The sequence below is a fragment of the Caballeronia sp. S22 genome, assembly GCF_964261745.1.
Lineage (GTDB): Bacteria > Pseudomonadota > Gammaproteobacteria > Burkholderiales > Burkholderiaceae > Caballeronia > Caballeronia jiangsuensis.
In genome coordinates this window covers 173015-288357 of the sequence record NZ_OZ180036.1, presented here as the reverse complement: position 1 = coordinate 288357, position 115343 = coordinate 173015, and the positions used below count along the sequence as shown (strand labels likewise).

General features: G+C 63.1%; 105 protein-coding genes, 2 tRNA genes and 3 rRNA genes (2 of these 110 running past the window's edge). 38 read left to right on the top strand and 72 right to left on the bottom strand.

The features are described 5' to 3' along the window. Positions 1-396, bottom strand: the start of a protein-coding gene (locus tag ACEN42_RS16435; RefSeq protein ID WP_371881850.1) for an MBL fold metallo-hydrolase. 729 nt of this gene lie to the left of the window's left edge; 396 of the gene's 1125 nt are visible here — the first part of the coding sequence; its start codon is at positions 394-396; its stop codon lies beyond the left edge, outside the window. Between the two features lie 299 nt (positions 397-695). Here ACEN42_RS16435 and ACEN42_RS16430 point away from each other — a divergent pair, with 299 nt between their 5' ends. Further along, complete coding sequence (locus tag ACEN42_RS16430) at positions 696-1028, top strand: hypothetical protein (protein ID WP_238293397.1); 333 nt, start codon at positions 696-698, stop codon at positions 1026-1028. Positions 1029-1055: 27 nt separating this feature from the next. Here the strand turns inward: ACEN42_RS16430 and ACEN42_RS16425 are convergent, their stop codons facing one another. The 11 genes from ACEN42_RS16425 to ACEN42_RS16375 all read right to left on the bottom strand — a co-directional run bounded on the left by ACEN42_RS16425 (position 1056) and on the right by ACEN42_RS16375 (position 14376). Continuing rightward, on the bottom strand, positions 1056-1823 hold the full coding sequence (locus ACEN42_RS16425) for an SDR family NAD(P)-dependent oxidoreductase (protein WP_187608049.1): 768 nt from the start codon (positions 1821-1823) through the stop codon (positions 1056-1058). A gap of 10 nt (positions 1824-1833) precedes the next feature. Further along, on the bottom strand, positions 1834-3618 hold the full coding sequence (locus ACEN42_RS16420) for an IlvD/Edd family dehydratase (RefSeq protein ID WP_371881849.1): 1785 nt from the start codon (positions 3616-3618) through the stop codon (positions 1834-1836). Between the two features lie 78 nt (positions 3619-3696). Continuing rightward, positions 3697-4737: a LacI family DNA-binding transcriptional regulator gene (locus ACEN42_RS16415; RefSeq protein WP_371881848.1), complete on the bottom strand. Its 1041-nt coding sequence runs from the start codon at positions 4735-4737 to the stop codon at positions 3697-3699. A gap of 29 nt (positions 4738-4766) precedes the next feature. After that, positions 4767-5435, bottom strand: a complete 669-nt coding sequence (locus ACEN42_RS16410) for a hypothetical protein (protein ID WP_371881847.1) — start codon at positions 5433-5435, stop codon at positions 4767-4769. 150 nt (positions 5436-5585) lie between these two features. Beyond that, positions 5586-5699: ribosomal RNA gene (rrf, locus tag ACEN42_RS16405) — 5S ribosomal RNA — on the bottom strand. Between the two features lie 174 nt (positions 5700-5873). Then, positions 5874-8760: ribosomal RNA gene (locus tag ACEN42_RS16400) — 23S ribosomal RNA — on the bottom strand. 287 nt (positions 8761-9047) lie between these two features. Next, positions 9048-9123 (bottom strand) — tRNA-Ala (locus tag ACEN42_RS16395). A 47-nt stretch (positions 9124-9170) separates the two neighbouring features. Continuing rightward, positions 9171-9247: transfer RNA gene (locus tag ACEN42_RS16390), tRNA-Ile, on the bottom strand. 62 nt (positions 9248-9309) lie between these two features. After that, positions 9310-10843: ribosomal RNA gene (locus ACEN42_RS16385) — 16S ribosomal RNA — on the bottom strand. The 16S, 23S and 5S rRNA genes sit together here with 2 tRNA genes alongside, the layout of an rRNA operon. 398 nt (positions 10844-11241) lie before the next feature. Further along, positions 11242-11616 (bottom strand): DUF4148 domain-containing protein, encoded by a 375-nt coding sequence (locus ACEN42_RS16380; RefSeq protein ID WP_371881846.1) that lies wholly within the window; start codon positions 11614-11616, stop codon positions 11242-11244. A gap of 372 nt (positions 11617-11988) precedes the next feature. Beyond that, complete coding sequence (locus ACEN42_RS16375; RefSeq protein ID WP_371882293.1) at positions 11989-14376, bottom strand: penicillin acylase family protein; 2388 nt, start codon at positions 14374-14376, stop codon at positions 11989-11991. A 224-nt stretch (positions 14377-14600) separates the two neighbouring features. Here ACEN42_RS16375 and ACEN42_RS16370 point away from each other — a divergent pair, with 224 nt between their 5' ends. Continuing rightward, positions 14601-14981 (top strand): nuclear transport factor 2 family protein, encoded by a 381-nt coding sequence (locus ACEN42_RS16370; protein WP_371881845.1) that lies wholly within the window; start codon positions 14601-14603, stop codon positions 14979-14981. A gap of 10 nt (positions 14982-14991) precedes the next feature. Here the strand turns inward: ACEN42_RS16370 and ACEN42_RS16365 are convergent, their stop codons facing one another. Then, complete coding sequence (locus tag ACEN42_RS16365; RefSeq protein ID WP_238295049.1) at positions 14992-15162, bottom strand: hypothetical protein; 171 nt, start codon at positions 15160-15162, stop codon at positions 14992-14994. A gap of 191 nt (positions 15163-15353) precedes the next feature. Here ACEN42_RS16365 and ACEN42_RS16360 point away from each other — a divergent pair, with 191 nt between their 5' ends. The 5 genes from ACEN42_RS16360 (at position 15354) to ACEN42_RS16340 (ending at position 20716) form a co-directional block, all read left to right on the top strand. Beyond that, on the top strand, positions 15354-16049 hold the full coding sequence (locus ACEN42_RS16360; RefSeq protein WP_371881844.1) for a phosphatase PAP2 family protein: 696 nt from the start codon (positions 15354-15356) through the stop codon (positions 16047-16049). A 162-nt stretch (positions 16050-16211) separates the two neighbouring features. Next, a complete protein-coding gene (locus ACEN42_RS16355; protein ID WP_371881843.1) occupies positions 16212-17168 on the top strand; it encodes an HlyD family secretion protein in 957 nt (318 codons plus the stop codon). Continuing rightward, the gene (locus tag ACEN42_RS16350; RefSeq protein ID WP_371881842.1) at positions 17165-18109 is read left to right on the top strand and encodes an ABC transporter ATP-binding protein; all 945 of its coding nucleotides are present in this window, start codon (positions 17165-17167) and stop codon (positions 18107-18109) included. The genes ACEN42_RS16355 and ACEN42_RS16350 overlap by 4 nt, the downstream gene beginning before the upstream one ends. Then, positions 18106-19266: an ABC transporter permease gene (locus ACEN42_RS16345; RefSeq protein ID WP_371881841.1), complete on the top strand. Its 1161-nt coding sequence runs from the start codon at positions 18106-18108 to the stop codon at positions 19264-19266. The genes ACEN42_RS16350 and ACEN42_RS16345 overlap by 4 nt, the downstream gene beginning before the upstream one ends. Before the next feature lie 10 nt (positions 19267-19276). Further along, complete coding sequence (locus tag ACEN42_RS16340) at positions 19277-20716, top strand: efflux transporter outer membrane subunit (RefSeq protein ID WP_371881840.1); 1440 nt, start codon at positions 19277-19279, stop codon at positions 20714-20716. On the opposite strand, the gene ACEN42_RS16335 is transcribed toward ACEN42_RS16340, so the two are convergent. From ACEN42_RS16335 to ACEN42_RS16260, 16 genes are all read right to left on the bottom strand, one after another. Continuing rightward, complete coding sequence (locus tag ACEN42_RS16335; protein WP_371881839.1) at positions 20709-22238, bottom strand: class I adenylate-forming enzyme family protein; 1530 nt, start codon at positions 22236-22238, stop codon at positions 20709-20711. The two genes, ACEN42_RS16340 and ACEN42_RS16335, sit on opposite strands and share 8 nt — an antisense overlap. Before the next feature lie 51 nt (positions 22239-22289). Continuing rightward, complete coding sequence (locus tag ACEN42_RS16330; protein WP_187605593.1) at positions 22290-23192, bottom strand: SMP-30/gluconolactonase/LRE family protein; 903 nt, start codon at positions 23190-23192, stop codon at positions 22290-22292. A 15-nt stretch (positions 23193-23207) separates the two neighbouring features. Beyond that, positions 23208-24152, bottom strand: coding sequence for a 3-hydroxyacyl-CoA dehydrogenase (locus ACEN42_RS16325; protein ID WP_371881838.1), 945 nt, complete (start codon positions 24150-24152; stop codon positions 23208-23210). Between the two features lie 27 nt (positions 24153-24179). Further along, positions 24180-26279 (bottom strand): ABC transporter permease subunit, encoded by a 2100-nt coding sequence (locus ACEN42_RS16320; protein ID WP_371881837.1) that lies wholly within the window; start codon positions 26277-26279, stop codon positions 24180-24182. Between the two features lie 10 nt (positions 26280-26289). After that, positions 26290-27801 carry a sugar ABC transporter ATP-binding protein gene (locus ACEN42_RS16315; RefSeq protein ID WP_371881836.1) on the bottom strand — a complete coding sequence of 504 codons (1512 nt, stop codon included), beginning with the start codon at positions 27799-27801 and terminating at the stop codon, positions 26290-26292. A 15-nt stretch (positions 27802-27816) separates the two neighbouring features. Further along, positions 27817-28944 carry a sugar ABC transporter substrate-binding protein gene (locus ACEN42_RS16310; RefSeq protein WP_035510627.1) on the bottom strand — a complete coding sequence of 376 codons (1128 nt, stop codon included), beginning with the start codon at positions 28942-28944 and terminating at the stop codon, positions 27817-27819. A gap of 43 nt (positions 28945-28987) precedes the next feature. Further along, on the bottom strand, positions 28988-29758 hold the full coding sequence (locus tag ACEN42_RS16305) for an N-acyl homoserine lactonase family protein (RefSeq protein ID WP_238218337.1): 771 nt from the start codon (positions 29756-29758) through the stop codon (positions 28988-28990). A gap of 14 nt (positions 29759-29772) precedes the next feature. Then, complete coding sequence (locus tag ACEN42_RS16300) at positions 29773-30705, bottom strand: 3-keto-5-aminohexanoate cleavage protein (protein ID WP_371881835.1); 933 nt, start codon at positions 30703-30705, stop codon at positions 29773-29775. A 15-nt stretch (positions 30706-30720) separates the two neighbouring features. Further along, complete coding sequence (locus ACEN42_RS16295) at positions 30721-31527, bottom strand: SDR family oxidoreductase (RefSeq protein ID WP_238218336.1); 807 nt, start codon at positions 31525-31527, stop codon at positions 30721-30723. 36 nt (positions 31528-31563) lie between these two features. Then, positions 31564-32277, bottom strand: a complete 714-nt coding sequence (locus tag ACEN42_RS16290; protein WP_238218335.1) for a GntR family transcriptional regulator — start codon at positions 32275-32277, stop codon at positions 31564-31566. A gap of 181 nt (positions 32278-32458) precedes the next feature. Beyond that, the gene (locus tag ACEN42_RS16285) at positions 32459-34378 is read right to left on the bottom strand and encodes a response regulator (RefSeq protein ID WP_238218334.1); all 1920 of its coding nucleotides are present in this window, start codon (positions 34376-34378) and stop codon (positions 32459-32461) included. Beyond that, positions 34375-36096 (bottom strand): ATP-binding protein, encoded by a 1722-nt coding sequence (locus ACEN42_RS16280; RefSeq protein WP_371881834.1) that lies wholly within the window; start codon positions 36094-36096, stop codon positions 34375-34377. The genes ACEN42_RS16285 and ACEN42_RS16280 overlap by 4 nt, the downstream gene beginning before the upstream one ends. Further along, positions 36093-37160: an anti-sigma regulatory factor gene (locus tag ACEN42_RS16275; protein WP_371881833.1), complete on the bottom strand. Its 1068-nt coding sequence runs from the start codon at positions 37158-37160 to the stop codon at positions 36093-36095. The genes ACEN42_RS16280 and ACEN42_RS16275 overlap by 4 nt, the downstream gene beginning before the upstream one ends. After that, positions 37145-37585, bottom strand: coding sequence for an anti-sigma regulatory factor (locus ACEN42_RS16270; RefSeq protein ID WP_371881832.1), 441 nt, complete (start codon positions 37583-37585; stop codon positions 37145-37147). Before ACEN42_RS16270 ends, ACEN42_RS16275 begins: the two co-directional genes overlap by 16 nt. A gap of 21 nt (positions 37586-37606) precedes the next feature. Beyond that, complete coding sequence (locus ACEN42_RS16265; RefSeq protein ID WP_035510605.1) at positions 37607-37966, bottom strand: STAS domain-containing protein; 360 nt, start codon at positions 37964-37966, stop codon at positions 37607-37609. Positions 37967-38028: 62 nt separating this feature from the next. Then, positions 38029-38946, bottom strand: a complete 918-nt coding sequence (locus ACEN42_RS16260; RefSeq protein ID WP_238218331.1) for an STAS domain-containing protein — start codon at positions 38944-38946, stop codon at positions 38029-38031. Positions 38947-39324: 378 nt separating this feature from the next. Between ACEN42_RS16260 and ACEN42_RS16255 the strand changes: the two genes are divergently transcribed. From ACEN42_RS16255 to ACEN42_RS16245, 3 genes are all read left to right on the top strand, one after another. Then, the gene (locus tag ACEN42_RS16255; protein WP_371881831.1) at positions 39325-40695 is read left to right on the top strand and encodes a nucleobase:cation symporter-2 family protein; all 1371 of its coding nucleotides are present in this window, start codon (positions 39325-39327) and stop codon (positions 40693-40695) included. A gap of 147 nt (positions 40696-40842) precedes the next feature. Beyond that, a protein-coding gene (locus tag ACEN42_RS16250; RefSeq protein WP_371882292.1) for an IS3 family transposase occupies positions 40843-41981 on the top strand; the annotation gives its coding sequence in 2 pieces (ribosomal slippage) (positions 40843-41083 and positions 41083-41981; 1140 coding nt in all). 684 nt (positions 41982-42665) lie between these two features. Further along, positions 42666-43490, top strand: a complete 825-nt coding sequence (locus ACEN42_RS16245) for an alpha/beta hydrolase (RefSeq protein WP_371881830.1) — start codon at positions 42666-42668, stop codon at positions 43488-43490. On the opposite strand, the gene ACEN42_RS16240 is transcribed toward ACEN42_RS16245, so the two are convergent. Further along, the gene (locus ACEN42_RS16240) at positions 43487-44305 is read right to left on the bottom strand and encodes an exodeoxyribonuclease III (RefSeq protein WP_371881829.1); all 819 of its coding nucleotides are present in this window, start codon (positions 44303-44305) and stop codon (positions 43487-43489) included. The two genes, ACEN42_RS16245 and ACEN42_RS16240, sit on opposite strands and share 4 nt — an antisense overlap. Positions 44306-44419: 114 nt before the next feature. Between ACEN42_RS16240 and ACEN42_RS16235 the strand changes: the two genes are divergently transcribed. Continuing rightward, complete coding sequence (locus ACEN42_RS16235; protein WP_371881828.1) at positions 44420-45613, top strand: MFS transporter; 1194 nt, start codon at positions 44420-44422, stop codon at positions 45611-45613. A 3-nt stretch (positions 45614-45616) separates the two neighbouring features. Here ACEN42_RS16235 and ACEN42_RS16230 read toward each other — a convergent pair whose 3' ends face one another. After that, complete coding sequence (locus tag ACEN42_RS16230) at positions 45617-46621, bottom strand: aldo/keto reductase (protein ID WP_371881827.1); 1005 nt, start codon at positions 46619-46621, stop codon at positions 45617-45619. Positions 46622-46750: 129 nt separating this feature from the next. Here ACEN42_RS16230 and ACEN42_RS16225 point away from each other — a divergent pair, with 129 nt between their 5' ends. Then, positions 46751-47644 carry a LysR family transcriptional regulator gene (locus tag ACEN42_RS16225; protein ID WP_238295068.1) on the top strand — a complete coding sequence of 298 codons (894 nt, stop codon included), beginning with the start codon at positions 46751-46753 and terminating at the stop codon, positions 47642-47644. Positions 47645-47651: 7 nt separating this feature from the next. Here ACEN42_RS16225 and ACEN42_RS16220 read toward each other — a convergent pair whose 3' ends face one another. The 6 genes from ACEN42_RS16220 to ACEN42_RS16195 form a co-directional block, all read right to left on the bottom strand. Further along, positions 47652-48530, bottom strand: coding sequence for an ABC transporter permease (locus tag ACEN42_RS16220; RefSeq protein ID WP_371881826.1), 879 nt, complete (start codon positions 48528-48530; stop codon positions 47652-47654). Beyond that, the gene (locus ACEN42_RS16215) at positions 48527-49351 is read right to left on the bottom strand and encodes an ABC transporter ATP-binding protein (protein WP_371881825.1); all 825 of its coding nucleotides are present in this window, start codon (positions 49349-49351) and stop codon (positions 48527-48529) included. The genes ACEN42_RS16220 and ACEN42_RS16215 overlap by 4 nt, the downstream gene beginning before the upstream one ends. Positions 49352-49455: 104 nt before the next feature. Further along, complete coding sequence (locus ACEN42_RS16210; RefSeq protein ID WP_371881824.1) at positions 49456-50478, bottom strand: ABC transporter substrate-binding protein; 1023 nt, start codon at positions 50476-50478, stop codon at positions 49456-49458. Between the two features lie 31 nt (positions 50479-50509). Continuing rightward, positions 50510-51415 (bottom strand): TauD/TfdA dioxygenase family protein, encoded by a 906-nt coding sequence (locus tag ACEN42_RS16205; protein ID WP_371881823.1) that lies wholly within the window; start codon positions 51413-51415, stop codon positions 50510-50512. 132 nt (positions 51416-51547) lie between these two features. Next, positions 51548-52732: a DNA polymerase IV gene (gene dinB / locus ACEN42_RS16200; protein WP_371881822.1), complete on the bottom strand. Its 1185-nt coding sequence runs from the start codon at positions 52730-52732 to the stop codon at positions 51548-51550. Positions 52733-52898: 166 nt separating this feature from the next. Next, positions 52899-53264 carry a hypothetical protein gene (locus ACEN42_RS16195; protein WP_035510125.1) on the bottom strand — a complete coding sequence of 122 codons (366 nt, stop codon included), beginning with the start codon at positions 53262-53264 and terminating at the stop codon, positions 52899-52901. Between the two features lie 294 nt (positions 53265-53558). Between ACEN42_RS16195 and ACEN42_RS16190 the strand changes: the two genes are divergently transcribed. Then, positions 53559-53753 (top strand): DUF3563 family protein, encoded by a 195-nt coding sequence (locus ACEN42_RS16190; RefSeq protein ID WP_238218154.1) that lies wholly within the window; start codon positions 53559-53561, stop codon positions 53751-53753. A 24-nt stretch (positions 53754-53777) separates the two neighbouring features. Here ACEN42_RS16190 and ACEN42_RS16185 read toward each other — a convergent pair whose 3' ends face one another. Both ACEN42_RS16185 and ACEN42_RS16180 read right to left on the bottom strand, forming a co-directional pair. Then, positions 53778-54461, bottom strand: coding sequence for a response regulator transcription factor (locus tag ACEN42_RS16185; protein ID WP_035510151.1), 684 nt, complete (start codon positions 54459-54461; stop codon positions 53778-53780). Between the two features lie 165 nt (positions 54462-54626). Continuing rightward, positions 54627-55976, bottom strand: coding sequence for an ATP-binding protein (locus ACEN42_RS16180; protein ID WP_238218155.1), 1350 nt, complete (start codon positions 55974-55976; stop codon positions 54627-54629). A 468-nt stretch (positions 55977-56444) separates the two neighbouring features. Between ACEN42_RS16180 and ACEN42_RS16175 the strand changes: the two genes are divergently transcribed. Together ACEN42_RS16175 and ACEN42_RS16170 are read left to right on the top strand one after the other, a co-directional pair. Next, positions 56445-57974: an MDR family MFS transporter gene (locus ACEN42_RS16175; RefSeq protein ID WP_371881821.1), complete on the top strand. Its 1530-nt coding sequence runs from the start codon at positions 56445-56447 to the stop codon at positions 57972-57974. Positions 57975-57984: 10 nt separating this feature from the next. Beyond that, positions 57985-58737: an AAA family ATPase gene (locus tag ACEN42_RS16170; RefSeq protein ID WP_371881820.1), complete on the top strand. Its 753-nt coding sequence runs from the start codon at positions 57985-57987 to the stop codon at positions 58735-58737. A 6-nt stretch (positions 58738-58743) separates the two neighbouring features. On the opposite strand, the gene ACEN42_RS16165 is transcribed toward ACEN42_RS16170, so the two are convergent. The 3 genes from ACEN42_RS16165 to ACEN42_RS16155 all read right to left on the bottom strand — a co-directional run bounded on the left by ACEN42_RS16165 (position 58744) and on the right by ACEN42_RS16155 (position 61305). Then, positions 58744-58965, bottom strand: coding sequence for a hypothetical protein (locus tag ACEN42_RS16165; protein ID WP_035510112.1), 222 nt, complete (start codon positions 58963-58965; stop codon positions 58744-58746). A 124-nt stretch (positions 58966-59089) separates the two neighbouring features. Then, positions 59090-59317 (bottom strand): hypothetical protein, encoded by a 228-nt coding sequence (locus ACEN42_RS16160; RefSeq protein WP_035510109.1) that lies wholly within the window; start codon positions 59315-59317, stop codon positions 59090-59092. Positions 59318-59496: 179 nt separating this feature from the next. After that, positions 59497-61305 carry an alkaline phosphatase gene (locus ACEN42_RS16155; RefSeq protein ID WP_371881819.1) on the bottom strand — a complete coding sequence of 603 codons (1809 nt, stop codon included), beginning with the start codon at positions 61303-61305 and terminating at the stop codon, positions 59497-59499. A 317-nt stretch (positions 61306-61622) separates the two neighbouring features. Between ACEN42_RS16155 and ACEN42_RS16150 the strand changes: the two genes are divergently transcribed. Both ACEN42_RS16150 and ACEN42_RS16145 read left to right on the top strand, forming a co-directional pair. Next, positions 61623-63572, top strand: a complete 1950-nt coding sequence (locus ACEN42_RS16150) for a PAS domain S-box protein (protein WP_371881818.1) — start codon at positions 61623-61625, stop codon at positions 63570-63572. Positions 63573-63763: 191 nt separating this feature from the next. Then, on the top strand, positions 63764-64348 hold the full coding sequence (locus ACEN42_RS16145) for a hypothetical protein (RefSeq protein ID WP_371881817.1): 585 nt from the start codon (positions 63764-63766) through the stop codon (positions 64346-64348). Positions 64349-64432: 84 nt separating this feature from the next. On the opposite strand, the gene ACEN42_RS16140 is transcribed toward ACEN42_RS16145, so the two are convergent. Together ACEN42_RS16140 and ACEN42_RS16135 are read right to left on the bottom strand one after the other, a co-directional pair. Continuing rightward, a complete protein-coding gene (locus ACEN42_RS16140) occupies positions 64433-65563 on the bottom strand; it encodes an FUSC family protein (RefSeq protein WP_371881816.1) in 1131 nt (376 codons plus the stop codon). Between the two features lie 35 nt (positions 65564-65598). After that, on the bottom strand, positions 65599-66537 hold the full coding sequence (locus ACEN42_RS16135) for a LysR family transcriptional regulator (RefSeq protein ID WP_371881815.1): 939 nt from the start codon (positions 66535-66537) through the stop codon (positions 65599-65601). A 115-nt stretch (positions 66538-66652) separates the two neighbouring features. On the opposite strand from ACEN42_RS16135, the gene ACEN42_RS16130 reads away from it, so the two are divergent. Together ACEN42_RS16130 and ACEN42_RS16125 are read left to right on the top strand one after the other, a co-directional pair. Then, a complete protein-coding gene (locus ACEN42_RS16130) occupies positions 66653-67087 on the top strand; it encodes a VOC family protein (RefSeq protein WP_371881814.1) in 435 nt (144 codons plus the stop codon). A 115-nt stretch (positions 67088-67202) separates the two neighbouring features. Continuing rightward, entirely contained in the window at positions 67203-68765 is a 1563-nt protein-coding gene (locus ACEN42_RS16125; RefSeq protein WP_371881813.1) for a serine hydrolase, read from the top strand. Positions 68766-68831: 66 nt separating this feature from the next. Here ACEN42_RS16125 and ACEN42_RS16120 read toward each other — a convergent pair whose 3' ends face one another. From ACEN42_RS16120 to phnG, 10 genes are all read right to left on the bottom strand, one after another. Next, complete coding sequence (locus ACEN42_RS16120) at positions 68832-69110, bottom strand: hypothetical protein (RefSeq protein WP_238218163.1); 279 nt, start codon at positions 69108-69110, stop codon at positions 68832-68834. A gap of 161 nt (positions 69111-69271) precedes the next feature. Continuing rightward, positions 69272-70810, bottom strand: coding sequence for a methyl-accepting chemotaxis protein (locus ACEN42_RS16115; RefSeq protein ID WP_371881812.1), 1539 nt, complete (start codon positions 70808-70810; stop codon positions 69272-69274). A gap of 252 nt (positions 70811-71062) precedes the next feature. Further along, on the bottom strand, positions 71063-72427 hold the full coding sequence (locus ACEN42_RS16110; RefSeq protein ID WP_371881811.1) for an MFS transporter: 1365 nt from the start codon (positions 72425-72427) through the stop codon (positions 71063-71065). Between the two features lie 275 nt (positions 72428-72702). Then, positions 72703-73836, bottom strand: a complete 1134-nt coding sequence (locus ACEN42_RS16105) for an alpha-D-ribose 1-methylphosphonate 5-triphosphate diphosphatase (protein WP_238294086.1) — start codon at positions 73834-73836, stop codon at positions 72703-72705. Continuing rightward, positions 73830-74597 (bottom strand): phosphonate C-P lyase system protein PhnL, encoded by a 768-nt coding sequence (gene phnL / locus ACEN42_RS16100; RefSeq protein WP_371881810.1) that lies wholly within the window; start codon positions 74595-74597, stop codon positions 73830-73832. Before phnL ends, ACEN42_RS16105 begins: the two co-directional genes overlap by 7 nt. A 10-nt stretch (positions 74598-74607) precedes the next feature. Next, entirely contained in the window at positions 74608-75378 is a 771-nt protein-coding gene (gene phnK / locus ACEN42_RS16095; RefSeq protein ID WP_187605278.1) for a phosphonate C-P lyase system protein PhnK, read from the bottom strand. Then, entirely contained in the window at positions 75375-76229 is an 855-nt protein-coding gene (locus ACEN42_RS16090) for an alpha-D-ribose 1-methylphosphonate 5-phosphate C-P-lyase PhnJ (RefSeq protein ID WP_238218168.1), read from the bottom strand. Before ACEN42_RS16090 ends, phnK begins: the two co-directional genes overlap by 4 nt. After that, positions 76226-77326: a carbon-phosphorus lyase complex subunit PhnI gene (locus ACEN42_RS16085; RefSeq protein ID WP_371881809.1), complete on the bottom strand. Its 1101-nt coding sequence runs from the start codon at positions 77324-77326 to the stop codon at positions 76226-76228. The genes ACEN42_RS16090 and ACEN42_RS16085 overlap by 4 nt, the downstream gene beginning before the upstream one ends. After that, positions 77326-77949, bottom strand: a complete 624-nt coding sequence (gene phnH / locus ACEN42_RS16080) for a phosphonate C-P lyase system protein PhnH (protein WP_371881808.1) — start codon at positions 77947-77949, stop codon at positions 77326-77328. Before phnH ends, ACEN42_RS16085 begins: the two co-directional genes overlap by 1 nt. Further along, complete coding sequence (gene phnG / locus ACEN42_RS16075) at positions 77946-78428, bottom strand: phosphonate C-P lyase system protein PhnG (protein WP_371881807.1); 483 nt, start codon at positions 78426-78428, stop codon at positions 77946-77948. The genes phnH and phnG overlap by 4 nt, the downstream gene beginning before the upstream one ends. 162 nt (positions 78429-78590) lie before the next feature. On the opposite strand from phnG, the gene phnF reads away from it, so the two are divergent. From phnF to phnN, 3 genes are read left to right on the top strand one after another with little or no spacing between them, the layout of a single operon-like run. After that, positions 78591-79349: a phosphonate metabolism transcriptional regulator PhnF gene (gene phnF, locus ACEN42_RS16070; RefSeq protein ID WP_187605283.1), complete on the top strand. Its 759-nt coding sequence runs from the start codon at positions 78591-78593 to the stop codon at positions 79347-79349. Then, positions 79346-80038 carry a DUF1045 domain-containing protein gene (locus ACEN42_RS16065; protein WP_371881806.1) on the top strand — a complete coding sequence of 231 codons (693 nt, stop codon included), beginning with the start codon at positions 79346-79348 and terminating at the stop codon, positions 80036-80038. Before phnF ends, ACEN42_RS16065 begins: the two co-directional genes overlap by 4 nt. Then, complete coding sequence (gene phnN / locus ACEN42_RS16060; RefSeq protein ID WP_238294074.1) at positions 80035-80595, top strand: phosphonate metabolism protein/1,5-bisphosphokinase (PRPP-forming) PhnN; 561 nt, start codon at positions 80035-80037, stop codon at positions 80593-80595. Before ACEN42_RS16065 ends, phnN begins: the two co-directional genes overlap by 4 nt. Positions 80596-81008: 413 nt before the next feature. On the opposite strand, the gene phnE is transcribed toward phnN, so the two are convergent. The 3 genes from phnE to phnC all read right to left on the bottom strand — a co-directional run bounded on the left by phnE (position 81009) and on the right by phnC (position 83669). Further along, positions 81009-81743 (bottom strand): phosphonate ABC transporter, permease protein PhnE, encoded by a 735-nt coding sequence (gene phnE, locus ACEN42_RS16055; protein WP_238217339.1) that lies wholly within the window; start codon positions 81741-81743, stop codon positions 81009-81011. A gap of 84 nt (positions 81744-81827) precedes the next feature. Beyond that, entirely contained in the window at positions 81828-82799 is a 972-nt protein-coding gene (gene phnD, locus ACEN42_RS16050) for a phosphonate ABC transporter substrate-binding protein (protein ID WP_371881805.1), read from the bottom strand. A gap of 33 nt (positions 82800-82832) precedes the next feature. After that, a complete protein-coding gene (phnC, locus tag ACEN42_RS16045; RefSeq protein WP_371881804.1) occupies positions 82833-83669 on the bottom strand; it encodes a phosphonate ABC transporter ATP-binding protein in 837 nt (278 codons plus the stop codon). Between the two features lie 226 nt (positions 83670-83895). Between phnC and ACEN42_RS16040 the strand changes: the two genes are divergently transcribed. Beyond that, the gene (locus ACEN42_RS16040) at positions 83896-85284 is read left to right on the top strand and encodes a dihydrolipoyl dehydrogenase (protein WP_371881803.1); all 1389 of its coding nucleotides are present in this window, start codon (positions 83896-83898) and stop codon (positions 85282-85284) included. A 15-nt stretch (positions 85285-85299) separates the two neighbouring features. Here the strand turns inward: ACEN42_RS16040 and ACEN42_RS16035 are convergent, their stop codons facing one another. After that, a complete protein-coding gene (locus ACEN42_RS16035) occupies positions 85300-86823 on the bottom strand; it encodes a glycosyltransferase family 39 protein (protein WP_371881802.1) in 1524 nt (507 codons plus the stop codon). 71 nt (positions 86824-86894) lie between these two features. Beyond that, positions 86895-87857 carry a glycosyltransferase family 2 protein gene (locus ACEN42_RS16030; protein WP_371882291.1) on the bottom strand — a complete coding sequence of 321 codons (963 nt, stop codon included), beginning with the start codon at positions 87855-87857 and terminating at the stop codon, positions 86895-86897. Between the two features lie 471 nt (positions 87858-88328). Here ACEN42_RS16030 and ACEN42_RS16025 point away from each other — a divergent pair, with 471 nt between their 5' ends. Next, on the top strand, positions 88329-89072 hold the full coding sequence (locus ACEN42_RS16025) for a Pr6Pr family membrane protein (protein WP_238217282.1): 744 nt from the start codon (positions 88329-88331) through the stop codon (positions 89070-89072). On the opposite strand, the gene ACEN42_RS16020 is transcribed toward ACEN42_RS16025, so the two are convergent. The 11 genes from ACEN42_RS16020 to ACEN42_RS15970 all read right to left on the bottom strand — a co-directional run bounded on the left by ACEN42_RS16020 (position 89069) and on the right by ACEN42_RS15970 (position 99984). Then, a complete protein-coding gene (locus ACEN42_RS16020) occupies positions 89069-90292 on the bottom strand; it encodes a YbfB/YjiJ family MFS transporter (protein ID WP_371881801.1) in 1224 nt (407 codons plus the stop codon). The genes ACEN42_RS16025 and ACEN42_RS16020 overlap by 4 nt on opposite strands. Before the next feature lie 69 nt (positions 90293-90361). Beyond that, entirely contained in the window at positions 90362-90976 is a 615-nt protein-coding gene (locus tag ACEN42_RS16015) for a TetR/AcrR family transcriptional regulator (RefSeq protein WP_187605293.1), read from the bottom strand. Between the two features lie 186 nt (positions 90977-91162). Next, complete coding sequence (locus ACEN42_RS16010) at positions 91163-91471, bottom strand: EthD family reductase (RefSeq protein WP_371881800.1); 309 nt, start codon at positions 91469-91471, stop codon at positions 91163-91165. Between the two features lie 53 nt (positions 91472-91524). After that, positions 91525-92457, bottom strand: a complete 933-nt coding sequence (locus ACEN42_RS16005; RefSeq protein WP_371881799.1) for an MBL fold metallo-hydrolase — start codon at positions 92455-92457, stop codon at positions 91525-91527. Beyond that, positions 92454-93320 carry a quinoprotein dehydrogenase-associated SoxYZ-like carrier gene (locus tag ACEN42_RS16000; protein WP_238217291.1) on the bottom strand — a complete coding sequence of 289 codons (867 nt, stop codon included), beginning with the start codon at positions 93318-93320 and terminating at the stop codon, positions 92454-92456. Before ACEN42_RS16000 ends, ACEN42_RS16005 begins: the two co-directional genes overlap by 4 nt. A 20-nt stretch (positions 93321-93340) precedes the next feature. Next, positions 93341-94273 carry a quinoprotein relay system zinc metallohydrolase 2 gene (locus ACEN42_RS15995; protein WP_371881798.1) on the bottom strand — a complete coding sequence of 311 codons (933 nt, stop codon included), beginning with the start codon at positions 94271-94273 and terminating at the stop codon, positions 93341-93343. After that, positions 94270-95244: a LysR family transcriptional regulator gene (locus ACEN42_RS15990; protein WP_035510980.1), complete on the bottom strand. Its 975-nt coding sequence runs from the start codon at positions 95242-95244 to the stop codon at positions 94270-94272. The genes ACEN42_RS15995 and ACEN42_RS15990 overlap by 4 nt, the downstream gene beginning before the upstream one ends. A gap of 685 nt (positions 95245-95929) precedes the next feature. Beyond that, positions 95930-96697: a hypothetical protein gene (locus ACEN42_RS15985; RefSeq protein ID WP_371881797.1), complete on the bottom strand. Its 768-nt coding sequence runs from the start codon at positions 96695-96697 to the stop codon at positions 95930-95932. After that, positions 96694-97605, bottom strand: a complete 912-nt coding sequence (locus ACEN42_RS15980) for a substrate-binding domain-containing protein (RefSeq protein ID WP_187605298.1) — start codon at positions 97603-97605, stop codon at positions 96694-96696. The genes ACEN42_RS15985 and ACEN42_RS15980 overlap by 4 nt, the downstream gene beginning before the upstream one ends. A gap of 44 nt (positions 97606-97649) precedes the next feature. Further along, entirely contained in the window at positions 97650-98069 is a 420-nt protein-coding gene (locus ACEN42_RS15975; protein WP_187605299.1) for a c-type cytochrome, read from the bottom strand. A 103-nt stretch (positions 98070-98172) separates the two neighbouring features. Next, complete coding sequence (locus ACEN42_RS15970) at positions 98173-99984, bottom strand: methanol/ethanol family PQQ-dependent dehydrogenase (RefSeq protein WP_187605300.1); 1812 nt, start codon at positions 99982-99984, stop codon at positions 98173-98175. Between the two features lie 362 nt (positions 99985-100346). Here ACEN42_RS15970 and ACEN42_RS15965 point away from each other — a divergent pair, with 362 nt between their 5' ends. The 9 genes from ACEN42_RS15965 to ACEN42_RS15925 all read left to right on the top strand — a co-directional run bounded on the left by ACEN42_RS15965 (position 100347) and on the right by ACEN42_RS15925 (position 108602). Beyond that, positions 100347-100727 (top strand): 4a-hydroxytetrahydrobiopterin dehydratase, encoded by a 381-nt coding sequence (locus tag ACEN42_RS15965; protein WP_187605301.1) that lies wholly within the window; start codon positions 100347-100349, stop codon positions 100725-100727. A 742-nt stretch (positions 100728-101469) separates the two neighbouring features. Further along, positions 101470-102510 carry a beta-ribofuranosylaminobenzene 5'-phosphate synthase family protein gene (locus ACEN42_RS15960; RefSeq protein WP_371881796.1) on the top strand — a complete coding sequence of 347 codons (1041 nt, stop codon included), beginning with the start codon at positions 101470-101472 and terminating at the stop codon, positions 102508-102510. A gap of 59 nt (positions 102511-102569) precedes the next feature. Beyond that, a complete protein-coding gene (locus ACEN42_RS15955) occupies positions 102570-103499 on the top strand; it encodes an NAD(P)-dependent methylenetetrahydromethanopterin dehydrogenase (RefSeq protein ID WP_035510865.1) in 930 nt (309 codons plus the stop codon). Next, complete coding sequence (locus tag ACEN42_RS15950; protein WP_371881795.1) at positions 103496-104671, top strand: ATP-grasp domain-containing protein; 1176 nt, start codon at positions 103496-103498, stop codon at positions 104669-104671. Before ACEN42_RS15955 ends, ACEN42_RS15950 begins: the two co-directional genes overlap by 4 nt. Then, the gene (mch, locus tag ACEN42_RS15945) at positions 104668-105666 is read left to right on the top strand and encodes a methenyltetrahydromethanopterin cyclohydrolase (RefSeq protein ID WP_371881794.1); all 999 of its coding nucleotides are present in this window, start codon (positions 104668-104670) and stop codon (positions 105664-105666) included. Before ACEN42_RS15950 ends, mch begins: the two co-directional genes overlap by 4 nt. Further along, a complete protein-coding gene (locus ACEN42_RS15940) occupies positions 105651-106601 on the top strand; it encodes a RimK family alpha-L-glutamate ligase (RefSeq protein ID WP_371881793.1) in 951 nt (316 codons plus the stop codon). The genes mch and ACEN42_RS15940 overlap by 16 nt, the downstream gene beginning before the upstream one ends. Continuing rightward, complete coding sequence (locus ACEN42_RS15935; protein WP_371881792.1) at positions 106588-107448, top strand: triphosphoribosyl-dephospho-CoA synthase; 861 nt, start codon at positions 106588-106590, stop codon at positions 107446-107448. The genes ACEN42_RS15940 and ACEN42_RS15935 overlap by 14 nt, the downstream gene beginning before the upstream one ends. Positions 107449-107620: 172 nt before the next feature. After that, the gene (gene fae / locus ACEN42_RS15930; RefSeq protein WP_029672354.1) at positions 107621-108130 is read left to right on the top strand and encodes a formaldehyde-activating enzyme; all 510 of its coding nucleotides are present in this window, start codon (positions 107621-107623) and stop codon (positions 108128-108130) included. Between the two features lie 76 nt (positions 108131-108206). Beyond that, the gene (locus ACEN42_RS15925) at positions 108207-108602 is read left to right on the top strand and encodes a hypothetical protein (protein WP_371882290.1); all 396 of its coding nucleotides are present in this window, start codon (positions 108207-108209) and stop codon (positions 108600-108602) included. A gap of 632 nt (positions 108603-109234) precedes the next feature. On the opposite strand, the gene ACEN42_RS15920 is transcribed toward ACEN42_RS15925, so the two are convergent. Next, positions 109235-109735: a dihydroneopterin aldolase gene (locus ACEN42_RS15920; RefSeq protein ID WP_371881791.1), complete on the bottom strand. Its 501-nt coding sequence runs from the start codon at positions 109733-109735 to the stop codon at positions 109235-109237. Positions 109736-110085: 350 nt separating this feature from the next. Here ACEN42_RS15920 and ACEN42_RS15915 point away from each other — a divergent pair, with 350 nt between their 5' ends. The 3 genes from ACEN42_RS15915 to ACEN42_RS15905 are packed head-to-tail and all read left to right on the top strand — an operon-like array spanning position 110086 to position 114109. Next, positions 110086-112134, top strand: coding sequence for a sigma-54-dependent Fis family transcriptional regulator (locus tag ACEN42_RS15915; RefSeq protein WP_371881790.1), 2049 nt, complete (start codon positions 110086-110088; stop codon positions 112132-112134). Further along, positions 112131-112730, top strand: a complete 600-nt coding sequence (locus ACEN42_RS15910; RefSeq protein ID WP_371881789.1) for a flavoprotein — start codon at positions 112131-112133, stop codon at positions 112728-112730. Before ACEN42_RS15915 ends, ACEN42_RS15910 begins: the two co-directional genes overlap by 4 nt. Then, positions 112709-114109 (top strand): DUF6513 domain-containing protein, encoded by a 1401-nt coding sequence (locus ACEN42_RS15905; protein WP_371881788.1) that lies wholly within the window; start codon positions 112709-112711, stop codon positions 114107-114109. The genes ACEN42_RS15910 and ACEN42_RS15905 overlap by 22 nt, the downstream gene beginning before the upstream one ends. Here the strand turns inward: ACEN42_RS15905 and ACEN42_RS15900 are convergent. Further along, complete coding sequence (locus ACEN42_RS15900; protein WP_371881787.1) at positions 114106-114654, bottom strand: thioredoxin family protein; 549 nt, start codon at positions 114652-114654, stop codon at positions 114106-114108. The two genes, ACEN42_RS15905 and ACEN42_RS15900, sit on opposite strands and share 4 nt — an antisense overlap. 98 nt (positions 114655-114752) lie before the next feature. On the opposite strand from ACEN42_RS15900, the gene ACEN42_RS15895 reads away from it, so the two are divergent. Beyond that, positions 114753-115055, top strand: a complete 303-nt coding sequence (locus ACEN42_RS15895) for a hypothetical protein (RefSeq protein ID WP_029672361.1) — start codon at positions 114753-114755, stop codon at positions 115053-115055. After that, positions 115052-115343 carry the 5' portion of a type II toxin-antitoxin system VapC family toxin gene (locus ACEN42_RS15890; RefSeq protein ID WP_371881786.1) on the top strand. The gene runs 89 nt beyond the window's last position, so 292 of the gene's 381 nt are visible here — the first part of the coding sequence; the start codon lies at positions 115052-115054; the stop codon falls past the right edge of the window. Before ACEN42_RS15895 ends, ACEN42_RS15890 begins: the two co-directional genes overlap by 4 nt.

Genomic DNA, 115343 nt, shown 5'->3' with positions numbered 1-115343 from the left:
CGAGAACGGCGACGCTCGTTCCGAGAACACCGGATCCGTGAGGATGTTCACGCCGTCGATCTGCACCAGCGCGGTCGCGTGACCGATCCACGTGAGGGTATCGGCGGTGCGGTTGGCCTTGAGCCACGCGATGTCGGGATGCGCCATCGGAAAGTGATAGCCGTTCGCGGGCGGCTTCGGCAAGCCTTGCGTAAAGCGCTCCCAACGCCACTTCAGAAACGATTCGCGCGGCAGATGACCGTAGTTGTTTTCATAGCCGGACGCGGTGCGCTTCGCGTGATGCAGCGGCTGCGGCGCTTGCGATTCCGCTGCGGACGCGGGTTCCTCGCTGCGTGCCGCTGTCGTTGACGAGCAACCGGCGAGCAGCGCGAACACAGCGGACCAAAAGTAGGACATTAGGCGCATGTTTTGATGGTTTGCGTGCCGCATACGACTTTCGATTGTACGAAATGCATGACGAATCGTCTTTGCGCGCTTTTCTCTCCGCACTAAGCAAGATGCGCGCTGCACCGCCGCATAAGGCGCAACTGGAAAATGCGCGGAGCGGAATCGCGTGTCGGCCCGCTTCTTGCATTAGCCCACCCCGGCGCCGGGAAAAGGCGCCTTCGAACAATCAATCGCGGCGCGCGCTCTTTTTTTCGATGCGGTTATCGCATCCGGGCGCGTAGCACGCCAGTGCCAGAGACGGGGGTTTCATGGGCAGCAGTCAAAGAAAAAGCGCCGTACGCACCTTCAACCCGCAATTGCATACGATGCACGCGATGCTGGTATCGCGCGCGGCATCGCATGTGGCAAGCGCGTTGCAGCCCGAAGGCCGCAACGAGGCGCTCGCGGAAGGCATCGCCGAAGTGATCGCGCATTGCGGGCATGCGGGGCTCGGTCTCTTTCTCGCGGCCGTCTGGCATTGGCTCGATGAACGCGGCTATGACGAAGCCGCCGACGCCGTGCAGCACTACATCGAAAACGGCACGATGCCGACGGTCAAGGCAAAGCCGAAAGCGGCGCGACGGCGCGATGCGCGCCTCTGAACCGATCGGCCTTCGTTACGTAACGCGTTACGTCCCGAACCACCCCGCATCGACGTAATAATCGCGTGCGGTGCAGCGCGCCGCATCGTCGGAGGCAAGGAACAACACCATGCGCGCGATGTGCTCCGGATCGATCCGCTCGTGCAGACACTGTTGCGCTAGAAGCTTCGCCTCGCTTTCGGGCGACTGCCACATCTTCATCTGACGCGGCGTGCGCACCGCGCCCGGAATCACCGTATTCACGCGGATGCCGTGCTCGCCCAGATCACGCGCGAGCCCGCGCGTGAGTCCTTCGATCGCGGCCTTCGCGGTCATGTAGAGCGTGAGATCGGGCAACGCGAGATGCCACGAAATCGAGCCCATGTTCACGATCGCGCCGTGCTTCTGCGTGCACATGCGCTTCGCCGCAGCCTGCGCGCAGAAGAACTGATGCCGCAGATTGACGGCCATGCGCTCGTCCCAGTACGCGGCGCTCACGTTGTCCCACTGATGACGGTCGTCGTTCGCGGCGTTGTTGACCAGCACGTCGATGGAACCGGCTTCGCTGGCGATGTCGTCGAAAGTCTTTTCGATGGCGGCCGCGTCGCGCAGATCGCAACGCAGAAACTTCGGCGCATGCTTTTCGCTTGCCAGCGTTTGTTCGAGTTGACGCGAATCGGCCTCGGCAACATCGATGAAAAACACGCGTGCGCCCTGCTTCGCGAACGCCTCGACGATCGCAGCGCCGATGCCGCTGCCGCCGCCCGTCACGACGACACGCTTGTCCGCAAGACTCGGGTAAATGGCGTAGGACATGGCGGCTCGCTCAATGTGAATGACGCGGATTGCCGCGCGTTTCGATCACCTTCAGATACAGCGTCGCGGGCTCGAGACATCCGCCCGTCGACAACTGCCCCACGGTTTGTCGATACAGTTCCTGCCACGGCGTCTGCGCGACCGGCGCGGCGAATGCGGACTGCGCGCGGCGGCTTTCGAGTTCGGCTTCGTCGAGCAGCACGTTCACGCTGCGCGCGTTCAGATCGACGCGAATCCTGTCGTTCGTGCGCAGGAGCGCGAGACCGCCGCCCACCGCGGCTTCGGGCGACATGTTGAGAATCGACGGGCTCGCCGACGTGCCGCTCTGGCGTCCGTCGCCCATGCAGGGCAGCGAATCGATGCCGCGTTTGATCAGCTCGGCGGGCGGCGCCATGTTCACGACTTCCGCGCTGCCCGGATAACCCACCGTGCCGCAGCCGCGAATTACGAGGATGCAATGCTCGTCGATGTCGAGCGACGGGTCGTTGATGCGCGCGTGGTAATCCTCGGGGCCATCGAAGACGATCGCGCGCGCTTCGAACGCGTTCTCCGCGCCGGGCTCGCTCAAATACGTCTTTCTGAACGCATCGCCGACGACCGACATCTTCATGATCGCGCTGTCGAAGAAATTGCCCGACAGGACCATGAAGCCCGCGCCGTGCTTCAGCGGATCGTCCGTGGTGCGGATGACTTCGTTGTCGGCGGCGGGCGCATCGTTCGCGATCTCGCCGATCGTGCGGCCCGACACGGTGAGGCAATCGCGCCTGACGAGTCCCGCCTTGTCGAGTTGCCGCATGACCGCCGGCACCCCGCCCGAGCGATGAAAACTCTCGCCGAGATATTCACCCGCGGGCATGCAGTTCACGATGAGCGGCACCTGTTCGCCGTGGCGTTGCCAGTCATCGAGACTCAACTCGATGCCCATGTGCCGCGCGATCGCGATCAGATGCGGCGGGCAATTCGTCGATGCACCGAGCGCCGAAGCAACCACGATCGCGTTGATGAACGCATCGTGCGTCATGATCTTCGACGGCTTCAGATCCTCGCGCACCATATCGACGATGCGCTTGCCCGTCGCGTACGCCATCTGCCCGCGCTCGCGATACGCGGCGGGAATGCTCGCGCACGTCGGCAGCGACATGCCGAGCGCTTCGGCGAGGCTGTTCATCGAGAGCGCGGTGCCCATCGTATTGCAATGGCCGATGGACGGCGACGACGCGGTCGTCAGACGCATGAAGCCTTCGTAATCGATCTCGCCCGCCGCGAGCAGATTGCGCGCATGCCAGATCACGGTGCCCGACCCGACGCGCTTGCCCTCGTGCCAGCCGTCGAGCATCGGACCGCCCGAGAGCACGATTGCGGGCATATCGACGGTGGCCGCGGCCATCAGGCACGCGGGCGTGGTCTTGTCGCAACCGGTCGTGAGCACGACGCCGTCGAGCGGAAAGCCGTGCAGGATTTCGACCAGACCGAGATACGCGAGATTGCGATCGAGCGCGGCGGTCGGACGGCGGCTCTGCTCCGCGAGCGGATGCACGGGGAATTCCATCGGAATGCCGCCGGCATCGCGAATGCCCGCTTTCGTTCGCGCGGCGAGTTCGATGTGATGGCGATTGCACGGCGCGAGATCGCTGCCCGTCTGCGCAATGCCGATGATCGGGCGACCCGACTGCAATTCCTCGCGCGTGAGGCCGTAGTTCATGAATCGCTCGACGTACAGCGCGGTCATGTCGGCGTGCGAGGGATCGTCGAACCACTCCTGGCTGCGCAGGCGTTTGGGATTCTGTTGGGGCATGGGGTGTCTCCCTGTTTATCGTGACGTTACCGGTAACATTTCGATCGATGTTAGCACGCATCGCCGCACTGCTTCGGCTCAGGCGCTTTCGCGCGGCACCACGGAATAGGCGACGCGCACTCGCTTGCCCGATGGCCCCGCGATGCCTTCCTCACGCGCCTCCAGCGCCGCGAGCAGGGTCGCGCCGGTGCGCAGGCCGATGCCGTATGCGTCGACGGAGACCGTCGTGATCGATGGCGTGCAGCACGCGGCCACTTCGAAATTACCGAAGCCCGCAACGGCGATATCGTCAGGCACGACGAGGCCGCGCCGGTGACATTCCATTATCGCGCCGAACGCGGACATGTCGCTCACGCACATCACGGCCTGCGTGTCGGGCCAGGTGTCGAGCAAGGCGGCCATCGCGGGGCCGCCGTGGCTCATCGTGATCGGAGAATCGCCCAGACGAACGATGCGTTCGTCGTCGAAACCGAGCGCCTTCATCTGCGCGCGAAAGCCCTTCAGACGATCCAGGCCGCGCCGGTCCAGTTCGCTCGCCCCGCCGAGAAAGCCGATGCGTTCGTAACCTTTATCCGCCAGATACCGCACCATCTCTCGTGCCGCGCTGACGTTCGAGAAGCCGACGGCGGCATCGATCGGATCGGAAGGCGAATCCCACATCTCCACGACGGGCACGCCGGAGCGGCGCAGCAGCGTGCGCGTCGCTTCCGTATGACGCGAACCCGTCAGCGCGATGCAGCGCGGCTGATGACGCAACATCGAGCGCACGAGCCGTTCCTCGCGATCCAGATGGTAGTCCGTGTCGCCGATCAGCAATTGCAGGCCGTGCGGTTCGAGCGACGCGGAAAGACCGCGCACCGTGTCCGAGAAGTTGGAGCTTGCGAGCGACGGAACCAGCACCGCGACGAACTCCGAGCGTCCGGACGACAAGGCGCCCGCCGCGGCATCGGCGACATAGCCGAGTTCGTCGATGGCTTTCTGCACCCGCTCACGCGTCGCCACCGCGACGCTGTGGCCGGCGAGCACGCGGGAGACGGTCATCTTCGAAACGCCGGCGAGACGCGCGACATCGGACATGCGCGGCGGGCCGGCGGAAGGATCGAAGGAAGATGGCGGCATGCGTGATCTCGGAAGCGGAGCCTGCGGGGTCAATCCACCCGCACCCAGCCGTCCTCGCGCTGCTCCAGGATGATGTGCAGCTTCGTTTCACCGGCTTCGCGGTCGGCGGCGGTCACGTCGGGAAAGGCGCGCTTGATGTCGCGATCGTCCATCCACGGAGCGACGCTTTCGAGCTTGTAGGTGTAGGTGACGTCGGAGCGGTGAGCGGTCGGATCGGGCTCGGTCCAGCCGACGACCTTGTCCAGCTTGACGTGCGCATAGCAGAGCATCCAGGCGCGCGGGTCGCTCGTGGCGTTGGGGTCGCCGGCGGCCCGGTTGGTTTCGACCGCATACTTCTGGCCTTCGCCGGTGAGGCTGTACGCGATGCCGTTCTGCTTCGCGTTGGTGTTGGCCGGGGTCGGGGCGGCACGGGCAATGAGCCCGCTCTTCTCGAGCGCGGCGAGTTGCTCGCGCAGTGCGGCAGCGGAGTACTCGTTGAGATCGCGATTGCTATACGCCGATGGGAACGCATACGGGCCGCGTCCACTTCGGTTCAGGCATAGCAGACCACGGTTCGTTTTCATGTCGGCGGAAATCGCGTCGCCCAGGCTGGACTCGCTCGCGTCGTTCTTCTTGCCGCACGCCGCGACAAGCAACGCGGCGCTGACGGCGGCAATCAACAGGCTCGTTCTCATATGCGCTCCGGAGAGGGTCGGCATGATGGTTACAACCTTTCGACGCCATTCTACCGACTGAAACCCTTTATCGGAGACGAGCGGGTGTCGGAACGAGCGCTCTTTGCGGAATTCGACCCACAAACGCAAAAACCCCACCTTTGCGGGGTGGGGTTTTTGTTTGCGGCATGAGGAGCCTGACGATTACCTACTTTCACACGGGTGATCCGCACTATCATCGGCGTGGAGTCGTTTCACGGTCCTGTTCGGGATGGGAAGGGGTGGTACCGACTCGCTATGGTCATCAGGCATGACTTGTTGTTGTATCGCCTGTAGGGCGCTACAACCAATCCGGGAAGAAGTAGTATTGAATTCGGGTGGTGACTGTTGCACACACGGTACTCAACCAGTACTACCCCCTACGGGGGCGAGATGCTCGTAAGTGCTGAAGCACTAACGATCATCGCGAAACACACTGGTTATAGGATCAAGCCTTACGGGCAATTAGTATCAGTTAGCTCAATGCATTACTGCACTTACACACCTGACCTATCAACGTCCTGGTCTGGAACGACCCTTCAAGGGGCTCGAAGCCCCGGGGATATCTCATCTTAAGGCGAGTTTCCCGCTTAGATGCTTTCAGCGGTTATCTCTTCCGAACATAGCTACCCGGCGATGCCACTGGCGTGACAACCGGTACACCAGAGGTTCGTCCACTCCGGTCCTCTCGTACTAGGAGCAGCCCCCTTCAAATATCCAACGCCCACGGCAGATAGGGACCAAACTGTCTCACGACGTTTTAAACCCAGCTCACGTACCTCTTTAAATGGCGAACAGCCATACCCTTGGGACCGGCTACAGCCCCAGGATGAGATGAGCCGACATCGAGGTGCCAAACACCGCCGTCGATATGAACTCTTGGGCGGTATCAGCCTGTTATCCCCAGAGTACCTTTTATCCGTTGAGCGATGGCCCTTCCATACAGAACCACCGGATCACTATGACCTGCTTTCGCACCTGCTCGACTTGTCGGTCTCGCAGTTAAGCACGCTTATGCCATTGCACTATCAGCACGATTTCCGACCGTACCTAGCGTACCTTCGTACTCCTCCGTTACACTTTGGGAGGAGACCGCCCCAGTCAAACTGCCTACCATGCACTGTCCCCGATCCAGATAATGGACCAAGGTTAGAACCTCAAACAAACCAGGGTGGTATTTCAAGGACGGCTCCACCGAAACTAGCGTTCCGGTTTCATAGCCTCCCACCTATCCTACACAGATCGGTTCAAAGTCCAATGCAAAGCTACAGTAAAGGTTCATGGGGTCTTTCCGTCTAGCCGCGGGGAGATTGCATCATCACAAACACTTCAACTTCGCTGAGTCTCGGGAGGAGACAGTGTGGCCATCGTTACGCCATTCGTGCAGGTCGGAACTTACCCGACAAGGAATTTCGCTACCTTAGGACCGTTATAGTTACGGCCGCCGTTTACCGGGACTTCAATCAAGAGCTTGCACCCCATCATTTAATCTTCCGGCACCGGGCAGGCGTCACACCCTATACGTCCACTTTCGTGTTTGCAGAGTGCTGTGTTTTTATTAAACAGTCGCAGCCACCAGTTTATTGCAACCTCTTCACCCTTCTGGCGCAGGCCAGTCAAGCTACAGAGGCGTACCTTATCCCGAAGTTACGGTACCAATTTGCCGAGTTCCTTCTCCCGAGTTCTCTCAAGCGCCTTAGAATACTCATCTCGCCCACCTGTGTCGGTTTGCGGTACGGTCACTATTAGACTGAAGCTTAGAGGCTTTTCTTGGAACCACTTCCAATTGCTTCGCTTCCGAAGAAGCTCGCGCCACACCCTTGAATTATGTGCCCGGATTTGCCTAAGCACCTTCTCCAATGCAGCGACCGGGACGTCCAACACCCGGACAACCTTCCGCGATCCGTCCCCCCATCGCATCTAACAATGGTGCAGGAATATTGACCTGCTTCCCATCAGCTACGCATTTCTGCCTCGCCTTAGGGGCCGACTCACCCTACGCCGATGAACGTTGCGTAGGAAACCTTGGGCTTACGGCGAGGGGGCTTTTCACCCCCTTTATCGCTACTCATGTCAGCATTCGCACTTCCGATACCTCCAGCACGCTTTTCAACGCACCTTCGCAGGCTTACGGAACGCTCTCCTACCACACACGTGTCTTTCAACGTGTATCCGCAGCTTCGGTGACTGGCTTGAGCCCCGTTACATCTTCCGCGCAGGACGACTCGATCAGTGAGCTATTACGCTTTCTTTAAAGGGTGGCTGCTTCTAAGCCAACCTCCTGACTGTTTTAGCCTTCCCACTTCGTTTCCCACTTAGCCAATCTTTGGGACCTTAGCTGGCGGTCTGGGTTGTTTCCCTCTTGACACCGGACGTTAGCACCCGATGTCTGTCTCCCGTGATTGCACTCTTCGGTATTCGGAGTTTGCTATGGCGTAGTAATCCGCAATGGACCCCACAACCATGACAGTGCTCTACCCCCGAAGGTGATACACGAGGCACTACCTAAATAGTTTTCGGAGAGAACCAGCTATTTCCAAGTTTGTTTAGCCTTTCACCCCTATCCACAGCTCATCCCCTAACTTTTCAACGTTAGTGGGTTCGGTCCTCCAGTACGTGTTACCGCACCTTCAACCTGGCCATGGATAGATCACTTGGTTTCGGGTCTACGCCCAGCAACTGATCGCCCTATTCGGACTCGCTTTCGCTACGCCTGCCTTAATCAGTTAAGCTCGCTACTGAACGTAAGTCGCTGACCCATTATACAAAAGGTACGCCGTCACCCCTTACGAGGCTCCGACTGTTTGTATGCATGCGGTTTCAGGATCTATTTCACTCCCCTCCCGGGGTTCTTTTCGCCTTTCCCTCACGGTACTGGTTCACTATCGGTCGATCACGAGTATTTAGCCTTGGAGGATGGTCCCCCCATCTTCAGACAGGATTTCACGTGTCCCGCCCTACTTCTCGTACCCCTAGTTCTTCCAAGCTGTTTTCGTCTACAGGGCTATCACCTGCTATGGCCGCACTTTCCAGAGCGTTCGACTAACAATTCAGATAAAGAGTACAGGCTGATCCCATTTCGCTCGCCACTACTTTGGGAATCTCGGTTGATTTCTGTTCCTGCGGTTACTTAGATGTTTCAGTTCACCGCGTTCGCTTCACGTAACCTATGGATTCAGTTACGGATGACCCATACGGGCCGGGTTTCCCCATTCGGATATCGGTGGATCAAAGCTCGTTTGCCAGCTCCCCACCGCTTTTCGCAGGCTACCGCGTCCTTCATCGCCTGTGATCGCCAAGGCATCCACCACATGCACTTGTTCGCTTGACCCTATAACGAGTGTGTCTCGCAACACCCTCGTCATAGGCTGAGTATTCGCGTTGTGCCGTATTCCAAAGCAATCTTTCGATCACCTTTTCATACTTGATACAATCACTACCCTGATGCCCCTACTCACACCCATCTCTAAGTGCTTTCAGCGCATCTCTTTACTACTTCTTCCAGATTGTTAAAGAACGTTTAGCCGATCGGGTCACTTCACTACCCAACAGCATCAACTGGCTATAGTCGCCAATGCACAACGTTGAATCACCATTCAGCGCTGTGCATTGAGGACTTGGTGGAGGATGACGGGATCGAACCGACGACCCCCTGCTTGCAAAGCAGGTGCTCTCCCAGCTGAGCTAATCCCCCTACGTGGCCTGACCATGAGCTGTTGCCCCATCAGCACGCTTTTCGGGTGGTGGGTCTGGTTGGATTCGAACCAACGACCCCCGCCTTATCAAGACGGTGCTCTAACCGACTGAGCTACAGACCCTTAGCCTGTCTTAAACAACAGCCGATAAGCGTGAGCGCTTAATGTTGTGTGCGAAGCTCGAGAAAGGAGGTGATCCAGCCGCACCTTCCGATACGGCTACCTTGTTACGACTTCACCCCAGTCATGAATCCCACCGTGGTAAGCGCCCTCCTTGCGGTTAGGCTACCTACTTCTGGTGAAACCCACTCCCATGGTGTGACGGGCGGTGTGTACAAGACCCGGGAACGTATTCACCGCGGCATGCTGATCCGCGATTACTAGCGATTCCAGCTTCACGCAGTCGAGTTGCAGACTGCGATCCGGACTACGATCGGTTTTCTGGGATTGGCTCCACCTCGCGGCTTGGCAACCCTCTGTTCCGACCATTGTATGACGTGTGAAGCCCTACCCATAAGGGCCATGAGGACTTGACGTCATCCCCACCTTCCTCCGGTTTGTCACCGGCAGTCTCCTTAGAGTGCTCTTGCGTAGCAACTAAGGACAAGGGTTGCGCTCGTTGCGGGACTTAACCCAACATCTCACGACACGAGCTGACGACAGCCATGCAGCACCTGTGCGCCGGTTCTCTTTCGAGCACGTCCACCTCTCAGCAGACTTCCGACCATGTCAAGGGTAGGTAAGGTTTTTCGCGTTGCATCGAATTAATCCACATCATCCACCGCTTGTGCGGGTCCCCGTCAATTCCTTTGAGTTTTAATCTTGCGACCGTACTCCCCAGGCGGTCAACTTCACGCGTTAGCTACGTTACTAAGGAAATGAATCCCCAACAACTAGTTGACATCGTTTAGGGCGTGGACTACCAGGGTATCTAATCCTGTTTGCTCCCCACGCTTTCGTGCATGAGCGTCAGTGTTGGCCCAGGAGGCTGCCTTCGCCATCGGTATTCCTCCACATCTCTACGCATTTCACTGCTACACGTGGAATTCTACCTCCCTCTGCCACACTCAAAGCCTGCCAGTCACCAATGCAGTTCCCAGGTTAAGCCCGGGGATTTCACATCGGTCTTAACAGACCGCCTGCGCACGCTTTACGCCCAGTAATTCCGATTAACGCTCGCACCCTACGTATTACCGCGGCTGCTGGCACGTAGTTAGCCGGTGCTTATTCTTCCGGTACCGTCATCCCCCTCAGGTATTAACCAAGAGGTTTTCTTTCCGGACAAAAGTGCTTTACAACCCGAAGGCCTTCTTCACACACGCGGCATTGCTGGATCAGGGTTGCCCCCATTGTCCAAAATTCCCCACTGCTGCCTCCCGTAGGAGTCTGGGCCGTGTCTCAGTCCCAGTGTGGCTGGTCGTCCTCTCAGACCAGCTACAGATCGTCGCCTTGGTAGGCCTTTACCCCACCAACTAGCTAATCTGCCATCGGCCGCCCCTATAGCGCGAGGTCCCGAAGGAGCCCCCGCTTTCTTCCGTAGATCGTATGCGGTATTAATCCGGCTTTCGCCGGGCTATCCCCCACTACAGGACACGTTCCGATGTATTACTCACCCGTTCGCCACTCGCCACCAGGGTTGCCCCCGTGCTGCCGTTCGACTTGCATGTGTAAGGCATGCCGCCAGCGTTCAATCTGAGCCAGGATCAAACTCTTCAGTTCAAACCTGTTACTGTTTTTCGGTTCCGTTAGAAACCGGTCGCTCACTCAACGTTCTGACGATGATTGTTCATCCAAAGATGAAAAACCTTCCTCTGATACTTCGTGTGAGACTCTTGATACTTTTGCTTGTTGTCTCAGCCTAAAAGACTGAAACCGCACTCGCTATCAAGCGCCCACACTTATCGGCTGTTAGTTTTTAAAGAGCACATCGCAAGACATTCACCACTTCAACATCCGTCTTGCGTCGCTGCATCAGCAGCAGAGAACGAGATTATGACGGGCCGATGATCTCCTCGCAAGCCCCCCCACGCAAATTATTTTCTGAAGCCTTCAATACGGCGATTGCGAGCGTGGAAAGCCTTTACCGATCTTTCCCCGCTCGATAATCGCCCGACGACTCAACTTCCAAAGAACGGCGTGCAGAATCCCGCGGGCCCGACGCAATCCGACGACGGCATCGAACCATGCTTCATCGACATCGGCGTGCGCATCGAGCCGGATCCGGAAGATGCGCCGCCGGCACTCGTGCCGCCGTAGGCTTCGTTCGTCGCGTTCGCATTCTTTTGTGCAGCGACCTTCGCTTCCGCGGCCTGAATATCGGCGGGATAGTCGGCTTGCTCTCCCATGGCGGGCGAGTAGCCGGCCTGTTCGAGCTGGACGAGCTCGGCCTTCACTTGTGCGCGCGTCAGCGGAGCGTTCTGGCTCTGCGCGAAAACAAACGTGGGCGCGGCGACAACGGCGAGGGAAACGACGAATTTGGCGATGGCGTTCATGATGTTCACACTCCGACAGAAAAGGTTGACCGGATCGCACGCGATCCACGAACCTCATCGAACGCACAGGGCCCTTGCGCGGCTTCGACTCACTCGATCCAGGTTTCAAGCGTAGAGGCTTCGATTGGTTAACCCGGACATGCCGCGATCTATTCCCACGGCGACGCACGAATTGCGTCGAACGTAAGCCGGCATCGAAGGAAGTGAAGGATGGGAGCGCGGCGGACGAACCGGATGAGGAGTCCGGCAAGGCGCCAGCCAGCGCCCGTCCACCGCGATCGAATTGTGACGCAAGCCGCCGCGAAGATCATCGCTGCCCGCGTTGAAGATGCCTTGCCGATCTCGCAACAATGACGCCTGCGAAGCCGATGCTCAATGCGCGTCCGGCACGAGATGCACGCGCTTCTCGGTCGCGGCTTCGACGGCCGAGCGCGAATACAGCAACGGAAAGTACTGTCCGTCGAGCCACATCTGCGCGAGATCGCGGTAATGCGGGTTATCGGGGTCGCCCGATTCGCCCGGCAGATTCACCGCGCGCGAGTTGTCCCAGTTGCCGACATCGACGACCACACGAAACGAAGGCCCGTTGGTCTCGCGGAAATCGCTCGCACGATAGGTCGACTGGTTCGGCGTATAAGCGCTGCCTCCCTTTCCGATAGGCCCGACGTTAAGCTTCGCGCGCATATCTGCATCGACGACATCGGCGAGAGGATGCGCGTTCAGGTTCGTCTGGAGCTTGCCCCATTGCCACTGGGTTGCATCGTCGCCTTGCAGATGCCGCATTTCACCGTAGGCGTCCCGCAAACTCGAAAGCAGAACCGCATCGCGTCTGGCTTGCGCGTTATCGCCGAAACGCGCTTCAGGATGTTCGAGCGTATCGAGCATCACGGCGGTATCGGGAGCGCCGAACGATGCCGCCGCGTCCTTCGGCAGCACCGCTTCCTTGAACGTGCGTCCGAGATGACGCGACAGCCACACTTCTTCGAGCGCGGCCTGCGGTGAATCCGCGCCCATGTGCGCATCCCAGCCTTTCAGCATCGCGAGTGCGGCGCGCGTGTCGTCGTCATCGCTCGAAAGCGGCGCGAGCAATGCGACGAGCCTGCGCGCCGGAATCGAAACGATATCGTTCTGCAAGCGCTCCGAGTCTTCGATCGACACCTTGGGCAGCGACTTCAACACCTCGTCGATACGCTGATGCCGCGAGCCGTTGGTCCACTCGAAACCAAGCTTGCGCTCGGCATACGGATAACCCGCCGGCAGATTCATTTCATTCGACGTGGTGAAATAGGCTTGCGCGGGGTTATAGACGGAGGGCATCGCGTCGCGCGGCCAGAAGCCCGCCCATTCATAGCGGCCATCGCCGGGCACGGGCATGAGGCCATCCCAGTTCGGGCGTATCGGTGCGAGTCCGCTCGGCACCCAGCCGATGTTGCCGTCCTTGTCCGCATAGACCTGATTGACGGTCGGCGCGCCCCAGGTCGCAAGCGAAGCCTTGAATTGCGCGTAATTCTTCGCGCGCATGTAGCGCATCGAATCGAAGTACGGCGACATTCCCGGCGACAGCCACGCCGTGCGCACCGCGAATGCGCGATGTTTGCTTTCTTCCGTATAGATCACTGGCCCGTGGCGCGTGAACAGCAATTCGGCGTTGACAGGCGACCCGTTGCGCACCGCGATCTGCTCGTGGACGACGCGCATCGGCTCCCACTTGCCCTTGTATCGATACTGCCGTGGATTCGCCGGGTTCAGCTCGTACACGTAGAGATCTTCCTGATCGATATTGAAGATCGTGAGACCGTAGGCGATCGAACCGTTATGCCCGATCGAAATGCCCGGCGCGGATGGTTCGCCCGCACCGATGATATCGAGCGTCGGCGTGCTGATCTGCTGAATGTACCGAAGGCTCGGCGCCGCGTACGCGCGATGCGGATCGTTCGCCATGATCGCGCGCCCCGTTGCCGACTTCGATGGCGCGATCACCCAGTTGTTGCTGCCTTCGGTGACTTCCTCGGGATTGTCGGCGGCGGCGATCAATGTCGTCGATGCATCCGCGCTTTTCATCGACTCCTTCGTCACGCGCACGCCTTGCGTGGCGAGCGTGAAGACCTTGAGGACATCATCGGGGAGACATGGATCGAGGCCGGCAGGCATCTGGGCTTTCCACTGCGGCTGAAGGCCGAAGCGCAAAGCATCCGCATCGAGCGAACTCTTGCAGGCCACGCGCGCACGCGCGACTTCACTCGTCAGGTTTCGCGTGAGACCGTGACTGCGAATGCGCACGATGTCGTCGGCATTCCATTTCGCCGGCCAATAGCCGATCTTGCGAAATTCATAGGGCATGCGATCCGGATGCGCCGCGAGCCAGTCGACATATGCGTTGACGCCTGCCGCGAAGCGCGTCGCGGCAGGTTTCGCATCGGGACCATAGCGCTGCCATTCGGTCGCCATGTCGCCACGATAGAGAAAGAGCCGCGTGGCCTTGTCCTGCTCCACGTAGGCCGGGCCGAATACTTCCGAGAGCTCGCCGAGTCCGCGTCTGCGCCACAGATCGATCTGGAACATGCGATCGCGCGCCGCGTTGAAGCCTTGCACGAAGAACGCGTCGCTGTCGTTGGCCGCGTAGATGTGCGGTACGCCCCAGCGGTCGATCAGAATGTCCGATGGCTGTGAGAGCCCCGCGACGGCAATCGTTTCGTCCGCAGGCGCATCAGCGAGCGCGACTTGCGCCGCAAGCGGCCCGAACAGCGATGCGCCGATCATCAGCGCAAGCAGGCGTTGTCCCTTTCTTCCCTTCATCGTGGCGTCTCCGTTGTTATCGATGTCAATTCACGCGGATATCGCAATGTTATGCGAATGCTGCAAACGCGCAAAGGTTACATCCGGATACGCCAATTCGAAAATGATGTCGAGCGAAAGCATCTTCATTCGTCGACATGGTAATGGCGCAAACGAAGAAGCGCGCGCCGTGACAAAGGAGATACCCGATGACCATCCCCGCTGAATCTTTCGACCCGATATCGGTAGCGAAGCGCGTCTATGAAGCTTATGTCACGAAAGACCGTGATGCGATCGAAGCACTCGTCGCAGACGATTTCCACTTCACGAGCCCACGCGACAATCGGCTCGACCGGGCGACCTACTTTGCGCGATGCTGGCCGAATTCGCGCGCGATCGCCGAATTCACGTTCGTCCATCTCGTGCGCGATGGCGAGCACGTGTTCGTCACCTACGATCTGCGCATGAAGGACGACAGCGCGTTTCGCAACACGGAGGTTCTAACCATTCGTGATGGCAAGCTCGTCGAAGCCCAGGTCTTCTTTGGGTGGATGATTCCGCACGAAGCATCGGAGGGCGGATCGCTCTAGACGCGGCATGTCATTCGTTCTGGCGCGGCTGTTCCTGCAAGGCCGCGTCGCGGATGACTTCCGCAAATTTCTCCAATGCCTGTAGCGGACCACTCACGCTGTTGTATTCCTGGGTGCCGATCCGGCCTTCCAACACCACCGAAAAGCCGCAGTCCTGCGCGATCTTTAGAAGAGTGTCCATGTCGCTGTCTGATTCGCCTCATTGCAGTATCGGCGAAGCACACGCGATGCCTGCCCACGCTTACGTCCTGCTCTCGTCGTCCCGCTTGCATGCGTTTGTCCGACGAGTTATGCGAGGCGGCGCACTAACAATGTGCGCTCGCACTCGTACGCTTTTCATCGAATGTTCATAAATGGACGGAGAAGTGTCGCGTGAATGCTTTTGACACGTCGATCCAGACCTGGCTCGTGCATATCGCGGCCTCGTCCGTCATTTTTACTCACGCTGTCCACGCGATCGCCGATTTTTACCTGACAAAAGGCGTCATGCCACTGGCGATTCTCTGGGCGATCTGGTTCAAGGCCGGCGACTCCCAGCAATGGCGACGCGAGATGGTCGTCGCCGTTCTCATGTCGGGTTTCATTGCGTTTCTGCTCGGCAGGCTCGCTGCGCTCGCGCTGCCCTTCCGACCGCGACCGGTCTACGATCCGAATATTCACCTGACCTTCCCGTTGACGAACGAGACGGGCAGTTTTCTGCGCATGTGGAGTTCCTTTCCCAGCGATCATGCCGCCCTGTGGATGGCCATCGCAGCAGGCATCTTTCTCGTCTGGCGATGGATCGGCGTACTCGCGATCCTGCACTGCATCATCCTCGTGTGCCTGCCGCGCGTCTATCTCGGGCTGCACTATCCGACCGATGTGATCGCGGGCGCGGCCATCGGCGCGGTCTCGGCATGGATCGTCACGCGCGCCCCGCTGCGCTCGCGCTTTGCGCCGTTTTTCGTGCGGTTCATGGAACACTGGCCCGCCGTGGGCTATATGCTCGCGTTCCTGTTCTTCTTCGAACTCGCGACCATGTTCGACGAGCCGCGCCTCATCGCCTCTTTCCTCGTCAGAGCGCTCTAAAAGCCACGCCAGGCGTCTCGCCTGCGCCGTCCTCTCCTATGCTTGTCTTGTACGCAGAGGCGTGCGTCCCACGCACGCACCGCTTGACAGTAACGACTCGACTCGTTTATTGTTTGGTACACCAACCAAGACACTGAACGATACCTGATCATGGAGCGCGCCATGAGCCGCATGACCGGCATAACCTTCTACCTGCTTCTCGCCACGGCACTCGCGGCGTGCTCTCATCAGGACCGCGACGTCTATCAGGGCTACGTCGAAGGAGAGTTCGTCTATCTCGGTTCGTCGCAATCGGGGAAGCTCGCCGCACTCTCCGTCTCGCGCGGGCAAACGGTCAAAGCGGGCACGGGCACGTTCGCGCTCGAATCCGTCGATGAAACCGCCGCGCTCGATCAGGCGCAACGCCAACTCACCGCCGCGCAGTCGCAACTCGAAGACATCCTCACAGGCAAACGCGCGCCGGAGGTCGCTTCGGTGCGCGCGCAACTCGCGCAGGCGCGCGCGAACGCCCGCAAGGCCGCGTTGCAACTGAGCCGCGACGAGGCGCAGTTCAGTGCCGGCGGCATCGCCAAAGGGCAACTCGACGATTCCCGCGCCAATGCCGATGCCGCCGCCGCGCAAGTGCGCGATCTCGCCGAACAGGTCGATATCGCGCGCTTGCCCGGCCGTCCTCAGCAGATCGAAGCGCAGCGCGCACAAGTGGCCGCCGCGCAGGCGTTCGTCGTCCAGGCTCAATGGAAAGTCGATCAAAAACGTGTCGCGGCGCCGGCGGACGGGCTCGTGTACGACACGCTCTATCGCGTCGGAGAATGGGTTCAGGCGGGCACGCCCGTCGTGCAGATGCTGCCGCCGCAGAATGTGAAGGTGCGCTTCTTCGTGCCGGAGAACGCGGTGGGCGGTCTCGCGGCGGGGCGCGCCGTATCGATTCATTGCGACGGCTGCGCGGAAGACGTGCCCGCGAAGATCACCTACGTGTCGAATCAGGCGGAATACACGCCGCCCGTCATCTATAGCAACGAAAACCGCGCGAAGCTCGTGTTCATGGTCGAGGCGCATCCTCAGCCCGCCGATGCGGCGAAGCTTCATCCCGGCCAACCCGTCGCGGTGAGGTTGCAATGAACGCGCAGGACACGCCCTACGTCATCGACGTCCACAACCTCAACAAGCGCTTCGGCGACAAGCATGTCGTCAACGATGTGTCGTTGCAGGTCGCGCGCGGCGAAATCTTCGGCTTTCTCGGTCCGAACGGCAGCGGCAAGACGACCTCCATCCGCCTGATGTGCGGCCTGCTCACGCCCGATTCGGGCAGCGGCACATGTCTCGGCTACGACATCGTGCGCGAGAGTGAGGAGATCAAGCGCAATGTCGGCTATATGACGCAGCGTTTTTCGTACTGGGAAGACCTGACCATCCGCGAGAATCTCGACTTCGTCGCGCGCATGTATCAGATGAAGAACCGCCGCGAAGCCGTGGATCGCGCACTCGAAGCGCTGGGCTTGCAAAGCCGCACGAAGCAACTGACGGGGTCGCTCTCGGGTGGATGGAAGCAACGGCTCGCCCTTGCCGCATGCATGCTGCACGAGCCGAAACTGTTATTGCTCGACGAACCCACCGCGGGCGTCGATCCCACCGCGCGCCGCGACTTTTGGGAAGAGCTGCATCGTCTCGCTGCGAAAGGCATCTCCGTGCTCGTCAGCACGCATTACATGGACGAAGCCGAGCGCTGTCACAAGCTCGCGTATATCGCTTACGGCAAGCTGCTCGCGCAAGGCACCGCGAACGAAGTGATCGCGTCGCAGAATCTCGCTACGTGGAGCATCCACGGTCAGCATCTCAGTGCGCTCTCTGAACGCTTGCGCAAGACGCCCGGCATCGACCAGACGGTCGTGTTCGGCTCGGCGCTGCATTTGAGCGGCAGCGATCACGCTGCGCTCGAACAGGCCGTGCGTGACGCGACGAAAGACGGCGCAACCCATGCGGAGCGCATCGAAACCGGGCTGGAAGACGTCTTCATCTATCTGATGAGCCACTCGACCGACAACTTCAAGGTGACGTCATGACAGCGCGCGGCGGCTTCGCACTGTTCGCGCGCTTCTCCATCACGCGGTGGTGGAGCATCGTGATCAAGGAGTTTCTGCAGCTACGGCGCGACCGCATCACGTTCGGCATGATCGTGGGACTGCCGATCGTGCAGCTCGCGCTCTTCGGCTATGCGATCAACACGGACCCGAAGCATCTGCCGACAGCCGTGATCGTCGGCGATCAGAGTCCGTTTTCGCGCAGCTTCATCGCCGCGATGGAGCACTCCGACTACTTCGATATCGTCGAAACGTTGCCCGACGACGAAGCCGGCCGCCGCGCGCTCGCGCAAGGCCGCGTGCTTTTCGTGCTCGACATTCCCGCCGACTTCTCGCGCAAGCTGTTGCGCGGCGAGCGGCCCGCCCTCCTCGTCGAAGCCGACGCCACCGATCCGAACGCGGTCAGCAAGGCGAGCAATTCACTGTCCTCGCTCGTGCAGTCGGTGGCGAGCAAGGACCTCACCGGTCCGCTCGCGCGTTTGAATGGAGGGCCCGCCGCGTTCGACGTGCAGGTCCACAACCTCTATAACCCCGAAGGCATCACGCAATACAACGTCGTGCCGGGCCTGATGGGCGTGATCCTCACGATGACCCTCGTGATGATGACGGGCCTCGCGATGACGCGCGAACGCGAACGCGGCACGATGGAGAATCTGCTCGCGACGCCCGTGCGCCCCGTCGAAGTGATGACGGGCAAGATCGTGCCCTACGTATTCATCGGCCTCATTCAGGCAACGATCATTCTCGCGGCCACGCGCTTCGTGTTTCATGTGCCCTTCGTCGGCAATCCGCTCGCGATCTATCTCGCCGCGCTGCTGTTCATCGCCGCGAATCTGACGGTGGGCATCACGCTGTCCTCGCTCGCGCAGAATCAGCTTCAGGCGATGCAACTGACCATGTTCTACTTTCTGCCGAACATCCTTCTTTCGGGCTTCATGTTTCCGTTCGCGGGCATGCCCGCGTGGGCGCAGTTCATCGGCAACCTTTTGCCGCTCACTTACTTCAACCGCCTGATACGCGGCATTCTGCTCAAGGGCAGCGGCTGGGCGGACCTGTGGCCTTCGGTCTGGCCGATGGCGCTTTTCACCGTCATCGTGATGTGCATTGCGCTGCGCTTCTACCGGCGCACGCTGGATTAGGGAGACGTCGATGAAACCGCTTCTTTCCCTTTGCGCGCTCGTGTTGTGCGGCTGCACGGTCGGCCCCGACTTTCACGCGCCCGCGCCGCCCGACACGCAGAGCTATGTCAAGACTTCCGTCGCGATGCAAGGCTTTCCCGCCATCGATCACGCGTTGCCGCGCTGGTGGACGCAATTCGGCTCCGATGCGCTGAACCGTCTCGTCGATCGCGCATTGAACGACAGCCCGACGCTCGAACAAGCCCGCGCGAAGCTTCTGCAAGCGCATGAAGACTATCGCGCGCAAGCCGGCGCGACGTACTTCCCCGCCGTCGATGCCTCGCTTTCCGGCACGCGTCAAAAGGTGGACCCCGCTGCGTTCGGCGTGCCCATTCCGAGCCCCGGGCCTTTCACGCTCTACGATGCATCGGTCAGCGTGTCGTACACGCTCGATATCTTCGGCGGCGAGCGGCGCGCGCTCGAAGCGTTGCGCGCGCAAGTGGATTACCAGTCCTTCGAACTCGACGCGGCGCGTCTTTCTATCGCGGGCAATGTCGTCGCGAGCGCGATCCGGCGCGCTTCATTGCAGCAGCAGATCACGCTTACCGAGCGCCTCGTCGATGCGCAGATGAGGCAGTTGTCGATCATGGAAGGCCGCCTGCAAGCGGGCGGCGTCGCATCGTTCGATGTGCGCAGCCAGCGCACGCTCGTCGAGCAAACGCGCGCGGGTCTGCCATCGCTCGTCACGCAGCGCGATCAGGCCGATCATCGGCTTGCGGTGCTGCTCGGCGTCGAACCGTCCGTCGCCGATTTCGATGCGATCACGCTCGATTCCCTGCGTCTGCCGGACAGCGTTCCCCTCACGCTGCCTTCGACGCTCGCGCGCGAACGTCCCGATATCCGCGCATCCGAGGCGCTGCTGCATCAGGCGAGCGCGAATGTCGGCGTGGCGACGGCCGATCTCTATCCGAAGTTCTCGCTGTCGGCGGGCGTGGGAAGCCAGCGCACGAATATCCACGACATGCTCAACAGCCTGAACGTGTGGAATGTCGGCCTGAATCTCACGCAGCCGCTGTTTCATGGCGGCGAGCTGCGCGCGAAAAAGCGTTCTGCGGAAGCCGCCTACGATGCAGCCATGCAAGGCTATCGACAAACCGTGCTGGAAGCCCTCCAGCAAGTCGCCGATAGTTTGACCGCGCTACAGAACGACGCGAGTACCGTGCAGGCGCGCGAGATCGCGGCGAGCGAAGCACGAGCGAACCTCGATACCACGGGCGCGCGCTACACGGCAGGCGGCGTGAGCCGTTTCGATCTGCTCGACACGCAACGCCAGGCGCTGCAAACGCAGCTCGATTACACGGTCGCGCAAGCGAACCGCCTTTCGGACACGGCTGCGCTCTTCCAGTCGCTGGGGGGCGCCGGCGAGGACACGAAAGCCGCGATCAAGCCGGTTGCATCCGCGACTAACTAGCGAGCATCCCGAGCCGATGCTTGAGCACCTTGCCGCTCGCGGACACCGGCAGCGCATCGAGAATGCGGATCGAGGAAGGCCGCTTGTACGGCGCTAGCCGTGTGCTCACCCACTGAGCGAGTTCGCGCTCGTCCGCCATGCAACCCGGCCTCAGTTCGACGAACGCGAGCACGTCCTCGTTGCCCACCGCGCTTCGCCCGATCACGGCGGAATGCAGCACGGCAGGATGACTGTTGAACGCCTGCTCCAATTCGGCGGGATACACGTTGAAGCCAGAACGGATGATGAGTTCCTTGCTGCGTCCGACGATATACAGATTGCCGTTCTCGAAGCGCGCGAGATCGCCGGTTTTGAGCCAGCCGTCGGCGGTCACCGTGGCCGCTGTCTGCGCCGCATCGCGGTAGTAGCCGAGCATCACGTTCGGGCCGCGAATCCATAGTTCGCCGGTATCGTCGGCGTCGTCTGCTTGCGCGAGCGGCACGATGCGCGCCTCGACGCCCGGTATCAACGGACCGACGGATGAATCGCGTGCCGGCGCATCGAGAAGCGTGTTCGAAACGGTCGGGCTGCTTTCGGTCATGCCGTAGCCGTTGTGCAAGGGCACGCCGTAAAACGCTTCGGCCGCGGCCTTCAGCGTCATGTCGAGCGGCGAGCCGCCGCAATAGACGAATCGCAGCGACGGCGCATTCAGCCCGCCGCGCGGCGTGAAATGATCGATGAGCTTCGCGTGCATCGCGGGCACGCCCTGAAAGATCGTCATGCGTTCGTCGCTGAGTACGCGTCCCGCGCGCTCGGCATCGAAACGTGCCGCGAGCCGCAACGACGCGCCCGCATGGAGCGAGCCGAGGCACATGGACGCAAGACCGAACACATGCGAGATCGGCAACACGGCGTAGACGCGATCGCCGGAACTCACGCGGCGCAGCGTGCTCGATACCGCCGCGACGAAGAGCAGATTGCGATGCGACAGCATCACGCCCTTCGGTGCGCCCGTCGTGCCTGTTGTGTAGATGAGCGCCGCGCATTGCTGGTCCGAAGGCAGGCCGTGCGGTTCCTGCGTGGAAGCGTTATCGACGGCACTCAGTGCAAACGCACCGATCGGCGTTGCTTCGAGCGATTCGATCGCAGCGCCATCGCGTTGTGCATGACGCGCGGCATCTTCGGATGCTTCGACGGTATAGAGCGCGATGCGCGGCGTCGCATGCGCGCGGATCGCATCGAGTTCGACAGCGGACAGCCGCGCATTCGCGACCAGCGCCCATGCATCGAGACGGCTCGCGGCGAAGAGCGATGCGACCAGTGCGACGCTGTTCTCGCCGATCAGCATCACGCGATCGCCGGCTCGCACGCCCGCCGCTGCAAGACGTGCGGCGAGCGCATCGACGGCATCGTCGAGTTGCGCATACGTCAGCGTGCGCGCGTCCTCATGCAACGCGATGTGATCGGGATGCGCCTGCGCGCCGCGCGAGACGATCGCGTCGATGCGCGCGGGCAGCGACGCGATGAGCTTGTTCGTATCCATATCGGGCGATACCGTTCGTGACCCTGAGGCCCGAATGATAACGCTCATGCATCAACCCGCGAAACGCGGCTCCGGAATGCCACGCACGCCGAGGCCCGTCACCGCGAACAAGCCGCCCTTGTCGCGCTCCTTCTGCGGAATGCCCCACATCGGACGGCCCATCGTCGATACATAGAGGATATCGAGATTCGGTCCGCCGAACATCACGCTCGTCAGATTGCGCACGGGGAACGGCACGATGCGATCGAGCTTGCCGTCGGGCGCGAAGCGCAGAATGCGGCCGCCGAACACGAGCGCGGACCAGACGTAACCTTCCTCGTCGACGGTCGCGCCATCGAAGGTGCCGGCCATGTCGTGCGCGGAGACGAACAAACGCTTGTTCGTCGCCGCGCCGGTTTCGATGTCGTAGTCGTACGCGTACATCTCCTTGCTGTATGTGTCGGTGAAGTAGAACGTCTTGTTGTCGGGGCTCCAGCATGGGCCGTTCGAACAACTGATGCCGCTGTCGAGGCGCGTGACCTTGCCATCCGTATCGAGCCGGTAGAGTCCGCCGCTGCGCGTCGAGCGCTGGCCGCGATCGGCGTCGTAGCGATCGAAATCGTAGGACATCGTGCCCGCGACGAAGCGGCCACGTCGATCCACCTTGCCGTCGTTGAAACGCGTCTCGGGATCGTCGCTTTCCGGGTCGGCGATGAACTGCACGGTCTGCGCGTCGAAGTCGTAGAAATGCAGGCCGTTGGCGAGCGCGACCACCGCGCCGCCTCGCTCGCGCAAGGCCATCGAGCCGATATGACGCGGCACGAAATAGCGCTTCACGTCGCTGCCATCGGCACGGCAGCTATAGATCTCCGCCGCCGTGCTGTCGATCCAGTACAACCGCTCCTCCTTGACGTCCCAGAGCGGCCCTTCGCCGAGATGATTGTTCGCATCGACCAGCAAGCGTACTTCGGGCATCGTCGTCTCCTTGGGTTAGGCTTCACCGTCCTCGATATCGCGCCGATGCGCAAGCAACGCCATCAATCGGCGATCGCGCCAGCGGCTGCGTTCCTCGATACGCTCGCGCGGCAAGACGGCGCGGCGCTCCGTATCGAGCTTATCGAGCGTGTCGGCTGGCCAGTCGAACGGCTTGCGCCCCGATGCGATCGTGCGATATGTGCCGCCGTAACGCGCCGCGTAATCGGCCACGCCGCCGGGCGCGTTCAGGTCGATGGTTTCGAACGGCCCCATGAACGACCAGCGCATCGCGAGCCCGTCGCGGATCACGGTGTCGAGATCGGCGGCGCTCGCATAGCCTTGCTCGTAGAGACTCAACGCTTCGTCGAGCAGCGCGCCTTGCAGGCGATTCAGCAGAAACCCCGAAATCTCCCGGTTGACGGTCACGGGCTTTTGTCCAGCTCGTTCGTAGATGGCGCGGGCGCGTTCCACCGTGTCATGCGAAGTCCACGGCGCACCGCACAACTCGACGAGCGGCACGAGCGACGGCGGATTGACCGGATGCGCGACGAGACAGCGCGCGCGGCCTTCGATACCTTCTGTGAATGTCGATGCGGGCAGGCCCGAGGTCGAACTCGCAAGCAGCGCATCGGGCTTCGTCAGGCGATCCAGTTCGACGAACAACGCGCGCTTCGCCTCCACCACTTCCGCGATGTTCTCCTGCACGAGATCCGCATCGGCGACGGCATCGGCGAGGCTTTCGCATGTGTTGATGCGTGAGACGATCGCGTCGACGGGTTCATCGATCAGATCGAAGGACGCGAGATCGTCCAGGCTCTCGCGGATCGACGGAATCGCACCGCCGAGCATCTCCGTCGATGCATCGTGAATCTTCACGTCGAAGCCGCTCTTCGCAAAAACGATCGCCCACGCGCGGCCGATGCGGCCCGAGCCGATCACCGCAATGTTCTTCGCTTGCATCTGTGTGTCGCCCTCATTCGAGTTGGTTCAGCCTTTCTTGTCCCGCAACGTGATGACAGCGGCCAGCACGACGAGCCCGTTGATGATGTCCCGCACCGCGGGCGGCACGGTGGTGCCCGCGAGCAAGGTCCCGAGCGCCGTGAGCAGCAGCGCGCCGCCAAACACGCCGAGATAGTGCCCGCGACCGCCGGTGATGAGCGCGCCGCCGACCACGACCACGGCAATCGAAGGCAACAGATACGGATCGCCCATGCCGAGAAACGCCTGCGAACTGAACCCCGCGAGCAGCAGGCCGACGATCGCCGAGCAAAGACCGGAGAGGCAATAAACCGCGATCAACGTCGTGCCCACGCGCACGCCCGAGAGCTTCGCGGCGACAGGCGAATTGCCGACCGCATACACGCGACGCCCGAACGGCGTGCGATGCAGCAGCACCAGCGCGATGACGAGAAACACCGGCACGCTCCACGCCGCGAGCGACAGCGGCCCGACTCGTCCGTTGGTGAATTCGCTGATCGCCGAGGGCGACCATCCTTGCGGCGAGCCGTTGCAATAGATCAGCGTGAGACCCTGCAGCAAGCCGTTCGCGGCAAGCGTGACGACGATGGGCGGCAATCCCAGCATCACGACGCCCACGCCGTTGAACACGCCGACGAGCAGGCCGACGAGCAGCACCACCGGCACCGCCCACGCGGCCGCGCCGTTCATGCCGTGCGTGAGCCCTGTCAACAGCACGCCGGACAGCGTGATGAGCCAGGGCATCGAGAGATCGAGTCCGCCCGTCAGAATCACCGCGCCCTGCCCCAGTCCGAGAATCGCGAGAAACAAGGTCAGCGTGAGCAGGCTCGTGTAGAAATTCGCGCTGACGAGCACGCCGGGACCGTAGACGAAGCCCGTGATGATCACCACCGCGAAGAACAGCAGATACGCCGGAACGACATACTTGACCCATTCGCGATTGCGTTCGATCCAGTCCGCGATCGGACGGCCCTTCAACTCCGTGTTCTCGACCGGACGGAAATCGTCGACCTCGAACGTGACGCGTCGCGCGTGACTGTCGTCGCGCGCGCGTGTTCCGGTTCGTATCGCCTTGAACCACTGCGCTGCGTGACGCGCGCATTCGTTCGCCGCCGACTGCTTGCCGATCGACGAACCGAGCACCGCGAGCATCAGGATCACGGCTTCCGCGATCGTCGTGAAGAACGCCGACACGTTCAGCACGAGCAGAATGTTCACGGTGATCATGAGCGTCATCGCGGCGAACACGGTGCCGACGCAGCCACCGCGTCCGCCGCCGAGCAGCGTGCCGCCGAGCACGACCGCGGTGAACATCGACAGCAGCAAGGGACGGCCGACGAGCGGATCGGCGGAACCCGTCTGCGCCGATACATACAGGCCCGCCGCCGCGTAGAACATGCCCGCGAGCGCATATGTCGAGATGCGATAGCGCGTGACCGGCATGCCGTTCGCGTATGCGCCATCGGGATCGCTGCCGAGCGCATAGAGACCCACGCCGAAGCGCGTGCGCTTGATGAACGACCAGATCAGCAACGCGAGAATCAGCAGGGCCGCCGACATCGGCATCTTGTCGGGGATGAGATCGGCCGTGAGCACCGCGCCGAACTGGTCGCCGACGCTGCCGCCCGGCTTGTTCTGGATCAGCAGCGTGAGGCCCTGCACCATGAACATCGTCGCGAGCGTGACGACGATCGATTGCAGGCGAAACCATGCGATCAGCGCGCCGTTCACGAGGCCGATGCCGCCGCCGATCGCGAGAATCAGCGCGGCGCCCGCCCATTGTTCGACGGGCGATCCCTGCACGAAGCGCACCGCGAGCACATTGGCGAGCGACACGACCGCCGACGCCGACAGATCGAAACCGCCCGACAACACGACGATCGTCTGACCGATCGCCGCGAGCGCGAGGGTGGTCGCACTCGAAATCACCGAGCCGATGTCGTAGAGCCCGACGGGCGTCGCGGACAGCGCGACCCATCCGGCGAGCATCGCGAGCAACGCGCTGATCGCGATGATGAGCCCGCGATGATGATCGATGCGCGCGCCCCAACCCACGCGCGCGCCCGGCCGCACGACCTCGCTATCGGGCGACGCAACGGCTATCTTCATGAGCAACCTCTCAACTGGAAAGCATCTTGCGCATCACGTTCTCTTCGGTGAGCGCGTCGCCGGTCAGCTCGCCGACATTGCGGCCGCGATACATCACCGAGACGCGATCGCATACGTTGACGAGTTCGGGCACATCGGTCGAATAGAACAGCAGGGAGCCGCCCGCCGCCGCGAACGCGCGCATCAACACGAAGATCTGATGCTTGGTGCCGACGTCGATGCCGCGCGTCGGATCGAACATGAGCCACACGCGGCTTTGCGTGAGCAGCCACTTCGCCATCGCGATCTTCTGCTGATTGCCGCCCGAGAACGACAGACAAGGCTTGTAGAGCGCGCGCGGATTCACCTCCATCTGCGCAAGCGAGCGGCGTATCGCGGCCTGCTCCCGCTTTCGATCGATGAGGCCGAAGCGCGAATAGCGGCCGATCACCGGCAGCGACACGTTCTCGCCGCCGGGCAGACGCAGGAACAGCCCTTCGGTCTTGCGATCCTCCGGCAGGAAGCTCGTCGATACGCCGGCCTTCAGCGAATCCGCCGTGCAGGTGAGCGTGACCGGCTTGCCGTCGATGCGTATTTCGCCATCGTCGATATAGGTCGCGCCGAAGAGCGCCTCGAACAATTCGCGCTGCCCCATGCCCTGCAGCGCCGCGATGCCGTGCACTTCGCCGGGCTTCACCACGAGATCGAAATCGGTCACGACGCCATCGACGCGAACATTGCGCGTCTCGATCGCCGGCGTCGCGTCGCTTATCACGGAAGCGACCTTCGGCGGATACTTCGCCTCCATCGAGCGGCCGATGACGAGGCGGATCACTTCGTCATCGGAGATATCGGCGGCGTCGAATGCGCCCACGTCGCGGCCATTGCGATACACCGTGAGGCTGTCGCAGAACTCGCGCACTTCCTGCATGCGATGCGAGATGAACACGAAGGTCACGTCGCTCGCCTTCAGTTCGTCGATGCGCCTCGAAAGCCACGCGACATCGCGGCCCGACAGCGCCGAAGTCGGTTCGTCGAGCAGCAGCACTTTCGGGCGGCGCACGATCGCCTTCGCGATCTCGATCTTCTGCCGCACCGGCAACGAAAGATCGCGGATATACGCGCCCGGACGCACATCCGGCAGTTCGAGCCGGTCGAGCCATTCCGCCGCCTGCCGCTGCGCGTCGCGCTGTTTGATGCGCCCGAGAAAACTCGTCGGCTCGTACGATATCAACAGGTTTTGCGCGACCGTGAGATCGCGCACGAGCGTCATCTCCTGAAACGCCGTCTGCACGCCCGCGCGATGCGCGTCTTTCGGGCCGCGCATATGTACGTCGCGGCCCATCACGCGAATGCTGCCCGCATCGGGCTGCATCAATCCCGACAACAGCTTGACCGTGGTGGACTTGCCCGCGCCGTTCTCGCCGAGCAGCGCATGCACCGCGCCACGTTTCACCGAGAACGACGCGCCATCGAGCGCGACGGTCGCGCCGAAGCGCTTCGTCACTTTCGACAGATCGATCGCCAATGATGCGTCGTTCATCGTCATGCCTCGATCTCAGTCCTGATTACCCGTCAGCGCCGCGTTGAAGCCCACTTCCTTCGTGTCTTCCGAGTAGATGTCCGCGAACCAGCCCGGCGGCACTTTATCCGGCGGGAACGCGGTGCAGCCCGCCTTCAGTTCATCGATGCTGCCGGTCTTGCAAAGCTTCGATTCCGAGGTCAGCACGAGCGGCAGCTTCAGGGTCACGCGCGCCGGAAAATCGCCGCCGTCGAGCTTCTTCACGGCCATCTTGAGCGCCATCGCGCCGGAGTACGGCGGCGCGCCGTAGGAAATCGAGCGATAGCCGATCGAGCGATAGCCGCCCTGTCCCTTCACTTCACCGGGCGGCAACATCTGCACGCGATGCCCGTTCGACGATTCGCCCGCGCACGGCTTGATCTTGTCGTCGGCGATACCGGCTTCGAGCTGCATCGACGCCGCCGTGAAGCAGCCCACCTGCATCCACAGGCCGTCGATCTTGTCCCAGCTATTGGTCGCGAGAATCTTCGAGAGCTCGGTCTTCGCGGTCGCCTGGCTCCACATGCCCGTGCCTTCCGCGACGATCTTGATGCCGGGGAACTTCGCGAACACGGCCTTCGCCGCTTCGGTGCGCGCGCGGTCCACGGACGTGCCCGGCACGCCCGTGATCATCACGACATTGCCTTTGCCGTTGAGCGTCTTGGCGAGCCATTCGGCGGTGACGGTGCCGGCCTGATGCTGATCGATCGTCACGTTGTGCGCGCAAGGCTCGGTCACTTCGCCGTCATACGCCGCGACGACGACGCCCTTCGAGCACGCATTCTTGATCGCGCGATTGAGCGCCGTCGGCGAGATCGGATAGATGACGATGGCCTTGGCTCCGGCCTGCACCATCGAATTGATCTGCTGGATCTGCTTCTGCGCATCGGTGCCCGCGACCTGCACTTCGAGATCGACCTTGTCCTTGAGGGCGGGCGTATTGGCCATCGCCTTGACCATGTTCGCGGCTTCCGTCTGCCAGTCGTTGCCGACATAGCTCATCGACAAGAAGATCTTGTACTTGCCGGCCGCGTGCGCCTGGCCCGAGACGGCGAGCGCCGCCGCGAACGCGAGGCCGAGCGCGGCCCGTCCCGCATGACGAATCGACTGCGTCAATGCTTTCATGTCTTCCTCCGGTCTTCGTATGGTTATGAAGCGGGCGCTTCCATCAACGGACGTGCGGCAGACGAGCGCTCGCGGGCAAGGCAATGCCTGCACTGCCGGGCACGACGTTCGGGTCGTGTCCGGGTATGACGAAATCGGCGATCTGGCGAATGCGCGAAAGCGAGCCGATCTCCGCGAGCGTTTCGTGCACGATGCCCACCGGCACGAGATCGACGATGTTCTCCATGCAGTTCGCGCAATCGCCCGCGATCAGCACGACGCCTTCTTCCGTATCGACCGCGACGGACTGATGCCCCGGCGTATGGCCCGGCGTCGGCACGACGCGCACGCCGGGCACGATATCGGTCACGCCGTTCACGAACTGCCAGCGAAAATACGCGAGCGGCTCGCGGCCGATCAGGAACTCCTGGTAATACGTGGCCTGCGTCGGCAGCGGATGGCCCGCGTATTCCCACTCCGCCGCCTGCACGATGAAGCGCGCATTCTTGAAAAGCGTATTGCCGCCGGAATGGTCGTAATGCAGATGCGTGTTGATGACGATATCGACGTCGTCCGCGCTCCAGCCGACATACTCCTTCAGCGCGCGTTCGAGCTTCTCTTCCGGCGCCTGATCGCATGGGCACACGAAGTTCGAGACCCAGCCCGGATCGTGGATGCCGGTATCGACGACGATCTTCTTCTGCGCGCCGACGATCGCCGTCGACCACACGGGCACCTTAATCTGCTGGCCGAAGTAGCGGCCATACACTTGCGACGAGCGATCGACGGTGAGCCAGCCCGTCGGCATCGCGACTACTTTCAGCCTCGCGTTCACGATGCCCTCCGTCGTCAGAAGTTGGTGTCGCTCGCGCCTTTCAGCATGAGCATTTCCCGCGCTTCGGCGGGCGTCGCGATATCGAGCGACAACCCTTCGATCACCTGCCGAATCTTCTTCACCTGTGCCGCGCTCGATTCCGCGAGCTTGCCCGGCTCGATCCACAGCGAGTCTTCGAGGCCGACACGCACGTTCGATCCCTGCGCCACGCCGATCGAACCGAGCGGAATCTGGTTGCGGCCCGCGCCGAGAATCGACCACACGTAGTCCTTGCCGAAGAGTCGATCCGCGGTGCGTCTCATATGCGCGAGATCTTCGGGATGCGGCCCGATGCCGCCGAGCAGACCGAACACGCTCTGCACGAAGAACGGCGGCTTCGCGAGCCCGCGATCGACGAAGTGCGCGAGGTTGTACAGATGCGAGATGTCGTAGCACTCGTATTCGAAGCGCGTGCCGTTCGCGCTGCACGACGTCAGGATGTACTCGATATCCGCGAAGGTGTTCTTGAACACGAGATCGCGGCTGTTCTCCAGATGCTTGCGTTCCCACTCGTGCTTGAGGTCCTTGAAGCGCTCCAGCATCGGATAGAGGCCGAAGTTCATCGAGCCCATGTTGAGCGATGCGACTTCCGGTTTGAAGTGATGCGCGGGCTTCAACCTCTCCGCGACGGTCATGTGCGGACTGCCGCCCGTCGTGATGTTGATGACGGCATCGGTATTCGCCTTGATGCGCGGCAGGAACTCCTGAAACACGGCGGGGTCCTGCGTCGGATGACCGTCGTTCGGATCGCGCGCGTGCAGATGCAGGATCGCGGCGCCTTCCTTCGCAGCCGCGAGCGCCGCATCGCCGATCTGTTGCGGTGTCACTGGAAGATGCGGCGACATCGAAGGCGTATGGATCGCGCCCGTCGGCGCGCATGTGATGATGACCTTGCGTTTCGTTGCCATGTGATCCTCGTTGTTTTAAAGGACTTCCACGTTGCCGCATACCGAGATCGCCTGCCCCGAGATGCCGCTGCCCGCGGGCGAGCACAGAAAGAGCGCGGTGGCCGCGATTTCCTCGGGCGTGGTCATGCGGCGCAGCGAAATCTTCGCGAGATATTGCTTCTCCATCTCTTCATACGGCAGGTTCAGTTGCTTCGCGCGCGCGGCGATCACGCGCTCGATGCGCGGTCCCTTCACGATGCCCGGCTGTATCGCATTGACGCGTATGTTCGACGGCCCCAGTTCGATCGCAAGGCTCTTGGTCATGCCGACGACCGCCCACTTCGTCGCGGCGTAAGGCGTGCGGAATGCGTAGCCGAGCCGTCCCGCGACGGACGACAGCGCGATGATCGTGCCGCCGCCATGCGCATCGCGCAGAAGCGGCACCGCGCGGCGCGCGAAGTAGAACTGCGCGTTCAGATTGACGTCGATGGTCTCTTCCCACTCGTTCACATCGAGTTCTTCGATGCCGCCCGTCGGCCCGGCGATGCCCGCGTTGTTCACGAGCACGTCGAGTCCGCCGAGTCCGCTCTGCACATCGGCGAACACGCGCTCGACGGCCTCCTTGTCCGATACATCCGCGAGCGTCGACGTGATCGCGTTGCACTCCGCGCTCGCTTCGGCTTTCGTCAGCGCATCGATCGCGTCGGGGCTCGCATCGCAGACGTGCACGCGCGCGCCCGCATCGATGAAGGCGCGCGCGATCACGAGGCCGATGCCCGATGCGCCGCCCGTGATGAGCACGCGCAAGCCCGCGTGCGGTTTCAGCATCTGAAGAACCGTCATGCATGTCTCCTTTTCTTGTTGTCGTTGCCGTGCAGCTCAGGCGCTTGCTTCGTTCGACATGTCGCCGCCTTGCAGGCGTTCCTGCAAATCGGCGGCGGCATCGCCGATGTCTTCCTCGATACCCGCGCGCGCGCCTTCGCCGTCGCCTTTCCAGAGCGCTTCGACGATATGGCGATGCGCGGCCATCGAACGGCGCATATGAGGAATGTCAGGTGCGACGAGATTCAGGAACGGACCGATGCGCATCCAGAGATTCTGGATCGTCGCAAGCGTGAGATCGCTCGCGCCGTGCGTGTAGATGGCGATATGAAATTCGAAGTTGCTGCGCAGATACGCGGGCACGTCGCCGGCTTCGACATGCGCGTCCATCGTGTCGAAGATCGCCTGCAAGGCTTCGAGATGCGCGCGCGTCATGCGCGACGCCGCGCGCTTCGCGACCGCCCCTTCCAGCGCGATGCGCACGTCGCGCAGTTCGTCGAGCAATTCGAGCGTCATCGGCGGGACCATCAGCGCGCGTCCGGGGCCGTCGATCAATGCGCCTTCGGCCTGCAAACGTGTGAGCGCGGCGCGCACCGGCATGGTGGAAGAGCCGACCGCTTCCGCGACGCTGCGCAGGCTCAGCAACTGTCCGGGCGCGAAGCGGCCCGTCATGATCGCCTGCCTCAGTTGCGCATAGACGCGGCCGGCCATCGTTTCGCGTGCAACCAATTCGAGCGCGGGTAAATCCGTCGTCGAGCGTGTCGCCACCATCTTGCCTCCGTACTTTCGTTCGGCTGCCGCAAGGATTCGGTTCGTGTGACCTGTGATCACACCAGTATGGCTAAAGTTTCGGACGCGCGACCGCGTGAGTCAACCTCGAATTGCTAGGTGAAAACGCTGATGCCGGAATCAGCAGCGCGATGCGGCGGTGCGAGATACTTCGATATCCTGATTACGCGAACTTCGCGGACACCGCGCGCTGAATCTCCGCAAACGCGACCGGCTTCACGAGATGATGATCGAAGCCCGCTTCCTTCGAGCGCTGGCGATCATGCGCCTGTCCGTATCCCGTCACCGCGATCAGCAAGGCGTCGGCGGTTGCGGGGCGCATGCGCATCTCGGCCGCGAGGCTGTAGCCGTCCATCCCCGGCAAGCCGATGTCGAGCAGCACGATCTGCGGCACGAAGACATCGGAGAGCGCGAGCGCTTCGATCGCATCGTGGGCCGTGCGCACATCGAAGCCGTCCGCTTCGAGCAGCAGCGCCATTGCGGTGGCGGCGTCCACGCTGTCGTCGACGAGCAGCACGCGCTTGCCGCGCGCCACGCTCACCGGCGCAACGCCTACGCCCTGCACCGCCACTTGCGCATCCTTCGCGAGCGGCAGCCACACGACGAACTCGCTGCCCGTCTGCGGTCCCGCCGAGAACGCCTCGATGCGCCCGCCCTGCAGTTCGACGAGCGTCTCCGCCAATGGCAGGCCGATGCCGAGTCCGCCTTCCGACCGTTCGAGCGAGGTCTCCGACTGCACGAAGAGATCGAAGATATGCGGCAGCATGTCCGGCGCGATGCCGATGCCCTTGTCGCGCACGACGATGCGCACCTCATCGCCGAACTGCTCGGTCTCGATCGCGATCTCGCCCTCTTCGGGGCTGTACTTCGACGCATTCGACAGCAGATTGGCGAACACCTGAGAGAGCCGCACGTTGTCGCCGAGGATATAGAGCGGCGCATCCGGCTGCTTCACGGTCAGCGTATGGCGCTTGCGTTCGAGCGCGGGCTGCACGGTCTCGATGGCCGCTGCGATGGCTACCGCGAGATCGACCGCTTCCTGACGCAGCGTGATCTTGCCCTGCGTGATGCGCGCGACGTCGAGCAGATCGTCGACGAGACGGCTCAGATGCCGCACCTGCCTGTCGATGATCGCGCGCACGGTCGCGAAGTGCTGCACGGACGGCTCGCGATCCGGATCGAGCAAGTCCACCGCATTGCGGATCGGCGCGAGCGGATTGCGCAGCTCGTGCGCGAGCATCGCGAGAAATTCGTCCTTGCGGCGGTCCGCTTCGCGCAGCAGCAGTTCGGCGGCCTTGCGCTCGGAGATGTCGTTGACAATGCCCGCGATGCGATACGGCCGCGCCGGATGCCCCGCCGCGCCGCGCACCTGAAACGCGCGCTCCGCCACCCAGCGCGGTCCGCCGCTCGCGCGCACGATGCGATATTCGACCTCATACGGCGTGCCGTTCGCGAGCAGTTGCCGATACGCGTCGGCGACATGATCGCGGTCCAGCGGAAGAATATCGCCCGACCAGTGATCCGGTCCCGGCACGGGCGCGGGCGCGCCGCCGCCCGTATCGAAGAGATGCGTGTAGGCGGGGCTCACGTAAAGCAGTTCGCCGGATGCGGGATCGAGCATCCAGAACACATCGTCGATATTTTCGGCAAGCTGGCGAAAGCGCTCTTCGCTTTCACGCAGCGCGTTTTCCGCGAGCCGCGCGCGCAACAAGGCACGCACGTGCGCGATCAGCTCGGCCGGTTCCACGGGTTCGGTGAGATAGCTGTCCGCGCCGCCTTCGAGACCGCGAATGCGATCGAGGCTATGCACCGCCGCCGCCGATGTCTGCAGCACGAGCGTGCTCGCGGTATCCGCCGACGCCTTGATCTGCCGGCAGACTTCGAGCCCGTTGATATCGGGCAGCTTCACGTCGAGCAGCACGAGATCGGGCGCGTCGGCGCGCACGCGTTCCAGCGCGGCGGTGCCCGTCGCCGCTTCGATCACGTGGAAGCCCGCGCGCGACAGGATGCGCGTTTTCGCATAGCGCGCGCCGTCGTTGTCATCGACGTTGAGGATCAGCACCTCGCTCCAGTCGCTTCTCATGATGGTCCTTTGCCCGTCACCGCGTCCAGCACGCCCGGCAGCGCTCGACCGCCGACCGGCTTTTCGATGAACACGGTCGCGCCGAGCGCCTGCGCTTCGTTGCGATCGCCGGCATCGCCGAGCACGAGGATCGGAATGCTGCGCGTCGCGGCCTGCGCGCGCAGCGCGGCGAGCCAGATCCACGCTTCCGATGGCGCGGGGCGCACGGCGAGCAAGAGCGCGGCGGGCTGCGTGCGCACGAGCAGGCGGCCGGCTTCGTCGAGCGTCGCGGCACTCATCGCACGATACGACGAATCGCGCAGCGCGGCTTCGCAGTCGAGGCGCTCGACCGGATTGCTCGCGACGATCAGCACGGCGGGCCGCGTATCGCTTGCCGCATGATGCGCGGCGTCGAAATCCGCGCCGTAGTGAGCGGGAATCGTCGCGCTGAAGGTCGAGCCGCGCCCGGCTTCACTCTCGAGCGAAACGTCGCCGCCGAGCAGCTTGCAGAGCTTGCGACACAGCGGCAGGCCGAGTCCCGTGCCCTTCACGTATTGCTGAAGCCGGTTCTCGACTTGCCCGAACTCCTCGAACACCACTTGCTGATGCTCCGGCGCGATGCCGATGCCCGTATCGCTGACGGCAAACGTGATGAGCCGGCGCGCCTCGTCGTAGCTCGCGGCGACGCGCACTTCGCCGCGCTCGGTGAACTTGAGCGCGTTCGACACGAAGTTGCGCAGCACCTGCGCGACCTTGGCTTCGTCGGTGCGGATGGGCGGCAGACCTTCGCACGATTCGAACACGAGTTCGACCGCGCCGCCCGGCGACAGCGGCCGCAGCATGCCGCGCAGCGCCGAAAACAAGGTATCGACTTCGAACTCGGCCGGGCGCACTTCGATCTTGCCCGCCTCGATCTTCGCGAGATCGAGCAGGTCGTCGACCGTTTCCGACAGATCCTCCGCGGCCTTGCGGATGAAGCGCACCTGCTTCTCCTGCTCTTCCGTCAGTTCGCCGTCGATACGGTCCAGCAGGAGCTTCGACAACGCACGGATCGACGAAAGCGGCGTGCGGAACTCGTGGCTCATGTTCGAGAGGAAGCGCGATTTCGATTCATCCGCGCGCCGCAGATGATCCGCGCGCGCATCGAGTTCCGCATAGAGCGCGACGACGCCGCGATTGGTGTCTTCGAGTTCGCGCGTGAGACGCGTCAATTCTTCCTGACGCTCGCGCAGATCGGCGAGCGCGGCGATCAGCTCGCGATTCTGGCGCTGCAATTCCGCCGCCGTGTCCGCGCCCGAATGACGCGAAAGCGCCTGGCCGACCGCCTGCATGTCGCACGCGACGCCATCGGGCAAGGCCTTCGCGAGCGAGATCGACGTGACGCCGTCCGCTTCGTCGGCGATCGCGCATTGATCCATCAGACGCTGCGCCGCGAGCAGGCCGAGCGCGGCTTGCGAGACGTCGCTGCGCATCGCGCGCAGACGCTCGCCGGCGCCTGCGCCCGCCAGAAAACGCACGACGAAGCGGCGCGGGCGCGTGGCTTGATCGACCAGGAATTCGGCGCGCGCCGGCTGCCCCGCGATCAGCACCGTGCGCGCCGCTTCGAGCACGGAAGTGGAGATGCGCGTCTGGTCCTGCGGCGAGAAGCCGAGCGCCGCGCTCGCATCGCGCGCCTTCACGCGGGCCGCGACCATGTCGCGCTCGTCTTCGATATGCATCGCGTAGAGCGGCTGCGTCATGCTGCGCCTCCGTTCACGCGGGCGACGAACACGGTGACATCGTCGCTGCCGCGCGAGAAGTCGCGGTACAGCACCGCCGCGACGAGCGCCGGGTGCCGCATGGCGAGACCCGGATAGCGCGCGAGATCCCAGCGCGACGTGAGCCCGTCCGAATGCAGCACGACGAGCGCGTCCGGCGGATAAGGCACGTCGAACAATTGCGCGCGCCGCGCCGCATGCCCGACGATGCCGCTGTGCGACACGAGATGCCTGTGCGAACTTTCCGTCCACACGCTCGCCGAGATATTGCCGATGCCCGCGAATGAAACCGGCATGCCCGCCATCGACGCGAGCGCCGGCATGCGCGCGATGCCGACCGCCGCGCCGCGCGTCGGGCGCAGCGCCACGTTGGCGACTTCCATGATGCGGTCGAGCGGCTGATCGCCGTTCGCTGCGAGCGCCTTCGCCGCTTCGATCGCCGCGACATTGGCAAGCGGACCGTGGCCGAGACCATCGGCGACGAGCACGGTGAATTCGCCCTGATTCGCATGGCATGCCCACGCATCGCCGCTGACGGTTTCCGTTTGCAGCGGCAGATTCACGACGCCATAGGTGAGTTGCGCGGCGGGCGCGTTGGCCGCGCCCGGCGCATTCCAGAACACGACGCGCAGCACGGTGCCGCGTCCCGGCGCGCTCCAGATGTCGAGCTCGTCGGACAGGCGCTCGATCGCGCCCATGCCGGTGCCGGGGCTGCCGGCGGTCGTGTAGCCGTCCTCGAAACAGCGATGCAGATCGTGGATGCCCGGCCCATTGTCGATGCACAGCACTTCGATGCCGTAGCGCTGGGACGCGCCCGCGCCCGTATCGACGAGCGGTCGCATGAGCAGCTCGCCGCGCTGTGCGTGCTTCAGCAGATTCGTGCCGCATTCGGTGACGACGATCGCGAGCTCGCCCGCGGTCGTCTCGTTGAAGGCGAGACCGCGCGCGAGTTCACCGATCGAGCGCCGCGCATAGGCGATCTGGCTCGCCTCGGCGATCTCGAAGCGCTGCTGCGCGGCCATCGATTCCTTCAGAACGGTTTCCATTTGGTGATCGAGACGTGCGTGCCCTCGCCTGGTGCCGAGCGGATGTCGAATTCGTCGCACAAGCGTTTCGCGCCGCCGAGGCCGAGGCCCAGGCCGCTGCCCGAGGTGAAGCCATCGGACAGCGCGCGCGGGATATCCGGAATGCCCGGGCCGTTGTCGACGAATTCGAGTGTGAGGCCGCGGCGGCCGTTGCGCTCGACTAAATAGCAATGCACGTCGCCGCCGCCGCCATAGATGAGCGTGTTGCGTGCCAGCTCGCTCGCCGCCGTCACGAACTTGGTCTGATCGATGAGAGACAGGCCTTGCGCGACCGCTTTTTCCCGCACGAACTGGCGCAGCCGCACGATCTGCTCGTCGGAGCGGATCGGCAGCGTGTCGGGCGGCGAAGTGGAGGTCGGCGCGGCTGTGGAGTTGTAGATCGTCATGGCGTCGTTCGCATGCGGCCGTCAGACCGTGCCATTCCTTGCAAGGAGCGCCATGCCCTTCTCCACGTCGAGCGCGGTGCGCACGCCCGACAGCGTGAGCCCGAGCTCGACCAGCGTGATCGCGACCGACGGCTGCATGCCGACGACGACCGTCTCCGCATCGAGCACGCGCGCCATCGCGGCCGTATTGCCGATCATGCGTCCGATAAATGAATCGACCACGTCGAGCGAGGAAATGTCGATCAGCACGCCGCGCGCGCCGTCCTTCACGATGCGGCTCGTCAGATCGTCCTGCAGCGTCAGCGCGAGCCGGTCGTGCATGTCGACCTGAATGGTGACGAGCAAGAGCTTGCCCATCCTGAGAATCGGAATGCGTTCCATCGCTTGGGACCCCGTTCAGTCGCGTTGCGTTCGATGCGTGCTTCGAATGGCGAGATGCGGCGTCATTCCGGTTGCAGCGAATCGAGGCCGTCGCCCGAGCGGACCGCGCGCCCGGCGTCCTGTCCGTACGCCCCCGTCACCGACTTGCCGGTGCGCTGCAGCGCGACGATGAAGGCCGCCGCGAGCGTCGCCTTGGTCGTGACGTTCGAAAGGTTCACGCCCAGATGCACGATGGTCTGCGCGATCTGCGGACGAATGCCGCTGATGATGCAGTCCGCGCCCATCAGCCGCGCCGCCGCGACGGTCTTGAGCAAATGTTGCGCGACGAGCGTATCGACGGTCGGCACGCCGGTGATGTCGATGATCGCGATCGCCGCGCCCGTCTCGACGATCTTCTGCAGCAGATTCTCCATCACGACCTGCGTGCGCGCGGAGTCGAGCGTGCCGATGAGCGGCAGCGCGAGAATGCCGTCCCACAACTGCACGACGGGCGTCGACAGTTCGAGCAGTTCCTGCTGCTGGCGCACGATGACCTGCTCGCGGCTCGTCTGGAAGACTTCGGTCGTGAAGAGGCCGAGCTCGTCGAAGAGCGTGCTGATGGTCCAGGTGAGATCGGCGAGCGTCGCGGCATCGTTGCCGAGCGAATCGCGCAGACGCGTGAAGAGCGGCTGCTTGAGCGAGAACACGAACATCGCGGTCTCGACCGGCGTAAAGCCCTGACGTGCGCGCTGAGCGGACATCTCCGAGAGAAACGCGCGCACGTCCTGCCACGCGGGCGTCCTGAAATCGACGCGCTCGGATGAAGCGAGCGCCGCCATCAGCAGCGATACGAACTGCGTGAACTGATTGCGCAACTCGGCTTCCCCGACGAGTCCGCGCCGCGAAGCGATGGCGTGCTGTTGCGCGAACCACTCCGTGAGCAGTTGCTCCTGATTGCTGGTGAACAATTGGGCAAGCCGCGTTCCGCCGACCATTTCCATGCCGAGATCCTGTGCGATTGATGTTATTTGGGCGCCGAGCCCCGGGCGTTGGTTGTTGCGTCGCGGCGAACATGATCGCAATAAACGCGGCGCAAGGCGCTCGGAATGTAGCACGTCATCTCAAAATTCGACAGTCCGGAAAGCCTTGTAGCGCGAAGGATTCGACGGCGCCGGGGGTCAATCGGCAATTGCTTCCGGTCGTTCGCTGTCGGGTGGACGAAGGCCGGTCAAATATCCTGCGGCGACGCCTGCGTTCATAGAACGATACGAAGGTCCGACATGCGATGCCGTGTATAGCAGCGCGAATATTTTTTCGGGTATGGCCCGATGCAATACTCGGGCGACCGATTCAAACGTCCTTGACCTGCCGGAGCGCACATGGCCCAAACGATTCATCCCGTCGACGAAGTGCTGCCCATCGGTCAGATGCTCGCGGTCGGCATCCAGCACGTACTCGTGATGTATGCGGGCGCGATCGCGGTGCCGCTCATCATCGGCGCGGCGTTGAAGTTGCCGAAGGATCAGATCGCGTTTCTGATCAGCTCGGACCTTTTCGCGTGCGGGCTCGTCACGCTGGTGCAATGCATCGGCGTATGGAAGTTCGGCATCCGCTTGCCGGTGATCATGGGCGTGAGCTTCGCGCCAGTCGGGCCGATGGTCGCGATGGCGTCATCCGGCGCGGGGCTGACGACGATTTTCGGGGCGACGATCGCGGCGGGCGTGTTCGCGATTCTGATCGCGCCGTTCTTCGGCCGGCTGATGCGCTTCTTTCCGCCGATCGTCACGGGCACGATCATTCTGACGATCGGCATGACGCTCTTTCCGGTGGCGATCAACTGGGCGGGCGGCGGACGCGGCGCGGCGAATTTCGGCGAGCCCAAGAACCTGATGATCGCGGCTGTGGTGCTGCTCGCAATTCTGCTGATCAACAAGTATTTGAAGGGCTTCATCGCGAATATTTCGGTGTTGCTCGGCATGGCGATCGGCTTTGTGATTGCGCTGCCGCTCGGCTTCGTCGATTTCGCGGGCGTCGGTCAGGCCGCGTGGTTCGCGCCGGTGCGGCCGTTCGCGTTCGGCATGCCGACCTTCGATCTCGCGGCGATTGCGTCGCTGTGTCTCGTGATGGTCGTCATCATGGTGGAATCGCTCGGCATGTTTCTCGCGCTCGGCGATCTCGCGATGCGGCCTGTTTCTCGCATCGATGCGACGCGCGGGCTGCGCACCGATGGTCTCGGCACGGTGATCGGCGGGATCTTCAATACGTTTCCGCATTCGTCGTTTTCGCAGAATATCGGGCTTGTCGGGATTACGGGTGTGAAGAGCCGCTGGGTCGTCGCGGTGTCGGGTGTGATTTTGATTTTGCTGGGGCTGTTGCCGAAGCTTTCGAATCTGATTGCTTCGATACCGGTTGTCGTGCTCGGCGGCGCGGGGATCGCGATGTTCGGGATGGTCGCGGCGACTGGCGTGAAGATCCTCGGCAAGGTGGATTTCGATAGCAAGAACAACTTGCTCATTATCGCGATCAGTTTGGGCGTGGGGGTGATTCCGCTTGTCGCGCCGACGTTTTTTGCGCATATGCCGGGGTGGGCGGGGCCGCTTACGCATAGCGGGATTACGCTTGCCGCCGTGTTTGCGATTCTGCTCAATGCGCTTTTTAATCGCGAGCGCGATTCGGGGGATATCGAGAAGGAAATCGCCGCGGAGATGCCGATGAGTTTGCGGCATGGGGAGGGGGATGTTCGGGAGTGAGTAGGGGTTTTTTTGGGGTTTGGTTTTCGCCGGATCCCGTTTTCTTATCGGTCTATTAGCACTGCCCCTCCCCGGGGCGGGGGTGTAGTGGTCTGGCAATCTTGGACACTTCGAAAGGTAGACTTTGATCGACCAGCGAGGTGTCAAATGGGCAGAAGAGAATTTTCAGAGGAATTCAAGCGCGAGGCAGTGGCGCTTGTGCTGGAGCAGGGCTACACGGTGACGAAGGCGTTGGGCATTGGAGAGACGGCGTTGCGGCGCTGGATCGGCAATCGCCGGCCGGTTGCGGGTGCACCGGTGAGCGCAGCCGAGGGCGGCAGCGCTGAACAGCTAAGGGTTCGAGCACTTGAGAAACGAGTGGCGGAGCTCGAACGGGAGCGCGACATTCTAAAAAAATCCACGGCCTTCTTTGTCAAGGAACTGGACCGCGATTCGAAGTGATCCGGCAGGCAGAGAAGGCATATCCGACGGCGACGCTGTGTCGTGTAGTCGGCGTGGCGCGCAGCAGTTACTACGCATGGAAGGCGCGGCAGGGCAAGGCACGTCCGGTACGTACGGGGCTGGTGCGCGAGGTGCAGGCGATTCATGCGCAGATGCGGCAAAGCTATGGCAGTCGGCGCATATCGCAGGAAATGAAGCGTCGGGGCCATGCGGTGGGACGCGAGCGTGCGCGTCGCCTCATGCGCGAAGGCGGTGTGCAGGCGCGGGTACGTCGCACGCATCGTTATGTGAAGCGCACGCAAGCATCGGCGATTGCGCAAAACCGGCTCGATCGGGCATTCACCGTGACGGTTCCAAACCGGTTCTGGGCGGGCGACGTGACGTATATCTGGACGCAGCAGGGCTGGATGTATCTGGCTGTGGTGATCGATCTGTATTCCCGGCGTGTAGTCGGCTGGGCGACCTCGGGTTCCTGTGACACGTTCTTGGTGATTGGCGCGTTACAGGTCGCACTTCAAACGCGGCGTACCGAACCGGGATTGATGTTCCACTCGGACCAAGGAAGCAACTATGCGAGTTTGACGTTCCAGCAGTTTCTTAAGGAGCACGAGATCGTGCAGAGCATGAGCCGCAGAGGAAACTGTTGGGACAACGCCGTCGTCGAGCGCTTCTTCTGTACGCTCAAAGGAGAATGCATCGGCGAGCACGCATACCGTGATCACGCCGAGGCTCGCGCCGATGTGCTGACTTACATCTTGATGTACTACAACCAGGAACGCTTGCACTCGGCCGCGCGTCACATGCCGCCGGCCGAGTTCGAGGATTTAAAGGTGCAAACTGCGTAATCGGTGTCCAAGAATACTGAACCACTACAGGGTCACTTTCTTTGCTGCTGCAAAGAAAGTAACCAAAGAAAGCAGCTTCTCACCGCCCGCGGTCACACGCACGTTGGCCATGCTTGCCAGTCGTCGATGGCACTCGCCTAAGTGTCGCCCCCAAAGGCCCCATCGGGCTTGGCTCGCGCACGGTCTGACGCCCGAGAGGTTTCAGCGCGCTGGTTCAGCACCAAAGAGCTTCGGCACAGCGCTACGCGCTGCCGTCGGGTCTGCGCGGGAAACCATCGAAGAAGAAGCCCACGCACACCCGATTGACCCGTCGGCCGCGAAGCGGGCCGGAGCTATTTGGTGCTGAACCAGTCCGTTGTGTGCTGCGATGTGTCAGACCGTGCGCGGTCCAAGCCCCGCGAGACCTTCGAGGGCACTCGCTACTGCCGGGCCATTAGGCCAATCGCCTGTGCCGCGGCCGGTGTGAAGTGCTTAGGCTGGGGAGAGCTGTTTCTTTGGTTACTTTCTTTGCAGCAGCAAAGAAAGTGACTGCCGCCCCGCATAGGGGCAACGCTAATAGACCGACGCGAATACGGGATCCGGCGAAACCAAAGCCAAACCCAATCCCAACAGCAATCCAGCGAACAAACGAAAAAAATCAAACCCACTAACATATAGGAGCCTGCAAACCCGCTCCGTGAACCTATGCGCGAAGTCCTCTGGATCCTCCTGACAGCGATTGCGCTGATCTACGCCATCGCTCTGACGGGGCTCTATTGGCTGCAAGGCCGCCTTGTCTATCCGCTGGAACAGATCGAAGCCTTCAAAAACGCGGAACTGGAAGCACGTACAGAAGCCATCAGCATAAAAACCGAAGACGACCTCGCCCTGACCATCCGCTACAAAGCACCAAACCACAAGACCGCCGCAACGGTCATCCTCTTCCACGGCAATGGCGAAGATCTCACCCAACGCGGCCATATCGCGCTCGAAATGATCGAAGCGGGCTACGGCGTGCTGCTCGCCGAATATCGCGGCTACGGCGGCAATCCCGGCACGCCGCACGAAGCCGGCCTCTACGCCGATGCCCGCGCCGCCCACGCTTACGCATCCGCGCGCTCATCGAACATCGTGCTGCATGGCTATTCGCTCGGCTCGGGCGTCGCCGTGCAACTCGCCAGCGAAGTGAAAATCAATGCGCTGATGCTCGAAGCCCCGTTCACGAGCATCGTCGATGTAGCAGCCAAGCGCTTCTGGCTCTTCCCCGTCCGTCTGCTCGCACGCGACCGCTACGAAAGCCTTTCGAAGATCGCATCGGTGCGCGCGCCGCTCCTCATCTATGGCGGCACGAATGACGGCGTGATCCCGCCCGCACACTTCCAGCGCCTTTTCGATGCCGCCCGCGGCGACAAGCGCCTCGCGCTCATCGAAGACGCCGATCATCTCAACGTCTGGACGATGGGCGGCCGCGAACACGTCATGCAATTCCTCGCCTCGCTGCAACCCGCGCGCGACACGCTGCAGGCCTAAGCGGCCGCCGCTTTCTTTCGCGTACGCCCGAGCTTGAGCGTGACCCACGTCGGCGCATGATCGCTCGCATGCGGCTCTCCCCGCACCCATTTATCGACGCCCGCGCTCTCCAGCTTCTTCGCGAGATCCTTGCTGAGCAAAATGTGATCGATGCGCAAGCCCGAGTTCGTCTGCCAGTGATTGCGAAAGTAATCCCAGAACGTATAGATGCGCTCATCGGGGAACGTCTTGCGCAACGCATCCGTCCAGCCTTGCGCAAGAAGGTCCGCGTAAGCCGCGCGGCTTTCGGGTTGCAGGAGCGCGTCCTTCAGCCACGAGCGCGTGTTGTAGATATCCTCGTCGGTGGGCACGACGTTGTAATCGCCCGCGAGCACGACAGGATGACCGCTATCGAACAACGCCTTCGCATGCGCATTGAAACGCTCGAACCACGCGAGCTTGTAGTCGAACTTCGGACCCGGCTGCGGATTGCCGTTTGGAAGATAGAGACAACCGATCAGCAGACCGCCCACGGCTGCTTCGATATAACGGCTGTGCGTATCGTCTTCGAAACCGGGCAGGCCGCGCCGGCTCAGCACCGGCTCGGCATCCTTCGCGAGAATCGCCACGCCGTTCCACGATTGCTGTCCGTGCCATAGCGCGCCATAACCCGCGTTCGCGATCGCATCGGCGGGAAACTGCGCATCCGTCGCCTTCAGTTCCTGCAGACAGACGATATCGGGCGATTCGCGTTCGAGCCATTTCAACAAGGCGTCGATACGCGGACGGATGCCGTTGATGTTGAAGGTCGCGATTTTCACTCGGCGTCTCTCCATCGGTGGATCGGAATCGATCGTACACGCGTCGCAGTTTGCGTGCCGCGGCATGCGCGAGCGCGTCGGCGGAAAATCTGCCAAAGTCACGCAAACTTCGCCACCCTGCCCGCATCCATGTCCGAAGGCTCCGTTCACTGGCAACGCAATCTCTACGTCTGCGTATTCGGCTCGTTCACCACCATCATGGCGATGACGCTGCTCCTGCCCTTCCTGCCGCTCTACGTGCAGCAACTCGGGGCGTCGTCGGTGGAGGCGGCGGTGCAGTGGTCGGGCATCGCGTTCGGCGCGACCTTTCTCGCGGCGGGGCTCGTTGCGCCGCTATGGGGACGTCTCGCCGACCGCTACGGCCGCAAGCCGATCCTGATCCGCGCGAGCCTCGGCATGGCGATCACGATGTCTCTCCTCGGCGTCGTGCAGACGGTCTGGCAACTCGTGGCGATGCGCTTTCTCGCGGGGCTCGTCGGCGGCTATGCGAGCGGCGCCATCGTGATGATCGCGACGCAGACGCCCAAGCACCGCACCGCATGGGCGCTCGGCACGCACGCGGCGGGCATGATGGCGGGCAATCTCGTCGGGCCGCTCGTCGGCGGGCTGCTGCCGGGACTGATCGGCATACGCGCGACGTTTTTTCTCGCGGGCGGCCTCATCTTCTGCTCGTTCATCATGACGACGTTGCTCGTCAAGGAAGAGCGCCGCGCGCCGGATCACGCGAAAGCAAGGCCGCGCGGCGGCTGGCGCGACGTGCCGGTCCTCACGCCCGTCATCGCGATGCTCGTGAGCGCGATGCTGCTCATGTTCGCGAACATGTCGATCGAGCCGATCATCACGGTGTACGTGTCGCAGCTCGTGAAGGACCCGAAGCAGGTCACGCTCGTCGCGGGCTTCGTGATGTCCGCCGCAGCACTCGGCAGCGTGCTCGCGGCGCCGCGCGTCGGACGGCTTGCGGATCGCATCGGCGCGCCGAAGGTGATCGTCGCGTGTCTCGCTTTCTGCGGCGTGCTGCTGATTCCGCAGATGTTCGTCACCGACGGCACGCAACTCGTCGCGCTGCGCTTTCTAATGGGCCTCGCATTGGGCGGCCTTTTGCCCGCGATCACGAGCGTCGTGCGTCACAACGTGCCCGATCACGCAGCCGGATACATCCTCGGCTACGCGACTTCGGCGCAATACATCGGGCAGGTGACGGGGCCGCTCGCGGGCGGCTTCATCGCCGCGCATTCGGGCATGCACTCCGTCTTCGCGATGACGAGCGTGCTGATGTTCGCGGGCGCGGCGTTCAATGCGTGGACGTTTCTGCGCGCGCGATGACGCCTATTTCTTCTCGCTGTCGAGATGCGCCATCTGCACGGCCTCGTAACGATCGCCTGCCGCCGCGCCCTTCGGCACCGCCGCCTCGATCGCGGCGAATTCGTCCTTCGTGAGCTTCACGTCGAGCGCACCGAGCGATTCCGTCAGACGATCGCGGCGGCGCGCGCCGATCACGGGCACGATGTCATCGCCCTGCGCCAGCACCCACGCAATCGCGATCTGCGCGACGCTCACGCCCTTCGCATCGGCGATCGTGCGTAATGCATCGACGAGCGCGAGATTGCGTTCGACATTGCCTTGCTGAAAGCGCGGACTGTTCGCGCGCCAGTCGCCCGATTGCGCGGCGTCCTTGTTCCAGTGCCCGCTGATGAGCCCGCGCGACAGCACGCCATACGCCGTGACGGCGATGCCGAGTTCCCTGCACGCCGGAAGAATCGCGTCCTCGACGCTTCGCGAGATCAGCGAATATTCGATCTGGAGATCGCACACAGGATGCACGGCCGCCGCCTTGCGGATCGTCTCCGCGCCCACTTCCGACAGCCCGAGATGACGCACATAGCCCGCCCCGATCATGTCGGCGATGGCGCCAACGGTGTCTTCGACCGGCACGTTCGCATCGAGCCGCGCGGGGCGATAGATGTTGATATGGTCGACATTGAGCCGCTGCAACGTGTAGGCGAGTGAATTCTTCACGGCGACGGGACGTCCGTCGAACGCGATGAAATTGCCCGCCGGATCGCGCATGCCGCCGAACTTGACGCTGAGAATCGCCGAATCGCGGCGCGAAGGCGGCGCGCTCTTCAACGCCTCGCCGATCAGCATCTCGTTGTGGCCCATGCCGTAGAAATCGCCGGTATCGAGCAGCGTCACGCCCGCTTCGAGCGCCGCGTGAATCGTCGCGATGCTCTCCGCGCGATCCGATGGCCCGTACATGCCCGACATGCCCATGCATCCGAGCCCGATGGCCGACGATTGCGGTCCGGTCTTGCCGAGTCTGCGTTGTTCCATGTTCGTTCTCTCCTGAAGGACGTGCGCCGCGAATGCGGGCGATGGAGAGGATTATGGGAGCAAATCACGCGTGCGATAATCCGCCTCAATGCGAATGGGCTGTGCGCCCTGGCGAACAATGAGCGAATCATGAGCGAACCCGATCTGTCCGACCTTCACGCGTTTCTGGCCGTCGCCCGCTCGCGCGGTTTCAGGCAGGCGGCGCTGTTGCGCGGCGTGTCGGCGTCGTCGTTGAGCGAGGCGATCCGCAGGCTCGAAACGCGGCTGGGCGTGCGCCTTTTGAATCGCACCACGCGCAGCGTCACGCCGACCGAAGCAGGCGAGCGGCTGATCGAACGGCTCGCGCCCGCCTTCGCGGAAATCGCGGGCGCGCTCGATGCCGTCAACGGCTTTCGCGACAGCCCGACCGGCACGCTGCGCCTGAACGTGCCGAGAATCGTCTCGCGCGAAATCCTGCCGCCGATCGTCGCGCGCTTTCTGACGGCGCATCCGGGCATCAAGCTCGAAATCAGCGCAATCGATATGTTCATCGACGTGCTCGCCGCCGGTTTCGATGCGGGCATTCGCTACGACGAGCGCATCGAGCGCGACATGATCGCGGTGCCTATCGGGCCGCGCACGCAGCGCTTCGTCGCGGTTGCCGCGCCGTCTTATCTCGCCGCGCATGGCGAGCCTAAGCATCCGCGCGATCTGGTGAATCACGCGTGCATCGGGCATCGCTTCGACAGCGGCGTGCTTGCGGTATGGGAATTCGTGCGCGGCAAGGAAGTGATACGCATCGCGCCGGAGGGTCCGCTCGTCACGTCGTCGATCGAGATCAGCAAGAGCGCGGCCATCGCCGGACTGGGTCTCGTCTATACGTTCGACGAGTTCGTGCGCGAGGCCATCGACAGCGGCGCGCTCGTGCCGGTGCTCAAGCCGTGGTGGCAGAGCTTCACCGGCCCGCGCCTTTACTATCCGAGCCGCGCGCACATGCCGGGGCCGCTGCGCGCGTTCATCGACTTCATTCGCGACGAAGATTGATCGGCGCTTATTGCTGCACGCCCCAGCGGCGCACCGTCACGCGCTCGACGGTATCGAACACGAGATGCTCGACCGCGAGCCCGATCACGATGACCGCGGCGAGCCCCGCGAACACGCGATCCGTATAAAGCTCGTTGCGATTCTGGAAGATGTACCAGCCGAGGCCGCCCTTGCCCGAGCTCGCGCCGAACACGAGTTCCGCCGCGATCAGCGTGCGCCACGCGAATGCCCAGCCAACACGCAGTCCCGCGAGAATCGACGGCATCGCGGCGGGCACGAGAATCAGCATCACATGACGCATGCCGGTGAGGCCATAGTTGCGGCCCGTCATGCGCAAGGTCGAAGGCACCGCCTGGAAGCCGGCATAGGTGTTGAGCGCGAGCGGCCACAACACCGAATGCACGAGCACGAAGAGCAGGCTTCCCGTGCCGAGGCCGAACCACAGCAACGCGAGCGGCAACAGTGCGATGGACGGCAGCGGATTGAACATCGCGGTGAGCATCGAAAGGATGTCGCGGCCGATGCGCGTCGATACCGCGAGCGACGTCAGCAGAAACGCGAGCGCCGCGCCGAGCGCATAACCGCGCAGCAATACCGACATCGAAATGCCGACCTTCTCGATCAGCTCGCCCGATGCGATGCCTTGCACGAACGCGATGAAGGTCGCGCTGAAGGTCGGCAGCAGGAGATCGTTATCGACGGCGCGCGCGGCGATTTCCCATAGCGCGATCAACACGAGCGCGATGATCGACTTGCGCAGCCACGTGCGATCCGCGAGCCGCTTCGAAAGCGGCAGCGGCGTTTCATGTTCGATACCGGCGGGCGCGGCTGGCGTGACTTCGTATTCGGGCCGAACGGGCGGCGCGATCAGATGCGGCGTGCTCAAAGCGCTGCCTCCTCTTCGAACAGCAGACGATGAATGCGCGCGACGCTCTGTTGAAACTCTCCGCGGCCCATGCTTTCCTGCGTGTATTGATGACTGTTCAGTTCGGCGCGCACGCGGCCAGGATGCGGCGTCAGCAGCAGAATGCGATTGCCGACGATGAGCGCTTCCTCGATCGAATGCGTGACGAACAACAAGGTGAAGCGCTCGTCGCTCCACAAGCGCAAAAGCTCTTCCTGCATGCGTCGGCGCGTGAGTGCGTCGAGCGCGGCGAAGGGCTCGTCCATCAGGAGCACGCGCGGCTGCATCGCGAGCGCGCGCGCAATTGCGACGCGCTGCTTCATGCCGCCCGATAGCGTGTGCGGATAGGCATCGGCGAATTTGGCGAGGCCGACCTTGTCGAGATAATGGAGCGCGCGCTCACGTGCTTCGGCGCGTCCGAGCTTGCGCGCGACACGCAACGGAAAGGCCACGTTTTGCAGGACCGTCTTCCACGGCGGCAACTGATCGAATTCCTGGAACACGACGATACGATCCGCGCCCGGTCCGCGCACGCGCTCGCCGCCGATTTCGATGCTGCCCGCGACCGGCTCGATGAAACCGGCGACGGCCTTGAGCAAGGTCGATTTACCGCAGCCCGATGGTCCGAGCAGCACGAAGCGATCCGCGCCGTATACATCGAAGCTGACATCGTGCGTCGCGCGCACGAGCCGTTCGGGCGTACGGTATTCGAGCGTCACGTTCTTCGCGCTGAGCAGCTTGCCGCTCGTGGAAGCCTGGCGATCGGCTTCCTGCGAATAAAGCGCCTGGGGATTGGCGGCCATGATCTGTCTGCTGGATTGCAAACGACCACGATACCGGCGCGCGCTTCTCACGCGAACCAATCAATGCGCATATCCAATTCGCGCTCGCCGATAAGCGCGTTCGTTCAGCTTCCGTCCTTCGTCGCCGGATCGCTGAAGAAGTAGTCCTGCCATGACTTCGGCTCGTTCCTGATCGCGCCGACGCGATGCATGAACTGCGCGAGCGCAAACGTGTTTTGCGGCGCGACCTTGAATTGCACCGACGGATCCTTGATCACCTTGATGAGCAGATCGCGGTCGATCTTCGCGTTGTTCACGCGCAGGTAGATATCGGCGGCCGGTTCCGGATGCTGCGTGATGTAGCGCGCGGCATCGGCGAGACCGGCGACGAACGCGCGATACGTCTTCGGATTTTCGTTGCGGAATTTCTCGGTCGCGTAGAGCACGGTCGCGGAACTCGGGCCGCCGAGCACATCGTATGAATTGAGCACGATATGCGCTTTCGGATTGCCCGCGAGTTCCTGCTGCTGAAACGGCGGATTGCCGAAGTGCGCGTTGATCTCCGTGCCGCCCGCGATGACCGCCGCGGTCGCATCGGGATGCGGCACGGCCTGCGTGAGCTTGTCGAGACGATCGAATTGCTTGTCGCCCCATTGCTTCGCCGCCGCGTATTGCAGGATGCGCGACTGCACCGACACGCCGACCGCCGGCACTGCGATGCGGTCCTTCTCGGTGAAATCGGCGATGGTCTTCACGCGCGGATCGTTCGATACGAGGTAATACGGAAAATTGCCGAGCGACGCGACGCCCTTCACGTTCTGCCGTCCGTGCGTGCGATCCCATATCGTCAGCAAGGGACCGACGCCCGCCGCCGCGATATCGACCGAGCCGGACAAGAGCGCGTCGTTCACGCTCGATCCGCCCGACAGCTTCGCCCAGTCGACCTTGATATCGAGGCCTTCCTTCTTGCCTTCCTGCTCGATGAACTTCTGATCGCGCGCGACATTGAGCAGCAGATACACGACGCCGAATTGCTCGGCGATGCGCAAGGTGCCTTCGGCATGAACGCTCGCCGACGTGATGCCGAGCGAAACCGCGAGCGCGGCGACGAAGGCGCGCAGCGCGCCCTTCCCTGATAGAGAATGCATCGAAAACCCCGTAAATCAAGCGATATTGTGTTTAGAAAGGCGCGTCGCCTTCGATGGTCGTGCGATACAGCTTGCGGCGCTGATCGTCCGGCGTTCCTGCCGCGAGATGCATGACCGAGCGGTTATCCCAGAACACCATGTCGCGCTCGCGCCATTGATGGCGATAGATGAACTCGGGCTGCGTGCTGTGCGCGAACAGTTCCGCGAGCAGGGCGCGGCTTTCGTCTTCGGGCAGGCCGATCACGCGCGTCGTGAAATGCTCGCTGACGAAGAGCGCGCGGCGTCCGGTTTCCGGATGTGTGCGCACGATCGGATGCGTGACCGGCTTGACCTGCGCGATCTGCTCCGCCGAAAGATTGGGCCGCCACGGGCTGCGCTGTTGCAGCTCGGCGTATTTGGCGAGATACGTGTGCTCGGCCGAACGGCCTTCGACCGCATCGCGCAGATGCGCAGGCAGCGCGTCCCACGCGAGATGCTGATTCGCGAAGAGCGTGTCGCCGCCGAGCGCGGGCAATTCCTGCGCATGCAGGAGCGACCCGAGACTGGGCTTCTCTTTGTACGAGAGATCCGAATGCCAGAAATGGCCCGCATCGCCGAGGCCGATCGGCTTGCCGTTCTCGACGATGTTCGACACGATCAGCACTTCCGGATGCCCCGCGAGCCCGAACTGATGCAGCACGTGAATCTGCAAGGGGCCGAAGCGCTTGCTGAACGCGACCTGCTCGTCGGGCGTGATGCGCTGATCGCGAAACACGAGCACGTGATGATCCAGATGCGCGCGGTGAATGCGCGAGAAATCGGCATTCGATAACGGCTTCGACAGATCGAGTCCGATCACTTCGGCGCCGAGCGGCGCGTCGAATTTGCGAATCTCGATGGATTGATCGGCGGCTTCGCCGGATGTGGCAAGTGAAGCGGGAGCAGTCTGAATCGTCACGGTCGAATCGATAACTTCGGGGAAGCTATCAATCTAACGCGCGGCGATTCAGCCGGCAACGAAGGATGCGAGCTTTCGTTATGCGCCGGTGCGATAAAGCCTTGTCGGAAGCGATACGACACGCCGATCTGCTCAGTCGCTGCCGGCGTCGAACGGCAATTCGACCTGCACCGGCTCGACGAAACCGCTTTCATCGCGCCCGGCGAGCGCACTGACGCGCACGCCGAGCAGCCTGATCCGGCGATCGAGCACGATGCGCTTCAGGCACTCGGTCGCGGCGCGGCGGATTTCGACGGGATCGGCGGTCGCGACGGGCACGGTCAGATCGCGCGTCACGGTGCGGAAATCGTCGAAGCGCAGCTTGATGCAAACCGTGCGCCCGACATAGCCTTTGCGCTGCAAGTCTTCGGCGACCCGCGTGCACAGACCCGTGAATTCCGCCGAGAGCGTCGCGCGATCCTGCTTCGGATGGAAGTCGCGCTCGAACGTGGTCTCGCGGCTCATCGACTTGGGCGTCGAGCTCACGACCACGGGCCGCTCGTCCTGGCCCTGCGCGATGCGCGCGAGCCACGCGGCATATGTGCCGCCGAAGTGCGTTTGCAGGAATCCGGGATCGGCGGCGGCGATATCGCCCACCGTCACGATGCCGAGCGACGCGAGCTTTTCGCTCGCCTTCGGGCCGATGCCGTTCACCTTGCGCGCGGCGAGCGGCCAGATGCGCGTCGGCAGGTCGTCCATGGTGAGGATGGTGAGGCCGTCCGGCTTGTCGAGCTCGGAGCCGATCTTCGCGAGCAGCTTGTTCGGCGCGATGCAGATGGAGCACGTAAGGCCGGTCGCGTCGTGCACGGCGTCCTTCATCCGCTGGCCGATATCGGCCGGCTCACCGGGAAGATCGCTGACGTCGATATAAATCTCGTCGATGCCGCGATTCTCGATCTGCGTTGTAAATGTCGCGACGGCCGCCTTGAACAGGCGCGAGTAATGGCGATAGGACTCGAAATCGGTCGGCAGGAGGATCGCGTCGGGCGCGAGCTGGGCGGCCTTCATCATGCCCATCGCGGAAAAGACGCCGAACTTGCGCGCCTCGTAAGTGGACGTGGTCACGACGCCGCGCCCCGCGTAGTCGCGCAGACGCCTGAATCGGCGCGAGCCGTCGGCAAGCGTTTCCGGCGTGGCGCTGCGGCCGCCGCCGACCACGACCGGCATGCCGCGCAGTTCCGGATAGCGCAGGAGTTCGACCGATGCGAAGAACGCATCCATGTCTAGATGCGCGATGCGGCGCGGTGCGGGTGCGTTTGCGGGAAACGGCGTGTCCATTGCGGCGATCAGAGTGTCGCCGCGCGACGAGACGCGCTCAAAGCGAAATCGACAGGAACGAACGCACCGAACATGCTGAGGCAGTGCCGCCAGGCAATAAAAATGGCTTACTGTACATCCATACAGTAATTCGCGCTAGAGCCTGCCAGTGCGCACGATTGCCGGCTCATTCCGGCGTGCGCTTTTCTGCCAGTGCGCGGCGGCAATCGTCGAACACCTGCCGCACGACATCCGATTGATAGTTGAGGTCTTCACTGTCGAGAATTTCCTCGACGGCTTCGCGCGCCCAGTCCGCTTCGAGCATCGCGCAATGCTGCGTGGCGATCTCGCGTGCGATGGCGGCGAGCTTCGCGACCGTGAGCCAGTCGGCGAGCCGCTGATGCCGGTCGAGCCATTTGTGCGCGGCCTGCACGTGAAACGAGGCGGCCGGCCAGTCGCCGTTCAGGTAATACGCGCCGAGACTGCCGCACGTGAGCCAGCAGAGCAACTCGACGCGGTCGCGGGCACTGAGGATACGAGACACATCGTTCATGGCGGCCTTCACGAGAGACGATCGACGAACGCGAATCACGCACGGCGTTTCGCATGGAAACCCGCACGTCACCCCTATAAAAGCACGATAGCACGGGATGGTGCGGCGCGGCAGTGCCTGCCCGCAGTGCGATCCGATTCACGGTGCGTTGGCGAACGCTTCGTCATGCGAAGAGCGGATTCGCGCATGAGAAGACGCTCGACCGAGCTCTCATTCCTTTCTAATTCGCGGGGCATAACCTGCTTTCCGTCGGCCCCACTCTTACCGGCCTTCTTTCAACGACCGGAGCACATCATGTTTGAACGTCTTTCGCAGTCCATCGACACCCTCTTCTCCATCCGCACGACGGACGATCTCCGCGACGCCTATCTCGCGTCGTCGAATGATCTCGCCGATCTCGAACGCCGCATGCGCCAGGTCGAAACGCAGGATCACGACTACAGCATGTACTTCTGCGGCGCGCTCGGGCGACACCACGATCAGCCATGAGCCGCGCCGCTCATGCAACGTGCGCTACTTGGCTTCCTCACGGCCCGCCTGCCCGAGCATCACGGTCCAGCCGAGGCCGCGCACGTTGCGGATCACGCCCGCGCCGAACTTCTTGCGCACCGAATGGATCAGCACGTCGACCGCGTTGCTCTCCACTTCCTTGCCCCAGCCGTAAAGGCGGTCTTCCAGTTGATCGCGCGAGAAGATCGTGCCGGGGCGTTCGAGCAGCGCGTGCATCAGCGCGAATTCACGCGCGGAGAGCACGCCCGAGGTCTCGCCGCAAGTGAGCGTGCGCTGATCGAGATTGAGGCAGATGGAATCGTCGCCAAGGCGCGAGACCGCGTAGCCCGCCTTGCGCCGCAGCACCGCGCGGATGCGCGCGAGCAGTTCGGGCATGTTGAAGGGCTTGAGCAGATAGTCGTCGGCGCCGAGGTCGAGGCCCTGAACGCGTGTGTCGACATCGTCGCGCGCGGTGAGGATCAGCACCGGCGTCGCATTGCCGGCCGTGCGCGCCTGCCGCAGCAACTCGATGCCCGTCATGCCCGGCAGGCCGAGATCGAGCAGCACCACGGTGTATTCGGCGGCGTCGAGCGCCTCGCGGCCCGCGTTGCCGTCGCGGACCCAGTCGACGGCGTAGTCCGCGTCCTTGAGCGCACGCATGAGGCTCGTGCCGATCTGCACGTCGTCTTCGATCAGGAGAATTCGCATGTTCCACCTCGCGGGTCGCGAGAATGGCGCGCGCCACGCGCCCGGAATGCGGCCGAAGGATATGAAACGCACGACCGGTCTTTTCGATTCTTTTCCGATCGATGACGATCACTTCGCGCCACGCAGCGAATGCATTGTAATCGGCGCAAAAGCGCGCGCAAATCCTTATGTGTTTAATGCCGGTAACGCGGCGTTTTCGGTGACTTCCTCGACGGGAAAGCCGATCGAAGCGACGATGCCCGAGTGCCCGTCGGCGCGGTTTCTGAGCGTGACGTCGCCGCCGTAGCGCGCGGCGATCGCCTTCACGATGGACAAGCCGAGGCCGCTGCCCTCCACGTCCGGGTTCGCACGGAAGAAGCGGTCGAACACGCGCGGCAGCAGTGCTTCGTCGATGCCCGGGCCGTTGTCGACCACATCGATCCACACCATGTCGCCGTCGCGCCGCATGCGCAGGTCGATGGTGCCGCCGTCCGGCGTATAGCGCACCGCGTTCGACACGAGATTCTTCACCGCCATGCCGATGTCCGTCTCCACCGCGCGCACGTGCGCATTCACCATTTCCTCCGCGCCGATGTCCATGCCGCGCGCGATGGCGATCGGCAGCACGTCGGCGACGGCGTCGGTCACCACTTCCGACAGCTCCACGCGTGCAAGCGGCGCGCCGTTCACGGGCGCATCGGCGCGCGCGAGCCGCAACAGTTGCGCGATGAGCTTGCCGCTGCGCGCGATGCCCTTGCGCAGTTCCTGAAAGCGCTCCTGATTGCCGGCGACGATATGCGGCGCGAGATTGTCGGCCTGAAGCTGAAGCGCGGTGAGCGGCGTGCGCAGTTCGTGCGCGGCGTCGGCGATGAACTTGCGCTCCTTTTCGATCGATGTCGCGAGGCGCTCGATCATCGTGTTGATCGAATGGATGAAAGGCTCGATCTCCGTGGGCACGCCGACCGTCGGCAGCGGTTGCAGATGACCCATGTCGATGGCCTGCACCTCCGCGCCGAGCTCGTTCAGCTGACGCAGCGAGCGCCGCACGACGAGCGCGACCGCGATCCACACGAGCGGCAGCAGGACGGCGATCGGCCAGAGCGTTTGCGTCGCCGCTTCCTGCGTGATCTCGCGGCGCACGGACGAACGTTGGGCGACCTGAATCGTCATGGTCGGCTCCTGGCGCGTGAAGATGCGCCAGTGCTCGTCGTTGACGTCGACGCCGGAAAAGCCCGGCTGCGCGTCACGCGGAAAATGCAGCGACGGGTCGGTGGTGCGGAACGGCACGTCCTCGCCGGGCTTCCACACGACGGCGACCACGTCGCGCTCGTCCTGCGTTCCGCGTGAAGGATTCTTCGGCAGGCTTTCGGCGAGTCCCTCGCGCAGACGGGCCGCCACCTGTTCGAGCCGCATGTCGAGCAGCGCGCTCATGCCGGTCTGACTCAACTGATACGAACTCACGCCCTGCACGACGCCGATCACGCTCACGAGCAGCCCGAGCGCGACGACGAGTTGATTCTTCAGTGATTTGATCATTCGGGTCCGCCGCTTCGGAAAGGAACGGGGCGATTCAACAGTCCGTTCGATTTTAGGCGACATTGCCGGAGATTTCGGTCTGAAAGACGACATGTGCGTGACCGTTGCGTCTTGAGCGCGCGGAAGAAAAAAGGCGTCGGTCCGATGACGGCCGACGCCAGGGGCTGAGGAGAGTCGAGAAACGTGGAGCGGGCCGCGAAGTGCCGGGGAAGCGTGCCGCCCGTCCACGTAAAGAAGCGTAGGCGCGAAGAATTAGCGTTGAATGAGCGCGCCGCGCGCTTCGTCGAGCAACGATTCCCGTGGCGGGATAACATTGCATCCGGCGCTTATTCATCGGCGACATTGCTTCGGCTGCAAGGATTCCGCAAGCCTGAGCGTCGCCGCCGCATCTCCATCTTTCGAGCATGGCCCGCTTGCGCGCATCGTTCTTCGATCCGCGCGGCGCGCGATATGCCATTCCATCACCGCATGTCACAGACCAGAAAAACCGTTCGTCCCCTCGTCATTGCAGCGGTCATGGCCTCGATGGCCATGGTCGCGATCGAAGCCACCATCGTCTCGACTGCGATGCCGCAAATCGCGACGCAGCTCGGCGGCCTCAATCTCTATAGCTGGGTGTTCTCGTCGTTCCTGCTCACGCAGACGGCGCTCACGGTGGTGTTCGGCAAGCTCGCGGACCTGTACGGCCGCAAGCCGGCGATCCTCGCGGGCATCGCGATCTTTCTGATCGGCTCGGTGCTCGCGGGTTTCGCCTGGTCGATGCCCGCGATGATCGTGTTCCGGCTGATCCAGGGCGTCGGCGCGGGGGCGATCCTGCCGGTCGCGCTGACGGTGGTCGGCGATCTCTATCCGGCGCGTGAGCGCGGCAAGGTGCAGGGCTATCTCGCGAGCGTCTGGGCCGTGTCCGCCGTGCTCGGCCCGATGGTCGGCGGCCTTCTGATCCGCCAGTTCTCGTGGGCGTGGATTTTCTGGATCAACGTGCCGATCGGCATTCTGGCCGCCCTGCTCTTCATCCTGTTCCTTCACGAGGAAAAGCGCCACGGCCGCCCGGCGATCGACTTCGCGGGCGCGTTCTTCTTCACCACGGCCGTCGCCGCGCTGATGATGACGCTCACCGACGCCGGCCACGCGGGCAATGCACGCGTGGCCACCGAGATCGCCGTGCTGGTGCTCGCCAGCGTGTGCTTCGTGGTTCAGGAGCGCCGCGCCGCCGATCCGATGATCTCGTTCGGCCTGTGGTCGCATCGGCCGATCGCGGCGAGCAACGTCGCGACCCTGCTCGCCGGCATGGCGATGATGGGCCTCACCACGTTCCTGCCGATGTACGTGCAGGGCGTGATGCATCGCACGCCGGTGGAAGCGGGCCTCGCGCTCACGATGATGATGATTGGCTGGCCGAGCGGCGCGACCTTTACGTCGCGCTCGTTCAGCCGCATCGGGTTGCGGCGTCTCCTGATGATCGGCCCGGTGTTCATTCCGCTCGGCGCGCTGCCGTTCGTGCTGCTCGGTCCGCAATCGAGCCCGGTCTGGGCGGGCGTCGGCTCGGCGGTGCTGGGCTTCGGCATGGGCATCACGAGCGTGTCGTGTCTCATCCTGATTCAGGAAATCGTGCAGCCGCACGAACGCGGCAGCGCGACCGCATCGAACCTGTTCTCGCGCAATCTCGGCAACACGCTCGGCGCGGCCGTGTTCGGCGCGGTGCAGAACTACGGCCTCGTCCATACGGACGGACTGCCGCCCGTGCACGCGGATCAGTTGAAGCAACTGCTTTCGTCCGTGCCCGGCGACTTCGCGGCCAACAACGAGATCCGTCTCGTGCTGCATCACTCGCTGCATCTGACCTTCACGGCGATGTTCGTGATCGCGCTCGGCACCGTCGTCGCGATGCTGTTCATGCCGAAGATCGAGATCGGACGCGCGAAGGAAACGGTCGAGAAAGTCGGCGCGGACGGCGCGTCGAATGCCGCGAAAAACGCCGCGAATCAGGCCTTCCACTAAACGCGCGGCGATGCTCTCGACCCAGTTCATCAGCCGTATCACGCTGCTGCGCGACAAGGCGCCTTCGTTCGACGCCTATCCGTTTTCGCTGCCCGCCGTGCGCGCGCTCGACACTTTGGAGCCGCATCGGAAGGTCACGTTTCTCGTCGGCGAAAACGGCTCGGGCAAATCGACGCTCCTGGAGGCGATCGCTGTCTCGATGGGCTTCAATCCCGAGGGCGGCACGAAGAACTTTCGCTTCGGCACGCGCGTGTCGCATTCGCCGCTGCATGAATACCTGCGCATCGCTAAGGGATTCAAGCGGCCGCGCGACGGCTTCTTTCTGCGCGCGGAAAGCTTCTTCAACGTAGCGACGGAAATCGAACAGCTCGACGACGAACCCGGCTTCGGCCCGCCGATCATCTCGTCATACGGCGGCAAGTCGCTGCACGAGCAATCGCACGGCGAGTCGTTTCTCACGCTGTTGATGGAGCGCTTCGGCGGACAAGGGCTTTATCTGCTCGACGAACCCGAGGCCGCGCTGTCGCCGCAACGCCAGCTTGCCGCGCTCGCGCGCATCCACGATCTCGTCAACGACGATTCGCAATTCATCATCGCCACGCATTCGCCGATCCTCATGGCTTACCCCGACGCGTGGATCTATCAGTTCACCGCGAACGGCATCGAGCGCGTCGCCTATGAAGACACCGAGCACTTCAAGGTGACGCGCGCGTTTCTCGCGAATCCCGACCGCATGTTGCGCACGCTGCTCGGCGAGCGCTGAGCCTCTTCAATCCTGCGATTGAAGCAGCGGGCTTTCGTGCTTCACCGTCGCGACGCTCGCGCTGGCGGGCTGGCTATCGCTTGCCAGCGTTTCCGTATCGGCGAGATAGCGCGACAACAGCGCGTTGTCGTCCATGTAGTACGTCATGGGGCCGTGGCCGCGCGCGAGCGCATAGCATCCGGCGATCAGCGCCGCAACGAGGACGATGCCGATGAGTCTTCCTGTCATGGTAGTGCTCCTGAGGGTTTCCAAGATTCACTTCATGGGCCCATTCGCACTGCCTGCCACAGGCTCGACCCACGAGCGCGTCCCGCCGGCGTGACCGGCAGAACGCGAAGTCATGCAACCGCACTCAGTCCTGCGCTTGCATGAGGGGGGTGTCCTGCTTCGATTTATCGACGCTCGCATCGTTGCTTTGCTGCGCGTCCTGCGCGATGGTCTGCATGTTCATGCCTTGCTGCGACATGGGCGCGCCATCCATCGGCGAGTAGTACGGCGCGGGGCCATAGCCGCTCGCCATTGCATAGGAAGCGCCCGCGAGCGCCGCGACGAAGATGATGCCTTTGAGATTGCCGGTCATGATAGTGCTCCTGAGGGTTTCACATGGTCACTTCAATCGGCCTCATTGCACTGCCTGCCAGCAAACGACCTTCTGAAATGTCCACGCAGTCTACGTGCGCGGACAGGCGTTGAAATCCCCTCAAAAGCAAGGATAGGAATGGATGGATCGATGCCTTATGTATGGAGCGCGTTGCGTATTCAGATGTTGTCCTCGACGGCGACGGATACCGCACCCGCATTGATCGTCAGTCGCGTGCGCTTTTGCAGCGGACTTTGCGGCGCGGTGCCGTCGGCGTTGAGAAACTTCACCTTGTTGAAGATCGCGATGAATTGCGTAGGCGTGACCGTCGCGGATGCATAGCCGATGCCATCGTGATCCGCGTACAGCATGTCCGGATTGTTCTGGCGGATGAAGCTGTCGAACAGCGCCGAAGAACTGATCAGCGAAGCGAGCGGCATGCCCGCCGAATACGTCTTCACGTCCTCGAAGAAGGGCTGGCTGCTGATGCCCGCCGACATCAGATCGATCATCACCGGCGTGCCCTTCGCGGGATCGGGCACATCGCGCACGATGCCCGCCTGGAACGCGTGCAGATCGCCCGTGATCGCGACGAGGTTCGTGATGTTCTGAGCCTTCACGAACGACATCAGGTCCGCCTTGTGCGACGGATAGCCGTCCCACGCATCGCAGTCGAGCACGAACACGACGTTGTCGGGCACCGGCGCAATCGACGTGAGATCGAGCCACAGGCGGTTCATCATCACTTCGTTGCCCCACACTTTCCATATCGACGTGGAGGCCTTCAGCGTGTCCTTCCACCATTGCGTCTGCGCGGGACCGAAGATCGACGGCACGCGTCCGAGCCGCTGCGTATCGGCTGCCTCGAACTGCGCGAGCACTGGCTGCGGCACGAAATAGCGCGAGCCGACGAGATCGTTGCCGTTGACCGGATCGTGCCCGAGCGCCTGCGCGATCGCCGCTTCGCTGACGACGTGATCGTCGCGATAAAGCCGCTCGTCGGTCATCACGAGATGCATCAGCGAGCCGAAGTGGAAGTCGCGATAGATGCGGATGTTGTCGTAGGCCGCGTTGTTGAGATCGAACGACACGTCGCCCCAGTCGACGGGCAGATACTCCGCCCACGCCTGATTCGCATTGCGGCGGCGCGCGGTCTGCTGGAGGTTCGCGTTCGTGTAGGTCTGGTGATCCTGCCAGCAGTCGTCGGAGAACTCGTGATCGTCCCAGATCGCGATGACCGGAAAACGCGCATGCACGTTCTGCAGACGCGCGTCGCCCCGATACGTGCGATACAGCGTGCGATAGTCGTCGAGCGTATTCGCGTAGGTGCCGCCGCTCGGCAGCGTGATCGCCGGATGCACGGGCTCCACGGTGCCCGGTTGCGAGGCAAAGCCCGCCTCGTAGATGTAATCGCCGAGATGCACGACGAAGTCGAGATCGGTTTCCGCGGCCAGGAGCGACATCGCCTGCCAGTGATTCGCGCTCCAGTTCTGGCACACGAACCATGCGAAGCGCAGTTGCGAGATCGCTTCGTTCGCGGCAGGCGCGGTGCGCGTCGTGCCGGTCACGCTGACGTCGCTGCCCGCGACGAAACGGTAGTAGTACGTCGTCTTCGCGGCGAGGCCGGTGACCTTGGTTCGCACCGTGAAGTCGTAATCCGGCACGGCGCTCAAGGGCACGCTGGCGACGAGCTGCGCGAAGTTCTGCTGCGCGGACACTTGCAGCGTCAGCGCGACGGGCGACGGCGATGTCGCCGCGTTACTCCCGTTCGCGACGCAACGGGTCCAGAATACCGCCGAGACGTCACGCGGATCGCCGCTCGCGACGCCTTGCGGGAACGCGAATGCGCCGGCCGGCGGCGGCGTGGAACCGCCGCTTCCGGGATTGCCGCCGTCGTCGTGATCGCCCGAATGGCAGGCCGCGAGCGTGCCGGTGGCGGCCGCGACGGTATAGAACGTGGACAGCGAGAGGAAGCGGCGACGGTCCATGAGAGCCTCCGTTTGCAGACGTCGATGCGGTGCACGACAGACGGGAGTTCGCTGGATGCGTCGAGCGGGCAATCCGACGGATGAGCGAGGCTCTCTTTCGGATATGAAATGATTAAAGCTATAAACCACGCCGCGCACTGTCAAGGGACGTTTCCGTGACGGCGCCGCTGGCGACCGCTTGTTACAAAGGTATCGGTACGCGACGCCATCAGCGGGTAAACTGTGTGGACGGCTTTGTCCAGCAGACGTCCACCCTCGTGCGTCAGCCAGGCCGAACCGCGATCTATCACTTCACCGCTGCGCTGACGACCCTAACCATGACCAGATCGAGATCAGCCGTCCCGGAGCTCGGCGTCGCAGGCCCGGCTTCGATCGAGCACGCGCTGAGCGACTCGCAGTATCACGCGCTCGTCGATGCGATCGAAGACTGCGCGATTTTCATGCTCGACTTGAGCGGCCGCATCACGAGCTGGAACAAGGGCGCGCGCAAGATCAAGGGTTATGAGGCGCAAGAGATCATCGGCCAGCATCTGTCGCGTTTCTATCCGGCGGAAGCGGTGGCGCGCGGCTGGCCCGATTACGAGCTGAAGCAGGCGTACGCGACCGGCCGCTTCGAGGATGAAGGCTGGCGCGTGCGCAAGGACGGCACGCTGTTCTGGGCGAACGTGGTCATTACTGCGGCGCGCAATACGAAGGGCGAGATCATCGGTTACGCAAAGTGCACGCGCGATCTCACTGCGAAGCGTGCCGAGGAGGATAAGCTGCGTCTGTCGGAAGAGCGCTTTCGCCTGCTCGTGGAAAGCGTGAGCGACTATGCGATCTTCATGCTCGATCCGGGCGGCCATATCGCGAGCTGGAACACGGGCGCGATGCGCATCAAGGGCTATCAGCCGTCGGAGATTCTCGGCAAGCACTTCTCGACGTTCTATTGCCCCGAGGATCTCGCGGCCAACGTTCCCGAGATCGAACTGCAGACCGCGATTCGCACGGGACGCGTGGAAAACGAAGGCTGGCGCGTGCGCAAGGACGGCTCGCTCTTCTGGGCGAACGTGATCATCACGGCGGTGTACGACGAGCATCGCGTGCTGCGCGGCTTCGCGAAGGTCACGCGCGACATGAGCGAGCGCAAGCGCCTCGAACAGCTCGAAGTGTCGTCGCGGCGCATCAGCGAGTTCCTTGCGACGCTCGCGCACGAGTTGCGCAATCCGCTCGCGCCGGTGCGCAATGCCATCGGCGTGATGCAGATGGAAGCGGACATGCCGCAGCGCGTCGCTGCGTGCCGCGACATCATCGACAGGCAGACATCGCATCTCGGCCGGCTCGTCGACGATCTGCTCGACATGGGCCGCATCACCACGGGCAAGATCGATCTGCGCATGGCGCGCGTGGATGTGAGCGATATCGTCGCGCGCAGCATCGAGCTCGTGCATCCGTTCACCGACGAGCGCGCGCAGCGCGTGGTCACGAAGCTGCCGCAGACGCCGGTGCATGTCGTGGGCGACAGCACGCGGCTCGTGCAGGTGGTGCAGAACCTGTTGAACAACGCGTCGAAGTTCTCGCCGCGAGCGAGCACGATCATCGTTGAAATCGAATGCGAGACGAGCGCGCTCTTGCTGAAGGTGATCGACAAGGGGCGCGGCATTTCGCAGAAGGGGCTCACGTCCATCTTCGATCTCTTCGTGCAGGAAGATCACTATCTGAATCCCGGCGAGGCGGGGCTCGGTATCGGGCTTACGCTGTGCCGGTCTATCGTCGAGATGCATGGCGGCTCGATCAGCGCGTCGAGCGGCGGGCCGAATCAGGGCAGCACGTTCACGGTGCGCCTGCCCTACGCTTCCGACGACGATGCGCCGCGGCCGCATCGCGTGCTCGCGCAGAATGCGACGCAGGCCGTGGGCGATGGTTTGCGCATCGTGGTCATCGACGACAACCGCGATTCGGCCGACAGCCTCGCGATGCTGCTGCAGATGAAGGGGCATGACGTGCGCATCGCGTATCACGGCAAGGAAGGGATCGATGTCGTCCGGCATTTTCCGCCGGAGCTGATTCTGCTCGATCTGGCGTTACCGGATATGGATGGGTATGCGGTGCTGCGGACGTTGCGCTCGCAACGGCTCGTCGGGGGTGCGACGGTGGTCGCGATGACGGGGTTCGGGCAGGAGGGCGACAAGGAGCGCTCGGCGCAGGCGGGGTTCGATGCGCATCTGGTGAAGCCGGTGGATTTCGAGGTGCTGGATCGGTTGCTGGAGAAGGTGGCGGAACGTTGAGGGGCGGCACCTGCTCGCACGCCGCTTGAATCCAGGAAGCGTCAACTTTGCGCAATTTCGCCGACAAAAAGTAACGTCTTCCTGTTTCGGCCCGCCTTTAAATCAGATACGTTAGTTATCCAGATCAATATGGCGGAGTTGAGATACGTGACATTAACAAAGCACAACGAAACATGTCGCCGAGGCAGATCATGATGCGCCGAATTGCGGTTGTCGGTGACAAGCTCAGTAACGACGGGGAAATTTGCGATTACAAGGGGATGATGTTCACGTTGGGCGCTGGGCATGAGCCAAGTCTCATGAGAATACTAAACGCTAAATCAGCCAGTCTCTTTCTTGCTCTTTTGCTGTTTTCGGGCAGCGCGATAAGTTGCCAGGTTCTGGAATTCATGGAAAGCAGGATTCCCCTCAATTCGGTAAAAATCCCAAATTCAGACCGGGTGAAAATCGCCGAGATGGTAATCGAGGCCCGTAAATGGCCGGACACACAAATTCGAGGCGTCGTGCAACCTGCGGCATACGTTCACGAGAGAAATCCGGAAGAACTTGTGAAAAAACGAGGAGAGAATCTCAAAACCTATCTGTCTCAGCTTGGCATACGAGAAGAGAATTTCTGGATCGAGCCGCACGTTCTAAGTGAAGAGGAAGCTCACGATTCGAGCGGGAATCTGGACATTCATCAGCTTGGAGTAACTCTGTATCCGATATGCGAAGGCGGTTGCGATCGACTCTGCAACGATCCTCGCGTCAAGCCGGTTATCAAGGCGATCAGATAGTCGAGGTCAAGTTCCAAGGTGGGCATCTCGGCAATCAGCTGATAGAAAGTGACTGCTGCCCCGTATAGGGACAACGCCTACCCCTCACTCCCTCACCACTCGCAACGGAAAGATAACCCTCGACGCAACCAGCCCCAACGCCCCGCCAAGAAGCGTCTCCCACGCCCGCGCCGTCAGCAGTTCCACCGAATGCACGCCACTCGCGGCCATCGTCACGATGAGCACGAAAGCGAACGCCCCGCACGCGATGTCATACCGCTCCGGCAACGCCATCGCATAGACGATCATCGCGAACGCGGACAACGCCCACACCACGAGCGGCCAGTGCTCCGCGAGCGGCAGACACACGATCCCGATCGGCACCCCGACGAGCGTCCCGTAGATGCGCCGCCGCACGCGCTCCGCCGTCCCGACCGCCGATGTCGCGACGACATACACGCAAGCCGTGATCGCCCATGCCGATTCCGCCAGCCCGAACGCGCGATTCAGCACCACGACGACGAGCGCGCCGCACGCCGCCTGCAAGCCCATCGCGGTTGCGGGCGATATCACGTGACGCCCGTAAGCCGGCTCGGACGCGAGCGCCGGCAGCAAGGCCGGATGCTCCGCCGGCCCGCTCAATACGCGCGGCACGATGGCAGCGAGCATCCCGATCAGCAGCGCGATCAGGATCGCCGATGAATCGCCGGGTCTGAGATCCATCCCGTAGGCGAGAAGCTGCCCGATATAAAGCTGCGAGCCGATGCCCGCGCCCGCGAGCCCGAAACGCTTCAGATAGCCCGCGAAGAATGCGCCCGTCACGAGAATCAGCTCGGCGCCGCCGCGCCCGAACTCGCGAAACGTCGAACCGAACAGGGCAAAGGTCAGCGCGCCGAACGCAGCGGCGATGCACAGAACGGCCAGATCGCGGCTCGACTCGAAGCGCGTCGTGCGCGCCTCCGACACGCTCGCCCACAGCGCAAAGCCGCCCGCGAGCGCGCCGACGGACACGCCCGGCGGCACGCTCTGCGTCACGTCCTGCAACGCGCCGAGCGACGCCGCGAGCCCGTACGCGGTCACGAGCCGCAAGCCCTTGATGCGCCGATGCGTGCCCGGATCGACGCGATCGAGCCACGCGAGCGCCGCCTGCCCGCGACGCGCGCCCGATTGCGCGAACGTCAGCGCCGTATCCGCGAGGCGGGTTCTCGTGTCGCCGATATTTCGCTCGTCATCCATGGGAGCCACCGAAGGAAACGCGTCTGCAACGCATTCTAGGCGATGCCGCGCGCCGGGTTGCGCCCGCGTGCGCGTTTGACGGGCGTCTTCGCCCCGCCCTGCTCCGCCGCCTCGACGATGCAGCCGGCAAGCCGCGCCGCCGCATCCGGTTCGTCCGCACGCACGCGCCGCGCGCGTTCGACCAGACCGATCTCGCGATGGAACGTGGCATCGCCGAGATCGAGCGCGACCGCGCCGCGCGGCCATGCGCCGGTGCCATCGGACACCGGCACGAGCGCCACGCCCAGGCCCCGCGCCACCAGTTGCGCGATGCCCGGCAGTTCATCGACTTCGATCGAGTCGCGCACCGCGATGCGGCGCTTCGTCAGAAACGTGTCCACTTGCCGGCCGCCGAAGGAACGCCGGTCGTATCGGATGAACGGCTCCGACTCGATCAGCTCGCGCCAGTGAGCGCCCTTCTTCGCGGCGGGCGCGAGCAGCACGAACGGCTCCGCGACGAGCGCGCGCCATCGCAGTTCCGCCGGCAGCGAGAACGGCGGGCGGATGATGACGGCCATGTCCATCTCGCCCGCATCGACGCTCGCCAGCAGATTGAGCGACACGCCCGGCACGAGCCGGATGCGCCACGCGGGCAACATGCGCCGGAACGCGCCGATCGCGTCAGGCAGCAGCGCCCCATGAGCCGACGCGATCGCGCCCACCGAAAGCGAGCCGCCGCGCCCGTCCTCGCCTTCCGGTTCGGCGAGACGCGCGTACAGCGCGATGAGTTCGTCGGCGAGTTCGAGCGTGCGCCGGCCCGCCTTGTTGAGCGTCGCGGAACGGCCGGTGCGGTCGAACAGCGTGACGCCGAGATGCGCTTCGAGGCGCTGCATCTGCGCGCTCACGGCCGATTGCGTGAGGCCGATATGCGCGCCCGCGCCCGCAAACGTGCCGTGGCGCGCCACCGCGATGAAAGTCTGAAGTTCGCGCAGCATGTCGATTCATCGAAAATAATGGGGCTGACTCCCGCAATATATCGTTTTTCAACACATTTATTTGTCAATACACTGAGATCTCGTTCCCCACACGTCGATCAAAGGATTCACCGCCATGAGCACGACCCAGCACGCCATGCCGCCGTTCCACCTCGCGTTCCCCGTTCACAGTCTCGCCGCCGCGCGCGAGTTCTATGGCGAATTGCTCGGCTGCCCGGAAGGCCGCAGCTCCGACGCCTGGGTCGATTTCGATTTCTTTGGGCATCAGATCGTCGCGCATCTCGCGCCCGAGGAAGCCGGGCATCGTTCGACGAGCGCGGTCGATGGCGACGCCGTGCCGGTGCGCCACTTCGGCGTCGTGCTGTCGATTCCGCAATGGGAAGAACTCGCCGACAAGCTGCGCGCCGCGGGCACGCGCTTCATCATCGAGCCGCATGTGCGCTTCAAGGGCGAAGTCGGCGAGCAGGCGACGATGTTCTTCCTCGATCCGTCGGGCAATGCCGTCGAGATCAAGGCGTTCGCCGACATGTCGTCGCTGTTCGCAAAGTAAGGCGGCGAGCACGACGAGTCTCTCCCTTTCCTTCATACGACACGCGCCTGACGGATAGTTTCCAATATAGAATCCGCTCTGCGCGCGCCGTGCGCGACATCGGGGAGACGCGAGTATGAGACCTTCAGAGGGACGCCGCCGCTTTCTGGGCGCGGCACTGTGCAGCACGATCGCCGCGTGCGGCGGCGGTTCGGATTCCGATGACGCCAACGCCTCGCCTTCGAACGGCACGCAAACCGGCCCCGTGCCGGACGCGCAAGTCAACGCAGCCCTCTCCCAGCTCGACACGCTCGCCAACGACCTGCTGAGCAAAACCGGCGTGCCCGGCATGGCCGTCGCCGTCGTGCGCGGCACGCAGACCGTCTATGCAAAAGGCTTCGGCACACGGCTCGTCGGTTCGGGACAAGCCGTCGATGCCGATACCGTGTTTCAGCTCGCGTCGATGTCGAAGCCGGTGGGCGCTTCGGTCGTCGCGCATCAGGTCGGCGCGGGCGGCATCGCGTGGAATACGCCGGTGCGCGCGCATCTGCCGTGGTTCACGCTGTCGAAGGACGACGTGAGCGCGGCGGTGACCATCGGCGATCTTTACTCGCATCAGTCCGGCTTGCCCGACCACGCAGGCGACAAGCTCGAAGACATGGGCTACTCGCAAACGGAAGTTCTGCAGCGGCTGCGCTTTCTGCCCTTGCATCCGTTTCGTCATTCGTACTTCTACACGAACTTCGGGCTTACGGCGGCGGCGGAGTCCGTGGCGGCGGCCGCGGGCATCGACTGGGCGACGCTCTCCGAAAACATGCTCTACAAGCCGCTCGGCATGACGAGCACGAGCTCGCGTTATGCGGACTTCATCGCGCGCGCGAACCGCGCGACCGGGCACGTCAGGCGCGGCAATCAGTGGGTGCAGGGACTGGGGACGATGCCCGACGCGCAATCGCCCGCGGGCGGCGTGAGCGCGTCGGTCAACGACATGGCGAAGTGGCTCGCGATGATGCTCGGCACCGGCGTCTTCAACGGCAATCGCGTCGTCGATGCAACCGCGCTCACCGCCGCGATCACCGCGCAAGTGCAAAGCTCGCCGCCCGGCAACGGCAGTCCCGCGGGCTATTACGGCTACGGATTCAACGTCGGGCAGACGAGTGCGGGGCGCGCGTCGTACGGTCATTCCGGCGCGTTCAGCGCGGGCGGCGCGACGAGCTTCATGGTCGTGCCGTCGACGAATCTCGCGATCGTCGCGCTAACGAACGCTTTTCCGATCGGCGTGCCGGAAGCGCTCGGTCAGCAATTCTTCGATATCGTGCAATACGGCTCGATCCAGCGTGACTGGTTCGCGCTCTACAACGAAGCGCTCGCGCCGCTTTCGGCGCCGAGCGGCTCGCTCGTCGGTGCTACGCCGCCCGCGTCGCCGCTGCCCGCGCGTGCGATGTCCACGTATCTCGGCACGTACAAGAACGATTACTTCGGGCCGATTCAGGTCGTCGATCAGGGCGGCGCGCTCGCGATTCTCATCGGCCCGCGTCCGATGACCCTGCCGCTCTCGCACTGGGACGGCGATGTTTTCACGTTCACGCTCGTCAACGAGAACGCGAATCCCGGCACGATCTCGAAGGTATCGTTCCTGAGCGATCGCGTGACGCTGGAGTATTACGACGAGGACGGTCTCGGCACCTTCGTGCGTTGAGCAAGCGCCTCAAGCGAACGGGACGCCACGCGGCGTCCCGTTCCTCATGTCATCGCGCGTCGGCCGTTACTTGCCCGAGCCGCTCGCGCTGACCGGCGCGCCCGGACCGCTCGGCGTCGCGGTGCCGCCCGGATCGGTGGACGGGCCCGCGCTCGTCGCGCTCTTTTGCATCTTCTTCGAATGCGAGGTCTTGTGCGACTTCGACTGCGCGTGCTGCGTCGTCGTTTGCGCGTTGTCGCCGGCCTGCAGGCCCGTGTTCGAGCTCGGCGGATTGTCCTGCGCGAAAGCGGAAGCACAGACGAGAGCAATAGCGCCAGCGGCGGTGGAAAGGGCGAAACGTTTCATGTCGGACACTCCTGTTTGCGGTTTGCAAAATGCGATGCTTGCGGCTTGATCTGCCTGCTGGCCGCGGCGCTCGCGCCGCGGCCGGTTCGCACCATACGGGTCAGCACGCGACATGCCACGGTCTGACGATTCGCAAACGGTGTGTCCTCGATGAAAGGCGTTCAGGTTCTGAACACCGAGACCGCGTTCTTCAGTTCCTCGGCCTGAACGGCGAGCGCGGCGGCGGCGGCCGTCGCCTGCTCGACGAGCGCCGCGTTCTGCTGCGTGACGGCGTCCATCTGTGTGATCGCGACTCCGACTTGCTCGATGCCCTGCGTCTGCTGCGACGACGCCGACGAGATCTCGCTCATGATGTCGTTCACGCGCGTGACGGACGTGAGAATCCGCTTCATCGTATCGCCGGATTGCTGCGCGAGATCCTGCCCCGCCGTGACGTTCGTCACCGATTCGTCGATGAGCGTCTTCACGTCCTTTGCCGCCGCCGCGCAACGTTGCGCAAGCGCCCGCACTTCCGATGCGACCACCGCGAAGCCGCGCCCATGCTCGCCCGCGCGCGCCGCTTCGACGGCCGCGTTCAACGCGAGAATGTTGGTCTGAAACGCGATGCCTTCGATCACGCCGATGATGTCGACGATCTTCTCCGAGCTGCCCGCGATCTTGTCCATCGTCGCGACGACGCCGAGCACGACACCGCTGCCGCTTTCGACCGTCGATGACGCGCTCGCCGCAAGCTCGCTCGCCTGCCCCGCGTTGTCGGAATTCAGGCGCACGGTCGACGTGAGTTCTTCCATGCTCGATGCAGTTTCCGCGAGCGACGCCGCCTGCTCTTCCGTACGCGACGACAGATCGTGATGGCCGTCGGCGATTTCGCGCGACGCCGCCGTGATGCCGTCCGCGACGAGCTTGATCTGCGCGATCGTCTGCGTGAGGCGCGACTGCATCGTGTGCATCGAATGCATGAGGCTCGAATCGTCGCCCGGCTTAACCTGCACGGCCTGCGCGAGATCGCCCGCCGCGATGCGCTGGCAGACGATCGACACGTCGCGCGGATCGCCGCCGATGCTCTTCAGCACGCCGCGGATGATGAGCGTCATCGCCAACGTCAGCGCCGCGCCGATCACGCCGATGAGCAGCAGCGACTTGAGCACGATCGCGTGAAAGGCCGCGTCGATATCGTCGATATACGCGCCCGTGTAGACGTGCCAGTCCCATTCGCGCACGTAGTCGCCGTAGGTGAGCTTTTGCAGCGGCTCGGTCTCGCCGGGCTTCGGATAGAGATAGGTCGTGATATGCGAGCCGTCGAGACCGTGCTTCACGATTTCGCCGGTGAAATGCTTGCCGGTGGCATCGACGAAATCGTTGATCTTGTTTTCCGTATCCGGGCGCACGGGGTTCAGCACCTGGAACATCTTCGAATCGAGGATGCCGAGATAACCGCTCGTGCCGTAGCGGATCGCGCGCACGCTGGCGATCGCCAGCTTCTTCGCGTCTTCCTCCGGCAACGCGCCGCTTTGCGCCTGCTTGACATAGAACCTGACCACGCTCGTCGCCGATTGAACTTGTTCGGCGAGCGCGTTTTCACGGTTGCGCATCAGTGAGTGTTTCGTGGAGATCGCGTTGAGCGCGCACAGAAGAATCAGACTGAGCCATACGAAGCCCACGGTGCTCATGAGCTTGGTCTTGAAGGAAAGTTTTTTCACGATCTGGTTGAAGGAGCCGATGGAAGCGCCGGGGCAGGCGCTCGCTTTGCGGCTTGCGATCGCGGGCGGTTTTACGTTTGCATGCGAGAGCGCAACGTGGCCCTGCAATCGAAAGCCGTATGCAAATTAACGGCAAGCGGATTGCGTTCTTGAGGGGTACGGGCAGCGTCGCAATGCGCCCGCACAAAAGAAAACGCCCCGCGTGACCGAAGTCACGCGGGGCGCCCACGACCTACACGGTGCTGCATCGAGTCAATGCCCGACCGGCTCCGTCGACTTGAGATCGCTCGCCATCGCCGTCTGCGGATGCGCGGCCTGCTTGATCAGCAGCGCAACCGCCGACACCAGCCCCGCCACCGCGATCGTCGCGAAGATGGCGCCGAAGCTGAAGTGCAGGCGCGCCAGTTCGGCGACGAGGAACGATCCCGCGATGCCGCCGAAGCGCCCGATGCCCAGCATCCACGCGACGCCCGTGCCGCGTCCTTGCGTCGGGTAGAACGCAGCGGCCAGCGCGGGCATCGACGATTGCGCGGTGTTCATCAGCACGCCCGCGAGGAACACGACGAGCACGAGCATGCCGACGTTGCCCACCGCCTGACCGATCAGATACACGCTCACGGCGGTCAGCGCATAGCACGCCGCGATGATGCGGTTCGCGTTGAACTTGTCCATCAGCACGCCGCACAACACCGCGCCGACGCCGCCGAGCGGGAACAGCGCGGAGATGAGCGTCGCTTTCTGCGGCGTCAGTCCGGATTCCTTGAGCAGGATCGGCATCCAGTTGATCGACGCATAGAAGATCACGAGGCCCATGAAGTAAGCGAGCCACAGCATGACCGAGCCGACGATGTACGAGCGCGACAGCACCACGCTCATGCCGCTCTGCCCGGCGGCGGCGGGCGCGGCTTCGGTCATGAAGAACGAGCCCGCCTGCGCGGCGTCCGACGAGATGCGCGCGAGCGTCGCGCGAATCTTCTCGACGGGCTTCGCCTTCGCCACCATATAGCGCACCGATTCCGGCAGCGTCGCGATGAGCAGCACCGACAGCACGAGCGGCGCGACGCCGCCGAGCATCAGCACGCTGCGCCAGCCGAAATGCGGAATCATCCACGCGGCGAGAAAACCGCCGAAAGCCGCGCCGAGCGGAAAGCCGCAGAACATCAGGTTGATGAGCGTCGCGCGGCGGTTGTCGGGGCAGAACTCGCCCATCATCGTGACGGCGTTCGGCATGGCGGCGCCGAGCCCCAGGCCGGTGACGAAGCGCAGCGCCGTCAGTTGCGTGATGTCGGCGGAAAACGACGACGCGAGACACGCGACGCCGAACAGCAGCACCGACGAAAGCAGCATCACGCGGCGGCCGAGCTTGTCCGACAGCGGCCCGGAAAGCAGCGCGCCCGCGGCGAGCCCGAAGAGCGCCGCGCTCAGGACAGGCGCGAGCGCCGGCCGGCTGATCTGCCATTCGGTGACGAGCGAAGGCGCAATGAAGCCGATCGCGGCGGTATCGAAACCATCCAGAAGGACGATCACGAAGCACATCCCGAAGATGAGCCACTGAAACGGCGAGAACGGATGATCGTTGATGAACGTCTGTACGTTCACGGAAGGACTTCTACTCACTTCATTCCCTTTTCAATGATGGGCGCGCGCCTGGAAAGGTCGCATCCCGGAATTGAAACCGCTTCCCGCAAGCGTTTTTATCGTTGTGATGCGGGCCGCGGCCACCGGTCAATCGCGCGGAATCGGTGCAAAAAGTTCGTTAGACGAACACCGATTCACATAGCGAACTCGCGTGTGACAATACTGAACAAGCTTGCGCTTCGTCAACGCGGGCTTACCCGCGTATGACGAAGCGCTGACGTGTGGCTGTCGGGAAGGAAATGAAGCGCCGCGCGTCAGGCCACGCGGCGTCCGGCGCGATAAGTCTCGCGCGGCACCTGCACGCCGTCCACCGACGCGACGCGCACGAGGTCCGCGCGCAGGCCCGTCGCGATGGCGCCGCGATCGGTCAGACCGGCCGCATGCGCCGGCGTCCACGACACCGTCGCGACCGCGCGCGGCAGCGACCAGCCCGCCTTGCTCACGAGATCGAACACGGCGATCAGCAGACTCGACGGCACGTAATCCGACGACAGAATGTCGAGCAGCCCTTCGCGCGCCAGATCGAGCGCCGACACATTGCCCGAATGCGAACCCCCGCGCACGACGTTCGGCGCGCCCATGATCGTCGCGATGCCGTGCTCGCGCGCGGCGCGGGCCGCGTCGAATGTCGTCGGAAATTCGGCGAGCGCGATGCCGTCGCGCGCCGCTTCCTCGACGTGCTCGACGAGCGTGTCGTCGTGACTCGCGAGCGAGATGTTCAAGCCCTTGCAACGCTCGACGATATCCGCGCGATGCTTCGCCGCATAACGTGCCTGCTGTTCGGCCAGCTCGGCGAGAATATTGTTCGTGTGCTCGTCGCTCCACTTGCCGTGACGCTCCTGATACTTGCGCCACTTCTCGTGGTCCCGCCATTGCCGCTGCCCCGGCGTGTGATCCATCACCGACGCGAGCCTGAAAAGCGGATGAGACGACAGCGAATCGAACACTTCGACGACATCCGTCGTGCCCACTTCGCAGCGCAGATGCAGGAAGTGTTCGGCGCGCAGGAGATCGCGCTCGACGAACTTGCCGATCGACTTCGCGCATTGCACCTGAAGCTCCCGGCCGCGCACGCCCTCTTCCGGACGCGAACCGACGCCGAGCGCATCGAACACGGTCGTGATCCCGGCGCACGCCACCTGCGCGTCATGGATGATGATCGCCGCTTCGTGGTTCCACAGCACGCCCGGACGCGGCGTGAGATGCTTTTCGATGTTGTCCGTGTGCAGCTCGACGAAACCCGGCAGCAGATAATCGCCTTCCCAGTCCACGGCTTCGCGCGCCGCCGTATTGCCCGGCGCGATCTCCGCGATGTGTCCGTCCGCGACACGCACGGTGCCCATGAACTCCTCGTCGCGCGTCACGATGCGCGCATTCTTGATCAGCATGTCTGCAACACTCCGGAATCGGTTTGAACGGATGCGCCATTGACGCTCGCGAGCCGCACAATGCGGGTCGCGACGCGCTCGCGCGTGTCCTCGTCATGAAAGATGCCGACGATCGCCGCGCCTTGCTCGCGCGCCTCGACGATCAGATCGGCGACCACGTCGCGGTTCTCGGCATCGAGCGACGCGGTGGGTTCATCGAGCAATAGAAGCGGATGCGCCGCGATCAGCCCGCGCGCGATATTCACGCGCTGCTGCTCGCCGCCCGAGAAGGTCGCGGGCGCGAGCGCCCACAGACGTCGCGGCACGTTGAGGCGTTCGAGCAATGCGCTTGCGCGAGCGTGGGCTTCGTCTTCGTCCACGCCGCGCGACACGAGCGGCTCCGCGACGAGATCGAGCGACGAAACGCGCGGGATCGCGCGCAGGAACTGGCTCACGTAGCCCATCGTCGTATTGCGCAAGCGGATGATCTCGTGCGGCGCGGCTTCGGTCAGCACGATATGGCGGGCTGCGCGGCTATCGTCACGAATCGCGATGGTGCCGCGCGTCGCGAGATAGTTGCCGTACATGCAGCGCAGGAACGTGCTCTTGCCCGCGCCGGATGCGCCCGCGAGCACGACACATTCGCCGCGTTCGACATCGAGCGAGACGCCCGACAGCGCGGCGATACGCACGCCGCCCTGCTGATGCAGCGTGAAGGTCTTTTCGATGCCGCGCGCCTGGAGCATCAGTTTGTCGTTCGTGACAAAGGCATTCATGGTCATGTCTCGCACCTCAAACGGGCAGCACGGACGCGACGAGCGTCTGTGTGTAGGGATGTTGCGGATCGTCGAGCACCTGGTCCGTGAGACCACTCTCGACGACGCGCCCGTCTTTCATCACCATCAGCCGATGCGCGAGCAGACGCGCGACACCGATATCGTGCGTGACGATCACGGCGGCCAGATGCAGCTTGCTCGTCAACGTGCGCAGCAGATCGAGCAGGCGCGCCTGCACGGATACATCGAGGCCGGCGGTCGGCTCGTCCATGAACACGAGGCGCGGGCCCGTCACCAGATTACGCGCGATCTGCAGGCGCTGTTGCATGCCGCCCGAAAACGCCGAAGGCAATTCGTCGATGCGCGCCGCATCCAGTTCGACGCGGCTCATCCAGTCGGTGGCCGTTTCGCGCAGGCGTCCATAGTGGCGCGCGCCGATCGCCATCAGCGGCTCGCCGATGTTCGCGCCCGCCGATACGTTGCGGCGCAGGCCATCGCGTGCGTTCTGGTGCACGAAGCCCCACTCGGTGCGCGAGAGAAGACGCTTGCGTGCTTCGGTGAGCGTCAGGAGATCGAGCGCCTCGCCTTCGCGCGTGGTGTACGTGAGCGCACCGCTGTCGATCTCGCTGCGCAACGCGAGCGCATTCAGCAAGGTCGATTTGCCGGAGCCCGATTCGCCGACGATGCACAGCACTTCGCCCGGATAGACATCGCAATCGACATCGACACAACCGCCGCGTCCGTCATAACGCTTCGTGAGTCGCGTCGCTTTCAGCAGTGCGTTCATTGCGTCACCTCTTCATCGTCGCGACGGCTGTGACAGTAGTCGCTGTCGGAGCAGACGAACATGCGCGTGCCCTGATCGTCGACGATCATTTCGTCGAGAAAGCTTTCGCGCGAACCGCACAGCGCGCACGCATGTTCCCACTTCTGCACGCTGAAGGGATGATCCTCGAAATCGAGACTTCTCACTTTCGTATAAGGCGGAATCGCATAGATGCGCCGTTCGCGGCCCGCGCCGAAAAGCTGCAATGCGGCGTTCATGTGCATCTTCGGATTGTCGAACTTCGGGATCGGCGAGGGCGATGTCAGATAGCGGTCGTTCACCAGCACCGGATAGTCGTAGGTTTTCGCGATGCTGCCGTGCTGCACGATATCCTCATAATATTTCACGTTGATGAGGCCGTAGTCCGCGAGCGCATGGAGCTTCCTGCACTCCGTCACGCGCGGTTCGAGCCGGTACAGCGGCTCGGGCATCGGCACCTGATAGACGAGGATCTGCTTGTCCGTCAGCGGCGTCTCCGGAATGCGGTGACGGGTCTGCACGATGGTCGCGTCCGCCGTGCGCGTGGTGGTCGCCACGCCGGCCGTGCGCGCAAAGAAGCGGCGAATGTTCACCGCGTTGGTCGTCTCGTCGGAGCCCTGATCGATGACCTTCAGCGTATCGCGCTCGCCGATGATCGCGGAGGTCACCTGCAAGCCGCCCGTGCCCCATCCATACGGAAGCGGCATTTCGCGCGACGCGAACGGCACCTGATAGCCCGGCACCGCCACCGCCTTGAGCAGCGCGCGGCGAATCATGCGTTTGGTCTGCTCGTCGAGATACGCGAAGTTATAGCCTTCGGTGAGTGCGTTCATGCCGCATTCTCCTTGTTGTCATACGGGCGATGCGCCGCGCGCAGGCGGCGAAGCAGTTCCAGCTCGGACTGAAAATCGACGTAATGCGGTAATTTAAGGTGCTGCACGAAACCGGACGCTTCCACGTTATCGCTGTGATACAGCACGAACTCGGGATCCTGCGTGGGCGCACCAATCGTTTCGCCCAGTTCTTCCGCGCGCAATGCGCGATCCACGAGGGCCATGGCCATCGCCTTGCGCTCCGAATGACCGAAGGCGAGGCCGTAGCCTTGCGTGAAGGTCGGCGGCACGTCGCCGCTGCCCGCGAACTGGTTGATCATCTGACACTCGGTGACATCGATCTCGCCGATCTCGACCGCGAAGTCGAGTTCATCGACGACCATTTCCACCGCCACTTCACCGTGACGAATCTCGCCCGCGAACGGATGACTGTGCGCGTAGCCGCGCTGAGTCGCATAGCCGATTGCAAGCAGAAATCCTTCGTCGCCGCGCGCGAGGTTTTGCAGGCGCGTCGAACGATTGGCGGGAAACGACAGCGGCTCGCGCGACAGATCGCCCGGCGGCGGCGCGTTCTCGTGCGCGCGCTCCTGCTCGATCAGGCCTTCCCTGTCGAGCATGGAGAGCACGCGCGGCATCGCGCTTTCTTCGGTTGCCTTACCAGCGATAGGTGCATCGCCAGCTTGTTGGCCTTCGGCGAGCAGGCTGAAATCGAGCAGACGCTGCGTGTAGTCGTAAGTGCCGCCCAGCATCTGGCCGCCGGGGATATCCTTGAACGCTGCCGAGATGCGACGCTCGACGCACATCGCTTCCGTATCGATCGGCAGCGTGTAGCCTACGCGCGGCAATGTCGTGCGATACGCGCGCAGCAGAAAGATCGCTTCGACGAGATCGCCCGCGGCCTGCTTGATCGCGAGCGCGGCGAGGTCTTCGTCGTAGACCGAGCCTTCGGTCATCACGCGCGCGACGGCAAGACGCATCTGCTCGCGAATCTGCGCGACGGAAAGCTCGGGCACGGCGAGATCGCCGCGACGCTGCTTCGCGAGCACGTCCCATGAACGTTCGATGGCGCGTTCGCCACCCTTGACCGCGACGTACATCAGTTCACCTCCACGTGCGTCGTACGCGGCAGGCCGACGAGCGAGCCGCCCGCGACGAAGTAGCAATCGATGCCGCAAGGAAAGAGCGTGGTGAGCGCCGCGCGCTCGCGCCAGAACTCGCGCGACAGGCCCGCTATGCCGACCGTGCGCGACTGTGCTATACCCGGACCGCGCCACACGAGCGGCTCGCCTTCTGTCAGCGAGGGCACGCGGATGAAGAGCGTCGCGGCATCCTCGGGCGCTTCGGGATCGCCGTGCGAGAACGCGTCGAGCGAAGGCATGTCGCGCGCATCGTCGATATAGGCGAACGCGGCCTCGCGGCGATCGCGTGTCAGTGACGCGCTCGCGTGGAAGCGCAGCGCATCGCCCAGCACGTCGTCTTCGTGTTCGATGAAAACCGGCGTCGAATAATCCGTCAGCGCGAGCAGGGACGCGAACGCGGCGAGCGGCACGCGCCCGGCGAGCGCATCGCGCATCGCGTGATTGTCCGGCAGCGCGGCGTCGATCGCGACGATGCTGCCCGGACGCGACAACGCATCCAGCAACGCGCGGAACACGCGCTGTGCGTCGTGGATCGTGTCGTTGAAGCCCGGCACGAGCCGGGTCATGTCGATTCTCATCATTCGCCTCTCACCATCGTGAAAAATTCGACCCTGGTCGCGGCCGCTTCGGCCTCTTTGCGACGCCGTTCATCGGCGATGCGCGCGGCCAGCGGTTCGATCAGGTGCGTCTGCAACGTGTCCGCATAGCGGGGCATTTGCAGGAGCGCGTCGGCGAGCGCGGCGAGCGTCGCGCGCTCCTTGTCGCGGCCCATGTGCACGGCGACGCCGACCGGCGCGCTGCCGTCACCGGTACGCAGTCGCAATGTCGCTCGCGTGACGGTCGTTTCGCCGAGATTGAACGCATCGCCCGTGCCGCCGATGCGCCCGCGCACCATCGCAAGCCCGATATCCGGCGCGCGCAGCCACTCGTACTCAGGCGCCTTCGCCCCTTCGAGCGCGGCGTCGAGCGCCTGTTTCAGCGCATCGCGCGGCGTGCGCGCCAGCACCGCCATCCATTCGCGGCGACCCCGAGCGTCCCGCGACTCCATTGAATTACCCATCGCTTTCCCTATGTTCGAAAGGATCTGACTGTCATATGCTACTCGTCATCTTATCTAGTCGTCTAGACGTTTGGTCATGTGGTGTGGTTTTCACATTTCCATCACGAATTGGGCACTACAATTCGATAGATCGATATTCAAACCGACAGGAATGACAGCGCAATGACATCGAACGAAAATGCCGCGCCTCTTCATGCGGTCGAGCGCGGCGCGGGGGTCGCGGTCTGGCGGCAGATCGAGCAGATCCTCGCCGCCGAGATCGCCGCGAAGAGCTTCGGCGACGAAGGGCGTCTGCCGAGCGAGGCCGAGCTCGCCAAACGCTTCGACGTGAACCGTCATACGGTGCGCCGCGCGATGTTGCGGCTCGCCGCGACGGGCCTCGTCAGCGTCGAGCAGGGGCGCGGCACGTTCGTGCAGCCGGGCGCGATCGACTATCAGATCGGGCGCCGCACGCGTTTCACGGAGAACCTGCGCCGCCAGAAGCTCACGTCGGTAGGCGTCGTGCTGAGCTCGGAGCGCGTGAAGGCGGATCCGGCCGTCGCGAAAGCGCTCGGCGTGCGAGCGGGCACGCTCGTCTATCAGATCGAGACGCGCCAGGATTCCGACGGCATCCCGATGACCTATGCGCGCAGCTGGTATCCGGCCACGCGCTTCAACGACCTGCCCGCGACCATCGAAGCGGCGGGCGGCGTGAGCGCCGCGCTGGAGCAGTTCGGCGTGAAGGATTACACGCGCAAATGGAGCCGCATCGGCAGCGTGCTGCCTTCGTCGGACGTGGCGCGTCGCTTGCAGATCAATCGTCAGCAGCCGGTGCTGTGGGTCGAAAACGTCGACGTCGACGAGGACGGTGTACCGATCAAGTACGGCATCACGCATTTCGCGGCGGATCGCGTGCAGTTGATGGTCGAGCACGATCGATGAGCGTCGCCGGACATCCGCGCGTGGCGCTCTATTACGCGCCGCCCGCGTCCTCCGCGTGGTGGCGCGAGGGATGCGAATGGCTCGGGCGCGATCCCGAAAACGGACGCGAGATTGCAACCGCCGCTTATGACGTGACGCACGCGCCGCGCCGATACGGCTGGCACGCGACGCTCGTCGCGCCCTTTCACATGGCGCCCGGCATCGAACTCGCGGACGTGCTCGCTTGTGCACTCGCATGGGCAAGTTCCGTGCAGCGCTTCGAGATGCCTGTGAAGGCCGCCGAACTGGGCCGGTTCGTCGCGCTGCGGCCCGCCGAGGCCAGCGACGAGGCGACGCTTCGCACACTCGCCGCCAGTGCGCTGCAGGCCCTCTCCGCGCTGCGCGCAATACCTTCGCGTGAAAGCATTGAACGGCGCATTGCGGAAGGCATGAGCGCGCGGCAAATCGAGCTTCTGCGCACGTGGGGCTATCCGTATGTGTTCGACGAGTATCGCTTTCACATGACGCTCTCCGATTCACTCGACGATGCGAACACGCGCGCGTCGATCGTGTCGGAATGGATGCGGCGCATCGACATGCTCGGCCCCTTGCCGATGCATGGCGCGGCGCTTTTCATCGAACCGGAGCCGGGCGCGCCCTTCACGTTATGGCAGCGCCTGCCGTTCAACAACGCACAGGACGTGGCATGACCGAAGTCGATAGCACGAAGTTGATCTACGTGATGGGACCATCGGGCGCGGGCAAGGACTCGCTGCTCGGTTTCGCGCGCGAACGTATCGGCGCGCGCGTGATGTTCGCGCACCGCTACATCACGCGCACGGTCGCGGACGGCGAGAACCATATCGCGCTTACGCATGACGAATTCACTTCGAGGCTTTCATACGGCCTCTTCGCGATGCATTGGACCAGTCTCGGGCTGCGCTATGGCATCGGCATCGAACTGGATGCGTGGCTCGCGCGCGGCATGCCCGTCGTGGTGAACGGTTCGCGGCAGCATGCGGGACTCGCGCTCGAGCGTTATCCCGACGCGCGTTTCGTGCATATCGATGCAACGCCTTCGGTTCTGGCCGCGCGGCTCGCGCGGCGCGGACGCGAGGATGCGCGGCAGATCGAAGCGCGTCTTGCACGGCGCCCCGCGTTTGAATTGCCATCGCATGCGCGTGTGGTGAAGATCGATAACTCCGGTATGCTCGCCGATGCCGGGACGCAATTTCTTGATGTGCTCGCGTACACGGGCGGGATCTAAATTCGTGCTGGGATTGGAGAGTTTTGCTTGGCTCGGTTTGCCGCGCACGCTTCAGGGGTTTTCGCCGGATCCCGTATTCGTGTTGGTTTATTAGCGTTGCCCCTGTGCGGGGCGGCACCTACTTTCTTTGCTGCTGCAAAGAAAGTAGGCAAAGAAAGCAGCTCGCTTAGGCCCGAGGTCACACGCACGTTGGCCATGCTTGCCAGCCGCCCGTGGACCTCGCCTAAGTGTCGCCCTCGAAGGACTTACCGGGCTTGGCTCGCGCACGGTCTGACACGCTAGATGTTTTAGGCTGGTTCAGCGCCAAAGAGCTCCGGCACTGCGCTACGCGCTGCCGTTAGGTATGCAAGGGAAACCGTTGGAACGACGCGAGCGCCTGATCTCGGCGCTTGCATCGAAAGCTCATGAGCGGTTCAGATCACGCGCTCGCGCACCCAGCCGGAGATGAGATCGATCAGCGAGACAATTAGGATAACGATCAATATCACCGCCGCCGTCTGCGCATAGTTGAACGAGCGGATCGCTTCATACAGCACCACGCCGATCCCGCCCGCGCCGACCATGCCGACGACCATCGCCGAACGCACGTTCGACTCGAAGCGATACAGCGCGAACGAGATCCACAACGGCAATACTTGCGGGAGCACGCCGTAGACGATTTCATCGAGACTGCTCGCGCCCGTTGCGCGCACGCCTTCCGCCGGCCTCGAATCGACAGCTTCGACCGCTTCGGCGAATAGCTTGGCAAGCACGCCGGTCGTATGCACCCACAGCGCGAGCACGCCGGCGAACGGCCCGAGCCCGACCGCGACGATGAACAACATCGCGAAGACCATCTCGTTGATCGCGCGGCACGCGTCCATCAGACGTCGCACCGGCTGCGAGATCCACACCGGCGCGATGTTCTGCGCCGAGAGCAAGCCGCACGGCACCGCGCAAACCAGCGCGAGCGCCGTGCCCCACACCGCGACCGCAAGCGTCACACTCATTTCATGCACATACGTGCGCCATTCGCTGAAGTCGGGCGGAAAGAAATCGCGCGCGAACTGGCTCATGTTGCCCGATGCGCCGAGCAGATCGAGCGGACGCATGTCGGCGCTCTTCCATGACAATCCGAGCACGGCGATCACGACGATCCACCCGAGCATCGACGTCCAACTGCGCTTGGGCGCGCTCGCCTGCAATGGACGGACGATGCCGGCCTCGAACGTGGCTACGTCGAGCGGCTTCATTTACTTCGCCGCCGTGCTGTCGAGCGCGGCGATCTTCTGATCGAGCGCCGCGATCTTCGCCTGCTTGTCGGCGGCGTCGAGAAGCGCATCGTTCTGCACCTGCTCCTTCTTCTGGAAGAGCGCCATCCGACGAATGGGCACGAGCTGCGCGTCCGACGACTCCGCGAAGCCCGAATAACCCGAGATCGCCGCCATCACCGCCTGCTCGCGCGGGTCCTTTTCAGCGTAGTGGTAGAAGAAGTTGCTCAGCTTGTCCTTCGTTTCTTGCGGCAGATCGCGGCGCCACACGAGCGGGTCGGACGGAATCAGCGGCGACTGCCACAGCACGCGGATCTTCGGATACAGCGCCGGATGTTGCGTCCTGATGGTGTCGAGCATGTCGGTGCTATTGGTCGCGACATCGATCTTGTCGTTCGCGACCGCCAGCATGTTCGCCGCATGGCTCGACGGCAGCACGCTCTTGAACGCGCTCTTCGGATTGATGCCGTTCTTCGCGAACAGATAGTACGAAGGCACGAGCGTCCCCGATGTCGAGTTCGGATCGCCGAAGCCGAGATTGATGTCCTTCGAGTTCTTCAGCACCTGATCGAGCGACTTCCACTTGCTGTTCACGTTCGTGATGAGCAGCGAGTAGTAACCCGCCTCGCCGTTCTTGTACTTCACTTTCGCGAAGACTTCGCCATTCGAACGATCGACGGCTTCGATCGCCGACGCATTGCCGAAGTGGCCCATCTGCACCTTGTTGAAGCGCATCGCCTCGATGATGCCCGCGTAGTCGGTCGCGAAATACGCCTTCACGTCGAGGCCGGTCTGCTTGTTCAGATCGTCGATGAGGGGCTGCCAGCGCCCTTTGAGCGCGGCGGACGAATCCGACGAGATGATGCCGAAGTTGATCGTTTCGGCATGAACGGTCTGCGTCAGAAAGCAGGACGCGAACGCGGCGCCGGCCAGGAAGAAACGGGCTGTTTTCATGATGCGATCCAGGGTTGATGTTGGGTTGGAAACTCAGACGCTCGCGGCCGATGCGAATGCCCGCGAAGCTCGCGTGTCCGCGCTCGACGCGCTGTGCTGCGCGAGCAGTTCGTCCGCCGACGCGCCGTACAGCTCGCGCAGCACGACGGGCGTGAGACGCTCGCTCGCGCCGTCGAACACGACGCGGCCATCGCGCAGGGCGATCGTGCGCGGGCAATATTTCATCGCGACATCGATCTGATGCAGCGATACGACGACCGTCAGGCTGTGCTCGCGGTTGAGCGTCTGCATCAGTTCCATGACGCGGCGCGCCGACTCGGGATCAAGCGATGCGATCGGTTCATCGGCGAGCACGATGCGCGCGCGCTGCACGAGCGCACGGGCCAGTGCCGCGCGTTGCTGCTGGCCGCCGGACAGATTGCTCGCGCGCTCGAACGCGTGCTCGCCGATGCCCATCGCGCTGAGCGATTCCATCGCAAGCGAACGCTCGCCGCGCGGAAAACGGCCCGCGAGACGCCGCCACAACGACACGCGCGACAACGCGCCGATCAGCACATTGGTCAGTACGGAAAGGCGTCCGACGAGATTGAATTGCTGAAACACGAAGGCGACGTCGCGGCGAATCGACCGCACCTCGCGCACGATCTTGCCGTTCTGCTGGATCGGCCGGCCGAGCAGCGTGACGTGCGACGGCGCGGGGTCGGATGCCGTAAAGCCCGCGATATGCCGCAGCAGCGTCGACTTGCCGGATCCCGAAGCGCCGATGAGCGCGACCATTTCGCCCTCCTCCACGCGCAGATCGACGGAGTCGAGCGCCTTGCGGCCATTCCTGAACGTCTTGGTGAGACGCTCGATGCGAATTGCGTCCATAGCTTCCCTCGATGGGCGCGCTCAAAGGGCGCGCTGAAACGTTCGGGAGATTCTAGGAAGCGAAGATGACGACACGGTGACGCGCATGAGACGTCTAGATGAATACATGACTTCGGCGCGAATCGTTTGAGACGATTGAGCAGGAAATCGATCCGAACGAGTATTCGCGTTTCGCGTGCCGCGCGTCATGATTGCGACAAATGCAACAACCATTCGGGACTACATCATGAACACGATCCATACGGATGTCGCCATCATCGGTGCAGGCAGCGCGGGGCTTTCCGCGTATCGCGCGGCGAAGGCGGCGGGCGCTTCGGCAATTCTCATCGAAGGCGGCTCGCACGGAACGACGTGTGCGCGCGTAGGCTGTATGCCTTCGAAGCTGCTCATCGCGGCCGCCGATGCCGCGCACCACGCAACCCACGCCGATGCATTCGGTGTGCATATCGACGGCGCCGTGCGCATCGACGGGCGCGAGGTGATGGCCCGTGTGAAGCGTGAGCGCGATCGCTTCGTGAGCTTCGTCGTCGCGGGTGTCGATGCAATGCCCGAAGCGGACAAGCTCACCGGCTACGCGCGTTTCATCGACGACAACCTGTTGCTGGTGGGCGAGCACACGAAGGTGCACGCGAAAAGCGTAGTGATCGCGACGGGATCGAGCCCGGTCATGCCGGCGATGTATCGCGCGCTCGGCGATCGCGCCGTCATCAACGACGACGTGTTCGCATGGGATGACCTGCCGAAGCGCGTCGCGGTGATCGGCGCGGGCGTTATCGGGCTGGAACTCGGTCAGGCGCTGGCGCGGCTGGGCGTGCGCGTATCGTTGCTGGGTGCGCGTGGGCGCGTCGGACCTTTGAGCGATCCGGATGTGCGCGGATATGCCGAACGCGTGTTCAGCGAGGCGTTTCATTTCGAACCGCGTGCGCAGGTCGAAGCGGCCGCGCGCGAAGGCGATGAAGTGCGCTTGCGCTATGTATCCGGCGCGGGAGAACTGATCGAAGACACGTTCGATTACGTGCTCGTGGCCGCGGGACGCAAGCCCAATATCGGCGGGCTTGCCTTGCAAAACACGTCACTCGCACTCGATGACGATGGTTCGCCTGTCTATGACCCGCTGACCTTGCAGGCTGGCGCGCATCCGGTATTCATCGCGGGCGATGCGAATGGCGTGCTGCCCTTGCTTCACGAAGCCGCCGACGAAGGTCGTGCGGCGGGTACGAACGCCGCGCGCTATCCGCATGTCGCGCCGGTCGAGCGTCGCGCGCCGATTGCGATTGCGTTTACGGACCCTGGCATCGCGATGGTCGGAGCGCGTCACGCCGACCTGACGCAAGGCGCGTTCGTGACGGGCGAAGTGAGCTTCGAAGATCAGGGGCGCAGCCGCGTGATGCTCAGAAATCGCGGGCTGATGCATGTGTATGTCGATCGCGCGAGCCGCCGTTTTGTCGGCGCGGAATGGATCGGACCGGATGCGGAACATATCGCGCATTTGCTCGCGTGGGCTTTGCAGATGAAGCTCACGGTCGATGAAATGCTGCGGATGCCTTTCTATCATCCGGTAGTCGAGGAAGGGTTGCGCACGGCGTTGCGGGATGCGGCGGTCAAGCTGGGATGATTGGCGGGGTTGCGGTCAGTGAAGCGGTGTCAGGACGAACAGAAGGTAATGTCGCGCCGGCAGCGAGCGTCTCCACGCGTGCTTGCTGACGGCGACACTGACTGGCATCGCGCCGGTTATCTTTTTGGATTCATCTATACATGGCGCATCGAGTTCACTGCAGACGAATAGCGCGCCGCGCCGCTTCAGGTCCGCCATGTTCAACCAAGGTGTCGTTGCGGGCTTCGACATGTCCCAGTAGCGGGTGTTGCCGTCACTGTAGAAGGCGATCGATTGCGCTTCATGGCCCGAACCTGCCACCACGGGAATCTCGTGCTGGAAGCGCTGCTTCCACATGAAGTGCGCCGCTTCGGCGAGTTCCGCACGTGGTTCGGCGGCATCGTCGGTGTTGCGGAGCGCACCAATGTAGCCGATTGCAGACGCGGCTACGAACACGATCAGCCAGTAGCAAGCGAGCGTACGAACCGCCCGCTCAGGCCTGAACGAGAAGCCGGCGCGGTCCAGAACGGCCAGCCACATGGGCACGATGGCGAACCATTGCGCCATGCCCCATACCGAAGCCATTTGTGTTCTGGACAGAACGGCGATCATGCCTACGACAATGAGGGGGCCGAGGGCGAGCCACCAGAGGTCCGGGTTGAGCGTAGGCTTCGCGACGCTCGCGGCCATCAGCCGGGCAGCCTCACCTCGTCGCTCACGCACCAGCACGAGCGTCACGACAAAGCTCAGCGCAAGATAGCCAATCTGCGCGAGCGTATAGACGCCGAAACGCGCCGCTGCGGCCAGAAATGAGCCACCAGTACGTTCGTTAGCGTAATTGAAGGTCGGGAAGTGATTGATTATGAGCCAGTGAATGTGCGGTGCCAGCACGACCGCACCTGCCGCCGCGACCAGTAGCACGCGCCAGTCAAAAAAGCGTGCACGCCAGGCCGGCCGCGCAAGCATCGCGACGAACAGCGCGATCAGCAGCACGATCGAAAAGTACTTGCCGAGCACTGCGGCGGCCGCCAGCACTCCGACTGCAATCGCCGCCAGCCAACTGCGCGTCTGCATGAAGCGCACGAAAAAGTAAGCGGTCCACGGCCACACCGAGAGCAGCACCGAGTTTGCGTTGAACTTGATCGCGAGGTTCGAGTAGAGCGGCGAGACGGCCATCGCGAGCCCCGCGATGACGGCAAGCCTGCGCGGTACGAAGCGCCGCGACAGCGCGACGATGCCGAGGAGGCCAATCATCGCATTGACTGCTGAAAGCGCGAAATAGGCAATGTCCGTGTGTGGAAAGACGCGGAACCATGCGGCCGTGATCCACGCGAATAGCGGCGGGTGCTTGGCGTAGCCGGCCTGCCATTCGATACCCCACACGTAGTTCTCGACCATGTCGCCCTGAGTGTCGAGATTGCCGCGAGAAAGCCACGCGCAGATGATCCAGACGATCGCGTGAACAGGCAGCAACCAGATGAGGTGTCGAGTGCGGCCATCATCAGTAATGGATATTGCCGAGGTGGCAGCCTTGGGCCGGACGAGTGTAGTGTCTGACATCGGAGATATATGGTTCGGGGATATGCGCTGAATCGTCAGGCGCGGTGCTCGCGTATTGCGAACGCGAAATGTCACGAGCCGTTCGACCCGTAGACCTTGCGCACGATATAGACAGGGCGTCGTTTCGCTTCCATGTAAATGCGGCCGACATATTCGCCAATCACGCCAATTCCCACGAGTTGTGCGCCACCGAGAAACAACACCGCCGTGATAATGGATGCATAACCGGGAACATCAACGCCGCGAAGCAGCGTGCGCAGAGTTAGATAAAGCGCGTAGAGAATTGCAAAAGAAGCGGTAGCGCCGCCGATATATGTCCAGACACGCAGCGGCAATGTGCCAAAGCTCGTGAGTCCTTCGAGCGCAAAATTCCACAGTTTCCAGGCCGAGAATTTCGTTTTTCCCGCTGCACGGGAAAGGCGGACGTATTCGATCTGCGTCGTGCGAAAGCCCACCCAGGCGAAGAGGCCCTTCATGAATCGCCGATTTTCCGGCAGTTGCTTAAGGGCTTCTACAACGTTCCTCGACATCAACCGGAAATCGCCTGCATCGTTAGGAATCAGCGTCTCGGAAATAGCGTTGTGAACGCGATAGAACAGCATTGCAGTGCCGCGCTTGGTCCAAGTGTCCGTGTTGCGTTCGGCGCGCTTCGCGAGCACCACGTCGTAGCCTTCTCGCCATCGCTCGACAAGTCGAGGGATGACTTCGGGCGGATCTTGCAGATCCGCGTCGAAGGGAATCACCGCATCGCCGGTCGCGGCATCGATGCCCGCGGTCAACGCAGCCTCCTTACCAAAGTTTCGCGACAAATCCACGACGAGTACATGCCGATCGTGCTTGCAAGCCATCAGCAACATATCGAGGGTGGTGTCGGTACTGCCATCGTTGACGCAAACAATTTCGTAATCCACGTCTTTCAGACCGCGCAATACAGAAGTGACAGAAACGAAAAACTGGCTAATCACCGCGGCTTCGTTATGAAAAGGCACCACGAGCGAAATACGCCGACGCACCACTGCGCAATCTTGGTTCATATATTTCATAGAGCGTGCTGAGAGCACGCCAAAAGTAGTGAGCTTCGGCAATCCAGTTGCTCGGGCGTGAACGGCCTACGTCGTTGCGGTCGCATCGGACTACGTCTGCGCTGCGTCGTTGGATCAGGTTCGCCGGCGCGGCGGATTGAACAAGCAGGCTTCCCGTAGATCTCTGCGTCTGCGTGCTCGTCCAGCACGGCAAGAGATCATCACACCACTGCCAGCCGTTCCTTGATAACGAACCCAGCACGCGGGCTGGGCTTGTTGTGACCGGTGTCTGAGCTTATAACGCTTAGTCCGAAGGGAATCCAGTTCAACGTCTTCTTCCCACTATCCAAGCGAACCCCCTGGACAGCCCGAAAATTACCGTGCGAGTAACATCGCCAAATATAGGAATTTACTGAATTGAACGCCGCCGACGCGAGCTTTTGCATTGCCGCTCATGATCGCCCGACACGTAAAATGGGCGTCATGTCGAAAGCACCCGCCCAACCTCCCCGGCAAGAGCCCGACTTGCCGCTTCACACACCGAGCACCGCATCGCTCGCGGTCGCGGCAGCCATCGCGATGATCGCGTGGCTCGCGTTCGCCGCGCAAGTGGACATCACCATCGCGCGTGTGGTCCATCGCGGCTTCACTGTGTTCGACGGCATCGCCCGCATGAGCAGCTATCTGACGAACCTCACGGTGCTGCTGACCGCGCTTTGCTTCACGTGCGTCGCGACACGTGCGCAATTCCCCATCGCGCGATTGTTTCGAAAACCGACTGTCGTGACGGCGGTCGTCGTATATATCGTGTTCGTCGGCATCGCCTATAACGCGTTGCTGCGATATCTCTGGACACCATCGGGTTATCGCGCGCTCGTCAACGAATCGCTGCACACGCTCGTGCCGGCGCTCGCAGCCTTGTACTGGTTCTTGTTCGTGCCGCGCTTTCATCTGTCATTGCGACGATGTGCGCTCTGGCTGGTCTATCCGCTTTCTTATCTTTGCATCACGCTTTGGCGCGGAAGTCTCTCCGACTTCTATCCCTATCCGTTCATCAACGTAGCCGAACTCGGCTATGAGCGCGTGCTCATCAATGCCGCGATGCTCGTCGTCGCGTTTCTCGTATTGATGAGCGTATTTCTCGTGATCAACCATCGGCGCGAAGACCTGAGCGTAGCGGATCCGGAAGAGGACTCCGGCGATTCGTCCTCCGGCCGCATCGATTAGGCTTCGGCGCGCCTGCGATTCACGACGAGATCCGCAACGAACGCGACCGCCAGCGCAAACGCTCCGCACGCAAAGATCAGCGCGTAGTTGTTATGCGTATGCGAGAACAGGAACGAATAGCCATAGCCCGCGAGCGCCTGGCACAGCGCGAATGCCGATGTCGCCCGGCTCCACGCCGCGCGCTGCTCGGCATGATCGTGCGGCAGGAGTTCATGCACGCGGCCGAGCGCGAGCGGCACGATGCCCGTCGTCGAAATGCCGAGCGCGACTGTTGCGGCGCCGATCACATATGGGTTCGCGGATAAAGCCAGCAACGCCACCGCGCACGCCTGCAACGCCAACGCGAAACGATAAGCCATGCCGAAGCTGAAACGATCGCCCGCATTGCCGCAGATCAGCGGCCCGAAGATCGCGGCCACGCCATACAGCACCCAATAGCTCGCGCCTACATCGGCGCCACGGCCATAACCACGCGCGATGCAATCGACGAGCAGGATCATCACGGGCACGAGGCCGAGCGCGTTCGCAGCGTATTGCGCGTACAGGAGCCGCAGACGCGTGCCGCCGTGCGCATCCGTTTGTGTCGTCGCGGCTTGCGCAGCCACGGCGGGAGGATTCGATGCGGGCCAGCCGAACCAGGCAATCGCGGTCAGTGCGAGCGAGAAAATGCCCAGACCCATCCATGTGTCGTGCAGGCCGTGATGCAGGAGCTTCGGAATCAGCGTGCCCGATGCCGCGATGCCAAAGCCCAGCCCGATGAAGATCATGCCGCTCGCGAAGCCGCGACGCGCGACCGGGATATGCGGCAGGATCGTGGTCGCGACGAGCACCATGATCGCGCCGCCCGACAGGCCCGACAGAAAGCGCCACGCGAAGAACCATGCGATCGACAACGGAAACGCGCATGCGAAGAACGCGGCTGTTGCGATCGCCATCAAAAGGCGTAGCGCGTGACGATTGCTGAGCGCTTTGGCAATCGCGCGGCCGATAAGCGCGCCCGCCAGATATCCCGCGAAATTCGCGGCGCCGAGCGTCACCGCCTGCGACGACGTGAACCAGTGCGCCTCGATGAGCGGCGGAATGAGCGGCGTATAAGCGAAGCGCGCAAGGCCGATCGCGACGAGACTCGCGCAGAAGCCCGCGAGCATCGCGAATAACGCGCGGGCATCGAGTGAAGTGTGCTGGTCGGCGCGAATGGCCGATATCGTTTGATCCGACATGGTGACGACTCCTGCGGCGCGTTGCGTTTGCACGCGACCGGACAAAGTGACGTGAAAGATGCGAGGGGTTCAGCGCTTGCCGGCGGTGAGACCGAGCGGCGGCAGCTTGAGCATCGCCAGCGTCGGCCCGACGGCATTGCTCAGCAACGCGGGCTTCGGATCGACGCGCGCCAGCACGCGCACGCCGAGCAGCACGGCGAGGAGGCTGGTGGCGGCCGCGTCGGCGGACATCACGCGCTCGATAACGCCGCTCTTCAGGCCGGCCTTCATGCAGCGCTCGAAGAACGCTCGCATCAGCGCGATCTCCTCGGCGATGAGTTCGCGAAACTCATCGTCTTCCGGCGATGCGCCGAGCGCCGCATTGACCAGCATGCAGCCCCGCCGATGTTCGTCCGACACGGAACGCTCGACGATCTCGCGAAAGAACGCGGTAATGGCCCGGTCAGGCGTCATCGACGATTCGAGCCGCTGGATGCGCTCGCGCAGGGTGTGTTCGAGATAGTGATCGAGCGCACGCAGAAAGAGCGCGCGCTTGTCGCCGAAAGCGTTATAGAGACTCGGCTGCGTAAGGCCCGTGTACTGCACGAGGTCACGCGTGGACGTGCCTTCGTAGCCATGCGTCCAGAACGCTTCGGCAACGGCATCAAGCACGCTGTCCTCGTCGAAATTGCGCGGTCGCGCCATAGCCCTGCTCCATCGAATTGAAGGAACCGACGTTTTATATCGGTCGATACAGAACGTATTGTATCGATGCATACAAAACCGTGCAGCATCCCCATCAACGATGCGGGTCTTGGATTTCGGGAATTAGACTGAGGAAAGACGAGGCGCTTCGGAGACGCGCGCGCGTCCCCGAAGGCGTAAGCAGTGTCAGGCTTCTTTCGAATCGAACATCAATAGCTCGACGCCGGCCTGCGCGAAGTTCGCGAGATCGCCGGCGGTCTTTTGGCCTTCGGGCGAGCCAAGCGCGGTCTGAATGGCTTCGAGCGAATCGAACTGCAATAGCGCGACGAGGTGATAGGGCGAATCGCCCGACGCCGCCACGACCGGCCCCGTGCTGATCTCGTAGCGCCGCAAGCCCGGCAGCGTCTTCGCGAGCGGCGCATGGGTCGAAGCATAGTATTCGTCGAATGCTTTCTTGTCGGACGGGTGCTTGTATAGCGCTACGAGCTGGGCCATCGTGGTGTCTCCTGGTGGTTGTACGGCGTTAGAAGAAGGCTTGCGTCAACGCGTCACTGCTTTTCGAGTTGAAGATAGATGCGCTGCACGTTCTGCGGCTGCGCGATCGCATAGAGCTTGTAGTCCTTGAACGCGGGCACCTGCACGGTGTGCATTGCCTCGGTGAGACCGATGCCGCTCTTGTAGGCACGCTTTACGGACACATCCAGCTCGCGAAGATAATCGCCCGTGCGCATGATGTCGTCGCCGCGCAATGGCGCGCCGAAGCCGGGAACGACCATCTTCAGGTCGAGCGCATGCAGATTCTCCAGCGCGGCGAGCCAGCCGGGAATCTGCTCGTTGCGCAATTCGGGTATGCGTCCGTTCGAGACGAGCCCGCCCGCGAAAAGCACGCCGGTTTGCGTATCGAGCACGGCGAGATCGCCGGGCGTGCTCGCGGGCCCGAAGTGCAGCAGTTGCAGCTTGCGCCCGCCGCTCTCGATTTCCGTCGTGCCGTTCACCGTTTTATCGGGCACCGTGACGCGCGAGCCGGCCATTTCATCTTCGCCGAGGGTCTTGCGCAGATTCGCGAGGCAGATCGAGCAGCGCTCGCGAATCAGTTGTGCGGCGCGCGCGTGTGCGAGGATCGGCACGTCGTCGTCACGGAACGCGGCCGCACCGAACACGAACTCGGGTGCCTGATGCGTGATGATGACGAGCTTCACCGGTAACGGCGTGACCTTGCGGATCGCTTCGATCATCGCGCGGCCATAGCGATACGACGACCCTGTGTCGATCACCGTGACGCCATCCTGCCCGACGATGAAACCGTTGTTCGACACGATGCCGTGATTCGCGGGCGCGACCGCATCGTTGTCGCCGAGGAACGCGTACACGCCCGGCGCGATCGCGACGGGCGCGGGCATGCCGCTCATCGCCGCGTGCGCGAGCGTGCTCAATGCGAAGAGCAGCATGCAGACGAGCGCCCGCAATCGGCACGCCGTCATTTCATCGCCGATGTTTGCGCGCCGCCCGGTTGCGCGCTCACTGCCACGGCGCCTTCCCACTGCTTGTTTTTCGTATCCTCGATATGCGCCTTTAATTCGCCGGTCCCGGAAGGCACGAAATAGAAACGGAAATTAGGGTTCTCGCTGATCGAGAAATTGACGTTCGCGATCATCACCGGTTTATCCGCATACGTGACGGAAACCTTGCGAATGAAGTATGCCGACGCGTAGTTGCGCGTGACCTGATTCATCGCCATGCCGGTGCGATTTGGATGGCGCACCATCACTTGCGCAAGCTCGGGCTTGCCCGCAACGGCCTGCCCGTCGGCCTGAATCTTGACCTGTCCGGCAGCGCGCTCGGCGGCGTCCTCGTCCTTGTCGGCGGGTGCGGAACAGCCGCCCGATGCCTTCACGAAGCGAATCGCGCTATAGAGCTTGCCGTCGTTCGTCTCCGCGATCACGCGCATGAACGTGTAGTCTTCCACGCGCACCCGCGTCTCGATCGTCGCGAGTCCGGATTCCGGCGTGAACTCGAACGAACCCGCATAAGGCTCGGGGTTCTCGTCGATAAAAAGATAGAGCTTGCGGATGTAATGCGTGGGCGTCTGCGGGAATTGCGCGTTCACCGCGATCGGCACGACGGACGCGTCCGCCGCGCGCGCGGGCGCGTCGAGCTTGATGACGGCGTCGCCGTGCGGATCGATCGCCCGGCCCTTGAACGTGCCTTCCTTGAAGTCGAGCCAGCGCGCCACCTTGTCGGGATCGTCGTCGGGCTGCGCCGCTTGCGCGGCATATGGCGCGAAGAGCGCTGCGGCGAGGCTCGCTATCGACATCGCGCGAGCGCCGGACCATGCTGTGTTCATGATGTCCCTCCAATGCTGCACTACTGCTCCCACTCGAGCTCCGCATAAGCGGCCGTCACATTGCGACGGTGATACATGTCGACGAGGAGCCAGTCATCCTTCTCGTCGACGCCGATGCTGTCGACGGCCTGCTGGATCGTTTCGCCCTTCCTGATGGCCGCACGCACATCGCGCGCCAGGTCCGCGAGATAGCGGTGCTCGGCGTCGAGCGATTGCCGCCACGGCGGATCGAGCGGACCGTGCCCCGGCACGACATGACGCGGATTCATCTGGCGAATGCGCGCGATATCGTCGAGCCAGCCGGTCACGCTCCCATCGACGACGGGAATGCAGCGCACGAACAAAAGATCGCCCGTCCACAACGTGCCGCTCTTCTCATCGTATACCGTCAAATCGTTGTTGGTATGGGCCGTTTTCCATGTGCGCAGCGTGAGCCTGCGTCCGCCGATGTCGAGCGTGCCGATGCCGTCGATTGTCTTTGTCGGCGGGACGATCTCGCTGCCCGCCGCCGCACTGCCCAGTTCGCGGATCAGCGCACGCATGTAGTTGTCCGCGCGTGAGGCTTCGGCTTGCGCGAGCGCCGCGCTGCCGACGAATTGCGGATGATCGCCCTTGAACGCTGCATTGCCGAAGATGTGATCCGGATGCATGTGCGTGTTGATGACATAACAAACCGGCAGCGGTGTGACGGCGCGTATTGCGGCGCGCAACGCACGGCCTTCGGCGAGCGTGCCGCCCGTATCGATTACCGCGACGCAACGCGTTCCGACGATAAAGCCCACGTTCGCGATATCGCCGCCGTTTTCGGGTGTCGCGACATCGTCGTGACCGCGATGCGCGTAATTGCCCGGCGCGATCTGCCTGACCGATAGCGCGGTCTCGCCGCGCGCAATCGTCGCGCATGCAATTAGTATGACGAACGCGACAAGACGTGAGGCCTGCGCGACGCTCATCGGACGCCGCCCGCTTCGGCGAGGCGTCTGGGCCGGCGCAAACCGAACTGCGCGTATTCGCGCTCCAGAAACGGTTCGGCGTGTTCGAGCAGAAAACGGCGGAACGCGAGACACGTGGGCGACAGTTGTTTCGAGCGTGAGTGCACGAGTTGCCAGGTTCGTTCGACGGGCGTGCCGTTCACGTCGAGCACGGCGATTTCACCGGTGCGCAATTCGAGCGACAACGTGTGCAGCGAGATGAGGCTCACGCCCATTCCCGCCATTACTGCCTGTTTGATGGTCTCGTTGCTGCCGAGCGTGACGCTGCGCGCGGGCACGAAAAGGTTCTGCTTGAAAACATGCTCCACGACCGCGCGCGTGCCCGAGCCCGGTTCGCGCAGGAGGAATGTATCGTTCGCGAGTTCCTGGAGATCGAATGCCTTTGCGTGACGCAATGGATGCGACAGCGGCGCGACGATAACATGTGGATGATAGGCAAGCGGCTCGGCCGTCGTGCCGAGTTCGGGCGGCGGCCGGCCCATGATGGCGAGGTCGGTCGCGTTGTCCTGCAGCAAACGCAGAAGCGTCTCGCGGTTACCGACGGAGAAATGCACGTCGACTTTTGGATACTGCTGCCTGTAGAGCGCGAGAAGCTTGGGCGCGAAGTAGGTCGCCGAGCTGACGATGCTCACCGCGATCGAGCCGCTGTCGGCTTGCGTGAGCGACATCATCGCGTCTTCGGCGTCTTTTATTTCGCCCAGTATGCGGGTTGCGTGATGCGATAGCTTTTCGCCGGCTTCCGTCAGCGCGAGACGACGGGCGACGCGTTCGAACAAGGGCAGTCCGATGGCTTCTTCCAGTTGGCGGATTTGCATCGATACCGCGGGTTGCGTCAGGTGCAGTTCCTCGGCCGCGCGCGCGAAGCTCGGACAGCGGCTGGCTATCACGAAGATTTGCAGCTGGCGCAGGGTTAGGGAACGGATGAAGTTCACAAGGGGCTTTGGGGGAGGTGGGTTTGCTTGGGCTTCGATGGGTGGCTTGGGCTTCTATGGGTGGCCTGTGTTCGTGTCGGTATATTTGCGTTGCCCCTCCCCGGGGCGGGGGTCACTTTCTTTGCTGCTGCAAAGAAAGTAACCAAAGAAACAGCTATCCCCAGCCTAAGCACTTCACGCCGGCCGCGGCACAGGCGATTGGCCTAATGGCCCGGCTGTAGCGAGTGCCCTCGAAGGTCTCGCGGGGCTTGGATCGCGCACGGTCCGACACATCGCACCACAGAACAAACTGGTTCAGCACCAAATAGCTCCGGCCCGCTACGCGGCCGATGGGTCAATCGGGTCTGCGTACGCTTCTTCTCGACGGTTTCCCTCGCATACCCAACGGCAGCGCGCAGCGCTGTGCCGACGCTCTTTCGTGCTGAACCAGTGCCCTGAAACAACTAGCTTGTCAGACCGTGCGCGAGCCAAGCCCGATTGGTCCTTTGAGGGCGACACTTAGGCGAGGGCCATCGACGGCTGGCAAGCATGGCCAAACTGCGTGTGACCGCGGGCCTGAACGAGCTGCTTTCTTTGGTTACTTTCTTTGCAGCAGCAAAGAAAGTGACTGCCGCCCCGCACAGGGGCAGTGCTAATAGACCACCGCGAAATCGGGATCCGGCAACAACAAAAAAAAAAACAAAAATCACCGACTAGCCCGAGGCACATTCGAGGGCTTCACCGGTGCGCTCCCCGGCTGACTCATATTCTTGAGCGTCCCCTGATACGCGATCGTCTCCTTCTGCAAAGGATGCGCAAAGTCATTCCCTTCCCCCGGCACTTCGGTGCGAATCAAAAGCAACTGCCCGGGCACATCATCGGCCATGACGAACGTATACCGCTTGCCCGTGTACTTGGCGAACCGCTCTGCATTCGGATCGTTCAAATACGGCTGTATAACAACCTGCCGTGCCTTCTCATGCTTGCCGAGCCCAAGCGATTCGCTCGACACCGGCGTGATCGCCGGACCCGCCGCCAGCGCCATCCGCACGCGCTGCTGGAAGTAGCGCCGCTGACCGCCCGTCAGTTGCTCCATCTCGGCAACGTCGTGCTCGAGAAAATAGATGATCGCCGGATTGCACGGCAGCCCGCCCGGCACATTGACATCGCCGGTGCGATCCGTCACATGCGCATCGTTCTTGCTGTTGCCCGGACTCATGACAAGCACGCGCAGCGTATCCTTCACCTTCGACGGCGGCCCGGAATAATCCACCGCATAATCAAGCTCGGTCTGCGGCTCGACGCCATTCAAATGAGGCTGCATGAAGAGCAGTTGCTCGGCCGGCTTGATGTCGACGCCCGGCGCGGACGCACCGGACGCGGGCGCGTCCGCCGCCACTGCACCGACCGTCATCGTCAGTGCAGCGCACGCCACGGCCCATGCACGAAACGAACCCCCGTATGTTCGCTTCATTGCGCGTTTTCCGGCTGCAACGGCAGCAAGGGAACCTGATAGCTCGACAGAATCTGATCGATCTTCGGCTGATTCGATGCAATCCAGTTATCGACCTTGTCACGCCACGCCTTCTCGCCGTATCGCACGCCCATCGAAATCTCGTAGTCGAAACGGATCGGCGTGCCCGGCGGGAACGGCACGAGACGCACCTTGTTATCGGAGCGATTCGCGAAATAACCCGCGATCGGCCCCCACACGAAAGCCGCATCTACATTGCCCTGCGCCAGATCATGTTCGATCATCTCGCCCGGAAAGGCTTCGGGATCGCCGCTTTGCCCCTGATACGACACCGCCTGACCGATCAGGTCATGACTGAGCAGCCAGTCCGTCGCGGGACTCTTCACGAAGATGCCGAGCTTCATCTTCTTCAACTGCTCGGGAGGCAGATTCATGAGGTCCGAAGGTGTTTTGATGCTCGCGTATTCGGGCTTGTTCGGGAACACCATCGCGTACGTGGAATGCAGATAGGGCCGCGTGGTCGCGGTGAGCTCATAACCCTTCGGCACGCCGATGATCAGATCGCATTTGAAGCGCTCCGTCTGCGGCACTTTCTCGCGCAACGTGTTGCGCACGAAACCCATGCGCTGCGGCCAGTACGTGTATTCGAGCTTGTAGCCGAAATCGCTCGCCATCTGGCTCGCGATCTTGTTCTCGAAACCCTCGCCCTTCTTGTTCGAGAGCGGCATGTTGTTGGGATCGGCGCACACGCGCAGCACGCCGTCCGCGCCATCGTTGTTCGGCAAGTCTGGGGGCGGTCCGCCCGCGCCTTGCGCGAACGCCTGTTGCGCCGGGAACGTCGCGAGCGCCGCGCATAGCACGGCTGCGAATCGGAACGAAGCGGCGCGGCTTGCATTGCGATCAGACATCGACACCTCCGGGAAATAGAGCAATCATCGGTGATGCAACGTCCTTATTTTGCATCGATTGCCTGCAGATCGCCCGGGTTGATCTTGCCATCGGAGCGTCCCTTCAGATACGCGAAGAGATTCTCCCAGTTCTTCTGCATCATCTGACTGGAACTGAAATCGGGCATGCCCTTGTCCACGCGCCCGCCGAATACCGTGCGATGGAATTCGTTCTTGTCGAGCGTCTTGAAAGCATCGATCAGCGACGGGCCGACCATTCCTTCCTGCTTCGCCCCGTGACAACGTTCGCACGCCAGCGCGCGCCAGGTCTTCCATCCTTGCAGCGTTTCGCTGTCGACCTTGTTGCCATCGACGACCTTATACGCGACCGGCTTCATCTGTCCCGGCCCCGGAGGCGTCTGGGCAAACGAAGCCGACGACGCAGCAAGCGTCATCGTCAGCAGCAAGAGTGATCGGCCTTTCATACGTCTGACTCCTTGAACATGTCTTGTATTAGGGGTACTTCGGCGCGGCGGCCATTGCAGCCGCCGCGCATTGCCACAGACTGACGTACATCAACCGGGAAGATCAGCCGCCAGGAACCGCGAAGATGAACAACGTGCCGCCAAGAGCCGTGTACTTCGCGAGCTCCTTGTAGCCGCCGACCGCGCCCAGGCCTTCCGTCGATTTCTCGAGACCCGCAGCCATGCCGATGCCGGCCCAGCCGCCGATACCCGAATACACGCCGACATACTGCTTGCCCTGATACTGATAAGTGAACACGTTGCCGATGATCCCGGACGGCGTCTTGAACTTCCACAACTCCTTGCCGTCCTTGATGCGCACTGCCTTGATATAGCCTTCGAGCGTGCCGTAGAACACGATGCCGCCGGCCGTTGCGAGCGCGCCGGACCATACCGAGAACTTCTCCGGCTTGGACCACACGATCTTGCCCTTGGCCGCATCCCACGCGATGAAGTTACCCATCGCGCCTTTCTCGTTCGGGCCCGGGAACATGGACAGCGTTGCGCCGACGAACGGCTGACCGGACACATAGTCAACCTGGAACGGCTCGTAATCCATGCAGACGTGGTTGGTCGGCACGAGGAAGAGCGACGTACCCGGGTCGAACGCGGCAGGCTGCTGGTCCTTCGAGCCGAGCGCCGCCGGACAGATGCCCTTCACGTTGTGATCCGGACCGGCCTTCTGCGTCGAATAGCTCGCATTGCGGATCGGCAGGCCGCTCTTCAGATCGACGCTGTCGGCCCAGTTCACCGCCGGGTCGTACTTCTGCGCGACGAGCAGTTCGCCCGATTCGCGATTCAGCGTGTAGCCGAAGCCATTGCGGTCGAAGTGAACGATCGCGGGCACTTTCTTGCCGCCGATGTTCAGGTCGGAGAGGATCATCTCGTTGACGCCGTCATAGTCCCACTCGTCGTGAGGCGTCATCTGATAGACCCACTTCGCCTTGCCCGTGTTGAGATCACGCGCGAAGATCGTCATCGACCACTTGTTGTCGCCCGGACGTTGCGTCGGGTTCCACGTGCCCGGATTGCCCGAGCCGTAGTACACAAGGTTGAGTTTCGGATCCCATGCGTACCAGCCCCACGTGGTGCCGCCGCCGTACTTCCACTGATCGCCCTGCCAGCTCTTGAGCGACGAGTCCGCGCCGACCGGCGTCATCTTGCCGTCGGTCCACGTCATGGTCGATTGCGGATCGATCATCATCTCGTTGTCGGGGCCGACGCTATACGCCTTCCAGACTTCCTTGCCGTCCTTGATGTTGTATGCGACGAGGCGTCCGCGAACGCCGAACTCACCGCCCGAGATGCCGGTCAGCACCTTGTCGCCGAAAACGTGCGGCGCGTTGGTGTTGGTTTCGCCCTTCTTCGGATCGCCGTTCTGCGCGGTCCAGACGACGTCGCCGGTTTTGGCGTCGAGCGCGACGAGCTTCGTATCGGCTTGCTGGAGGAAGATCTTGCCGTCGCCATATGCAAGGCCACGGTTGACCGTATCGCAGCACATCACCGAGATGACCTGATTGTCCTGCTTCGGCTGGTATTGCCAGATGAAGGTCTGATCCTTCAGGTTGATGGCGATGACCTTGTTGGGGAATGGCGAGTGGATATACATCGTGTCGCCGATGACGAGCGGCGAGCCTTCATGGCCGCGCAGCACACCAGTCGACATGGTCCAGGCAACCTGTAGCTTGCCGACGTTGTTTTCGTTGATTTGCTTGAGCGTGCTATAGCGGTGATTAGAGTAATCGCCCGCTTGCGCCGCCCAGTTCGAGGGATTCTTGATCAGGCTATCGAGTTGCGAGTCGGCCTGGGCCACATATGAATTCAGGCCAGCCGTCGCGACCACCGCCAGTCCAAGAACCAGGGTGCGTAAGTTCATGTCTCCTCCAGAATGGTGATGCCTCCGACCCAGGGATGACCACGCTACCGGGTGCATCGTGCGCGCCTTCAAATGCGGGTAACGAGTTGCGCCTCGTCCAGTACATAGCCGGACTCTTGCGTAGAGAGGCCAATTGCATATTCCATGCCGGTTTAACTCGCGCTGCTTCAAATCGGGAATTTGACGGGCGATCGTGTCGCAAGTGGGCGAGTTCCTGTCGGGTGGCGACACATACTGTGTCAAATACGCGAAAAAATGAGCGGCATGGAACACAGGAATGGACCGTGTGACATGACGCGTTGCAGCATGTTTTCTTTGGCGCATACTTGGCTGGTCGATTTCTTTTTTTTGGAGGCTTCGCCATGGCTCAAGCCGAGAAGGTCTATTCCGATGAGGAGATCCAGCAGCGTCTGACCGGTGCGCTCAAGCATTGGTATGTGGAGGATGGCTGGCTCAGACGCAAGTTCAAAACGGAAAGCTGGAAAGGGACGCTCATGGTCGTCAATACCGTCGGGCATCTCGCCGAAGCGGCGTGGCATCATCCGGATTTGACCGTTTCTTATGCGTTTGTCATCGTCAAGCTCAAGACCCATTCCGCTAAGGGGATTACCGATAAGGACTTTGCTCTGGCTTCGAAGATCGAAGAAGTTATTCAGTGGCAACCTGGGAAGGAAGATGGACCTCTTGAGGGCACGCCTTCCGATGATCAGCGGTTTCGGTATATCAAGTATGAGGGGGGTTGATTCTTTCGCCGGATCCCGGTGTGGCGGGGTTTGGTTTCGCCGGATCCCGTATTCGTGTCGGTCTATTAGCACTGCCCCTCCCCGGGGCGGGGGTCACTTTCTTTGCTGCTGCAAAGAAAGTAACCAAAGAAAGCAGCTTCTCATCGCCCGCGGTCACACGCACGTTAGCCACGCTTGCCAGCCCGCGGTGGCCCTCGCCTAAGTGTCGCCCTCGACGGCCCAACCGGGCTTGGCTCGCGCACGGTCTGCCGCCCGAGACGATTCAGCGCGCTGGTTCAGCACGAAAGAGCTTCGGCACAGCGCTACGCGCTGCCGTTGGGTATGCGAGGGACACCTTCGAAGAAGGAGCGCGCGCAAACCCGATTGACCCATCGGCCGCGAAGCGGGCTGGAGCTATTTCGTGCTGAACCAGTGAGGCAAAACATTTGGTGCGGCAGACCGTGCGCGGTCCAAGCCCTTGTCTGCTTGTGGGGGCACTCGCTATTGCCGGGCCATTAGGCCAATCGCCTGTGCCGCGGCCGGTGTGAAGTGCTTAGGCTGGGGATAGCTGTTTCTTTGGTTACTTTCTTTGCAGCAGCAAAGAAAGTGACCCCCGCCCCGGGGAGGGGCAGAGCTAATAGACCGACGCGAAATCAGGACTTCACGGAACCGGGATCCGGCGAAACCCAAAAACCCAACTTGGTACAGGATTTGCCTATCCCATAGGCCTCAAAAAAAATCCGCCCCAAAGGAACCCCACCCGATGCCGACCTCCCCCGGAAGCCTCTCGCCCACGGCGATCACAGTCGAATCGCCATCGCGCCTGCACCTCGGCTTCATCGATCCGAACGGCTCCCTGGGCCGCGCATTCGGCAGCGTGGGACTCGCCATCGACGCGCACGGCACGCGCATCACCGCGCGTCATGCGCCCGCATCGCGACGCACCGCGATCATCGAAGGCGAGCTCAGCGATGCCCAGCGCGAACGCATCGAACAGCATCTCGGGCAACTCGAAGCGGCGTTAGGCCAGGGCCCGGCAATCGACATCGAAATTCACGAAACACCGCGCGCCCACACGGGCCTCGGCTCCGGCACGCAACTGGCGCTGGCGCTCGGCACCGCATTCGCCCGCGTGCGAGGCCACGCAGCCACCACCGCCGACATCGCCAGAATCCTCGCGCGCGGCGCGCGTTCCGGCATCGGCATTCATGGCTTCGATCACGGCGGCCTGATCGTCGACGGCGGGCGCGACGCGCGCAACGTGTCTTCAACCGCACTGCCGCCGCTCATCGCACGCCAGCCCTTCCCGGAAGCATGGCGCGTGCTGCTCATCGACGACACCTCGCGCGAAGGCCTCCACGGCGACGAAGAAAAGCGCGGCCTCGCATCGCTCGCGCCCTTCCCCGCGCCGCTCGCCGCGCATCTCGCCCATCTCGTGCTGATGCGCATCCTGCCCGCCGTCGCGGAAAGCGATTTCGACACCTACGCGGACGCCATCTCCGACCTGCAACAGACCATCGGCGAATATTTCGCGCCCGTGCAGGGCGGCGTGTTCGCCAGCCCCGCCGTCGCGCGCGCGCTCGAAGCCGTCGCCGCCGAGACGAAGGCGGGCATCGGCCAGACGTCGTGGGGTCCGGTCGGCTTCGCGTTCGTCGCGAGCGCACAGGACGCCGAACGCGCGCTCGCGGCCGCGCAACGCGTCTCGCCAGGCGTGCCGCTCACGTTCACCATCGCCGCGGGACGCAATCGCGGCGCGACGTGGCGCGCGGCCGATCATCGTCATCACGGCGCGAACGCTGCCTGAGCACGCGGCGCGCATCGACAGATTCAATCGACACCCACACGCCCAACGAGTCCATCGCCATGCCCGAAGCCACCGAAAGACCTTACGTCCTCCACATGTTCACCAGCACGCCGCAAATGAGCCCGTTCGACGTGAACATGGCCGCCGACGCGGGCTATCAGATCCTCGTGCCCTACTGCAATGTCGATGAGGACAGCGTCGTGCAGCTCACGCAGGACGCGATCTTCTCGCGCGGGCCGAAGGGCGTGTCGCGCACCGGCATCTTCATCGGCGGACGGGACGTAATGCTCGCCGCCGACATGCTCGAAAAAGCCCGCAACGCAATGGTCCCGCCCTTCGAAGTCTCCGTTTTCACCGATCCGAGCGGCGCGTACACCACGGCCGCCGCGCTCGTCGCGCTCGCGGAAAAGCATCTGCGCGCCGCGCATTCGGTCGATCTCGGCGGCAAGCGCGTGCTGATACTCGGCGGCACGGGCGCGGTCGGGCGCGTGGCGGCGGCGATGGCCGCATCGCTCGGCGCGGACGTCGCCGTAGCGAGCCATTCGAGCCAGTCGCGCGCGACGCAGGTGAGCGACGAGATCAATCGCCGCTTCGATATCGCGACCTCGGGCGTCGCGACCGGCTCGCCCGATCAATTGCATCGCGAGCTCGCGCGCGCGGAAGTGGTCTTCGCCACCGCCGTCGCGGGCGTGCAGGTGATGAAGTCCGCCGATCTCGCGCACGCCAAGAACCTCCTGATCGCCGCCGATGTCAACGCCGTGCCGCCCGAGGGCATCGCCGGCGTCAACGTGATGGACGACGGCAAGCCGCTCGCGGGCGCGGCGCGTCAGGACGCCGTCGGCATCGGCGCGCTCGCGATCGGCAATGTGAAATATCAGGCCGAGCATCGGCTCTTTTTGCGCATGCGCACGGGCGGCAAGCCCGTTTATCTCGGCTTTCCGGAAGCATTCGACGAAGCCCGCGCGATCGTCGCCGGACAAAGCTCATGACACCCGCCGATGCCGCCCGCGCGCCGCGCGTCGCCGTCGCGGGACTGTCTGCGCGGCTCGTCGCGCAATCGGCGGCGCGCGCGGGGCTGAACGTCGTCGCGCTCGATATCTTCGGCGACCGCGACACGCGCGAGCACGCGGGCATGTGGTTCGATATCGGCGGCAATGGTCTGTCGATCGATCGCGCGCGTCTCTACGATGCGCTCGAACGCGCGGCGCGCCTGCCGCGCATGCTCGGCCTCATCGTGACGGGCGGCCTCGAATCGCTCGCGGGCGAACTCGCGCGCGCGCCGCGCGTGCCGCGCTTCATCGGCAACGGGGCGCAGGCGGCCGCGGTGCGCGATCCGCGGCGCTTTTTCGCGCTGCTCGACGACGCGCACATCGCGCATCCGGAAGTGCGCTACACGCCTCCCGACGATCGCCACGGATGGCTCGTCAAGCGCTCCGACGGTTGCGGCGGCACGCATATCGAATGGGCCGATGAGGTCGAACGCATACCCGCCGACGCGTATTTTCAGCGGCTCGCGCAAGGCCGTTCGATGTCCGCGCTCTTCGTCGCCGCGCATCGCGAAGCCACGGTGATCGGCTTCGCGGAGCAACTGACGGTCGCAGCGGGACGCCTGCCCTTCGTGCACGCGGGCTCGCTCGGGCCGGTGCGCTTGCCGCGGCAGATCGCGGCGCGCATCGTCGGGGCCATCGACAGAATCGTCTGGCAAACGGACCTGACCGGTCTCAACAGCATCGACTTCCTGCTCGACGGCGACACGTTCAGCGTGCTCGAAATCAACACGCGCCCGTCCTCGACGATGGCGCTTTACGAAGCCGCCTGGCCCGACGCGTGGCCGCGCGGACTGATCGGCGCGCATCTGGACGCGTGTCTGCACGGCGAGCTGCCGCACGCCCCCGACACGGCCGCGCACACGCCGCCGCTTCACGCGGGGCAGCGCGTCGTGTTCGCGCACGAAGGCTTTACCGCATCGCGCGCATTCAGCGACGCATGTTTCGACGATCCCTCCTGCCACGACGTGCCGCTCGTCGGCGCGCGCATCGAAGCGGGCCAGCCGGTCTGCACGATGACCGTGTCCGCGCCCGCGTTCTCCGACTTGCGCGACGCGCTGGACCGCGAGCACGCGCGCCTCCTGCAACGCATCGACACCTTATCCAGACCATGACTTCAACTTTCCAGGCCGACGCCGCGATGAGCGTCAACGCATCGAGCGAGCGGCTCGTCGCGCGTCTCATCGACGATGCCGCGCGCCTTCACGTCGATGTGTCGCGCACGGACGGCGGCACCGTGATCGTCGATGCGGGCGTTAACGCCAAAGGCAGCGCGGAGGCTGGCATCCTGATCGCGCGCATCTGCATGGGCGGGCTCGGGCGCGTCGCGCGGCGCGTCGCCCTGGATAGCGCGCCGCTCTGGCCGGTTTTCATCGAGGTGCATACGAGCAATCCGGTCCTCGCCTGCCTTGCGAGCCAGTACGCGGGCTGGAGTCTGTCGGCGACCAAGGAACAGACGGGCGGCAAGAAATTCTTCTCGCTCGGTTCGGGCCCGGCGCGCGCGCTCGCGTGCAAGGAGCCGCTGTTCGACGAACTCGGTTATCGCGACCGGCACGATCGCGGCGCGCTCGTGATGGAAGTGGATCGTCTGCCGCCGCAGGTCGTCATCGACAAGGTGCTCAACGATTGCGGCCTCGCGCCGGAGCGTCTCGTGATCGCCGTGACGCCGACACAGTCTGTGGCGGGCACGGTGCAGGTCGTCGCGCGCGTCGTGGAAGTTGCGCTGCACAAGACGCACGTGCTGGGCGTCGATCTCGCGGAAATCGTCGAGGGTAGCGGCAGCGCGCCGCTTCCGCCGCCCGCGCCCGACGGAATTCAGGCGATGGGCCGCACCAACGACGCGATTCTCTACGGCGGCCGCGTGCATCTGACCGTGAAGGGCGATGCCGTCGCGAAGCGCCTTGCGGCCGAATTGCCGTCGTCGAATGCGCGCGACTATGGCCGTCCGTTCGCCGACATCTTCACGTCGTTCAACTACGACTTCTATCAGATCGACCCGGCGCTGTTCGCGCCCGCCGAAGTGTGGGTGTCGAGCCTGGAGAGCGGCGCGACGTATCACGGCGGCAAGGTCGATAAAGCGCTGCTGGAGAAGCAATGGAGCGCGTCATGAGCGTGCCGGCATTGCGTGTGGCCATCATGACCGACGAAACCGGCTGGCACACCGGACGCCTTAAAAAAGCCTTCCGCGCGCGCGATGTGGAAGCGCGCTGCGTCGATCTCGCGGATTGCCGCATCGATACGACATGGAAGCCGCACGGCCTCGCGATTCCCGGCTTCGGTCACACGCTGCCCGAAGCGGTATTGGTACGAGGCATCGCGGGCGGCACCTTCGAGCAGGTGACGTTGCGGCTCGGCATCCTGCACGCGCTGCGCGAATGCGGCGTGCCCGTCTATAACGATGCGCGCGCGATCGAGCGCAGCGTCGACAAGTCGATGACGAGCTTCCTGCTCAATCGCTACGGCGTGCCGACGCCCGCGACGTGGGCCGGCGAATCCCCGGCACATGCGCAGCGCGTGCTGATGCGCGAAGCAGCGGCGGGCCGTCAGGTCGTGATGAAGCCGCTCTTCGGTTCGCAGGGCAAGGGGCTGAAAAAACCCGGCTTGAAGCTGCCGTCGCTCAGATCCTTCAGTCAGGTCGCCTATCTCCAGCGTTATGTCGATGCGGGCGCGCCCGGCTTCGACTGGCGCGTGCTCGTGATCGGCGGGCGGGCGGTGGCGGCGATGAAGCGCGTCGGCGGCGAGGACTGGATTCACAACTTCGCGCGCGGCGCGCGCTGCGAGGCGGCGGAACTGTCGCCCGCGCTCGCGGACATCGCCGTGCGCGCGACGGCGGCGCTCGGGCTCGATTACGCGGGCGTCGATCTGATTGCCTCGGAGGGCGGGCGGCCGGTCGTGCTCGAAGTGAACGGCGTGGCGGCGTGGCGCGGCCTGCAAACGGTGACGCCGGTCGATATCGCGGCGCTCATCGTGGACGATCTGCTCGATCGCAAGCTGCCTGCATCGAAAGGCGCGCTCGCGCTCGCCAGCGGCAATGAGCGCTTCTGACGCACCGCTCGCCGAACGCGCGCGCACCGCGTTTCTGCGCGCGTGCCGCCTCGACGTCGAGACGAGAAAACCCGGCAACGTGAGCGTCGCGAGCGCGGGGCACGGCATGACGTCGGCGCAATTCATCGCGAGCGCGGGCGCGGCGGCGGCGGGCCTCTTCACGCCGCATGCTCGCGTGGGCGCGCGCATTCTCGACGCCGTGCGCCGTACCTTCGATGCGGCCGGCTGCAATACGAATCTCGGCATCGTGCTGCTCGCCGCGCCCTTGTGCGCCGCGCTCGAGCGTTTCGATCCGAACGAACCGGTCGATGCGGCGCGCTGGCATCGGGCGACGGAGCGCGTGCTCGCGGAGCTGGACATCGACGATGCGCGCCTCGCCTATCGTGCGATTGCGCTCGCGAATCCGGGCGGCCTGGGCGACGCGCCCGAGCAGCCTGTCCACGCGCCGCCGACCGTGACCTTGCGCGCGGCGATGACGCTCGCGGCGGATCGCGACAGCATCGCGCGTCAATATGAGAACGGTTTCGCCGATGTATTCGGCGCGGCGGGCCCGGTCACGGCGTCGACGGAACATCGCGCGATGCTCGACGCGTTCCTCGCGTTTCTCTCCGGCTGGCCCGATTCGCACATAGTGCGCAAGCAGGGCGCGGCGGTGGCGCAAAGTGTCACCCGCGACGCGGCGCGGCATCGCGCGAACTGGCGCTCGGCGGGCAGCCCTGTCGAGTCGCCGGCGCTCGACGACTGGGATGCCGAACTGAAGGCGCGCGGCATCAATCCGGGCACGAGCGCGGACCTTGCGGTGGCGACGCTCTTCGCCGGGCTGGTGATATCGACGATGAATGCATGAAGTCTGCCCGCGCGGACAAAAAATTGGCACGGAACATGTTAGGAGTTTCGCGGTTGAGCGGTCGGATCGGAACGCCGGTCGAACCCTGAGCCTTGCGCGGCTTTGATTCTTACCGTCGCGAGTCGAGAGCAAGTCGCTAGTCCCTGGAACCACACATCACTGGAGGAACAGCATGGCCAAGATCAACCGCGTCATGGTAGGAGAGTCGCTCGTCGGCGATGGCAACGAAGTCGCGCACATCGACTTGATCATCGGACCGCGAGGTTCCGCTGCCGAGACCGCGTTCTGCCACGCGCTGACGAACAACAAGGATGGCTTCACGTCGCTGCTCGCGGTGGTCGCGCCGAATCTATTGACCAAGCCGAACACGATTCTCTTCAACAAGGTGACGATCAAGGGCGCGAAACAGGCGGTGCAGATGTTCGGCCCGGCGCAGCGCGCGGTGGCGATGGCCGTCGCCGACAGTGTGGAAGGCGGCGTCATTCCCGCCGATGAAGCCGACGACCTGTTCATCTGCGTCGGCGTGTTCATCCACTGGGAGGCGGACGACGACCAGAAGATCCACGACTTCAACTATCAGGCGACGAAGGAAGCGCTGGCGCGCGCGGTGGCGGGCGAGCCGTCGGCGCAAGAGGTAGTATCGAAGAAGGGAACGATGTCGCATCCGTTCTCGCCGGACTGAAGCGGTGCGTGGCCGGTGCGTAGCTGCTGTTTGCGTGCCGGCCGAACTGGATCATTACAACTACGAGGCTTATCGCATGACCCCACGTTGCTGCGCGTTGACGGTGCTCACCTGCCTCTCGCTGATTTCGCCGCTGTCGATCGCCGCGACGGGTGCCGGGGGTGGCGCGCCCGCCAAGAGTCACGATTATCCGACCGAAGGGCGCGTGGAATATGTCCTCGGATGCATGGACGACAATGGGCACGATTTCGCCAACGTGTACAAGTGCTCGTGTGCGATCGACAAGATCGCTCAGGTGTTGACTTATGACGACTACGTCGAGCAGTCTACGTTTTCTAAATACGCGGCTTTAGGTGGGGAAGGTGGGGCGGAGTTTCGTGTCGATCGGGCTAAGGCTCAGACCAGGAAGTTTCGGGAGTTGCAGAGGGATGCTTATAAGGCTTGCGGGATTCAGAAGGCTGCGGCGAAGTGATTTGGTTTTTTCGCCGGATCCCGGATTCGTGTCGGTCTATTAGCTCTGCCCCTGTGCGGGGCGGCAGTCACTTTCTTTGCTGCTGCAAAGAAAGTAACCAAAGAAACAGCTTTCCCCAGCCTAAGCACTTCACACCGGCCGCGGCACAGGCGATTGGCCTAATGGCCCGGCAGTAGCGAGTGCCCTCGTAGGTCTCGCGGGGCTTGGACCGCGCACGGTCTGACGAGCCATAACCTTGAGCGCGCTGGTTCAGCACCAAATAGCTCCGGCCCGCTTCGCGGCCGATGGGTCAATCGGGTCTGCGCGCGCTTCTTCTTCGATGGTTTCCCTCGCATACCCAACGGCAGCGCGTAGCGCTGTGCCGAAGCTCTTTGGTGCTGAACCAGCGCGCTAAAACGTCTAGCTCGTCAGACCGTGCGCGATCCAAGCCCGATTGGGCCTGTGAGGGCGACACTTAGGCGAGTGCCACCGCGGGCTGGCAAGCATGGTCAACGTGCGTGTGACCGCGGGCGATGAGAAGCTGCTTTCTTTGGTTACTTTCTTTGCAGCAGCAAAGAAAGTGACCCCCGCCCCGGGGAGGGGCAGTGCTAATAGACCGACGCGAATACGGGATCCGGCGACGAAAAACCAACTCACCCCGGCACATACCCCCGCCCAATCCAGGCAAGACTAACGGGCCCACCCCCACCTCGACCATCGACAACCCGCCGCCTTTCGATCACAACCCCCACCGCCTCGACATCATCAAACTTCGCGGGCTTGGCAAGCTCGACCCGCACCCAATGCGCGCCAAAATCCGCGATGACGAGCTGCGCGATGCGCTCAGCCAGCGCCTCAAGCAACTGCAACCCATGCGACGCGAGCAGCGAAACAATCGCCTCCCGCACTGCCGCATAATTCACCGTATCTTCGATCCGATCGGTCACGCAAGCGCGAATCGAGGGCACGCCAATCGAGAGACTAAGCCGCACCGGCTGCGGATCATGCAGCTCGCTCGTGTCGATGCCGATAACGGTCTGCCCCGTGAGTCCCTCGATATACACGATATCCATCGCACCGCCAGCGCGCCCATCGGAATGAGCAGGTTGCGGCGCAACATAAACAGCTTCGCGAATCGGTTCGAATCGGCCCATATGCTCATCGCCGCGCAAAGCGGCCCTTAAAAGCCCCCGACGCCCATCGCCGAAGTCATCCGTAAGCTGCAAGCAAAAACCGGGCGAGTTCGCCCTACTCTATGCGACTACTTATTGAACCTACGCGTCTAAGGATGTAAAGTTTTTGAGAACCGGGCCGGATCGGGTCCCAGACAGCACCTGAACCATCCCGACCACCCGGCCACGAGGCGCGCCTGCGAGCGGAAATATCCGCGAAATCGAAACAGGCAGAGAAAGCCGCAGCGCCAGCGTAAAACACAACAGATTCGGCGCCGGACGGCCGCGCGACACGCGCGCACCGGAACGCGGCGCAACGGAGACTTGCCCCCATGTCGTCGCTTGCTGACGTAGACACGCATGTCCGGGAAGTGCTGAACATCGTCAATAATCCGCTGGCCGCACGCCGCGCCAGCGATTCGGTCGCGCAATCGTGGCTGCGGTGCCTCACGGAATTCAGGCTCGATCCGGGCCGCTTCGTCATGCCGCCCGTGCTCACGCAGCACGAGCTCAACGATCGCCGCGAAGCCGCGACCGATCTCATCGCGTGCTCGAAGCTGGAAATGACGACCTTGTATCAGCAGCTCGCCGACCCCGAACTCGCCGTCGTGCTCGTCGATGCCGACGGCGTCATCGTGCATCAGGTGTCGTCAGTGCCGTTCGGCGAAGCCGTCGCGGCCGATGGCCTGCGCGTCGGCGCGCTGTGGAGCGAGCGCGAAGCCGGCACCAACGGCATGGGCACTTGCCTCATCGAGCGCGATTGCATCGCCGTATGCCAGCACGAGCACTTCTATCCGCGCTATACGTCGCTCACCTGCTCGGCCGCGCCGATCTTCGACGAGCGTGGCACCGTCGTCGGCGTGCTCGACGTGACGAGCCGCTCGAAGCTCCTGCAACAGCATTCGCTCGTGCTCGTCGGCATGTCGCGGCAGATGATCGAAAATCGTCTGATCGATGCGCGCTACCGGCACGCGAACATGATCCACTTCCACAGCCGTCCCGAGTTCGTCGGCACGCTGCACGCGGGCAAGCTCGCCGTCAGCGACGATGGCGTCGTGCTCGCCGCAAGCCGCAGCGCGCTCTTCCAGCTCGATCTGCGCTCGCCCGGCGAACTGTGCGGCAAGCGCATCGAGGAAGCGTTCAATGCATCGCTCGAGGACATGATCGCGCGCAGCATCCGCGGCTCGTTCCACCCCGTGACGGTCTATAGCGCGAAGGCCAACAGCCGCTTCTTCCTCACCGCGCAGACGCCGCGCGAAGGCGGCAGCGGCGCGACGCGCATCCTGATGAACGATCCCGTCTCGCGTGACCTGTCCGCGCCCGCCGCGCGCCCGAAGGCGCCGAAGAAGGACATGCGCGAGACGACTACCGCCGGCCGTCTCGACAAGCTCGCCCATCTGGAATTCGGCGATCCGCGCATGGCCTCGCAGATCCAGCTCGCCGCGCGCGTGATCCAGCGCAAGATTCCGATCATCCTTCGCGGCCAGACGGGCACCGGCAAGGAAGTGTTCGCCAATGCGCTGCACAGCATCAGCCCGAACGGCACGGGTCCGTTCGTCGCGGTGAACTGCGCGTCGCTGCCGGAGAATCTGATCGAAAGCGAGTTGTTCGGTTATCGCGCGGGCGCATTCACCGGCGCGCAGCGCGAAGGACGGCGCGGCAAGATCGTGCAGGCGAACGGCGGCACGCTCTTTCTCGATGAAATCGGCGACATGCCGCTCACGTTGCAGGCGCGTCTGCTGCGCGTGCTCGAAGAGCACGAGGTCACGCCGCTCGGCGCGGAAACCATCGTGAAAGTGGATTTCCAGTTGATCAGCGCGAGCCACCGCAATCTCGTCGAGCTCGTGCAGACGGGCATGTTCCGCGAGGACCTGTATTACCGGCTGAACGGGATCGAGATCAATCTGCCGCCGCTGCGCGAACGCGCCGATGCGCTCGCGCTCATCGCTCATATTCTCGAAACCGAATCCGACGATCCCCCCGCGCTCTCCGCCGAAGCGCGGCAGGCGCTGCTGTCGTATCCGTGGCCAGGCAACATTCGCCAGTTGCGGCATGTGCTGCAAATGGCGATCGCGCTCTGCGACGGCCCCGAGATCCGCTGCGCGCATCTGCCGGCGGAGATCGTGAACGGCGCCGCCCCGATTACGCAGACTGCGGCGCGCGCGCCGGTTGCGCCGGCGCCGCATCTGACCGAAGACGCCGATACATCGTCGCTCAACGCGATCCAGGTGAAGGAGCGCGAGACCGTGCTGCAATTGCTCGACGAGCATCGCTGGAACGTGAGCAATGTCGCGAAAGTGCTGGGTATCAGCCGCAATACGCTGTACCGGAAGATGCATCGCCTGCATATTCGCCTGTCGCACGACACGCCCGACGCATGACGGAACCCACGCCCGCCCGCCGGCTCGACGAGTTCAAGCCCGACGCGCGCTTCGCGTGGTGCGTGACCGGCTCCGGCCATATGCTGGAGGAGTCGATCGCGCTCGCACGGCAACTGCCGGGCGTCGATCTGTTTCTTTCCGCTGCCGGCGAGGAAGTGCTGCCGCTCTACGGCTGGACGCTCGCCAAGCTGCGCGAGCACTTCAAGGTGTTTCGCGACAACAGCGCGAGCAGCGTGCCCGTCGGCATGATCTATCACGGCGAATATCACACGGTCGTGATCGCGCCCGCGACGAGCAATACCGTCGCCAAATGCGCGTTCGGCATCTCCGACACCTTGCCCACCAATCTCTATGCGCAAGCCGGCAAGCAATGCGTGCCGGGCATCGTATTCGCATGCGATACCGCGCCGAGCGTCATCACGCAGACCCCGCACGAATGGGTCGAAGTGAGGCCGCGCGCGATCGAGTTCGAGAACGTCGAGCGGCTCGCGCGCTTCGCGCATACCACCGTGGCCCGCTCGCTCGACGATCTCAGGGCCGCGCTCGATCAACGCCTGTCGGACCTGAAGCTCGCATGGAACACATCGTCTTCCTGACGGGGCGGCTCGCGCAGTTGAGCCTTCATCAGGTACTCGAAAGCATCGCGCCCGCCGCTGTCGGATCGCCCTTCACGTGGGAAGTCCGCGAGATCGGTCTGCAGGTCGCGGGACTGATGACCGCCGACATGATCCGTCGTCGCGTCGAAACGCCTTTGAGCGAACGCACGAGCCGCATGATCGTGCCCGGCCGATGCCGTGGCGATCTCGATGCCCTCACCGCCCATTACGGCGTGACGGTCGAGCGCGGCCCCGAGGAAGTGAAGGACTTGCCGCAGTTTTTCGGGCGCGAGGCGCGGCATATGGATCTGTCGCGCTACGAGACTGAAATCTTCGCGGAGATCGTCGATGCGCCGCGCCTCGATCTCGATGGCATCGCGGCGCGCGCGCGCCAATACAAGCGTCAGGGCGCCGATGTAATCGATGTCGGCTGCCTGCCGGAGACAGCCTTCCCGCATCTAGAAGATGCGGTTGCGATGCTGAAGGAGCAGGGCTATCGCGTGAGCGTCGATTCGATGCGCGATGAAGAACTCGTGCGCGGCGGACGCGCGGGCGCGGACTATGTGATGAGCCTCAACGCCGACACGTTGTGGATCGCGGATGAAATTGCATCGACGCCGATTCTGGTGCCGCGCGAACCCGCCGACGTCGCCTCGCTCGATGCCGCGATCGAAGCGATGACGAAGCGCGGCCGCCCCTTTCTCGCCGACCCGATTCTCGATCCGATTCCGTTCGGGCTCGCGGCGTCCATCGCGCGTTACGTGTCGTTGCGCGAACGCTATCCCGATGTGCCGATCATGATGGGCGTCGGCAACGTGACCGAGTTGACCGAGGCGGACACGAGCGGCATCAACGCGGTGCTGTTCGGCATGGCGGCCGAATTGCGCATCGCTGCCGTGTTGACGACTTCGGTGAGTCTGCATGCAAGGCGTGCCGTTCGCGAAGCCGATGTCGCGCGCCGCGTGATGCATGCCGCGCGCGAAACGCAGACGCTGCCGAAAGGCATTTCCGCGGATCTGTCGGCGCTGCATGCGAAGCGGCCTTTTCCGTACGACGCCGACGAGATCGCCACCCTCGCCGCCGCGATACGCGATCCGAATTTTCGCGTGCAGGTATCGGCAGATGGCATTCATGTCTATAACCGCGATGGTCATCATGTCGCGATCGATCCGTTCGCGCTTTATCCCGAGCTGAAGGTCGAGAGCGATGGCGGTCATGCGTTTTATCTCGGCGTGCAGCTTGCGCGCGCGGAGATCGCCTGGCAGCTAGGCAAGCGCTTCGATCAGGATCAGCCGCTCGATTGGGGATGCGAAGTCGATCGGCCGGATGAGGATCTGATGGCGTGGCATGCGCCCGGCAGCACCAAAAAGAAGAGCTAGGGCTTCCATTTGATCGAGCATCCGAGCGCCGGGTATTGCGCTTCGGGCGCTTCTCCGTTTGCGGCTATCGCGCGCATCGCTTCGAACAGATCGCGGCGCGCGTCGGGCAAGGCTTCCTTGCGCGATGCGTCGATACGACCGCGATATCTCAATCGCAGATCACGGTCGAAGCCGAAGCATTCCGGCGTGCAGACCGCGCCGTAGGCTCGTGCGATCTCCTGCGTTTCATCGTGCAGATAGGGGAACGGCAGGTTCCATTCTTTCGTGAGCGCGACCATGCGATCGAATGCATCGTCGGTGTAGACGATCGCGTCGTTCGAATTGATGCCCGCCACATTGACGCCGATCTCCTTCAGCGCGTGCGCATCGCGAATCAGATTCGGCATCGCGGCTTTCACGTAAGGGCAGTGATTGCACATGAACACGATGACGAGACCGTTCGCGCCCTTCAGCGAGTCGGGCGTGTAACTCTGCCCGTCGGTCGCGGGCAGCGTGAATGCGGAGGCTGTCGCGCCGAGTTCCGCGGTCGGAGATTCTGTGGGCATGAGATAGCTCCCAATTTGCTGGGTTGGCCGTTCGGCATATTGGCGGGTTGGTCGGAGTCGGATAGCATGGGATCTCTTGTTAGTTATCCGGAGTAATCGTGTACATTTTCAGTATTGAAGAGGCGCAGAAGGATTTGCAGAAGCTCCTCGATCTCGTGGCGGACGGAAAGGATGTGGCTATCGGTGGCGAGCGTCCGGTGCTGCTGCTCAAGGTACGGTCTGTCAAGAATTTCGACAATGACAAACCTGAAGCCACGGGTTCGATCATCGTGTTCGATCCCGAAGACGAGAGCGTCTTCGAGGACGAATCCTTCAAGCCTTTGCCCGATGACATCATCGACCAGATGTACAACGGTCCAATTTTCCCGGAAGAAGCCAACGTCATTCACGAGAGCCGATGATGCGTGTACTGCTCGATTCTCACGTCTATATCTGGCGTGTGTCGAAAGATCGGCGACTACCCGCTCGTATTCGCAAGTCGATAGATGAGGCGGAGCAGGTGTACGTCAGTACGGCCACCATCTGGGAGCTGTCGATCAAGGCGGCGCGCGGCAAGCTGGACCCGCGCGCCGCACGAACCATCGACGAGCTTGGAGCGCAACCGTTCATCGTGCTTCCGGTCCAACTCAAACATGCTCTCGCGGTACGGGACATGCCTGACCTGCATCGCGATCCGTTCGATCGTCTGT

Coding starts and splice junctions, on each gene's coding strand:
- ACEN42_RS16335 (WP_371881839.1), bottom strand. CDS start 22,238: ATGGATACGAACAAGCTCATCGCGTCGCTGCCCGCGCGCATCGACGCG.
- ACEN42_RS16155 (WP_371881819.1), bottom strand. CDS start 61,305: ATGGACCGTCGCCGCTTCCTCTCGCTGTCCACGTTCTATACCGTCGCG.
- ACEN42_RS16085 (WP_371881809.1), bottom strand. CDS start 77,326: ATGTACGTCGCGGTCAAGGGTGGCGAACGCGCCATCGAACGTTCATGG.
- ACEN42_RS16005 (WP_371881799.1), bottom strand. CDS start 92,457: ATGACGGCGTGCCGATTGCGGGCGCTCGTCTGCATGCTGCTCTTCGCA.
- ACEN42_RS16290 (WP_238218335.1), bottom strand. CDS start 32,277: ATGGTGGCGACACGCTCGACGACGGATTTACCCGCGCTCGAATTGGTT.
- ACEN42_RS15900 (WP_371881787.1), bottom strand. CDS start 114,654: ATGCCCACAGAATCTCCGACCGCGGAACTCGGCGCGACAGCCTCCGCA.
- ACEN42_RS16000 (WP_238217291.1), bottom strand. CDS start 93,320: ATGAACACAGCATGGTCCGGCGCTCGCGCGATGTCGATAGCGAGCCTC.
- ACEN42_RS16130 (WP_371881814.1), top strand. CDS start 66,653: ATGAGCACGACCCAGCACGCCATGCCGCCGTTCCACCTCGCGTTCCCC.
- ACEN42_RS16145 (WP_371881817.1), top strand. CDS start 63,764: ATGATGCGCCGAATTGCGGTTGTCGGTGACAAGCTCAGTAACGACGGG.
- ACEN42_RS16025 (WP_238217282.1), top strand. CDS start 88,329: ATGTCGAAAGCACCCGCCCAACCTCCCCGGCAAGAGCCCGACTTGCCG.
- ACEN42_RS16260 (WP_238218331.1), bottom strand. CDS start 38,946: ATGGAAATGGTCGGCGGAACGCGGCTTGCCCAATTGTTCACCAGCAAT.
- ACEN42_RS15915 (WP_371881790.1), top strand. CDS start 110,086: ATGTCGTCGCTTGCTGACGTAGACACGCATGTCCGGGAAGTGCTGAAC.
- ACEN42_RS16010 (WP_371881800.1), bottom strand. CDS start 91,471: ATGGCCCAGCTCGTAGCGCTATACAAGCACCCGTCCGACAAGAAAGCA.
- ACEN42_RS16410 (WP_371881847.1), bottom strand. CDS start 5,435: ATGCCGACCCTCTCCGGAGCGCATATGAGAACGAGCCTGTTGATTGCC.
- ACEN42_RS16320 (WP_371881837.1), bottom strand. CDS start 26,279: ATGAAGATAGCCGTTGCGTCGCCCGATAGCGAGGTCGTGCGGCCGGGC.
- ACEN42_RS16150 (WP_371881818.1), top strand. CDS start 61,623: ATGACCAGATCGAGATCAGCCGTCCCGGAGCTCGGCGTCGCAGGCCCG.
- phnN (WP_238294074.1), top strand. CDS start 80,035: ATGACCGAAGTCGATAGCACGAAGTTGATCTACGTGATGGGACCATCG.
- ACEN42_RS16425 (WP_187608049.1), bottom strand. CDS start 1,823: ATGTCCTACGCCATTTACCCGAGTCTTGCGGACAAGCGTGTCGTCGTG.
- phnD (WP_371881805.1), bottom strand. CDS start 82,799: ATGAAAACAGCCCGTTTCTTCCTGGCCGGCGCCGCGTTCGCGTCCTGC.
- ACEN42_RS16285 (WP_238218334.1), bottom strand. CDS start 34,378: ATGAGAAGCGACTGGAGCGAGGTGCTGATCCTCAACGTCGATGACAAC.
- ACEN42_RS16190 (WP_238218154.1), top strand. CDS start 53,559: ATGTTTGAACGTCTTTCGCAGTCCATCGACACCCTCTTCTCCATCCGC.
- ACEN42_RS15975 (WP_187605299.1), bottom strand. CDS start 98,069: ATGAAAGGCCGATCACTCTTGCTGCTGACGATGACGCTTGCTGCGTCG.
- ACEN42_RS16325 (WP_371881838.1), bottom strand. CDS start 24,152: ATGCAAGCGAAGAACATTGCGGTGATCGGCTCGGGCCGCATCGGCCGC.
- ACEN42_RS16105 (WP_238294086.1), bottom strand. CDS start 73,836: ATGCTGATCAAGAATGCGCGCATCGTGACGCGCGACGAGGAGTTCATG.
- ACEN42_RS15925 (WP_371882290.1), top strand. CDS start 108,207: ATGACCCCACGTTGCTGCGCGTTGACGGTGCTCACCTGCCTCTCGCTG.
- ACEN42_RS16035 (WP_371881802.1), bottom strand. CDS start 86,823: ATGTCAGACACTACACTCGTCCGGCCCAAGGCTGCCACCTCGGCAATA.
- ACEN42_RS16160 (WP_035510109.1), bottom strand. CDS start 59,317: ATGACCGGCAATCTCAAAGGCATCATCTTCGTCGCGGCGCTCGCGGGC.
- ACEN42_RS16225 (WP_238295068.1), top strand. CDS start 46,751: ATGAGCGAACCCGATCTGTCCGACCTTCACGCGTTTCTGGCCGTCGCC.
- ACEN42_RS15995 (WP_371881798.1), bottom strand. CDS start 94,273: ATGAGCGTCGCGCAGGCCTCACGTCTTGTCGCGTTCGTCATACTAATT.
- ACEN42_RS16370 (WP_371881845.1), top strand. CDS start 14,601: ATGACCATCCCCGCTGAATCTTTCGACCCGATATCGGTAGCGAAGCGC.
- ACEN42_RS16270 (WP_371881832.1), bottom strand. CDS start 37,585: ATGACGATCTACAACTCCACAGCCGCGCCGACCTCCACTTCGCCGCCC.
- ACEN42_RS16175 (WP_371881821.1), top strand. CDS start 56,445: ATGTCACAGACCAGAAAAACCGTTCGTCCCCTCGTCATTGCAGCGGTC.
- ACEN42_RS16355 (WP_371881843.1), top strand. CDS start 16,212: ATGAGCCGCATGACCGGCATAACCTTCTACCTGCTTCTCGCCACGGCA.
- ACEN42_RS16030 (WP_371882291.1), bottom strand. CDS start 87,857: ATGAACCAAGATTGCGCAGTGGTGCGTCGGCGTATTTCGCTCGTGGTG.
- phnL (WP_371881810.1), bottom strand. CDS start 74,597: ATGACCATGAATGCCTTTGTCACGAACGACAAACTGATGCTCCAGGCG.
- ACEN42_RS16310 (WP_035510627.1), bottom strand. CDS start 28,944: ATGAAAGCATTGACGCAGTCGATTCGTCATGCGGGACGGGCCGCGCTC.
- ACEN42_RS15960 (WP_371881796.1), top strand. CDS start 101,470: ATGCCGACCTCCCCCGGAAGCCTCTCGCCCACGGCGATCACAGTCGAA.
- ACEN42_RS15935 (WP_371881792.1), top strand. CDS start 106,588: ATGAGCGCTTCTGACGCACCGCTCGCCGAACGCGCGCGCACCGCGTTT.
- phnH (WP_371881808.1), bottom strand. CDS start 77,949: ATGATGAGAATCGACATGACCCGGCTCGTGCCGGGCTTCAACGACACG.
- ACEN42_RS16350 (WP_371881842.1), top strand. CDS start 17,165: ATGAACGCGCAGGACACGCCCTACGTCATCGACGTCCACAACCTCAAC.
- ACEN42_RS15950 (WP_371881795.1), top strand. CDS start 103,496: ATGACACCCGCCGATGCCGCCCGCGCGCCGCGCGTCGCCGTCGCGGGA.
- fae (WP_029672354.1), top strand. CDS start 107,621: ATGGCCAAGATCAACCGCGTCATGGTAGGAGAGTCGCTCGTCGGCGAT.
- phnC (WP_371881804.1), bottom strand. CDS start 83,669: ATGGACGCAATTCGCATCGAGCGTCTCACCAAGACGTTCAGGAATGGC.
- ACEN42_RS16065 (WP_371881806.1), top strand. CDS start 79,346: ATGAGCGTCGCCGGACATCCGCGCGTGGCGCTCTATTACGCGCCGCCC.
- ACEN42_RS16125 (WP_371881813.1), top strand. CDS start 67,203: ATGAGACCTTCAGAGGGACGCCGCCGCTTTCTGGGCGCGGCACTGTGC.
- phnK (WP_187605278.1), bottom strand. CDS start 75,378: ATGAACGCACTGCTGAAAGCGACGCGACTCACGAAGCGTTATGACGGA.
- ACEN42_RS16090 (WP_238218168.1), bottom strand. CDS start 76,229: ATGAACGCACTCACCGAAGGCTATAACTTCGCGTATCTCGACGAGCAG.
- phnG (WP_371881807.1), bottom strand. CDS start 78,428: ATGGGTAATTCAATGGAGTCGCGGGACGCTCGGGGTCGCCGCGAATGG.
- ACEN42_RS16240 (WP_371881829.1), bottom strand. CDS start 44,305: ATGGAGAGACGCCGAGTGAAAATCGCGACCTTCAACATCAACGGCATC.
- dinB (WP_371881822.1), bottom strand. CDS start 52,732: ATGGACACGCCGTTTCCCGCAAACGCACCCGCACCGCGCCGCATCGCG.
- ACEN42_RS16255 (WP_371881831.1), top strand. CDS start 39,325: ATGGCCCAAACGATTCATCCCGTCGACGAAGTGCTGCCCATCGGTCAG.
- ACEN42_RS16210 (WP_371881824.1), bottom strand. CDS start 50,478: ATGCATTCTCTATCAGGGAAGGGCGCGCTGCGCGCCTTCGTCGCCGCG.
- ACEN42_RS16265 (WP_035510605.1), bottom strand. CDS start 37,966: ATGGAACGCATTCCGATTCTCAGGATGGGCAAGCTCTTGCTCGTCACC.
- ACEN42_RS16380 (WP_371881846.1), bottom strand. CDS start 11,616: ATGAACGCCATCGCCAAATTCGTCGTTTCCCTCGCCGTTGTCGCCGCG.
- ACEN42_RS16295 (WP_238218336.1), bottom strand. CDS start 31,527: ATGACGGTTCTTCAGATGCTGAAACCGCACGCGGGCTTGCGCGTGCTC.
- ACEN42_RS16015 (WP_187605293.1), bottom strand. CDS start 90,976: ATGGCGCGACCGCGCAATTTCGACGAGGACAGCGTGCTTGATGCCGTT.
- ACEN42_RS16330 (WP_187605593.1), bottom strand. CDS start 23,192: ATGCCCGAAGTACGCTTGCTGGTCGATGCGAACAATCATCTCGGCGAA.
- ACEN42_RS16280 (WP_371881834.1), bottom strand. CDS start 36,096: ATGACGCAGCCGCTCTACGCGATGCATATCGAAGACGAGCGCGACATG.
- phnE (WP_238217339.1), bottom strand. CDS start 81,743: ATGCTCGGGTGGATCGTCGTGATCGCCGTGCTCGGATTGTCATGGAAG.
- ACEN42_RS16215 (WP_371881825.1), bottom strand. CDS start 49,351: ATGGCCGCCAATCCCCAGGCGCTTTATTCGCAGGAAGCCGATCGCCAG.
- ACEN42_RS16135 (WP_371881815.1), bottom strand. CDS start 66,537: ATGCTGCGCGAACTTCAGACTTTCATCGCGGTGGCGCGCCACGGCACG.
- ACEN42_RS16140 (WP_371881816.1), bottom strand. CDS start 65,563: ATGGATGACGAGCGAAATATCGGCGACACGAGAACCCGCCTCGCGGAT.
- ACEN42_RS15965 (WP_187605301.1), top strand. CDS start 100,347: ATGGCTCAAGCCGAGAAGGTCTATTCCGATGAGGAGATCCAGCAGCGT.
- ACEN42_RS15905 (WP_371881788.1), top strand. CDS start 112,709: ATGGAACACATCGTCTTCCTGACGGGGCGGCTCGCGCAGTTGAGCCTT.
- ACEN42_RS16195 (WP_035510125.1), bottom strand. CDS start 53,264: ATGAACGATGTGTCTCGTATCCTCAGTGCCCGCGACCGCGTCGAGTTG.
- ACEN42_RS16340 (WP_371881840.1), top strand. CDS start 19,277: ATGAAACCGCTTCTTTCCCTTTGCGCGCTCGTGTTGTGCGGCTGCACG.
- ACEN42_RS15910 (WP_371881789.1), top strand. CDS start 112,131: ATGACGGAACCCACGCCCGCCCGCCGGCTCGACGAGTTCAAGCCCGAC.
- ACEN42_RS16165 (WP_035510112.1), bottom strand. CDS start 58,965: ATGACAGGAAGACTCATCGGCATCGTCCTCGTTGCGGCGCTGATCGCC.
- ACEN42_RS16275 (WP_371881833.1), bottom strand. CDS start 37,160: ATGGAAACCGTTCTGAAGGAATCGATGGCCGCGCAGCAGCGCTTCGAG.
- ACEN42_RS16040 (WP_371881803.1), top strand. CDS start 83,896: ATGAACACGATCCATACGGATGTCGCCATCATCGGTGCAGGCAGCGCG.
- ACEN42_RS16375 (WP_371882293.1), bottom strand. CDS start 14,376: ATGATCGGCGCATCGCTGTTCGGGCCGCTTGCGGCGCAAGTCGCGCTC.
- ACEN42_RS16020 (WP_371881801.1), bottom strand. CDS start 90,292: ATGTCGGATCAAACGATATCGGCCATTCGCGCCGACCAGCACACTTCA.
- ACEN42_RS16185 (WP_035510151.1), bottom strand. CDS start 54,461: ATGCGAATTCTCCTGATCGAAGACGACGTGCAGATCGGCACGAGCCTC.
- ACEN42_RS16170 (WP_371881820.1), top strand. CDS start 57,985: ATGCTCTCGACCCAGTTCATCAGCCGTATCACGCTGCTGCGCGACAAG.
- ACEN42_RS15970 (WP_187605300.1), bottom strand. CDS start 99,984: ATGAACTTACGCACCCTGGTTCTTGGACTGGCGGTGGTCGCGACGGCT.
- ACEN42_RS15985 (WP_371881797.1), bottom strand. CDS start 96,697: ATGAAGCGAACATACGGGGGTTCGTTTCGTGCATGGGCCGTGGCGTGC.
- ACEN42_RS16120 (WP_238218163.1), bottom strand. CDS start 69,110: ATGAAACGTTTCGCCCTTTCCACCGCCGCTGGCGCTATTGCTCTCGTC.
- ACEN42_RS16300 (WP_371881835.1), bottom strand. CDS start 30,705: ATGGCAACGAAACGCAAGGTCATCATCACATGCGCGCCGACGGGCGCG.
- ACEN42_RS16180 (WP_238218155.1), bottom strand. CDS start 55,976: ATGATCAAATCACTGAAGAATCAACTCGTCGTCGCGCTCGGGCTGCTC.
- ACEN42_RS16430 (WP_238293397.1), top strand. CDS start 696: ATGGGCAGCAGTCAAAGAAAAAGCGCCGTACGCACCTTCAACCCGCAA.
- ACEN42_RS15940 (WP_371881793.1), top strand. CDS start 105,651: ATGGAGCGCGTCATGAGCGTGCCGGCATTGCGTGTGGCCATCATGACC.
- ACEN42_RS15980 (WP_187605298.1), bottom strand. CDS start 97,605: ATGTCTGATCGCAATGCAAGCCGCGCCGCTTCGTTCCGATTCGCAGCC.
- ACEN42_RS16230 (WP_371881827.1), bottom strand. CDS start 46,621: ATGGAACAACGCAGACTCGGCAAGACCGGACCGCAATCGTCGGCCATC.
- ACEN42_RS16365 (WP_238295049.1), bottom strand. CDS start 15,162: ATGGACACTCTTCTAAAGATCGCGCAGGACTGCGGCTTTTCGGTGGTG.
- ACEN42_RS16420 (WP_371881849.1), bottom strand. CDS start 3,618: ATGCCCCAACAGAATCCCAAACGCCTGCGCAGCCAGGAGTGGTTCGAC.
- ACEN42_RS16245 (WP_371881830.1), top strand. CDS start 42,666: ATGCGCGAAGTCCTCTGGATCCTCCTGACAGCGATTGCGCTGATCTAC.
- mch (WP_371881794.1), top strand. CDS start 104,668: ATGACTTCAACTTTCCAGGCCGACGCCGCGATGAGCGTCAACGCATCG.
- phnF (WP_187605283.1), top strand. CDS start 78,591: ATGACATCGAACGAAAATGCCGCGCCTCTTCATGCGGTCGAGCGCGGC.
- ACEN42_RS16315 (WP_371881836.1), bottom strand. CDS start 27,801: ATGAACGACGCATCATTGGCGATCGATCTGTCGAAAGTGACGAAGCGC.
- ACEN42_RS15955 (WP_035510865.1), top strand. CDS start 102,570: ATGCCCGAAGCCACCGAAAGACCTTACGTCCTCCACATGTTCACCAGC.
- ACEN42_RS16415 (WP_371881848.1), bottom strand. CDS start 4,737: ATGCCGCCATCTTCCTTCGATCCTTCCGCCGGCCCGCCGCGCATGTCC.
- ACEN42_RS15920 (WP_371881791.1), bottom strand. CDS start 109,735: ATGGGCCGATTCGAACCGATTCGCGAAGCTGTTTATGTTGCGCCGCAA.
- ACEN42_RS16235 (WP_371881828.1), top strand. CDS start 44,420: ATGTCCGAAGGCTCCGTTCACTGGCAACGCAATCTCTACGTCTGCGTA.
- ACEN42_RS16345 (WP_371881841.1), top strand. CDS start 18,106: ATGACAGCGCGCGGCGGCTTCGCACTGTTCGCGCGCTTCTCCATCACG.